Origin of the sequence: Vibrio variabilis (genome assembly GCF_003263785.1) — a bacterium.
In the GTDB taxonomy this organism is placed as follows: Bacteria; Pseudomonadota; Gammaproteobacteria; order Enterobacterales; family Vibrionaceae; genus Vibrio; species Vibrio variabilis.
In genome coordinates this window covers 1-91,100 of record NZ_JYJK01000105.1, presented here as the reverse complement: position 1 = coordinate 91,100, position 91,100 = coordinate 1, and the positions used below count along the sequence as shown (strand labels likewise).

Annotated in this window: 62 protein-coding genes, 3 tRNA genes and 18 pseudogenes; 60 read left to right on the top strand and 23 right to left on the bottom strand. The window is 46.5% G+C overall.

Annotated features, from left to right (window positions below; all coding sequences use genetic code 11):
* Positions 1–677: 677 nt before the first annotated feature.
* Positions 678–2,993 (top strand): annotated as a pseudogene (locus tag TZ48_RS19205) (chitinase C-terminal domain-containing protein); the annotation flags it as partial.
* A gap of 106 nt (positions 2,994–3,099) precedes the next feature.
* Here TZ48_RS19205 and glgC read toward each other — a convergent pair.
* From glgC to amrB, 4 genes and pseudogenes are all read right to left on the bottom strand, one after another.
* A pseudogene (glgC, locus tag TZ48_RS19200) lies at positions 3,100–4,316 on the bottom strand (glucose-1-phosphate adenylyltransferase).
* A gap of 572 nt (positions 4,317–4,888) precedes the next feature.
* Positions 4,889–5,230 (bottom strand): isopentenyl-diphosphate Delta-isomerase, encoded by a 342-nt coding sequence (locus TZ48_RS19195; protein ID WP_162674664.1) that lies wholly within the window; start codon positions 5,228–5,230, stop codon positions 4,889–4,891.
* Positions 5,231–5,382: 152 nt separating this feature from the next.
* Positions 5,383–5,918, bottom strand: a pseudogene (amrA, locus tag TZ48_RS19190) (AmmeMemoRadiSam system protein A).
* 37 nt (positions 5,919–5,955) lie between these two features.
* Entirely contained in the window at positions 5,956–6,750 is a 795-nt protein-coding gene (gene amrB, locus TZ48_RS19185) for an AmmeMemoRadiSam system protein B (protein ID WP_112480303.1), read from the bottom strand.
* Between the two features lie 122 nt (positions 6,751–6,872).
* Between amrB and TZ48_RS25490 the strand changes: the two genes are divergently transcribed.
* The 3 genes from TZ48_RS25490 to TZ48_RS25485 all read left to right on the top strand — a co-directional run bounded on the left by TZ48_RS25490 (position 6,873) and on the right by TZ48_RS25485 (position 8,222).
* Complete coding sequence (locus TZ48_RS25490; protein WP_239670985.1) at positions 6,873–7,181, top strand: hypothetical protein; 309 nt, start codon at positions 6,873–6,875, stop codon at positions 7,179–7,181.
* Positions 7,159–7,935: an AmmeMemoRadiSam system radical SAM enzyme gene (gene amrS / locus TZ48_RS19180; RefSeq protein WP_338062288.1), complete on the top strand. Its 777-nt coding sequence runs from the start codon at positions 7,159–7,161 to the stop codon at positions 7,933–7,935. Before TZ48_RS25490 ends, amrS begins: the two co-directional genes overlap by 23 nt.
* A 137-nt stretch (positions 7,936–8,072) precedes the next feature.
* Positions 8,073–8,222, top strand: coding sequence for a hypothetical protein (locus tag TZ48_RS25485; protein WP_239670984.1), 150 nt, complete (start codon positions 8,073–8,075; stop codon positions 8,220–8,222).
* A gap of 98 nt (positions 8,223–8,320) precedes the next feature.
* On the opposite strand, the gene TZ48_RS19175 is transcribed toward TZ48_RS25485, so the two are convergent.
* Together TZ48_RS19175 and TZ48_RS19170 are read right to left on the bottom strand one after the other, a co-directional pair.
* Positions 8,321–8,827 (bottom strand): hypothetical protein, encoded by a 507-nt coding sequence (locus TZ48_RS19175; RefSeq protein ID WP_112462838.1) that lies wholly within the window; start codon positions 8,825–8,827, stop codon positions 8,321–8,323.
* A gap of 509 nt (positions 8,828–9,336) precedes the next feature.
* Positions 9,337–9,954, bottom strand: a complete 618-nt coding sequence (locus TZ48_RS19170) for a TfoX/Sxy family DNA transformation protein (RefSeq protein WP_112480302.1) — start codon at positions 9,952–9,954, stop codon at positions 9,337–9,339.
* A 265-nt stretch (positions 9,955–10,219) separates the two neighbouring features.
* Here TZ48_RS19170 and TZ48_RS19165 point away from each other — a divergent pair, with 265 nt between their 5' ends.
* From TZ48_RS19165 to TZ48_RS19125, 13 genes and pseudogenes are all read left to right on the top strand, one after another.
* Complete coding sequence (locus tag TZ48_RS19165; protein ID WP_112480301.1) at positions 10,220–10,540, top strand: cupin domain-containing protein; 321 nt, start codon at positions 10,220–10,222, stop codon at positions 10,538–10,540.
* A 46-nt stretch (positions 10,541–10,586) separates the two neighbouring features.
* The gene (locus TZ48_RS19160) at positions 10,587–10,802 is read left to right on the top strand and encodes a DUF3820 family protein (protein ID WP_112462835.1); all 216 of its coding nucleotides are present in this window, start codon (positions 10,587–10,589) and stop codon (positions 10,800–10,802) included.
* Between the two features lie 42 nt (positions 10,803–10,844).
* Positions 10,845–11,087 carry a hypothetical protein gene (locus TZ48_RS19155; RefSeq protein ID WP_112480300.1) on the top strand — a complete coding sequence of 81 codons (243 nt, stop codon included), beginning with the start codon at positions 10,845–10,847 and terminating at the stop codon, positions 11,085–11,087.
* A 178-nt stretch (positions 11,088–11,265) separates the two neighbouring features.
* Positions 11,266–18,252 carry a T1SS-143 repeat domain-containing protein gene (locus tag TZ48_RS19150; RefSeq protein WP_239670983.1) on the top strand — a complete coding sequence of 2,329 codons (6,987 nt, stop codon included), beginning with the start codon at positions 11,266–11,268 and terminating at the stop codon, positions 18,250–18,252.
* 23 nt (positions 18,253–18,275) lie between these two features.
* The gene (locus TZ48_RS25480; RefSeq protein WP_239670982.1) at positions 18,276–20,627 is read left to right on the top strand and encodes a hypothetical protein; all 2,352 of its coding nucleotides are present in this window, start codon (positions 18,276–18,278) and stop codon (positions 20,625–20,627) included.
* Entirely contained in the window at positions 20,609–21,307 is a 699-nt protein-coding gene (locus TZ48_RS25475; RefSeq protein ID WP_239670981.1) for a hypothetical protein, read from the top strand. The genes TZ48_RS25480 and TZ48_RS25475 overlap by 19 nt, the downstream gene beginning before the upstream one ends.
* Before the next feature lie 38 nt (positions 21,308–21,345).
* A complete protein-coding gene (locus TZ48_RS25470) occupies positions 21,346–21,996 on the top strand; it encodes a type I secretion C-terminal target domain-containing protein (RefSeq protein ID WP_239670980.1) in 651 nt (216 codons plus the stop codon).
* Positions 21,997–22,015: 19 nt separating this feature from the next.
* Positions 22,016–23,242, top strand: a complete 1,227-nt coding sequence (locus tag TZ48_RS25465; RefSeq protein WP_239670979.1) for an ABC transporter transmembrane domain-containing protein — start codon at positions 22,016–22,018, stop codon at positions 23,240–23,242.
* Between the two features lie 11 nt (positions 23,243–23,253).
* Positions 23,254–24,159, top strand: coding sequence for an ATP-binding cassette domain-containing protein (locus TZ48_RS25460; RefSeq protein WP_239670987.1), 906 nt, complete (start codon positions 23,254–23,256; stop codon positions 24,157–24,159).
* Positions 24,149–25,476 (top strand): annotated as a pseudogene (locus tag TZ48_RS19140) (HlyD family type I secretion periplasmic adaptor subunit). The gene TZ48_RS25460 and the pseudogene TZ48_RS19140 overlap by 11 nt, the downstream one beginning before the upstream one ends.
* An 18-nt stretch (positions 25,477–25,494) precedes the next feature.
* Positions 25,495–26,826, top strand: a complete 1,332-nt coding sequence (locus tag TZ48_RS19135) for a TolC family outer membrane protein (protein WP_239670978.1) — start codon at positions 25,495–25,497, stop codon at positions 26,824–26,826.
* The gene (locus TZ48_RS19130; protein ID WP_112480299.1) at positions 26,826–27,464 is read left to right on the top strand and encodes an OmpA family protein; all 639 of its coding nucleotides are present in this window, start codon (positions 26,826–26,828) and stop codon (positions 27,462–27,464) included. The genes TZ48_RS19135 and TZ48_RS19130 overlap by 1 nt, the downstream gene beginning before the upstream one ends.
* Positions 27,457–28,386, top strand: coding sequence for a PstS family phosphate ABC transporter substrate-binding protein (locus TZ48_RS19125; RefSeq protein WP_239670977.1), 930 nt, complete (start codon positions 27,457–27,459; stop codon positions 28,384–28,386). Before TZ48_RS19130 ends, TZ48_RS19125 begins: the two co-directional genes overlap by 8 nt.
* Positions 28,387–28,440: 54 nt before the next feature.
* Here TZ48_RS19125 and TZ48_RS19120 read toward each other — a convergent pair whose 3' ends face one another.
* Positions 28,441–29,037, bottom strand: coding sequence for a TetR/AcrR family transcriptional regulator (locus tag TZ48_RS19120; RefSeq protein WP_112480298.1), 597 nt, complete (start codon positions 29,035–29,037; stop codon positions 28,441–28,443).
* Between the two features lie 207 nt (positions 29,038–29,244).
* On the opposite strand from TZ48_RS19120, the gene TZ48_RS19115 reads away from it, so the two are divergent.
* The 11 genes and pseudogenes from TZ48_RS19115 (at position 29,245) to TZ48_RS19070 (ending at position 39,744) form a co-directional block, all read left to right on the top strand.
* Positions 29,245–29,862: a glutathione binding-like protein gene (locus tag TZ48_RS19115; protein ID WP_112480297.1), complete on the top strand. Its 618-nt coding sequence runs from the start codon at positions 29,245–29,247 to the stop codon at positions 29,860–29,862.
* 125 nt (positions 29,863–29,987) lie between these two features.
* The gene (locus tag TZ48_RS26650) at positions 29,988–30,413 is read left to right on the top strand and encodes a type 1 glutamine amidotransferase domain-containing protein (protein ID WP_476723322.1); all 426 of its coding nucleotides are present in this window, start codon (positions 29,988–29,990) and stop codon (positions 30,411–30,413) included.
* A 29-nt stretch (positions 30,414–30,442) separates the two neighbouring features.
* The gene (locus TZ48_RS26645) at positions 30,443–30,679 is read left to right on the top strand and encodes a hypothetical protein (RefSeq protein ID WP_476723321.1); all 237 of its coding nucleotides are present in this window, start codon (positions 30,443–30,445) and stop codon (positions 30,677–30,679) included.
* Between the two features lie 170 nt (positions 30,680–30,849).
* Positions 30,850–31,392: pseudogene (locus TZ48_RS19105) on the top strand (sugar O-acetyltransferase).
* Positions 31,393–31,638: 246 nt separating this feature from the next.
* Positions 31,639–33,243 (top strand): EAL domain-containing protein, encoded by a 1,605-nt coding sequence (locus TZ48_RS19100; RefSeq protein ID WP_162674663.1) that lies wholly within the window; start codon positions 31,639–31,641, stop codon positions 33,241–33,243.
* 411 nt (positions 33,244–33,654) lie between these two features.
* Positions 33,655–34,074 (top strand): D-ribose pyranase, encoded by a 420-nt coding sequence (gene rbsD, locus TZ48_RS19095; RefSeq protein WP_112480295.1) that lies wholly within the window; start codon positions 33,655–33,657, stop codon positions 34,072–34,074.
* A gap of 49 nt (positions 34,075–34,123) precedes the next feature.
* Positions 34,124–35,629, top strand: coding sequence for a ribose ABC transporter ATP-binding protein RbsA (gene rbsA, locus TZ48_RS19090; protein WP_112480294.1), 1,506 nt, complete (start codon positions 34,124–34,126; stop codon positions 35,627–35,629).
* Entirely contained in the window at positions 35,626–36,618 is a 993-nt protein-coding gene (gene rbsC / locus TZ48_RS19085) for a ribose ABC transporter permease (RefSeq protein ID WP_112480293.1), read from the top strand. The genes rbsA and rbsC overlap by 4 nt, the downstream gene beginning before the upstream one ends.
* A gap of 78 nt (positions 36,619–36,696) precedes the next feature.
* Positions 36,697–37,574: pseudogene (gene rbsB, locus TZ48_RS19080) on the top strand (ribose ABC transporter substrate-binding protein RbsB).
* 190 nt (positions 37,575–37,764) lie between these two features.
* On the top strand, positions 37,765–38,685 hold the full coding sequence (rbsK, locus tag TZ48_RS19075) for a ribokinase (RefSeq protein WP_112480292.1): 921 nt from the start codon (positions 37,765–37,767) through the stop codon (positions 38,683–38,685).
* A 54-nt stretch (positions 38,686–38,739) separates the two neighbouring features.
* Positions 38,740–39,744 (top strand): substrate-binding domain-containing protein, encoded by a 1,005-nt coding sequence (locus tag TZ48_RS19070; RefSeq protein ID WP_112480291.1) that lies wholly within the window; start codon positions 38,740–38,742, stop codon positions 39,742–39,744.
* A 16-nt stretch (positions 39,745–39,760) separates the two neighbouring features.
* Here TZ48_RS19070 and TZ48_RS19065 read toward each other — a convergent pair whose 3' ends face one another.
* Positions 39,761–40,939: a multidrug effflux MFS transporter gene (locus TZ48_RS19065; RefSeq protein ID WP_112480290.1), complete on the bottom strand. Its 1,179-nt coding sequence runs from the start codon at positions 40,937–40,939 to the stop codon at positions 39,761–39,763.
* 213 nt (positions 40,940–41,152) lie between these two features.
* Here TZ48_RS19065 and TZ48_RS19060 point away from each other — a divergent pair, with 213 nt between their 5' ends.
* The 3 genes and pseudogenes from TZ48_RS19060 to TZ48_RS19050 all read left to right on the top strand — a co-directional run bounded on the left by TZ48_RS19060 (position 41,153) and on the right by TZ48_RS19050 (position 45,662).
* Positions 41,153–42,856 (top strand): protein adenylyltransferase SelO, encoded by a 1,704-nt coding sequence (locus TZ48_RS19060; RefSeq protein WP_112480289.1) that lies wholly within the window; start codon positions 41,153–41,155, stop codon positions 42,854–42,856.
* Between the two features lie 480 nt (positions 42,857–43,336).
* Positions 43,337–44,668 (top strand): cytochrome ubiquinol oxidase subunit I, encoded by a 1,332-nt coding sequence (locus tag TZ48_RS19055; RefSeq protein WP_112480288.1) that lies wholly within the window; start codon positions 43,337–43,339, stop codon positions 44,666–44,668.
* A 2-nt stretch (positions 44,669–44,670) separates the two neighbouring features.
* Positions 44,671–45,662: pseudogene (locus TZ48_RS19050) on the top strand (cytochrome d ubiquinol oxidase subunit II).
* Between the two features lie 109 nt (positions 45,663–45,771).
* Here the strand turns inward: TZ48_RS19050 and TZ48_RS19045 are convergent.
* Positions 45,772–47,115: a TldD/PmbA family protein gene (locus TZ48_RS19045; protein ID WP_112480287.1), complete on the bottom strand. Its 1,344-nt coding sequence runs from the start codon at positions 47,113–47,115 to the stop codon at positions 45,772–45,774.
* Positions 47,115–48,499: pseudogene (locus TZ48_RS19040) on the bottom strand (TldD/PmbA family protein). Before TZ48_RS19040 ends, TZ48_RS19045 begins: the two are co-directional and overlap by 1 nt.
* Before the next feature lie 323 nt (positions 48,500–48,822).
* Here TZ48_RS19040 and TZ48_RS19035 point away from each other — a divergent pair.
* Positions 48,823–48,999, top strand: coding sequence for a DUF6435 family protein (locus TZ48_RS19035; protein ID WP_112480286.1), 177 nt, complete (start codon positions 48,823–48,825; stop codon positions 48,997–48,999).
* Positions 49,000–49,024: 25 nt separating this feature from the next.
* On the opposite strand, the gene TZ48_RS19030 is transcribed toward TZ48_RS19035, so the two are convergent.
* Positions 49,025–51,004 (bottom strand): peptidase U32 family protein, encoded by a 1,980-nt coding sequence (locus TZ48_RS19030; protein ID WP_112480307.1) that lies wholly within the window; start codon positions 51,002–51,004, stop codon positions 49,025–49,027.
* A 192-nt stretch (positions 51,005–51,196) separates the two neighbouring features.
* Here TZ48_RS19030 and TZ48_RS19025 point away from each other — a divergent pair, with 192 nt between their 5' ends.
* Positions 51,197–51,766 (top strand): hypothetical protein, encoded by a 570-nt coding sequence (locus tag TZ48_RS19025; protein WP_112480285.1) that lies wholly within the window; start codon positions 51,197–51,199, stop codon positions 51,764–51,766.
* Positions 51,767–51,847: 81 nt separating this feature from the next.
* On the opposite strand, the gene TZ48_RS19020 is transcribed toward TZ48_RS19025, so the two are convergent.
* On the bottom strand, positions 51,848–52,222 hold the full coding sequence (locus tag TZ48_RS19020; RefSeq protein WP_112480284.1) for a hypothetical protein: 375 nt from the start codon (positions 52,220–52,222) through the stop codon (positions 51,848–51,850).
* A gap of 222 nt (positions 52,223–52,444) precedes the next feature.
* On the opposite strand from TZ48_RS19020, the gene TZ48_RS19015 reads away from it, so the two are divergent.
* Positions 52,445–53,017, top strand: coding sequence for a dioxygenase family protein (locus tag TZ48_RS19015; protein ID WP_112480283.1), 573 nt, complete (start codon positions 52,445–52,447; stop codon positions 53,015–53,017).
* Positions 53,018–53,122: 105 nt separating this feature from the next.
* Here the strand turns inward: TZ48_RS19015 and TZ48_RS19010 are convergent, their stop codons facing one another.
* The 3 genes from TZ48_RS19010 to TZ48_RS19000 form a co-directional block, all read right to left on the bottom strand.
* Positions 53,123–53,731: a DUF6198 family protein gene (locus TZ48_RS19010; RefSeq protein ID WP_112480282.1), complete on the bottom strand. Its 609-nt coding sequence runs from the start codon at positions 53,729–53,731 to the stop codon at positions 53,123–53,125.
* A gap of 184 nt (positions 53,732–53,915) precedes the next feature.
* Complete coding sequence (locus TZ48_RS19005) at positions 53,916–54,659, bottom strand: VP0952 family biofilm-associated protein (RefSeq protein WP_112480281.1); 744 nt, start codon at positions 54,657–54,659, stop codon at positions 53,916–53,918.
* A gap of 54 nt (positions 54,660–54,713) precedes the next feature.
* Positions 54,714–56,243: a hypothetical protein gene (locus tag TZ48_RS19000; RefSeq protein WP_112480280.1), complete on the bottom strand. Its 1,530-nt coding sequence runs from the start codon at positions 56,241–56,243 to the stop codon at positions 54,714–54,716.
* 359 nt (positions 56,244–56,602) lie between these two features.
* On the opposite strand from TZ48_RS19000, the gene TZ48_RS18995 reads away from it, so the two are divergent.
* The 12 genes and pseudogenes from TZ48_RS18995 (at position 56,603) to TZ48_RS25450 (ending at position 66,666) form a co-directional block, all read left to right on the top strand.
* A complete protein-coding gene (locus TZ48_RS18995; protein WP_112480279.1) occupies positions 56,603–57,184 on the top strand; it encodes an acyl carrier protein phosphodiesterase in 582 nt (193 codons plus the stop codon).
* Positions 57,185–57,265: 81 nt separating this feature from the next.
* Positions 57,266–58,556, top strand: a pseudogene (locus TZ48_RS18990) (DEAD/DEAH box helicase).
* 208 nt (positions 58,557–58,764) lie between these two features.
* Positions 58,765–59,701, top strand: a pseudogene (locus tag TZ48_RS18985) (universal stress protein).
* A gap of 142 nt (positions 59,702–59,843) precedes the next feature.
* A complete protein-coding gene (locus tag TZ48_RS24480) occupies positions 59,844–60,038 on the top strand; it encodes a bromodomain-containing protein (protein WP_162674662.1) in 195 nt (64 codons plus the stop codon).
* 209 nt (positions 60,039–60,247) lie between these two features.
* Positions 60,248–62,811: pseudogene (mbhE, locus tag TZ48_RS25455) on the top strand (hydrogen gas-evolving membrane-bound hydrogenase subunit E).
* Positions 62,811–63,166 (top strand): annotated as a pseudogene (locus TZ48_RS18965) (Na+/H+ antiporter subunit C). Before mbhE ends, TZ48_RS18965 begins: the two co-directional pseudogenes overlap by 1 nt.
* Entirely contained in the window at positions 63,163–64,653 is a 1,491-nt protein-coding gene (locus TZ48_RS18960; protein ID WP_112480276.1) for a proton-conducting transporter transmembrane domain-containing protein, read from the top strand. Before TZ48_RS18965 ends, TZ48_RS18960 begins: the two are co-directional and overlap by 4 nt.
* 2 nt (positions 64,654–64,655) lie before the next feature.
* Entirely contained in the window at positions 64,656–65,132 is a 477-nt protein-coding gene (locus TZ48_RS18955) for a Na+/H+ antiporter subunit E (protein ID WP_112480275.1), read from the top strand.
* A gap of 10 nt (positions 65,133–65,142) precedes the next feature.
* Positions 65,143–65,409, top strand: coding sequence for a monovalent cation/H+ antiporter complex subunit F (locus TZ48_RS18950; RefSeq protein WP_112480306.1), 267 nt, complete (start codon positions 65,143–65,145; stop codon positions 65,407–65,409).
* A complete protein-coding gene (mnhG, locus tag TZ48_RS18945; RefSeq protein WP_112480274.1) occupies positions 65,409–65,780 on the top strand; it encodes a monovalent cation/H(+) antiporter subunit G in 372 nt (123 codons plus the stop codon). The genes TZ48_RS18950 and mnhG overlap by 1 nt, the downstream gene beginning before the upstream one ends.
* 107 nt (positions 65,781–65,887) lie before the next feature.
* Positions 65,888–66,463, top strand: coding sequence for a nitroreductase family protein (locus TZ48_RS18940; protein WP_239670975.1), 576 nt, complete (start codon positions 65,888–65,890; stop codon positions 66,461–66,463).
* A 44-nt stretch (positions 66,464–66,507) separates the two neighbouring features.
* On the top strand, positions 66,508–66,666 hold the full coding sequence (locus tag TZ48_RS25450) for a hypothetical protein (RefSeq protein ID WP_239670974.1): 159 nt from the start codon (positions 66,508–66,510) through the stop codon (positions 66,664–66,666).
* Between the two features lie 102 nt (positions 66,667–66,768).
* Here TZ48_RS25450 and yjeH read toward each other — a convergent pair.
* From yjeH to TZ48_RS18920, 4 genes and pseudogenes are all read right to left on the bottom strand, one after another.
* Positions 66,769–68,006, bottom strand: a pseudogene (gene yjeH / locus TZ48_RS18935) (L-methionine/branched-chain amino acid transporter).
* A gap of 119 nt (positions 68,007–68,125) precedes the next feature.
* A complete protein-coding gene (locus TZ48_RS18930; protein WP_112480273.1) occupies positions 68,126–68,467 on the bottom strand; it encodes a c-type cytochrome in 342 nt (113 codons plus the stop codon).
* Positions 68,468–68,608: 141 nt separating this feature from the next.
* Positions 68,609–69,610: pseudogene (gene ltaE / locus TZ48_RS18925) on the bottom strand (low-specificity L-threonine aldolase).
* A 10-nt stretch (positions 69,611–69,620) separates the two neighbouring features.
* A complete protein-coding gene (locus TZ48_RS18920; protein ID WP_112480272.1) occupies positions 69,621–70,139 on the bottom strand; it encodes an NUDIX hydrolase in 519 nt (172 codons plus the stop codon).
* A 193-nt stretch (positions 70,140–70,332) separates the two neighbouring features.
* On the opposite strand from TZ48_RS18920, the gene TZ48_RS18915 reads away from it, so the two are divergent.
* The 5 genes and pseudogenes from TZ48_RS18915 (at position 70,333) to TZ48_RS18900 (ending at position 75,402) form a co-directional block, all read left to right on the top strand.
* A complete protein-coding gene (locus TZ48_RS18915; protein ID WP_239670972.1) occupies positions 70,333–71,520 on the top strand; it encodes a vWA domain-containing protein in 1,188 nt (395 codons plus the stop codon).
* 29 nt (positions 71,521–71,549) lie between these two features.
* Positions 71,550–71,825 carry a hypothetical protein gene (locus tag TZ48_RS25440; protein ID WP_239670971.1) on the top strand — a complete coding sequence of 92 codons (276 nt, stop codon included), beginning with the start codon at positions 71,550–71,552 and terminating at the stop codon, positions 71,823–71,825.
* 226 nt (positions 71,826–72,051) lie between these two features.
* Positions 72,052–73,658: pseudogene (locus tag TZ48_RS18910) on the top strand (ATPase RavA domain-containing protein).
* Between the two features lie 57 nt (positions 73,659–73,715).
* Positions 73,716–75,161, top strand: a complete 1,446-nt coding sequence (gene viaA / locus TZ48_RS18905; protein ID WP_112480271.1) for an ATPase RavA stimulator ViaA — start codon at positions 73,716–73,718, stop codon at positions 75,159–75,161.
* A 167-nt stretch (positions 75,162–75,328) separates the two neighbouring features.
* Positions 75,329–75,402: transfer RNA gene (locus tag TZ48_RS18900), tRNA-Cys, on the top strand.
* A 143-nt stretch (positions 75,403–75,545) separates the two neighbouring features.
* Here TZ48_RS18900 and TZ48_RS18895 read toward each other — a convergent pair.
* Positions 75,546–76,996 (bottom strand): annotated as a pseudogene (locus TZ48_RS18895) (cryptochrome/deoxyribodipyrimidine photo-lyase family protein).
* A 175-nt stretch (positions 76,997–77,171) separates the two neighbouring features.
* Between TZ48_RS18895 and TZ48_RS18890 the strand changes: the two are divergent.
* The 7 genes and pseudogenes from TZ48_RS18890 (at position 77,172) to pulA (ending at position 84,915) form a co-directional block, all read left to right on the top strand.
* The gene (locus tag TZ48_RS18890; RefSeq protein ID WP_112480270.1) at positions 77,172–77,417 is read left to right on the top strand and encodes a nitrite reductase; all 246 of its coding nucleotides are present in this window, start codon (positions 77,172–77,174) and stop codon (positions 77,415–77,417) included.
* A 204-nt stretch (positions 77,418–77,621) separates the two neighbouring features.
* Positions 77,622–77,707 (top strand) — tRNA-Leu (locus tag TZ48_RS18885).
* 115 nt (positions 77,708–77,822) lie between these two features.
* Positions 77,823–77,896: transfer RNA gene (locus TZ48_RS18880), tRNA-Cys, on the top strand.
* 286 nt (positions 77,897–78,182) lie between these two features.
* Positions 78,183–78,368: a hypothetical protein gene (locus TZ48_RS18875; RefSeq protein ID WP_112480269.1), complete on the top strand. Its 186-nt coding sequence runs from the start codon at positions 78,183–78,185 to the stop codon at positions 78,366–78,368.
* Between the two features lie 17 nt (positions 78,369–78,385).
* Positions 78,386–78,610, top strand: a complete 225-nt coding sequence (locus tag TZ48_RS18870; protein ID WP_112480268.1) for a hypothetical protein — start codon at positions 78,386–78,388, stop codon at positions 78,608–78,610.
* An 80-nt stretch (positions 78,611–78,690) separates the two neighbouring features.
* A complete protein-coding gene (locus tag TZ48_RS18865; protein ID WP_112480267.1) occupies positions 78,691–80,490 on the top strand; it encodes a DUF7507 domain-containing protein in 1,800 nt (599 codons plus the stop codon).
* A gap of 415 nt (positions 80,491–80,905) precedes the next feature.
* Positions 80,906–84,915, top strand: a pseudogene (pulA, locus tag TZ48_RS18860) (pullulanase-type alpha-1,6-glucosidase).
* 83 nt (positions 84,916–84,998) lie between these two features.
* Here pulA and TZ48_RS18855 read toward each other — a convergent pair.
* Complete coding sequence (locus TZ48_RS18855; protein ID WP_112462795.1) at positions 84,999–85,319, bottom strand: heavy metal-binding domain-containing protein; 321 nt, start codon at positions 85,317–85,319, stop codon at positions 84,999–85,001.
* 156 nt (positions 85,320–85,475) lie between these two features.
* Positions 85,476–86,288 carry a phosphate ABC transporter substrate-binding protein gene (locus TZ48_RS18850; RefSeq protein ID WP_112480266.1) on the bottom strand — a complete coding sequence of 271 codons (813 nt, stop codon included), beginning with the start codon at positions 86,286–86,288 and terminating at the stop codon, positions 85,476–85,478.
* Positions 86,289–86,466: 178 nt separating this feature from the next.
* Between TZ48_RS18850 and TZ48_RS18845 the strand changes: the two genes are divergently transcribed.
* Positions 86,467–86,814 carry a DUF3024 domain-containing protein gene (locus TZ48_RS18845; RefSeq protein WP_112480265.1) on the top strand — a complete coding sequence of 116 codons (348 nt, stop codon included), beginning with the start codon at positions 86,467–86,469 and terminating at the stop codon, positions 86,812–86,814.
* Between the two features lie 73 nt (positions 86,815–86,887).
* On the opposite strand, the pseudogene rnb reads toward TZ48_RS18845, so the two are convergent.
* Positions 86,888–88,896, bottom strand: a pseudogene (gene rnb, locus TZ48_RS18840) (exoribonuclease II).
* 433 nt (positions 88,897–89,329) lie between these two features.
* On the opposite strand from rnb, the gene TZ48_RS18835 reads away from it, so the two are divergent.
* On the top strand, positions 89,330–91,099 hold the full coding sequence (locus TZ48_RS18835) for a DEAD/DEAH box helicase (protein WP_239670970.1): 1,770 nt from the start codon (positions 89,330–89,332) through the stop codon (positions 91,097–91,099).
* The last annotated feature ends 1 nt before the right edge of the window (position 91,100 follow it).

The following is a 91,100-nucleotide window of genomic DNA, read 5'->3' as shown; positions in this document are numbered from 1 at the left end:
CACCATCGACAATAAGATCGGTTAGCGCCCCCAGCATACCTGCTGATACCGCGCCTACAGCCGCGCCCTCTGCGGCCCCTTGGGTTGTGTTGGCACCACACCCGACTAACAAACTAGCAGCGATAGCACTCGCCAAAAGCGATTTTAACTTCATGGTTTCCATCCTATGTAACCGACTGTAATAAAAGCATTATAGGACGATTTTGTTGAAAATAGATCGACAAAATCTGATTTGGTTTTTTGATTAGTCAAAAACAGTACTTCTGCCTAGAAAGAAACGCTGAAAATGAAATGTTTTGTAACATTCTGCACGGTCGGAAAATTGGGTTATTGCTGCAAATTAAGTTCTAGTCATTTACATCTAAGTGGCAAATTATTGCGAGACATTTCTAAATAAATCCTATTAAAAATCTCAATAAGCGCAATTTTTGCCCACTTTATTTTTTTGGTAACTAAAGTATTTGTGATTTATCAATCGGTCGCTAGTTATGCATTCTTTAGATGAATGGGTCTGTAGGGTGCGAGTATCAAGTGTTAAACACTGCTTAATGGAAAATAAACCAATGGAAAATTCTATTCAGAAGGAGCTGGTGAGTACTGGCAGTAAACTGAGTTTACTGGCTGCTATTTGCGCTGCGACGATCTACTCTCCAATGTCAGCTGCCACTACTACGCAGCCAGACTGTCGACCTGATGGTCTCTATCAAACCCCAGGAGTTCAAGTCCCCTACTGTACAATTTACGATGCAGAGGGGCGGGAGATCATGGGCGCCGATCACCCAAGACGAGTGATTGGTTATTTCACCAGTTGGCGTTCTGGTGATGATCCTCAGGCTGCCTATCTTGTGAATGACATACCTTGGGAGCAGCTCACTCATATTAACTATGCATTTGTCAGTATAGGCTCTGATGGCAAGGTGAATGTTGGTGATGTCAACGATCCGACCAACGTCGCCGTTAATAAAGAATGGCCAGGGGTGGAAATCGATCCCACTCTTGGCTTTAAAGGACACTTTGGCGCATTAGCAACGGCCAAAAAGAAACACGGTGTAAAAACGCTTATTTCCATTGGTGGCTGGGCTGAAACCGGCGGACACTTTGGTCCAGATGGCAAGCGAATCGCCGACGGCGGCTTCTATACGATGACGACCAACGCCGATGGATCTGTAAACACCCAAGGGATCGAGACGTTTGCCAACTCTGCCGTTGAAATGATGCGAAACTATCAATTTGATGGTTTAGACATTGATTACGAATACCCAACTTCGATGTCTGGAGCAGGTAACCCAGATGATAAGGCCTTTGCCGAATCCAGACGCCCCCATTTGTGGAAGTCTTACGAAGTCCTAATGAAGGTGCTGCGCGAGAAGCTAGATGCGGCCAGTGCGCAAGATGGTGTGCATTACATGCTGACAATCGCAGCGCCTTCATCGGGCTATTTGCTACGTGGTATGGAAACCATGTCCGTTAATCAGTATCTCGATTACGTGAATATCATGACCTATGACTTGCACGGTGCTTGGAACGATCACGTGGGTCACAACGCCGCGCTCTATGATACGGGTAAAGATTCCGAACTTGCGATGTGGAATGTTTATGGCACTGCCGCGTATGGTGGGATTGGTTATCTGAACACGGATTGGGCGTACCATTATTTCCGAGGCTCGATGCCAGCGGGTCGAATCAATATTGGTGTTCCTTACTATACGCGCGGTTGGAAGAATGTGACCGGTGGCACTAATGGTCTGTGGGGCAGAGCGCCGTTACCAAATCAATCAGAGTGTCCAGCAGGCACGGGTGAAGGTGAGAAGAACAATTGTGGTTATGGCGCACTGGGTATCGATAACATGTGGCATGACAAAGATGCCAATGGTAATGAGATGGGTGCAGGCTCAAACCCGATGTGGCATGCTAAAAACTTGGAAAAAGGCATTTGGGGTTCTTACGCTGCGGCTTATGGCTTAGACCCTGTCAATGACCCGACCGATAAGTTTGTTGGTACCTATACGCGTCACTACGACAGCGTTGCTGTGGCTCCTTGGTTATGGAATGCAGAAAAAAACGTTTTCCTCTCCACTGAAGATGTCGATTCCATTAATACCAAAGCGCAGTACGTCATCGACAAGGAAATTGGTGGCATCATGTTTTGGGAGCTAGCGGGGGACTATAACTGTTACGTTCTTGATGCCAATGGTAATCGTGGTGCGGTTGATTTAACGGAGAGTGCGTGTGCAACGGGAAATGGTGAGTACCACATGGGTAACAGCATGACCAAGGCCATGTACGACAAGTTCTTGAGTGCGACGCCCTATGGCAACAAAGTGGCAACAGGAGCGGTGCCTGAAAAAGCGGTGGACATTACGGTTTCAATCAGTGGCTTTAAAGTCGGTGATCAAAACTATCCAATTAACCCGAAAGTGACCTTTACCAACAACACAGGCAGCGATCTTCCTGGTGGTACAGAGTTCCAGTTTGATATCCCTGTTTCAGCGCCCGATAACGCGAAAGACCAATCGGGTGGTGGTTTGAAGGTGATCGCTTCGGGTCACACGAGAGCCAACAATATTGGTGGCCTTGATGGACCAATGCATCGAGTGGCGTTCAGTTTACCAAGCTGGAAGAATCTAGCGGCTGGTGCGACCTACGAGCTAGATATGGTGTACTACTTACCGATTTCTGGCCCTGCAAATTACACCGTAAACGTCAATGGCGTTGACTATGCCTTTGCCTTTGAGCAGCCGAATCTACCGCTTGCGGATTTGAATGCAGGTGGGGGTAACGGTGGCGGAACTGGCGGTGGTGGCAGTGATACTTGTAGCCTAACAGGTGTCAACGAATACCCGAATTTCCCTAATCTAGACTGGGAAGGCAAGCCAAGTCACGCCAATGGTGGCGACAAAATGAGTTACCAAGGCGTTGTTTATAAAGCCAAGTGGTGGACGAACTCGGTACCAGGCAGTGATGGTAGCTGGGAAAAAGTGTGTGTTATCTAGTGTGCTAGAGTAATGAACACGAATGAAAACAAATAGCCGCTCGGGGGAGAGCGGCTATTTTCGGTTTTGTCGTTGGTTTGCATTCAAGGAGAAACGTTTGGTTTAACTATTCGAAAATATAACCCTCAGGGATCACTACAATACCTTTCTCAGAGATATGAAAGCGCTTAGCATCCTCAGTTGGATTTACGCCTATCACGGTGCCATCAGGAATGTTGACGTGTTTATCGACGATACAGTTGACCAACTGACAGCCTTCTCCCACCGTGACATCGCCAAATAAGATGCTATCGGCAATGGTCGCACCATCATTGATACGAACATTGGACGACAAGATGGAATGGTGCACAGAGCCGCCAGAGTTCACCACGCCATTGGCGATGATAGAGTTAATAAAAATTCCTTCGTTACCCGTTGCCGAAGGAACCGTGCGTGCTGGTGGAAGCTGAGGCTCGTAGGTGCGAATTCCCCAGTTTTCTTGATACAAGTTCATTGGAGGAACAGGTTCTAGTAAATCCATGTTTGCTTCATAAAAGGAATCGATGGTGCCAACATCGCGCCAGTAGCAATCTCGTGCGACACGTCCTTTGTCATCTCCAAAGTTGTAGGCATAGACGCCTTGTGAGTCGATAAGCTTAGGGATGATGTCTTTACCAAAGTCGTGACTGGAAGTATCGAGCTCCGCATCTTGCTCTAATGCTTGTTGCAGCGCTTCCATTTCAAACACATAGATACCCATGGAAACCAAAGAGCGATTTGGATCGTCTGGCATGGAGGCAGGATCGCTCGGTTTTTCGTAAAAGTCGGTCACTTGCTTTTGCTCGTTGGTGGCCATTACACCAAAGGCCGTCGCCTCTTCTCGAGGCACGTCCATACACGCTACGGTGAGTTTTGCTCCGCTGTCTTTGTGCTCTTGAACCATGGCTTCGTAATCCATGCGATAGATATGATCGCCCGATAACACCACGACATGCTTAGCTTCACTTCGCGACAGTAGCCACATATTGTGATAAATCGCATCTGCAGTCCCTTCGTACCAAGCGCCACCTTTTCTCATCTGTGGGGGACCACAGTAATGTATTCTTTGAGTTCTGGGTTGAAGATGGACCAACCATCTCGGATATGTTTGTGTAAAGAGTGGGATTTGTACTGGGTCAGAACCAATATTTGACGCAGGCCTGAGTGCAAACAGTTGGTTAGCGTGAAGTCGATGATCCGATATTTTCCGCCAAAAGGTACTGCTGGCTTGGCTCTGTCATCGGTTAGGGGGCTTAACCGTGAGCCCATGCCGCCCGCTAGGACGATGGTAAGAACGTCTTGCATCTTATTTCTCCCTGAAATTGTGCAATTAGAGTAGGTCTAATCTTTTACCTTTCAAGAAACGCGCCAGAGGCTAAGGTACTGAATATCAATGAAGAGCATAGTTGATAATGGGGTAATTGCACCAAAAAAGGGATGGAGTTTGATCTGTTGCACGCTTGTTGTGCTCAGCCTCTGTTGATGTCTCAATTTGGTGCAAACAGGGCAAATACAAGGGTTATTGCGTTGCGAGCAGCTATTTGCCATTTTGCGAGGTTAAAGCTGCACGCGGCTTCTCTTGAAAGCCAATACTGTTCTTGTTTTACATTGTAAATTGAAGCAGCGAATCGACACTAAAGTTCGCGAGTTAGTGCCGATTCTCTAGATAACGGATGTGTAATGATCAGTTGTTGAGGTGAGCCGTGACTTTATTGAACACCAGTTTAAACCAAGCGGTATAGGCTTGCGGCTGAGCGATCATTGCTTGTTCAATCGCACTGAACGCTTGCCATTCACACGTCTCTGCCTCGCGGGGTTGATATCAAGTGTGACATCGTTGCTTTGTGCAATCACAATATGATCCAACTCGTTTTCTGTCAGCCATTGTCGAACTTGGCGAGATAACTAATGGTACCGATATCGGTAAATGTTAACGCGTCTTGGATACCGAGCTCTTCGTCTAGACGACGTTTTGAAGCATGAATGATGTCTTCGTCGGGTCTAGGATGAGAGCAGCAGGTGTTACTCCAAAGTCCACCGCTGTGATACTTGTTTGACGCACGTTTTTGCATTAGGAACTCAAGTTCACCATCACGATAGCGATACAACATGACCGAAAAGGCTAGGTGACGAAAGCCCATTCTGTGTGCATCTAATTTGTCTTCGGTTCCAATTGGGTTTCCAAATCTATCGACAACAACAACGAGATCTTCAAACATAAGTACTCTCATGGTGTGGCAACCGCGACATCCACTGTTCGCTGTACCAGTTTAAAAAGTTCACTCAACTCCTGTTGTGAGCGCGAATCATACCACCAAAGATTTAAATAGCACACAGATTGAAAGTGCGGCGAGAAAATCAGTAAGATCGTCTACATTCTCCGGTACTTACGGCTCAATTTTTGAACGTCGAATACTTTTACCGTCATATCTTCTGGCCAATAGGTAGGGTGCCAGCCTGCTTTTTGTTTGAGGTGCTGCAGAAAATGAATAGGACTTGGTAGTTGCTCCCAAACCTGAGGAAGAAAAAGCGCGGCTTTTTTGCCGTCAGACAACGTGAGCCCACATTTGTTATTGGTGAGATAAGTAATGAGCGCGGATTCAGACGCTACATCGAGGGGTTTAGGTTCCGTTAGAACTGAAACCTCAATCTCCAAACCCTCTACCTGCGATTTTTGAAGGGTAGAAACCGTTTGTCCTGGCAGCAGCTCGCCCAAGCTTTGCGCATCACCTCAAGAACTAATGGCACTTTCGGGACAGTCGTTCCAATGCAGCCTTGAAGTTGACCGTCGACATGGAGACTGACAAAGCACGCGCCTTTTTCTGCTATGGCTTTCGGATAATCGTCAAGTCTCACCTTAGGTAAAGGCTTTTCCGCTAAATAACAGGTCACGGTCACTTCAACCATATCGAGTAATTTGGACAGTTCCTGATTGGTTAGCGTTTTATCTTGATATTGCGTAGCTGACATAGCCTACCACCCTGTTTTTATCGCCATGGGGGCTGTCTCCTGAATTGGTGCGGGACAGTCGTTGCAATTGGTATCGTTGTTGTTTTATTAGCGTGTTTGCTGCATTGATTCCAAGGTAGCCACATGCTTCTTTACTTGTTAGCGGTGTACCAGCTTCGATTTTTTGGCAGCTTTTAGTATCAATGTCATTACACTCTTTGTAGGGATGGAAATGGCTGAGATCTGAGCTAATGACAAGGAGCGTCGTATCGTCCCAGTAAGGTTCGATAAGGTGCGCGATATCGATAGGATCGACTGTGCCTGTTAACAAGGGAATCAACTCGAAATCGGACAAGCAACGCTGCAAAAATGGCAGTTGCACCTCGAGACTGTGCTCTTCAGCGTGAGCATGATCGTTGTAGTGACAGTTAGGATCGTTAACAAGCTGCTCTATCGCCTGAGTGTCGAGAGGTATATTGCCGAGCGGAGTAGAAAAGCTGCAATGTTTCGGCAACGCACAACCACGGAAGGCAACACGATGATTCGGACCCACTAAGAGTACACGCTTAAATTGATCTTTCGAATCCTTTAGTAGGCTGTAAGCCGCAGCGGCAGTAGAGCCCGAGAAGACATACCCTGCATGAGGAACAATCAGCCCTGATAATGTTTGGTTGTCGTCGAGTATTGCACCTTCGTTATACGGGGATAGCAACTGCGTGACGTGCTGATGCAGCTGATTAGCATCCGCAAAGTAAAATCGACCCGCGACAGCGGTTGGTCGTACTTCCATGTCGCCTCCATATTCCCTGTAGGGCTCTTCTATACTGTAATGAGTATAGATTTTGTGAAGCCTAGGTGCAGGCTGAAATAGCGATGTAATGGTTAAGGTGTGAGATGGGAACCGTTGGGAGCATGTATCCGACAAAGTATTGGCAGACGTTACCCGATGGACGTGTCCGTTGTACTTTATGTCCGCGATACTGCACGTTAAGAGAAGGAAAGCGCGGTGCTTGCTTTGTACGTCAAGCACATCAAGGCGAAATTGTACTCACCACCTATGGCCGCTCCAGCGGATTTTGTATTGACCCGATTGAAAAAAAACCACTCAATCATTTTTATCCTGCAGTTCAGTACTCTCTTTTGGTACCGCTGGATGCAATTTGGGATGCAAATTCTGCCAAAATTGGAACATCAGTAAATCTCGCCAAATGGAGTCATTAGCCGACAAGCGACCCCTCAACAGATTGCCAACACCGCTAACGCTCATCATTGTGACAGTATTGCGTTTACCTACAACGACCCGGTGATTTTTTTGGAATACGCGGTAGAAACCGCGATGGCATGTCGTGAAGCGAATATCCACACCGTTGCCGTGTCTGCTGGGTATATCAATGAAAAACCGAGAGAGCAGTTTTTCTCAGTAATGGATGCGGCCAATATTGACCTAAAAGCGTTTTCAGAACGTTTCTACAAAAAGGTTTGTGGTGGAGCGCTCGCGCCTGTATTGGACACACTCAAATATTTGCATCAAGAGACATCCGTGTGGTTTGAACTGACGACGCTCTTGATCCCCGGTGAAAATGATAGTGAGCGCGAAATCGATCAAATGACTCAGTGGATTGTCGAGCACTTGGGGCGTGATGTTCCACTCCATTTCAGCGCTTTTCACCCTGATTTTAAAATGATGGAAACGCCTCGAACACCTTCAAACAGGCTTGTGATGGCGAGACATATTGCACGTCGAAATGGGTTAAATTATGTGTATGTCGGCAATGTCCATAATGAGCAGTGCAGCAGCACCTATTGCCCAAACTGCGGGCATAAAGTACTGAGCCGGAATTGGTATGAGTTAGGAACTTGGGCACTTACTGATACAGGTCGGTGTAGTCATTGCGACACTCAAATTGCCGGGCGTTTCGCCGCGAACTCTAAGCCCTTCGGAAGGCGGCGAATACCCGTTGATATTATTATGTAAGTCCCAGAATTATCAGCGAAAATTCAAAGCGTCTCAAAGTTGATAATGGTAATTATACTTTAGTCTTAAAGGGTTGATTGTGATCGATTGAGTAGCTAAGGTGGTATGTAAGCAGACCCAAAAATCAGGAGAAAGACATGGATGTAGTCGTAATGCTAACCAATGGGCGTTTTGGTGTTCTTGAGGACTGTGACAAGCTCGAATTAGAAGGTCAGATGGTCGAATGTTGGGTTGAGGAAGAAGAGGGCTTTGAGTTGGCCACGGGTGAAGTGGAGCGCGTTCTTTAGACTTTAATACCAACTAAATGAATATGAAAACCCCGCAATTGCGTTCGCTTTGCGGGGTTTTGTTATTTGTGCTTAGTCGCTGCTGCTTAATGGAGTCATTAAGCTTGCTGTGCCGTTAGGGCACGCTTTTCAAGAAATTTAGCGATAGCAGTCACGCCAGCGATGTACATAGCACCACCAAGAAGTGCAACTGCCATCCAAGAGAAACCGTGCTCAACAACGTGATCTTTGTGAAGAATACACATTACTACGTATGCGAATGTGATGTAGCTGAATGCAAAGTGAGCGATAGGGCCCATGCCGATCGTGACAAGTACTACGCCCGCAACGTAAATGTAAAATGCGTTCTCACCACCAACGACTGGAGCTAGCGCGCCGAGTGTGGCTGGGATCAACATACCCATCGCGATACCAACGATACCCGCAGCAAAGATGTTCTTAAGCTTAGATAGGTCGAATTTCGCTTCAAAGAAGAAAATAAGCGCTAGGAAAGCAGGCCACTTGTCGTGGATACCTAGTTTCTGAAGGATAACAGTGCCAGCTACGATCCAGATCGTTAGCATAAGCGTTTTAGTCATGTGCGCTGAGTTGAATACTTGATTCATGATTTGTTCTCATAGGGTGTATGTAAGAAGTTTGGGCGCGGAGTCTATAGTGTGTTGCGCGTTGGGTCACTAGGGAAAATAAGGCAACCATAGTGAATATTGGAAGTATGAAGGCCTTATTGATGGTTATATGAATTGGTGTCTAAAACTTGAGCGCTGGCTATTTTGTGGCTGAATAAGGAAAAGATTTGAATTAAGGTTGTCTATTAGAGCAAAAGAACTAGTCTTAGGCGCTAACGTAAAAATGATGCGATGGAATGTGGGGGTTTTGATTGAGAAATACTCACTTGGCTAAAGTTTGCCCTGTCAGCCACATTTGGAAACAATGCTTCACGGTTTTACATCAGCTCGAAACGGTTTGATAAACATCTTCGCTACTCACGCAGGTGTTTGGGTGGTTTAATGAATTCCGTGTTTAGTTGTTCTGTCCACTTCAATTAACCACACACATCCAACATTGTATTGATGTTTGCCCTGCTGTGAAAACAGCAGGGCGTTTTTTATATCGGTTAATGTGTTAGGTAGTCACAGCCCGCTTGGTGGGTCAATGTTTGACGCTGTGGTTCGGGAAGAATAGTCCAATGTATACCTTCCAATGCACCCGCTAGACAAAACAGAAGGTTAACGCCTGGGTGCTTCTCCTGGCTGACACACACCGCTTTGAAGGCATTGACGGGGCCATGTTCCCTTAGCTCGTCAATAGAATTTATCCCCGCCTTGCGAAGCATACGCTCGGTTTTGTACTGCATGTTTGGAAGATCCTTGATTCGCGTTGGGGTCTCTTTGCGTATTTTCTCTTTAAGTCCCGCGCTCCAGACCTCTTCGCACAGGGTCGCCACTTGCTTTTGACTATGCGCGACGGTTTCAGGCAGTGAGTAGTAGTTCGATAGGCTGGGATAATTACGAGAATGGGCGCGCCAGTTAAACTCATAGGGAATGCATCCTAGTGCCTTAAACTCTTCCTTCAAACTTGAACTGCTTGCCCTAAGGTAGATATCGTTGCCCTTTATTAGTGCAAACATGATCCCACCAGAAAGCACCCCTTTTCCTCCAAAAACAGAACGAATGGTAATGTCTTCCAGTGCGGTGTGAGCTTCGATAGACTCTACAAAGGTTTCCAACATCATATTTCTCTCCTTGAAATGTACTTAGCGTCTTCACATGACGGCTATCAAACTAAAACTGTGATATGTCTTGCATTAAGTGTTCCAACTTTTAGTTTATTTACAAAAATATGAGAGTTGTGCCGTTTAATCCGTCGGATAAAGGCGTGAACATGGCAGCGAGCCATCCTGTTTGGTTTATGAGAATTTGTTCTGCTTCAAGTATACTGTCCCAATTCCATCTCAGATTTTGACATCACAGAACTAAGTGATGCGCTAGGAGTAAGACATGCAGGCTGGAAACATGTTCAGGCAAATTCCATCTCAACTACCCGAAGAGATATTCGAGGATCTCCTCACCACTGAAAACCTGCGAATAGAGCGCATTCTTTCTGATGGGCATTTTACCCCAGACGGAGACTGGTACGATCAAGAGCAAAGCGAGTGGGTCATGGTGTTGCAAGGTCAGGGGATTATTGAGTATCAAGATGGTACTATGCTGACGCTTAATGTTGGTGACTATGTGAACATTCCTGCGCACATTAAACACCGTGTTAAATCCACCTCTCCTGATGCCGTCACGATTTGGCTGGCTATTTTTTACGGCTAGGCCTTTTTTATAGAGACGATTACGCCAAGAGAAAACGGAAACAGACATGCTTCAGAAAGAAAACTTAATAAAACTCGCCCGTATGCAAATGCCTTTTGGTAAGTACGCCGGGCGAGTGCTGATTGACCTACCGGAAGAGTATTTGCTTTGGTTCGATAAAAAAGGCTTCCCCAATGGCGAGTTGGGTGATTTATTGAAACTCTGCCTAGCGCTAAAGATTGAAGGGCTGGATAGTGTGGTTAAGCCTTTAAAGCGTATGTAACCTTATGAAAAAATGCTATTTATCTAAGTAGAAAGACGGTCTATGAATTTTGATATTAATACACTGAAACACCACCAACTTGTCGAAGACGGGCCACTAGAAGGCTGTTACATTCATCAGCCAGCCAAAGGCAGTCAGCAAGATGACAAAGCGGTTTTGGCCGAACGCCGAGCGTTGGAAGAACTGGGATATAAGGTAATGCAAGTTCAAGCTAAAGGTGGAACCACTACGTTTGCTGAGGCGATGCAAAAGTTTGCGAAGAAAACTGGGCATCAAACCAAGTAATCATTAAGGGCACTCGAATCGATTTTAATTGTTGCGGATTGAGTGCTTTTTGTCTCACGTTTTGTCTCACGTTGAAAACGGCGGGATTTTTCTGCTATTTAAATGGCATTTTTCACAACGCTCCGTTCTGTAAATACTATCTTTATATGAAACACTTAGTATCGAGCGGAGACCAAAGATGGTGCCAGTGCTTTATGTTCAGATGGGTGATGTGGTTTGGAAGGTGTTCCCCAATGGGACATGGGAGCGTGTTGCGCCCGATGAGCCATTGTTGGAAGGGATCCAAATCGTTAATCAACCCATTGTTGAGCTGGGTGATGAAGGCTCGCTATCCTCAGAGCAAATTAGCGCAATTGAAAAAGCACTGTCCGAAACGCTTAACGACCTTACAAGTAACATCACCAACCAGCAGGGTCAAGTTGACCTCAGCTCTGGGGAGAGTAGCGATAGTGCCGGGTTTGTCGTTTCAATTAAAGCCACGCTAGATGAGACAATAGCGCGCGCTGGGTTTGATACGCGGCCAAGCTCGGAGCAAGACGAAGAGCGAAACCCAGAGCAAGCCTCACTGGATATCCTATCGGATCAAGCTAAATTAACGGTCGACATCCTAGACGGCGGTGACGGCTATGAAAACCAGTTTGAAGTCCCTAGTGTCGTTATCCAAGGCACAGCAACGGATGTACGTGATGGGCGTGTTGTGTTTATCACGGTTACCGACCAGGATGGCAATACCATTCAGTTGCAATCCATCACAAGCAATCAAGCCTATTCGGTGTCTGATGTTGATCTTTCTTCTCTAGTTGAAGGCCCTTTGACAGTTGATGCCATTATTTCTGATGATTTTGGTAACAGCATTACCGCTCAAGATACGACGATTAAAGACACGCTAGCCACTATTAGCGTTGAGTTGGACGGGTTTGGAGATGATTTTGTTAATGCGGCTGAATCACCCAACGCAGCATTTACTGGCAGCACTGAGTTTGTAGAACCCGGGCAAACCATCAATTGGGTGGTGACGGATGAACTTGGTGGCACGGTAACAGGAACAGCGTCTGTGACCGAATCTGGCCTTTGGAGCATATCCAATCTTGATGTCATTAGACTTTCTGATGGCGTACTCAACGTCGAAGCAACAACCCTAGATATCGCGGGCAACCCTGCTTCGGCGGCAGATACCATTGTCAAAGACACGCAAGCTGAAATCACAGTGCAGTTTGAGGATGTTGATGGCGTATTTAATCAATTTGAGTCGCCTGCCATTTCGGTCTCTGGAACCGTTGCTAATGTCGAAGATGGTCAGATAATTAACGTCATGATCTCAGATAGTCTTGGTAACTCATCAAATCTATCTACAACAATTCAAGGGACTAACTGGTCAATATCGTCAATTGACTTGTCTGACTTTGCAGAGGGCGAACTATCGGTAGTTGCAAGCACGCAAGACATTGCGGGAAATAGGGCAACAGCATTCGATGATACGATTAAAGATACGCAAGCAAACATTAACGTAGATTGGAATGGCTTTGACGATGAATTTATAAATGCAGCCGAGTCTACCACGGCCGTTTTTACCGGTAGTACTGAATTTGTAGAACCGGGTCAAAGCATCAATTGGGTAGTTACTGACGAACTGGGTACCACTATAACTGGCGTTTCATCTGCGACAGAGTCGGGTCTATGGAGTATTTCCAACTTTGATGTCTCGGGGCTCGCTGACGGAGTGCTCAGAGTGGAGGTTTCAACTCAAGATAAAGCGGGAAACCCAGCCACTGCAACCGATACAATTACTAAAGATACGTTGGCGAATATCTCGGTTGATTGGAATGGCTTTGGTGATGATTACATTAATGCTGTGGAGTCTCCCATTACTGCATTTACTGGCAGCACTGAGTTTGTAGAGTCAGGACAAACCATCAGTTGGGTGGTCACCGATCAACTAGGTGACACAGTTACTGGAACCGCTTTGGTGACGGAAGCGGGTCTCTGGAGTATCTCTGACCTGGATGTAGCAGGGCTTGCTGATGGTGTCCTTACAGTCGACGCTTCCACTATTGATGTCGCAGGGAACCCAGCGGTCGCCACTGATACGATTGTCAAAGACACGCAAGCTTCGATAACAGTACAGTTTGATGATGTCGACGGAGTATTAAATCAGTTCGAAGCACCGATTACAGCTTTGTCTGGCACGGTAACAAATGTGGAAGACGGTCAGACCATCAGCGTTACTGTTTTCAATAGTAATGGTGACTCAATAGACCTATCTGTCATAGTGCAAGGTGAGAACTGGTCAATATCGCCAATTGATCTATCAGGCTTTGCGGAAGGAGAGTTGTCGGTCGTAGCAAGCACACAAGATCTTGCTGGAAATACTGCAACAGCGACCGATAACACGCTAAAAGACACGCAAGCGGACATTAACGTAGATTGGAATGGCTTTGGTGATTCGTTTATCAATGCCCTGGAATCTCCCAATACTGCATTCACGGGCACGACTGAATTTGTAGAAGCTGGGCAAACCATCAATTGGGTGGTGACGGATGAACTTGGTGGCACGGTTACAGGAACAGCGTCTGTGACCGAATCTGGCCTTTGGAGCATATCCAATCTTGATGTGTCTGGGCTGTCTGATGGCGTTCTCACGGTTGAAGCCTCTACTATAGACATCGCCGGAAATCCGACTGTCGCCACGGATACCATTGTCAAAGACACACAAGCTGAAATCACAGTGCAGTTTGAAGATGTCGACGGCATTGTGAATGAAGTTGAAATATCGGGCACCACATTGTCGGGAACAGTGACGAATGTTGAAGACGGTCAAAGTGTTACTATCACTATTTCAGGAAACCAAGGTGACCCGATAACTCTCGCCACAACAGTGGTCAATGGCGGCTGGGCAATACCAGACGTTGATTTATCAAGGTTTGAAGATGGTGAGCTATCTGTCACCGCGACGACAACAGATATTGCAGGAAATCCTGCAACGGCAACAGACACGTCTTTGATCAATACCGTCAAGCCGTTTATCGATATCGATACGTTGCAAGGGTTCAATATTCTCGCGTTTCGCGGCGGCATATTAACCAGCTTGCAAGGCACAACCAGTCTTGTTGAAGAAGGACTTCCTGTTACTGTCGTCGTCAGTGATGGTGTCTCTACACTTGAATTTCAAAGTGCCGTGGATGCCAACGGCGACTGGCTAGTCAGTGATATAGACGTTTCTAGCTTGGATCTATCCGCTGAGTGGACTCTGGACGCCAACGTTACCAATGCGATAGGTAACTCTGCCATAGATGATATGCCTACAATAGTATTACCTGAGTCGCTGGCGTTCAGTGACACAGTGATTGGTATTTTAGGCAATCAAGAGAAAGAGTCTGATGTCAGAATTCAAGATGCTGAATTTGTGTTCTTTGCTGATCAGTCGCTGGTTGATGAGCTGACATCTAACGGCCTTTCAATCACGGTTTCGGTATCTGATTATCGAGTTACTGGGACTCGGAGCGATGGTGAAGTGGTCTTTGAAGCAAGTTTGAGCGGCGATCAAGTTGATGTGGCGTTTAAGCAAGTTATCGACCAATCTCCAGAGCTAAACTCGATACAGACGGCACTTCTCATTCAGGGTACGCAAACCGATGCTGATGGCACCACAGAAGTTGTTATCGGGCACTTACCCATCAACATTGCTGATATTGAACCGCTTATTTTTGATGATTTTGCCTTCATGACCGAAGGCGAAGTAAAGTCTGGCAATGTGCTGAACAATGATATTGACCTTGATGGCCCATTGATTGTTTCTAGGGTGATTATCGATGGCACGGAATACTCAGTGTCAGGTAGCACGCCTACTTTGATTTCTCTACCCGAAGGCGAGCTGAGCCTATTTGCTAATGGTCACTACAACTTTTCGGCCAACCGAAATCTAGATAACTCTGCTGGAAGACAGACCGTTAGCTTTGACTATGTCGCAGGTGATCAAGAGAATGATTTTGGGCAAGGAACCGCGACCATATTTATCGATGATGGCGAGGCCGGGAGTATCGAATCAAGCAACTATCAATATACCGAGCCCGACAGCAGTCAAAGTCCACAAACGTTTGAAACCACCTTCTTAGTATCACCAGGGTCTGACAATCCCGATCCAGACAGTCTCTATTTCTCCACTTCTACACTTAACGAGCTCGATAGTTTAGGGCTAACCAGCGGTGCGAGTCTGGTTCCTCTCACATACCAGCTTAATGATGCTGGCAATACCGTGACGGCATCTGTTAATGGCACCACAGTGTTTACTCTGAGCTTGTCGGGGCAGGTGACACCGTCGGATGTGACCTCTGTGACAGGTAAGTTGACGATTGTACAAGAACGGCCGCTTAATCAGCCCAACAAGAACGATTTGTTAAAACTGCCTCTGCTTATTGGTGGTAAAGATACCGATGGCACAGAGCTCGAGCAAGGTGAGTTTACGTTAATCATCGCTGATGGCTCTGATCCTATTCTGACCAGTATATCTAACGCATCGGTATCAGAAGCCGAGCTCGCTTCTAATCCGGCTGTTGATATGGGGCGATTTAGCGTGGAGCTTGGCGCAGATGACCTGGATACCAATATCTCCCTCAATGCGTCACTATTTTTTGATATTGCGGATCAGCCTCAGGTTTGGAGCGATGGTCAACTTATCACCTATACCATTGATGCAACAGGGGCGATTCTTACCGGCAGCATCTTGGATGAAAGTAATAACAGAGTGCCTGTGTTTCAAATTGGTTTTTCACAACCCAGTGCTGCTGTAGGAGGAGAAGTACCTTATACCTTTGTTCTGCAAAAGAATCTTGATAATACCAGCGACCCACTGGAAATCCCTTTTGTTGTGACCGCGAGAGATTCAGACGGTGATGAAGCGAAATTGACGCTCGATGTAAGTGTGTCTGATTCTGGTAATGCAATACTGACAGCTTCAACGTTGACAGTGACAGAGCTTCCAGAAAAATCGACAACAACGGAAAGTAACTCAGATACTGCCAGTATTTTGATCACCGCAGCACAAGATGACTTAGTGGATATCGGTCTCGCCATCACAGGGTCTAGCCAGGTGCTTGATAGCTCTGGCAACGCCATTACGAGCAACGGGCTGGATGTTTTATGGCGTAATAATGGTGACAACAGCTATGACGGCGTCGATGAGAATGGCATGGTGGTATTTCGAATCGGTTTGCCTGCTCAAATCGATATTTCTGCTTCTACGAATCAGTCGATAGACATTGGCGTGCGACTTTTTAAAGAAATCGATCATGGCAGTGCGGGTGATGTCGATGAGCTCTCTATCACGCTGCCTATTGTGGTGACAGACTTTGATGGCACGCAAACTCAGCAAGACTCAACCTTGACCATATTAGACGGACTCGATCCATCAATTGACACTATTCCTCTTTCAGTGGTCGAAGCCGACCTTGAAACAACGGGTGAAGTGGAAGTGATTCAATCGAATACACTGAACTTTGTTCGTGGTTCGGATTCAATCGTCTCTTTTGACATCAATGTGAATGATTTTGGTAACTATCAAAGCGGTGGTGAAACGATTGTCTTGGCCGAGCGAAACATTGATGGCTGGTTTATTGGTACCACACAAAACACCAATCAAGAAGTCTTTCGGTTACGTTTGAATGTCGATGGCTCTGCGGAGTTTTTGCTGTTTAAGCCTTTAGACCACCCAGCAGGTGATAGCGCGAACCTACTCAATATACAGTTTCCTGTGGTTGCGACCGACAAAGACGGCGATACCTCAACGCCTACCATGTTAACGGTCGAAGTCACGGATGATATTCCAACGTCAGGTACCGAACAAACGCTAGAAATCACGGAAGGGGACAGCTTTAGCGGTAACCTTCTGAGTGCGACCCGAATTGGTGTTGATGGTGGTTCGATTACTGAGGTTCGTTACGAAGGCGTGGATTACGATTTTAGTACCAGTGACCCTATCATCATCAACTTGACTAACGAGAACGACAGCAACTCAATATACGGCACTTTGGAGTTAAAGTCGGACGGCAGTTACACCATCACCACAATAGCCAATGTCGATGCTGATCCCGCTCTTGACGATCGGATTCGTTTTACCGTCACGGACGGTGATGGCGATACGGTGTCTAACTTTGCCAACTTGATATTGGACGACATTGGCGGCTTTATCCGTGTCGAGAACACCGAAATTCGCGAAGATGAGCTGGCTAGCGTCGATATCAAAGTGTTTGTTGGTGACCTTGACCAAGGGGAAAACGTTACCGAAATCACCCTTTCCAATTTGCAAGGTGGAAGCTTGTATTATGGCGGTGTGGAACTCATTCCTGATGCTGGTGGAACCGTTACCTTGACGGATGCGCAAATCATTCAGCAGCCAGGACAAAATTATTTCGTGTCCGCTCTACCTATCACTTATTCACCAAAACTCAATGAGTCGAACACCACGCTTACCGCAAATGTGGTGGCGCTAAGTGTTGGGGCGACCATCGCCAGAAATGGCGTTGCGGATGAGATAGTTGATAATCAAACGTTACAAGTGTCGGTACTCCCGGTTGCCGACACACCAGAGTGGGGCAGCTCCCAGCTTGAATACGCTTTGACCGAAGATATAGGTCGTACTTTCCCATTAGATATTGATGCGTTGTTGACCGATACAGACAGCTCTGAATCACTGAGCTACCAAATCACCAATATACCGAGCGGCATTACCATTAAGCTCAATGGTAACCATATTGTCGAAGGCAAATCCTATACGCAAAACCAACTTGACCAAATGATGGTCACTGTGAAGAAAAACCTTGCAGGAGAGTTTCGTTTCGACCTTAAGGCCATCGCGACCGAAAAGGGCAGTGATTTTGCGCAAAGCTCTGATAAAACGGCCGATATTAGCACGCCTATCGTCATCAAAGTGTCGCCTGATGCCGATACGCCAGAACTGTCGGTTCGTGACATTCGTGGGCTTGAAGACGTCAACATCGATTTGAGTGACGCGATATTTGGCAGCTTAACGGATACCGATGGCTCGGAGTCGTTGTTTTATGACATTGAAGTGCAAGATGGTTGGTCATTTACAGGAACGGGTTTTGTGCAAACTGGAGTCAACACTTATCGGGTTGAATCCGACGCGATAGCTAATGGCACAGCCTCCTAACACCAAAAGCCGATATTAGCTCCGTGACTGAGAGCTTGTTTATTACAGTGTCTGCGGTTTCTGTTGAGTCGACGATAGATGGTTTAATGCCAGTGAACCAAGAAGCTAGCAGCGCAGAGAAAACCATCAACATTACTTTAAAAGGGGTGGTAGATGAACCCATCGCTCAGGATGGCGGCAATGGTCATTGGCAGTATGATGCAGCCAATAAAACCATAGAAACCGCGGCGTCGTTTTACGAAGATGGGTTGGTGCCACTCGACTTCTTGTTTGTCACCTCTGATGATGATGGTTCAGAGTCACTCAATATCCTTATTACCAATCTACCTGACGACATTTCGATTGTTGACAGTAGTGGTCAAATTGTAGCGTTGACGATAGCGGATTTAGATCCGACAACGGGTCCAGTTTATCAGGTCAGTAATGCTGACTTAGCCACGCTGTTTGTCAAACCAAAATCAGACTTCAGCGGTCGCATTACCTTTGATGCCAGTGTGGTCTCGACTGAGCCCGATGGTGATAGCGGTACATTCGACTACACGGTGCAAATTGACTTATTGCCAGAGGTTGACCAAAGCGATGGCGTCACTGTGGTGACAACAGGTCTTGAAGATAGGCAAATCGCGCTGGATTTAGAGCCTAGGATCAGTGGCGATAGTGATGGTAGTGAAACGCTGACAGGCTACTTTATTGACCCACTACCAAGTGATCTTACTTTACTTTTTGATGGCTTCCCGATTTCGGTACCGACAACGGGTCTGGATCTCGAAGGATTACTTGATAGCACCACGCCAAGTTTAGATTCACTCCTCAATAGTGGCCGTTTGAGCGTGCAGGCCACTGAGGACTTAAGTGGAACCTTCACCATTCCAGTACGTTATGAAGTGACCGATACTTCTGAACTTGGTGAAATTACGACTAAAATGATTTCCGGATCTCTCACTGTGGTAGTAGATGCGAAGGTGGAGGGGGACACTCGTCTCGAAACGTCATCTGAGGTCTTTATCAGTGAGGATGGTCGTCCGGTTGATGTGTCCGCTGCTGTTAGATTTATCGAAGAAGACATCGATGGCTCCGAATATCTTGATTACATCTTACTTCAGGTGCCTCAAGGCTACGATATTGTTGTTAAGAGTGGCACTAATGAGGCACAGCAAACGCCAGATGGGAATTGGATTATACCAGCAGCAGGCTTAACCAGTGACACCGTGCAAGATGTGGCGACGTTTATTCTCGACAATGTGACCATATCCAGCAATCAAGATACGCCGGTTCTCGATATCGTTGTACGAGCGAGGGTCATTGATGGAGAAGACTCTCGATATATTGATGGGGAGTTTCAAATTCAAATCACTGGACACGGTGGAGGCGGCACGCCTTGTGATCCGGTTGGTCCTCCTGGAGAGATTGAATCTGAAGAGGACATCACATTTGATGAAGGTAGCGAAGTCTTGGATTTAGGCCAATATCTTGACCCGGATATTGCGAGCGATCCGGATAACGAGATTTCGTTCTTTATTCCATCAAACTCACTGCCTGAAGACGTTGAACTTGAGGGTGATGGTGTGATTGCTGTGTTTGACAACGATGGCGATATCATCGGCTATTCCATTAGTCAATCAGGTTTGGCCAACCTTAAAGTCACGGGATTGGATGAAGATTTCGCTGGTTGTATTACTTTTGATATTGAAACGACGGAAACCTCGACTTGTAACGGCTCTAGCTTAACGACGACGCAGACAGTGAGCATTGCAATTCGTCCAATCGTCGATGACATTATTCTGTCAACGGCATTCAGCCGTATTGATGAGGATGTGGCGTCTGATCTTGATTTACAGTTGGTGCTTGGTGATTCGATTAAGCTTGATGGCAGTCAAACTGTCATTGGGGAAGGGGAATCGGCGACAGGTAAAGAGACGGTCAACGCCTTTACCATTCGAGTATCTGACGGAGCAACACTGTCTGGCGATCCAAGCTGGTTAACCGACAACGGCGATGGCTCTTGGACTGTGACGGATGTGACGCGTTTATCTGATGTAGTACTCACGCCTCCTACCCATTTTAGCGGCCAAATAACCCTAACCGCCGAAGTAAACATTACCGACAAAACAGATTGTTTAGCAGAAACGGACACCCAAACCAAAGTCGTGACCAAGGTCATCGAAATCAATCCGATTGTGGATCCCGCCAACCTTGTCTCTGCGGACTTTGCAGGTGACGAAGATACGTACATTTCACTCGCTAGCCTTGATGCAGAACTGATTGACCAAGATGGCTCGGAGAACATGTCACTCAGTCTATCCGGCGTTCCTGAAGGGGCAGTGGTTGTGGTTCAAGTGGGGCAAGCTTTGAGCTCGTGCCAAACAACGGCCTAGATGGCGGCAGTTTTAATGGCAAGCCAACGTACGAATGGCAGTTAGAGACAAGTCAACTCGACAATACGTTTATTTTACCGCCACTCGATTTTAGTGGCGATATTCCGCTAACACTTAAAGCCATCACTCAAGAGCTTGCAACCGGTGATACTCGGATTACAGAGTCAGTATTTACTTTGGGCGTGAATCCGATAGCCGATGAGATCGAGTTCTTTAACGTTCCAGATAAAGTAAACGGAGACGAAGATGCGGTTATCGATATCCCCATTGATATCGTTTCACAAGAGACAAATAGCGATGAGTCTATCGCGCTATTGATAACAGCAAAAGCGGTTAATGACGCCAGCTCAATCGATGATATCGCCAGTATTCGAATTGATGGTAAAACGGCTCGATTTGTTCAAGTTGGTGACAGTGCAACCGCCGCCATCATCGTAGCGGCAAGTTCAATCAATAGTATAGAGCTGTTTGCAGGCGATGCCTTTGGCGATATTGACCTCACTATTCGTGCTGATGCAAGAGATACTGCCACTGTACTCGGTTCTAACAAAGGCGATTTTGGCCCGGTTAAACAAGAGACTATCCGACTAAAAATCACCCCAGAGCCGGATGCCCCAATTTTAGATTTAACTCATGACAATATTCTGTCTGAAGCGAGCAGTGATGCACCTTTAGGCTGAGTCTTAGCCTAGTAAATCCAGCGGCCGATGAGCTTGGTATGCTAACCATAGAAGGGCTGCCAGATGAGGTTGAGCTTACTGCCGGGCAGCGAGTGGGCGATGATTGGCAAGTCTCTCAAGAGGATATTGCTGACTTGGCGATTAAAGCCAATAGCGACCTTCAAAATGATCATAATTTTACCTTAGTTCTAAAGCCGTCTGCAGAGCTCGACGGTAATACTGCTGATGGCGCGGTAGAGACAATAGATGTTGAGTGGTATGCCGAAGGAGACCAAACGCTAAACGGAAACTACCAGCGAGATTATATTTCCAGCGGCAGCGGTGATGACACCATGACTGGCGGTCTAGGTGCCGATACGTTTGCATTCACTAGTCAAGATATTGGCATTTTAGCGCACACGGACACTATTACGGATTTTGATGTTAGCGCCAACAGCGACAGTATCGATCTTAGCCGTATTTTGTCTGCCACTAATGCCGTTGATGCTGAGAAACAACTCGACTTAGTTGAGGACGGCACCGACCTACGTATCGATTTAAGGCCAAATGAAGGTCTGGTGAGACATAAAATCGTGCTCGAAAACACCACGTTGAACGACTTGTATGGCGGGGATGCAACGGGTGTTTCAGAGGCCGATATTATTCAAAAAATGCTGGATGACCAGAATCTTATTTTGTCGTCAAACTAGCAAGCAGTAAGGATATGCAGTGGAAGAGTCAAAAAGGGACAATTGGCTAGAAGCGATAAAATGGCTGTGCCAGTACCATGAGGTGCGTTGTCACCCAGTTAAAATAATAAGTGGATTACCGTTAGATGACGGAAAGCTATCAGAACCACTTTTTTTAAGAGCGCTGGAAAGCACGCCGCTCGTGGCGCTTGAGCTCAATGCGCGTGAAGTCGCGAAAGCAAGTACGCCATTTGTGATGATAGCCAGCAACAACCAGCCACTCATCATCACCAAAGTCACGGGGCAGCGCGTCACCCTCCTTGACGTTGCTGAGGAATTTAAACAGCGGGAGATAACTCTCGATGCACTTCGCCAAATGAGTAAAGCGACGCTGTGGCAAGTGAGTGGTGACTCGACCATCGACAGTCGAGTTGAGGAGCTTAAACCTTCAACGCCCACCAGTTGGTTATGGAAAACGATAAAAGAAGTTCGTCCTTGGTATCGGGATTTGCTGGTCGCATCGTTTGTCATTAACTTACTTGCGCTCATTGTCCCGCTATTTACGATGAATGTGTACGATCGCGTCGTCCCTAATCAGGCGATGAGTACCCTGTGGGTGCTCGCAGCAGGGGTCATGATCGTTGTCGTGTTTGATTGGATACTCAAAGAAGCCCGCAGCTCTGTGACTGATATGGCAGGGCGTTATATCGATAATAAACTCTCAGCGACGCTGTTCTCTAAAACCATCGGTATGAAATTAGAAAATCGCCCTCAATCAACGGGAGCGTTTGCACGGCAGTTACAAGACTTTGATGCAGTGAAAGAGTTTTTTACTTCCGTGACGCTGGTGACTTTGGTGGATTTGCCGTTTTACTTTTTTATTCCTGGCTTTAATTGGTTGGCTTGGCGGCGCATGATGTGGATTCCTTTGGTGGTCATGGGGATGCTCGTTGTTGTCAGTGTAATGATGAAGCGAAATGTTGAGAGTACGTTGGAAGAGACCTCGCGCTTATCGACTCAACGCCAAGCACAGCTGATTGAAACGCTTAATGCACTACCAGAAATTAAACAGAACAACGCTCAAAGCTTACTGCAAAAGCGCTGGGAAAACGTCATCGCCTCTTTATCGACATGGCAAACGCGCTCTCGTACTTACACCAATGTTGTCACTCACTGTATTCAATCTAGTCAGCAGGTGGTGACAGTGTCACTCATAGTGTTCGGCGTCTATCAGATAGCTGCCGGCGTACTCACCATGGGAGCTTGATTGCCATTGTGATGTTGAGTGGCCGAGCGGGGAATGCCATTAATCAGCTGTCCATGTTGATGCTGCGCTATCAGCAGTCCAAAACTGCACTGGTAGGTCTGAATCAAATTATGGATTTACCGCAAGAAGCCAGTGATCAGCAAGTGATCGATCGCGGGGAATTTCAAGGCAACGTCAAGCTTAGCAATGTAGGCTATTTATACCCGGAAACGACCTCTGCAGCAGTGAGTGACATCAGTATCAACATTCAAGCGGGAGAGCGTATCGGTGTCATTGGCGCGGCGGGAGCGGGTAAATCAACCTTGCTGTCACTGCTTCTCAAGCAGGTCGAGCCTAGTAGCGGCCAAATCTATTTCGAAGGGCTGGATGCCAAACTATGGCCGCATAGTGTGGTGCGCAAAGCATCCGGTTGGGTGGCGCAAAGCAGTGTGCTGATGTTTGGGTCGGTATTGGAGAATATTGTATTTGGTGAGTCGAGTATTGATGAGCAGCGTCTCGGCTACGCTATCCAATACTCAGGGTTAAATGACTATTTGTCTCGCCTTGAAAATGGTTTGGAAACTCAAGTCGGTGAGGGTGGCCGACACTTGTCGGGGGGACAACGGCAAGCGGTGGCGTTGGCAAGAGCACTCTACCGTCAACCTAGGTTTCTTGTTCTTGATGAGCCGACCAGCGCGCTAGATAACCAAGCGGAACGACGCTTCTACCAAGCATTAGCGCGTATGCCACGCAGTATGACGATAGTGATGAGTTCACATCGTCAGTCGCTCTTGTCCTTGTGCGACAGAGTCTTAGTGCTTGAAAAAGGCAAACTCGTTTTGGAAGGATCGCCAAAGTCTATTCTGGAAACACCAAGTAAGCAAAAACACAAAGTGAAGAACATCGCTATCGTGAAAGGAGGTAACGATGAGCACTAGTCATATCGAGTGGAGCAACACCCAGTTAGCGTACCGCTCACGCAAGCTTATTTGGATTATCGCGAGTTTATTTGTTTGCGCTTTGCTTTGGGCATCATGGGCGACGCTTGAAGAAGTCGTTGTGGGAGAGGGCACCGTGGTCCCAAGTCAGTCTGTACAATCGATACAGAGCTTAGAAGGTGGGATCGTAAAAAACATATTGGTGCGTCAAGGGGACAGTGTAAAGGCAGGGCAAACCTTGGCAGTATTGGATGACACCCGCTTTCGCGCTTCCTATCAAGAGACAGGCAAGCAGTTTGATAGTCTCACCGCTCAGCGTTTGAGATTAGAAGCGGAGCTAGCGAGTGTAAAAGTCACCAGCAACAAAAACTGGCAAGCACAGGTTCAAATTGAGCCTCGCTCAATCATTGGGTCAGATAACCCCAGCCCAGCATTGTTTAATGCTCAAGCTAACTACCTAGAGAGACTGAGCCAACTCTCCTCAGAGCTTGAAGAATCAAAACTACGAATCGAGCAACAAGCTCAAGCCGTCAGTGATACGCAAACCTCCATCCGCACTTTGCAAAGTAGTCTCGCAATCGTGAAAAAAGAGCGCGATTTGCTGCGTGCAGTGGTGGAAAGCGGTGCGGTAGCGGAAGTGGAATTACTGAAACTCAATCGAGATGTTATTCGTCTTGAGGGCGATTTATCCAGTGCTCGTGTCACCGAGCAAAAGCAGCGAGCCGCTTATTCTGAGGCAATTGCGGATCATCGTGGTATTGCTCTGGACTTTCGAACTAAAGCACAAGGCCAGTTGAATGAGATATCGGCCACTCTCGCTCAGCTAAACGAGAGCCGCCAAGCTATCGCGGATCAATTGAGGCGTACCGATGTCGTTGCTCCGGTGGATGGCACAGTGAAAGAGGTGTTTGTTCGCACCATCGGTGGTGTAGTTCGTCCAGGCGAACCCATTATGGAATTGGTACCTGAAAACTCGGCACTTATCATCGAAGCTAAGATCGCACCTAAAGATATTGCTTTTATTTCCGTAGGTTTAGAGGCAATGGTGAAGTTTTCGGCCTATGATTTTGTTATCTACGGCGGACAAAAAGGCAAAGTGACCTATGTGAGTGCGGATGCATTGCAAACTGAAGATGGGACGGCCTACTACCGAGCGCACATTGAATTGAATAATCAACAAGATCAAGAGGCGAAACATTTTTCTGTAATACCGGGTATGCAAGCCGCAGTGGACATCCTTACTGGCGAGAAAACGGTGTTGCAATATTGCTTAAGCCAATCTTAAGAGCAAAAGAGAATTCATTGAGAGAAAGATAATAACCATAAGGAAAGCGTATGCGTGTGACAAAACTCGCGTTATCGAGTTGCTTGGCTACCATCCCTTTAGCGTTTGCTCCGGCTGCGAGCGCTATTTCTCTGGAACAGTCGGTGGCATTTGCGATTGATTACAGTCCAGAAGTTCTAGCGCAATATTCTCGATATCAATCTGTTATTAGAGATGGTGATGCCGCTAGTGGTGACCGATTACCGCAAGTGAATTTGTATGCCGCAGCAGGTGTAGAGGAAACCCGATATAACAACGGTAACTACATCGACCCAGATGATAGAAGGCTCAATCGAACAGAGATGGGGGTACGTGTTTCTCAGCTCTTGTTTGATGGGTTTGGTACTAGTGCCAACGTCAAGCGCTTGGGCTATGAAGCTGAAGCAGAGCGCCTGACGCTGATTTCTCGTGCTGAAAACGTCTCCTTGGATGTCACTAGAACCTATCTTGAACTTTTAGAGGCCGAAACGTTACTGCAGTTGGCAAACCGTAACGTGCTTGAGCATCAAGAAATCTATAAAGATGTACTCGATAAAAAAGGCCAAGGACTTGCGAGTAATTCTGACTTAGCGCAGATCTCCGCTCGAGTAGCAACAGCACAATCGTCACAAATTGCGGCTCAAAATAACCTGTTTGATCTCAAAACCCAATTTTTGCGTCAAGTTGGGAAGCCTGGCAGTGACCTTGTCTTTCCTAAATTTGATAGTGCATTACTTCCTAGTACTTTAGATGTCGCCATCCAACAAGCGGTCGATAACCACCCAGAGATTAAAGCGGCCATGGTCGACATGGACGCAGCAAGGCAAGAAATACGCCGAGAAAAAGGGGACTATTTCCCAGAGGTTAAAATTGAACTGCATGCCAACAAGAATCGCAATGTGGGCAATGTCATTGGGCCGGATGAAGACATGCGAGCCATGCTGACGCTAGATTATGACTTGTTCAACGGCTTTTCGACCGATGCCAGAGTGGAGTCTTCCGCATGGCGATTGGAGGAGGCGAGAGCCATAAGAGTGAGAACGGAACGTGAGGTTCGCGAAGGCACCGAACTCGCTTGGAATGCTTATTCGATGTTAGAGCAGCAAATACGACTGCTAGAGCAAAACGTGGACGCGGCGAAAATTGCTGAGCTCGGTTATATACAGCAATTCAATGTCGGCCGTCGCAGCCTACTAGATGTGCTTGATGCCAAAGTGGAAGTGTTTCTTGCCAGACAAAACTATGTGAGAAGTAAATATGATCGTACTTTTGCAGCTTATCGATTACTTAACGCAATGGGCGTGCTGACCTATGCGTTGCGTGTTGAGCACCCTGAAGAGTGGCAGAAAGAGGGGGATTCATAATGACGCTAACAGTGAAGACTATACCTCTTATGCTAACGCTATGTTTGCCCTTGTCGCTGCTTAGCGGTTGTGCAGAAACGCCAAACACACAAACCACACGTCATCAGATCGATGATCTACGCGATCAGGACAGCGATGGCATCATCAATCAGCGTGATCGCTGTTTAGATACTCCAATCGGTGTGGTTGTCGATAATGAAGGCTGTGCAGAATGGCAGTTTTCAGAGAAGCCTGTTGTGGTTACGGTCAACTTTGATTACGACAAATCGCTGATACGTCCCGATCAAGAGCCGAAGGTAGCTGAACTCTCAAACATGCTAAAACAAACCCCGCAAGCAAGCGTGGTGTTAATTGGTGATACCAGTTCCGAAGGTACTAACGATTACAACCGCGCATTGGCTAAGCGCAGAACGGCAGCGATTAAAGAAGCGCTGGAGCAAAAAGGCATTGATAGCGCACGAGTCTCAGAGCAGGAGTTTACTGAGGTGACTTTTTACACCGAAAAGCTCAAGCAACGTAAACGCCGAACCATTGCGGTGTTCTATCATCCTGAAATGTCAGCCACTCAACAGTGGGATATTTTTACTTCAGAGAAAAGTTTGACCAGCTCAACTAGTGTGGAGGCGCCTCGTGACTAAGACTTTGAAAGCGTTTAGCACTGCAGCACTCTCTTGTGGAATGATAGTCTCACCATTGCTACAAGCAGAGACGCTGGGTGCGCTACATTCTAAAGTGGCCGTTGAACCCAATCTCGTGCCGCTTATGGAAGCATTGATACAAGCCAGGAAACTCGATATTGATGTCCAGGCTAGTGAAGATATCGCGACAAGTTTAACCAAAGACAACCTGCTACTCGGTATTAGTTCACGGAAATGGCAAGATGATGAAGTGGCAAAGTTTACTCATTTAAGAGGTTATAAGCCTACCGAGCTATTTTTTACCGCTGACGTTATCGCCATTATTGCTAATCAAGACAATCCAGCTCAAGCCATAACCCTTGCTGAGCTTAAGGACGTTTTTGGTTGTAACCAGCAGCTTAACGTCACTCGCTGGCGTGATAGTCAAGGCACAGAGCTTGGCGTTATGGTTCCATTTGCTATCGACAATCAACTAAAAGGACATGATACGTTTGCTCAGTGGGTCGCGTGCGACAATGCTGAGTTTGCGACGACGAATTTTGTTATCGACAAGCCCGCATTGCTAAGTGAAATCTCCTCGCAGTCAGACGCGATTGGCTATTCGGTTTACACCGATGATCTTAACGATCAAAACTTGCTAAACGTCATTGATAACTTTGGTGAGTCGTACGATGTGAATAAAGAAACCATATTGTCAGGACGTTATCCACTGGCGAGTGTTTACTACATGTACCTCGACTTACCCCCGAACCGAGAACATTTTAATCAGCAGGAAGAATACTTTATCAGTCTGACGCTGTCTGATGCATCGAAGCCAACATTAAACCAGTTTGGCTTTATCAGCTTGCCGCCAGAGGCAATACAGCGCAACAAAGTGCGTTTGCGATTAGCAGAGCCGATGATTGAAGGCGGGTATAAATAATCGAGCGATATGCGGCATCACAGCCCCACTAAAGCAGCCTCTTGGATTTTCTCATCAAGAGGTTGTTTTTACACTGAGCCCTTTCAAAAAGTCACAAAGGACTTTTGTGGCGACATCAATTTCTGTATAGCGTTTGGCCTTGCCAAGTACTCGCATTCCTTGCATTTGGCAGATAACAAACTGCCCTATTGCAGTGACATCTTGTTCGTTGCTGATTTCAAGGCGCTGTTTAGCGTGAGTTAGTGTTGCAACAATAGCCTGCTCTAGAGTATCGAACAGCATGTTGCTGCGTTTTAATACCTCGTCATTTTCACCCGCATGCTCAACGACGGCATTCTGAATAAAACAGCCACAGCTGTCTTGCTTTTGTTTGTCAGCAAATGCCTTGAGAAATTGACAGAGGGTGTCAACGCCAGATCCTGAGTCTCGAAGCGGCTCTAGCTTGGGAAATGAAACCGAGGTTAAGTAGTTATCAAGCGCTTGATAATAAAGCGCCTCTTTGTCACCAAAGCTGTTGTAAAGACTAAAGCGATTAATAGCAAGAGTGTCAGTCAGATCGCTAATAGACGTATTGGCATAGCCCTTACTCCAAAACAGCATCATCGCTTGCTCTAGCTTTTCTTGCTTACAAAAATTGGCTTTTCTTGCCATACGCCCCTCGGAGATAAAACCACGTCAAACTGTACTTGCTGGTCATTGTACAAGTACTTGCCGTCATTCACTAATTAATTCTTGACCGATCGTTTAGTTATTGCATAGAGTATATCTAAACGATCGGTTAGAAATCAAAGCGGGTCAAACAAAAAGTCCATAAAGATGGTAATTCTCTAAAAACTACGTGCCAAAAGGAATGAACACATGAAATTGTATGATCACTCGGTCACAGTCAGCTCGAAGCGCCTCAATCTATTTCTAAAAGAAATTGGTGTTACCGATATCGAAAGAGTGGAAGTGAATGTTAGGGAAGGGGGAAACCTAGACCAAAGTTATCAGGACAAAAGCGTAAACGGAAAAGTACCATTGCTTGAGTTGGATGATGGCACTTACCTCAGTGAAACGGTAGCAATCAGCCGCTATTTTGATGAAATTACGCCAAACGATCTCAACCTATTTGGCGCCAGCACACTAGAGCGAGCCAAGGTTGAAATGTGGAATCGCATCGTCGAGATTGACGGCATCCAAAATGCATTCCAGGCGTTTAGAAATCTATCAGGTATCTACAGCGACCGAGAAAATTGCGTTGAAGCATGGGGAGAAGAAGCGAAGCATCGAGTTGAGTTATTCTTGCCTAAACTCGACAAGCAGTTGGGTAAGTCTAAGTACGTGGCGACAGACAATTACACCATTGCAGACATCAGTGCCTATATTTTTGTTTTTGTCGCGGTCAATGCGCTCAAGGTTGATGTGTTCGAGACCAACCATAACATCAAGCGTTGGTTTGATGACGTCTCCTCTCGTCCGGCTATACAAAATTAAATTCTAGCCGCACTTTCGTTAAATGCCGAATGGAAGGAAAAAGGATGATGATTAATCATCCTTTGTATTTGAAAAATCTCAGCATTTCACTAGGTTTATAAAGAGCGCCTAATGGAGAGCAGAGAGTGAGCCAAAAAAAAATTCTGATGGTTCTAACATCACATAGTCGGATGGGAGAGACTGAACACAAAACTGGCTTTTGGCTTGAGGAGTTTGCTGCGCCTTACTATGTGTTCAAAGATGCCGGCTTGCATATCACATTATGTTCACCCGCTGGTGGCCACCCTCCAATTGACCCAAACAGCCAACTAGCCGAGCAGCAAACTCCGGCCACTCAACGTTTCGAAGCTGACGAAGTGGCGAAAACCCATCTAACTAACACTCTCCGCTTGGTAGAAGTAAGAGAAGCGGACTATGATGCGGTATTTTATCCAGGTGGTCACGGCCCGCTTTGGGATCTAACTTGTGACCCAGACTCTGTCACATTGATTGACGACTTCTATACTGCTCATAAACCGATAGGGCTGTCTGCCATGCCGCTGGAGTATTGATTAATGCCGCCAATGAAGACGAATCCCCAATGGTTGAAGGTAAACAGGTCACGGGCTTTAGTAACAGCGAGGAGCAGGCCGTTGGGTTAACAGATATTGTGCCTTTTTCGCTGCAAGATGAACTTGTAAAGCGTGGCGCGAGTTTTTCCAATGCACCCGACTGGCAAGAGTATGTTGTCGTTGACGGTCTACTCGTGACAGGCCAAAACCCAGCCAGCTCTGAGGCCGCTGCAAAAGCGCTGATAAAACTTCTCTCAGCCGACTAAATTTACTTCTCATTTTAATTCCACCAAGTGTGATGGCGGCAACGATTCGAAGAAAATATGGTGCTGCTATGACAGAATTCTGACATTGTCCTCAATATTACGTTTTTGAATACAAACAGTCCGTAACATTGTTGGAAGAAAAGATGTCGACAAGAACAGAACGAGAAAAAATGCTGGCAGGCGAGCCTTATTTAGCTTGGGATGAAGAGCTGCTATCCGCGCGAGTGAGGTGCCGCCATACACTAAAGAAACTCAACGATAGCATTCCGAACACACCCGAATGGAAGGAAGCGCAAGAAGCGTTGATCCCTAACCGTAAAGGTAACCTATATCTTGAGCCCCGTTTCGCTGCGACTATGGAGAAAACATTCACGTAGGTAAGAACTTCTACGCGAAACTTCAATTGCGTGATCCTGGATGTCAACGTGGTCGAAATTGGAGACAACGTACTATTCGCGCCAAATGTTCAAATCTACACGGCAGGTCATCCATTAGATGTCAAAGGCCGCGTTGAAGACGAAGTTGAATTTGGTTTACCCATTAAAATCGGCAATAACGTTTGGATCGGCGGAGGGGCGATCGTTTGTCCCGGCGTTACGATAGGTGATAATGCAGTGATTGGTGCGGGCAGTGTGGTCACTAAAGACATTCCGGCCAACACGCTTGCAGTAGGTAACCCATGTCGAGTTATCAAACAAATCAATAACGATTAGAACCCGCTCTCAATTGCGCTTTGTGGCGCTTGCCAACTTGTCTTTAGGTCACCTAATGTGGGCACATGTTAGGTGACTTTCTCTTTGGTTATCTAAATTAGTACCAATAGTTTATGGTGCGTCAAAAAACTGTTGCTAAATCATCGGCTTTTTGACGTTTTATTTGATGTTGGTTCCATTAAACCCTATCATGTTCGCTTTGTAATACTCGGTAAAACATTAGTTGTAAACATGGCGTTGCGTTATATGGATTTTGAATTGTCGTTAGGTTTGATGGAGTCGGCGCTAGAGAGCGCGTCTGTTGCTATCATTATTACTGACGAACAAGCTCAAATTTGTTTCGTCAACGATCAGTTCGTCAAGCTAACTGGTTATGCCCGCGAAGAAGTCTTGGGCAAAAACCCGAAACTGCTGAAGTCAGGAAAAACCACATTAGCAACCTATGAGGATATGTGGTCGAAGCTGCTTCAAGGTAAAGATTGGGTAGGCGAACTGGTTAACAAAACGAAAAACGGCTCGCTGTTTATCGAACATGCTCATATCAGTCCTTTCAACTATTTGGGCAAGTCCTATTACATTGCGGTCAAACGCGATGTGACGTCTGAAAAACACCTCAACGATAAACTGAGCGATCTCGCTTATTTTGATCCGCTGACTCGTCTTCCAAACCGCACCTCTTTCTTTGAGCATCTGCAACGTTTTCTTGTTGAAGAACAACAAACAGATCACCCGTATTCGTTGTTGTTAATCGATCTCAATGAGTTTAAGTCTATCAACGACAGTAAAGGGCATGATTTCGGCGATTTGTTCCTTCAAGATGTAGCGAAGCGCTTTAGAGCGGCAGTAGGGGACAACGGTGTTGTTGCTAGACTTGGTGGGGATGAGTTTGTCGCACTCCTGCCTAATTGCTCACAAACTCGGGCGGAGCATTACGCTCAACATTTGGTTGATGCCATCGCCTTCATCGAAGTCGGTAATAAATCTGAACGAGGTTCTGCGTCTGTAGGAGTGACCACAAACGTGAGTCGCAACGTGCCAACCAGTCTGCTACTAAAGCAAGCGGATCTCGCTATGTACCGTGCCAAGCAGTGTCAAACCACCTGGATGAGTTATGACGAAGCAATGGGTGAGCAGTGGGGGCGCAAAACAGCGATGGCTCAACGCCTCTCACAAGCTATCGAATCACACAAGCTAGAGGTCAGCTTCTTACCCGTTGTTGAGCTTGAAACGCATCGTATTGTTGCCTTTAAAAGTCGACTAGAGTGGAGCGACTCGATGTTCGGTGATGTGGATAGATTTGAGTTCATTCCTATCGCCGAAGAGTCTCAGCTGATCCGAAAACTGAATTTGTTCACTATCGAGCAAGCGTGTAAGTACGCCTCGGTTGGTGAACTAAAAACCGTGGCGGTAAAAGTCTCTTCTAAGAACTTTGGTCATGGATTGTTTATTAAAGAAGTAACAGAGATTCTCACCAAGTATCATCTTCCAGCGCATTGTTTGGTGCTTGAAGTGTTCGAGGACATGTTGTCTAAGAAACGTTGTGTGGATGAGCTGTACCAATTAGTTGAGCTTGGTTGTCAAATTACCGTGGCAGATTTTGGTATGGGTCACATATCTATATCCGAGCTTCGCGAACTGCCATTGCAAAAGCTTAAAGTTGGCGCGCAGTTGGTAGCAGAAATCGCACAAGATCGTTCAGTAGAGCAGGTGGCGAAAGCGATTGTCAGTCTCGCCAAAGTGCTAAACATTGAGACTATTGCCGAAGGTGTTGAAACACAAGGCCAACTAGAGTCCCTCAAAGCTATTGGCTGCCATTATGCCTCTGGTCCCTACATTTCTGCCAATATGTAATTCGCATAATTTTATCCAGGTCAATCTCTAGATATCTGAGTCTTGAGATTACTTGGGTGTAGCTATTCACTCTCTTTGATTTTTATCCTATTCAGTGCCCGACTAAGCCTTATTTGTGGGGCATGAAGCTACTTTCATACTCTCTTTGTCCAGTCAAAAATCTCTCTGAATGGGAATTTGAATCCATTCACGAAAAATGCATCGAAACGTTTCGATGAAGCGATCTAAATCACAGTTAAATGCTACCTCTCTCGATCTTTACACTCTCTACGCTAGGATTGTCATCGAAACGTTTCGATGATTGTTTTATCAACAGCGACCAGGTAGTGATGCCCTCTACTTTTGAAACCGTTGTTTGATGGTTATTCAAGCCCTACAGACTTAATAAAGCCGCATGAAGCAGGTATAAAAATGAAAAAAAGTTCCCTAATAAATTCAGAACTCTCTTATTTGGTGTCGACATTGGGTCATACCGATGAGGTAACGATTTGTGACGCTGGCCTTCCGATTGCTGATGAAGTTCAGCGTATTGATCTCGCTCTGACTCATGGCGTTCCAGCGTTTTTGGATACGGTAAAAGTGTACCTTTCTGAGGCTCAGATTGAAGGTGTTGTCTTGGCGGAAGAGTTTAAGCAAGTGAGCCCTGAGTTGCATGATGCTTTGTTATCCGTGATTGAGCAGGAGCGAGAAACAAGCGGTAAAGCAATTTCGATTTCTTATGTTTCTCACGAAGACTTTAAGACAAAAACTCTAGATTCAAGAGCTGTAGTGAGAACGGGCGAGTGTACACCGTACGCCAATGTGATTTTCCAAGCTGGCGTCGTCTTTTAAAGCGCCACCTATTACGAGTTCAGTTCAGCGAAATATACAGGACATCCTCATGCTGCAACCCATTTTACAACTCAGCGAGATTGAAAAAGCTTTCCCGGGAGTGAAAGCTTTGGATAAAGCCAGCTTAAATGTGTATCCCGGAAAAGTGATGGCATTGCTTGGTGAAAACGGCGCGGGTAAATCGACGCTTATGAAAGTGCTGACGGGTATCTATTCAAAAGATTCTGGCGAACTTCGCTATCAAGACCAAGACGTTTCCTTTAAAGGTCCGCGTGATTCTCAGCAAGCGGGAATCAGTATCATTCACCAAGAGCTCAATCTTATTCCTGAGCTCACTATTGCAGAAAATATCTTCCTAGGCCGTGAAAAAACCAATGCGTTTGGTCGCATTTTATGGTCGCAGATGTATGCCGAGGCAGATCGCCTATTGGCGAGACTAAACGTGAAACATAGCGCCAAGACACCGCTTGGCGAGCTTAGTCTTGGTGAGCAGCAAATGGTAGAAATTGCGAAAGCACTGTCATTTGAGTCAAAGGTCATCATTATGGATGAACCCACCGATGCACTTACCGATACTGAGACGGAATCGCTATTTAGCGTGATCAACGAACTGCGCGAACAAGGCTGCGGGATTGTTTACATCTCACACCGTCTCAAAGAAATCTTCGAGATTTGCGATGATATTACGGTGTTACGTGACGGTAAATTTATTGGTCAGCGCACTGTGGCTGAAACCGATGAAGATACGCTGATCGAAATGATGGTGGGTCGTAAGCTTGATGAGCAATATCCGCGAATCGATGCCGTTCACGGTAAAACCAGCCTCGAAGTAAAAAACCTTTCAGGTCCTGGCGTCAATGACGTGAGTTTCTCTCTGGATCAAGGTGAAATTCTTGGCATTTCCGGTTTGATGGGCGCAGGGCGCACAGAGCTGATGAAAATCATCTATGGCGCACTAAAACGTCAATCGGGTGAGGTAATTCTCAACGGCAAAACGATCAATCCAGATAGTCCTCAAGAAGGTCTTGCCAACGGTATCGCATACATTTCAGAGGATCGCAAAGGCGATGGTTTGGTTCTGGGCTTATCAGTAAAAGAAAACATGTCGATTTGCGCATTGGAGCAGCTGTCTAAAGGCATGCAAATTCAACACAGTGAAGAAGTGGTGGCTGTTGAAGACTTCATTAAGCTATTCAACATTAAAACGCCAACACGCGATCAGATTATTGGCAACTTATCAGGCGGTAACCAACAGAAAGTGGCGATTGCCAAAGGACTGATGACCAAACCTAAAGTTCTCATTTTGGATGAGCCAACACGCGGTGTCGATGTGGGCGCGAAGAAAGAAATCTACCAACTAATCAACAAATTTAAAGCAGATGGCATGAGCATCATTTTGGTGTCATCTGAAATGCCAGAAGTACTCGGCATGAGCGATCGAATTTTGGTGATGCATGAAGGGCACATAAGCGGTGAGTTTATGGCTCAGGATGCGGATCAAGAAAAACTACTCGCATGCGCTGTCGGTAAAAATGTCAATGAGGAAGCAGCATGAACAATAAAACCATCAACAAAGAGATGAGCGTTGAGATGGAAAACAAAAAACCTCTTTTCAATAAAGAATGGTTGATTGAGCAAAAATCACTGATTGCGCTTATCTTCCTAATAATCGTGGTTTCTTTTCTAAACCCGAACTTTTTCACCGTCGATAATATTATGAACATCCTGCGTCAAACCTCTGTGAACGCCATTATCGCAGTGGGTATGACATTGGTCATCTTAACTGCCGGCATCGACTTGAGTGTTGGTTCTGTACTCGCACTTTGCGGCGCGTTTGCGGCCAGTTTGATAGCGATGGAAGTTCCGGTATTGATCGCGGTTCCAACCGCGCTTCTAGCGGGTGCAGCTCTCGGTGCCATCAGCGGTATTATCATTGCAAAAGGTAAGGTTCAGGCGTTTATCGCTTCCTTAGTGACTATGACGCTTCTGCGTGGTGTGACCATGGTGTACACCGACGGACGTCCAATCTCGACAGGCTTTACGGATACGGCTGACGCATTTGCATGGTTTGGTACCGGTTACGCTTTGGGCATCCCAGTTCCAGTTTGGATTATGGTCGTCGTATTCGCTTCTGTTTGGTATCTACTTAACCACACTCGCTTTGGTCGTTACGTTTACGCGCTAGGTGGTAACGAATCCGCGACTCGTTTGTCTGGTATCAATGTCGACAAAGTGAAGATTGGTGTTTACGCCATCTGTGGTCTGCTTGCAGCACTGGCTGGCATTATCGTGACCTCTCGTCTGTCATCCGCTCAGCCTACCGCGGGTATGGGATATGAGCTTGATGCTATCGCGGCGGTTGTTCTCGGTGGTACCAGCTTAATGGGTGGTAAAGGTCGAATTATGGGTACGCTAATTGGTGCTCTGATCATCGGCTTCTTGAACAACGCACTCAACCTATTGGACGTTTCTTCTTACTACCAAATGATCGCAAAAGCCGTAGTTATCTTGCTTGCGGTACTGGTAGACAACAAAAACAAGTAACCTCGATTAACACTAGATTATTTACAATAACAGGCTCGACAATGAGTTGAGCCGCCCCCTACACAAAGGACTAAAACGATGAAAAAACTAGCCACTTTAATCTCTGCTGCCGTGCTATCTGCTTCTATGTCTACAGCTGCATCAGCACAAGACACGATGGCGATTGTTGTCTCTACGCTTAACAACCCGTTCTTCGTAACGATGAAAGAGGGCGCGGAAGCGAAAGCCAAGGATTTAGGTTACAACCTAATCGTTTTGGACTCGCAAAATGACCCAAGCAAAGAGCTATCAAACATCGAAGATTTAACGGTACGTGGCGTTAAGGCAATTCTAATCAACCCAACAGATTCAGATGCAGTATCCAATGCTATCCGCATGGCAAACCGCTCGAACATTCCTGTTCTAACGCTTGACCGTGGTGCTAGCGTGGTGATGTAGTGAGCCACATTGCATCAGACAACGTGGTGGGTGGTGAGATGGCTGGTCACTACATCATGGAGAAAGTAGGCGAGAAGGCGAAAGTTATCCAACTAGAAGGTATTGCGGGCACGTCAGCTGCACGTGAGCGTGGTGAAGGCTTCATGAACTCAGTAAAAGGTTCTCAAATGGAACTGCTTGCTAGCCAACCAGCGGATTTCGACCGTACTAAAGGTCTAAACGTCATGGAAAACCTTCTAGCCGCGAACCCAGATGTACAAGCGGTATTCGCACAGAACGACGAAATGGCACTCGGTGCACTTCGCGCAGTTCAAGCGGCAGGTAAAGACGTTATGATCGTTGGCTTCGATGGCACTGAAGACGGTATGGCAGCGGTGAAACGCGGCAAACTAGCAGCAACAATCGCACAGCAACCAGACATGATCGGTGTACTAGGTGTGGAAACCGCTGACAAAGTACTGAAAGGTGAAAAAGTAGAAGAGTACATCCCAGTACCTCTAAAAGTCGTCGCTGAGTAATAGGCGAAGCGACGAAAGGAGCCAGCCAGTAATTCCTCCCCTTATAAAGGGGAGGAACTCAAAGGCTCGCTGCGCATCGCTTCATAAAACCCAGATACCTTCGGCTTGCCACCCCAAGGCAACCCCAAGTTATCTATCAAACTGATACTCAAAAATCAGTAACCAACAAAAGAGTTAAAAGGAACAAAGTATGAATAAACTCATTGTGCTGGGTAGTGTGAATGCAGACCACGTTCTGCAAGTTCCTTCTTTCCCTCGTCCTGGAGAAACGCTACATGGTGCTAATTACCAAGTTATTCCTGGCGGTAAAGGGGCGAACCAAGCCGTTGCGGCTGCAAGACTAGGCGGCGACACTGGCTTTATCGCCTGTGTAGGTGATGATGCATTTGGTATTAATATTCGCGAAGCATTCAAAGCTGATGGTATCAACATCGCGGGTGTTCAATTAGAGCCAGGCACGCCGACCGGTATTGCCATGATTCAGGTAGCTGAAAGTGGAGAGAACAGCATCTGCATTTCAGCAGAAGCCAACGCAAAACTAACGACAGCACGTGTTGAGCCACATAAGGGTTTGATCGAAGGTGCGAATTACCTGTTAACTCAATTAGAAACACCAATTGAAGGCATCGAATACGCAGCAAAAATTGCAAAGGCTGCAAAGACTAACGTCGTCCTCAACCCTGCGCCAGCGAGAGAACTCCCAGACTCATTACTAAGCTGTGTAGATGTCATTACGCCAAATGAAACCGAAGCAGAAGTCCTGACCGGAATAACGGTCAACGATGATGAGTCGGCACAAAAAGCGGCAAATGCTCTGCATCGTAAGGGCATTGAAATTGTCATGATCACTTTAGGCTCGAAAGGTGTATGGCTGAGCCAAAATGGTCGTGGTGAACGAATCCCAGGCTTCAAAGTTGAAGCAACGGATACCACTGCCGCAGGCGATACCTTTAACGGTGCTTTGGTGACAGGACTAATCGAAGGTAAGTCCATCGAAGAGGCGATTGTATTTGCTCATGCAGCAGCGGCTATTTCAGTGACTCGATTTGGCGCGCAGACTTCCATTCCGACGCTAGATGAAGTACAACAGTTTTTAGAGCAGCAAGCCTAAGTTGAGAAACTAACTCGCTCAATTATAAGAAGAAGCAGTGGAGACCCTTGCCCGATGGCAACGATGAAGGACATAGCAAGACTCGCGGGAGTGTCTACCTCAACCGTAAGTCATGTCATCAATAAAACACGATTCGTTAGTGAAGAGATTTCTGAGCGCGTAAACAGTGCAGCGAAGGAGCTCAACTACGCGCCTTCTGCCTTGGCGCGCAGCTTAAAAATGAATCGTACACGAACAATTGGAATGTTAGTGACTACCTCAACCAACCCGTTTTTTGGTGAGGTAGTAAAAGGGGTCGAACGCAGCTGTTATCATCAAAACTACAATCTCATTCTTTGCAACACCGAAGGTGATACCGAGCGCATGAAGGCGTCCATCGATACGCTACTGCAAAAGCGTGTCGATGGTCTGATTCTAATGTGCTCAACCCTTGAAGGGGAGAAGCTGGATATTTTTGACCAGTACCCATCCATTCCCGTGGTTGTGATGGATTGGGGGCCAATGCATTTTGAAAGCGACAAGATCCAAGATAACTCGTTTCTTGGTGGTTATCTTGCCACTAAGCACCTAATTGAAAGTGGCCACAAAGAGATTGGTTGTATCACCGGGCCTTTGAATCGCCACCAAGCGCTTATGCGTTATGAGGGGTACAAAAAGGCATTGAAAGAACATCATATTGCTATTAATCCAGACTGGATTGTTGAGTCGGACTTTGAATGTGATGGCGGCGCGAAATCCCTAGAAAAGTTAATGAGCAGAGGTGCACTACCAACGTCGTTGTTTATTTGTAATGACATGATGGCCATGGGAGCTATCAATGTTGCCCATGAAAAAGGGATACATGTTCCCAACGAACTTTCGATCATTGGGTATGATGATATCCACATTGCCAAGTTCATGTCACCGTCACTCACTACGATTCATCAACCTAAGTATCGCTTGGGTAAGGCGGCTGTTGAAACTCTACTCGCGAAAATAGAGAAGACCAGTCTTACACCCGATGTGGTGCAACTAGAACCCTCACTAGTTATGCGAAATAGTGTCAAAAAACTCGGTTAACACTCCGATTCGGCCTCTATTGAGGCTGAGCAACACGAAACCCACGAACAATATTACTAAGCGTCACTATCGCAAATAGCGTTATAACAACAGATAAATGCCAAGGCTGACTTAGGCCGAGCTGAACCAAACTCATACTGACTAGTGATGAGACAATCATTTGTCCCCCACCGGATAGCGCTGCCGCAGCCCCCGCTTGTTTCTTGTACGGCAGCATCACCATCGCCTGTGCGCAAGGTAGAGCGATGCCATTTCCTAATATCATCAGCATTTGCCCGAGCATGATATACAAAGGTTCCATCGGGCAAACGAACAACCAAATCGCCGACGTAATGTGTAGAGCTGGAGTACACAACAGCATCTTTTTAGTACCAATGATTGGGCGAACGCGATTGCAAAGAGTGGTTCCACCAATCATACCAAGTGCTGGAATGAGCACCCACAATGCGTATTCATCCGAGTTCATTCCGATTTGGTTTTGCATGATAAAGGGCATGACCGATACAGCTGTGATCATCAGGCTAAAATTGAGCCAACTGATACTCGCGAAGCTGATGAAGTAGCTAGAGCGGAGCAACTCCTCATACTGGGTCACAACGCGTTTAAATGAAGGGAGCGGTGACTTTTCAGCAATGGTCTCTTTAAACAGCATGGTGATAACCACCCAAGCGAGCGCAACATAGCTAAATAGCGACACAAACACCATGTTCCAACCAAAGTGAAAGTTAATAAACCCACCTAAAACTGGTGCCACCACGGGCGTGATGGAAGCGGCCATCGCAATATAAGAAAGGGCTACGGGCAGTTCAGCCCCACTAAACTGATCCCGCGTTGAGGCTCGAGCGAGAACCGCGCAACAACCAGTGCCAATGCCTTGCAGAAAACGACCAAAAACCATACCTTCAAACGAATGGTTCATCGTAATAATTAACACAAGGCCAAGCAGTGCGATAACCAGCCCGGTGAGCAGAACCTTTTTTCTGCCGATCGCATCTGAAATTGGACCATAAATGAACTGAGACGGGCCAAAGCCGAGTAGATAAATACCGACGAGTAGCTGCGCCTGATCGAGGCTGATACCAAAATCTTTCGCTATCCAAGGTAGTGAAGGAAGTACCAGCCCCATACTGAGTTGACCGATACTGACAATGAGACACGCGAGAAGAATGACTTTGTAGCGAATTCCTTGAGCCATTAATAATCCATACTGAGAGAAAAGCGAATGCGAAGAACCCAAGATAGTACGTCATTGCAGAGTACTTTGGCTATCTTTTGCCAATATCCATAGGTTGTTTAGGGTAAATCTAAATGAATCAAACTATATCATAAGGTTATTGGGCTTTAGCTGGCTATCTTCGTATCATGACAACAAGAATATCACGCATCATTGCACGGAGTAGGATTGACGATGGGCGAACCAAAATCACCAGAGACACTAAACTCGATTGCCGATATGGATGAGTTTGCAAATACGGCAAGTTACTCGCTACTAGAGACGCTAAATGCGGATCCTGAAGCAACCGATTGTGGTGATGACTACTGGCCGCGACAAGTGTTCTCGGGTCACTATGTTCCGGTGAAGCCGACACCGATCGGAAATCCGGTCTACGTTAGCCACAGTACCAACCTATTTGCTGAACTAGGAATTGATCCGGCACTGACGCAAAACAAACAGTTCGAAGCTATGTTCTCTGGAGATTTGTCCGGCGTACCTGCTCCAATGAAGCCCTACGGCTGGGCAACAGGCTACGCACTTTCCATTTATGGCACCGAGTACAACCAGCAATGCCCATTTAACACAGGAAATGGATATGGCGACGGCCGCGCACTTTCCGTGTTTGAAGGTGTACTAAATGGCAAACGTTGGGAAATGCAACTCAAAGGCGGCGGTACGACCCCTTATTGCCGTGGAGCTGATGGCAGAGCAGTATTGCGCTCCAGCGTGCGTGAGTTTCTAGCTCAAGAGTTCATGCACGCACTTGGTATTCCGTCGACACGCTCGCTATGTTTATTTGCCTCACAATCAGAATCGGTTGATCGCCCTTGGTATCGAGAGGGCTCACACTCTGAGAATCCCGATATTATGGTATCGAACCCTGTTGCCATTACGACCCGAGTTGCCTCTTCCTTTTTGCGAGTTGGACAGATTGAGTTGTTTGCTCGCCGAGCGCGTAGCCAAGCTCACCCAACTGCGATGCAAGAGCTTGAAAAAATTGTTGAGTACGCGATAGAGCGAGAATATTCACAGCAGATAGACTCAAGTTTACCTCTTAGAGAGAAAGTACTCGCACTCGCCACGGAGTTTAGAGAGCGCTTGACCACATTAGTGACACACTGGATGCGCGTTGGTTTCTGCCAAGGCAATTTCAACAGTGACAACTGCGCTGTTGGTGGATTTACTCTCGACTATGGTCCATTCGGTTTTTGTGAGCGTTTCGAACCATACTTCCAGCCGTGGACTGGTGGCGGCCGCCATTTTGCGTTTTTTAATCAGCCTCTAGCAGCAGAGAAAAACTTCGAATCCTTTTGTTCAGCATTGATGCCCCTAATCGCCTCTGACGAAGTGGCGGTAGAAAAACTAGGCCTAATTCAGGATGAGTTTTCGACAGTGATGCAAACGAAACTCACTGATATGTGGTCGAGTAAGCTAGGTCTCGAAGAGTTTGATAGCGACTTACTGCAAAACCTTTTCAAACTCATGATGATGACGCACGTTGATTACACGATTTTCTTCCGGGAGCTGTCCAAATTACCTGAGAATGCTTCTGCCCTTACCCCAAGCTTTTACACCGACCCTGATGAAGAGGTCATGACCGATTGGCAGATTTGGTTTAATGAATGGCGTGAAAAGCTTCCATCCTCAAAAACCGGAGAAGAGATAACGGCTGGAATGAATCAAGTAAACCCTAAGTTCACTTGGCGTGAATGGTTGGTCGTACCCGCGTATAAGCAAGCAGAGAAGGGCGATTATTCGCTTATTCATGAGTTGCAGCAGGTCTTTGCTGACCCCTATGGAGAACAAGGGGTAAAGACAGAAGGAAAGTATGACCAACGTCGTCCTTTAGATCTTTTCGATATAGGAGGAGTAACACACTACAGCTGCTCTTCGTAAGCTCTATATCAATGACTTGTCGAAGCGGGCTTAAAGTTTAAGCTCGCTTTTTAATAACTTTTATTCCCTTGCTCCGGTGACCACGCAAACCCAATTTAGGTGCTCCCTAGCGTCCAGGGCCCACACACTTTAGAAAGCCTCCACAGACGACCGCAAGTCAAAGCAAGTATCCTTGTTAGAAATAATGATTCTGTAACTATATTTCATTTTTACCGAACGATTGTTATGGATTATCCGATGAAATTAGCATGTGAACTAGCTGTGTAATATTTTCTTGCATTTATCCATGCTTTGAGGCTCTTTCTGATGCTTTGATACAATTTGTCGGACTCATTTCGTTCCTTGGCTTGATATAAATCATGGTTGAAAGAAAACAGAATGACCTGTATTTCTCTATGCACGAATCCAAATGACGTTGTTTTTCGTAATTAAATTACAAACGGTTTAGTTTTGGCACGTGATTTTTTCTGAGGACCCAAGATGTTAGATACCCTCATTCTGTCGCGAATACAGTTCGCGGCCAACATTAGCTTCCACATTCTTTTTCCTACTATCACCATCGCGCTGGCTTGGATGCTGGTGTTCTTCAAGTGGAGGTACGTTCGAACGCAAGCACCGGTTTGGTTGGATGTGTATTACTTTTGGGTGAAGATTTTTGCGCTTACATTTGCCCTGGGAGTGGTGTCCGGGATTACTATGAGTTTTCAGTTCGGTACCAATTGGCCTGGATTTATGGAACGAGTCGGTAATGTAGCCGGGCCATTGCTCGGATACGAGGTGATGACTGCTTTCTTTATGGAAGCCACTTTCCTCGGCGTTATGCTATTCGGTCGGGGTAGGGTACCTGAATGGGCCCACACACTCGCCACTGTTCTAGTCGCTATTGGAACCAGTATGTCAGCATTCTGGATTTTGGTGCTCAATAGCTGGATGCATACGCCCGCTGGATACGAAGTCATTGATGGAATTGTCCATGTGACGAGTTGGAAGGAAGTGATTTTGAATCCTTCGCTGCCATACCGTTTTGCGCATACGTTGCTGGCCTCGGCGCTGACTGCGAGCTTTTTAATTGCAGGTATTTCTGCCTATCAAGTGATCCGCAAGTCAGATCATCGCTCGGCTAAACTGGGGTTAAAAGTAGCGCTGTTCTCAGCGGCTGGTTTCATTCCGGTGCAGATTTTCGTAGGCGACTTGCATGGTTTGAACACGCTTGAACATCAACCAGCCAAGATTGCTGCAATGGAAGGGGTCTGGGAAACTGAAAAAGGTGCTCCGCTGTTATTGTTCGCCTTGCCGAACGAGGAGACGCGCAGCAATGACTTTGAAATCGGTATACCCAATGTTGCTAGCTTAATCCTCACCCATGATTTAAACGGTGAAATCAAGGGGCTGAACGAGTTCGCGCCTGACCATCCACCAGTGACACCGTTATTCTTCGGTTTTAGAGTGATGGTAGGAGTGGGGATCTTGATGCTACTTGTCAGTTGGTATGGAGCAATAAGGCTGTTCCGTAAAAAGGAACTACCGAAGCCGTACTTATACGTCACTCTCACGATGACCTTCTCTGGCTGGGTGGCGACGTTAGCCGGTTGGTACGTGACAGAGATTGGACGACAGCCTTGGTTGGTTAGTGGCGTATTGCGGACTTCGGAAGCCGTCACGACCGTTCCGAGTGGAAGTGTTATGACGTCACTTATCATGTATTTAGCGATTTATGCTGTGTTACTGGTGGCGTATGTTCACACTTTGTTCTACCTGGCACGAAAAGACATCGTTGCTCATGAAGTCCCAATGAAACAACAAGAGGCTTAATAATGCTCGACTATTTACCGGAAATTTATCTGTTGCTGTTAGGCTTCTCAGTGTTCATGTACGCAGTATTAGATGGGTATGACTTAGGCGTCGGTATCCTATTGCCCAGTGATAATGAAGCTCAACGTGACAGAATGATCGCGTCAATTGGCCCTTCTGGGACGCCAACGAAACTTGGCTAGTGCTGGCGGTGGGTATTTTGCTTATCGCTTTTCCTACCGCTCATAGCTTAATTTTAACCGAGCTCTACATGCCGACCGCTATTATGCTTATTGCTTTGATCATGCGTGGTGTCGCCTTCGACTTTAGAGCGAAAGCTATCTCTGACCATAAAAACCGCTGGGATTGGTGCTTCAGAATCGGTTCATTGATCACGGCCTTAACCCAAGGCTACATGGTGGGGCGTTACATTATGGGCTTTGAACAAACAACGGAAGCCATCTGGTTTGCATGGTTAAGTGCAGTGTGTGTTGCTGCAGCTTATGTCTACATAGGAGGGGCGTGGCTGGTCTTGAAGACTGAAGGTGAATTACAAGTGCGCTCAGCGCGTTGGTCTCGTCGTGCGGGTTGGCTGGCAGCGTCAGGGATTCTAGCTGTGAGTGTAGTAAATCCAATCGTAAATGAAGAAGTGGCATCGCGTTGGTTTAGTTTCCCGGAGATCTTGCTGTTAGCACCAGTCCCGTTGGTTGTTCTAGCCACAATATTCTTGGTGGATAGGTACCTCCGACAAGTTCCAACTGTTGATGACATGGGGGTGCGTTGGCCATTTTTCGGTGTTACGCTCATTTTTGCCTTGAGTTTTATGGGGCTCGCTTACAGCTTTTTCCCGCAGGTTGTGCCGGGCTTAATGACTGCACAAGAGGCGGCTTCGTCACCAGCGACACTAATGATTGTTGGCTTTGGTGTAATGGTGGTCATGCCAATGATATTGCTTTACACCTTCATGGTGTATCGAATTTTCAAAGGCAAAGCGACCGAGTTGAGCTACAAGTAGTGCTTAGTTTTAAACGGGAATAAGAGTTGGGAAACCCCTACGCCACTCAACTCGAGTGAGAAAAGTCCCCAGCGATACGTCGCTGGGGAATATCTATCTACTGGTAAGTCTATTTACCCCCAATACTCAACCGTGCAAATCGTACATCCGGAGCGAAGAAAGTCCGACTATCGTTAACCAATTGACGGTCACCTACTGCGTCTACTTCTTGCAACATCTTGTAGAAGTTGCCAGCAACCGTAATACCACGTACCGGCTGAACTCGCACGCCGTCACGGCACAAGAAGCCGCTAGCACCAAATGAGAAATCACCGCTCACTGGATCCGCACCCGAATGAACACCTTGCAGTTCAACAAGCTCGAGATATTCACCCGCTTTAACCTCACTAGAACTGCTTTGACCGGTAGCAATCACTTTGTGATTTGCGGAAACATCTAGGCTCGATTTAGCACCACGCGCTGCGCTCGCGGTAGATACTGTACCAAGGTAGCTTGCAGTGTGGCTGTTGTGGAGTAGGGTATTTAGTTGTCCGTTAGCGATTAGGATGTTGTCTTGTGTTGCAAAACCTTCACTATCAAATGCCGCGATTGCCATGCCGTTTTGCATGTACGCTGCGTCGGTGAGGGTGATTAGCTCACTGGCAACAGACTGGCCAACTTTGTTCGCCAGTGGTGTAATGCCTTTCATAGCACTCACACCCGAGAACGCACTGCCAAATGCACCAAACAGGCTGCTCAATGCTCCGACATCGAAAATAGCCGAATATTCACCAGTTGCAACTGGTGCGCCATCGAGTAAATCTCTGGCTAGGTTGTAGCCTTGCTCGATACAGTAGTTCGGTTTCAGCTCATCAAAGCGGCGACCGACCGAGACTTTACCCGCCATGGATTGCTTGCCGTCTTTTTCAAATAGCGTGTATGCGTAGCAGCTAAATGAGCGCTCAAAATGCTGGCAAAGTGTCCCTTGCGTGTTGGCGAGAATAAGCTGGCTCTCTCCATCAGCATAACCGTTGTAGGGAGCACTCGAGGCGTGGGGTAGGGAAACAACCCCTTGCTCTAGTGCAAGTGATAGCTCAATCTTCTCATCGGCAGATGTGGTATCTTGCTGAGCAATTTCTGCAACATCCGTGGTAATTTTGCTATCGATACAGCGAATAGTCTGATGCTCGTCTTGCTTAGAAAAACGTGCGCTTTGAAGGGCGTTGGTCAGCATGAGATCGAGACTAGAGGTCTCTAATGATTCCGAGTAGCTGGTGGCAATTCGTGCATCTTTGACAACGCGAACTCCAAGCACTTGGCTTGAGCTCACTTTGTACTCATCCAGTTGGCCTTGGTTCGCTTTTAGGGAAAAGCTGTTGCTACGATTGACGATGACATCCGCTTCAGCACCTTGGCGCTTGGCTTCTGAAAGGACGTAATCGACGGCATCAAGAAGTTGTTTGTCTTGGCTCATTAGTTACCACCTCCCACAAGAATGTTATCAACTTTTAACGAAGGCTGACCTACCGTTGTCGGTACTGCACCACTTACTGAACCACACATACCAGGGGCCAGTGCCATATCTTTACCAACCATGCTGATTTCCTTAAGCACCTTTGGTCCGGTACTAATCAGTGTTGCGGTTTTGAGAGGTTTGGTGATTTTTCCGTTTTCAATCAGGTAAGCTTCACGAACGGCAAAGTTGAATTCACCTGTACCTGGCTGTACTGAGCCGCCGCCCATTTTTTTAGCATAAATACCACGTTCAACACCGGCTAACATATCATCTAGAGAATGTTCACCAGCCTCTATGAAGGTGTTACGCATGCGTGACGTGGGCGCAAATTTGTAGTTTTGGCGACGACCAGAGCCTGTTGGTTCAAAGCCTGTCTTCATGCCGCCCATTTTATCGACCATAAAGCTGGTTAGCTTGCCGTCTTTAATGAGTTGCGTTCGTTGAGTTGCCATACCTTCGTCGTCAACATGGATAGAGCCCCACTCATTAGTCATAGTGCCATCATCAACGGCACTCACTGCTGTATGAGCGATCATCTCGCCCATTTTGTCATGGAACACTGACGCTTTTTTAGCCACGGATGTGGTTTCAAGCAGGTGACCACACGCTTCGTGGAAGATGACGCCACCAAAGCCATTACCAATAACTACGGGCATTTCGCCGGAAGGGCACGCGTCCGCGCCTAGTTTTACCAATGCTTGCTGAGCAATGGTTTTGCCTAGCTCTTGAGCATCAAGCTGTTCGCTAAATTCCCAGCCAGACAGTGCACCAGGACCTTCTGAACCAGAAGATTGCTCGTTGCCTTTTTGAGCAACGGTGTTACCCGACACGCGAATGTAGTGGCGCGTATCATCAACATGCAGACCTTCAGAATTGAAGATGGAAACTTGCTGCTCGCGCTGTAAAACATTGCCAATAAACTGAGTAATGTATTCACTTTCGGCACGTGCAGCCGCGTCGGTTTGAAGTAAGAAGGCGATTTTTGAATCTAGATTGGCGTCCTTGTTAAGTGGCAAACGGCAACCATGCTGGATAGGGTAGCGATTAAGATTAAGCGCACCTGCCGTCGCGATTTGCTCACGCTTGTCTTTTGCAGCGAGCAATGATGTCACTCGCTTGAGTTCGTTTTCGTCGGTGTTATTGGTGTAGCCGTAGAGTACTTTGTGGCCGAAGAAAAGGCGGATCCCGATACCAAAATCGATACCTGAGTTTACTTTGTCCACTTCGCCAGACGCGATTTGGACCGAATTAGTCTGATGGTGCTCGACGAATAGCTCAGCAAAATCTGCCCCAAGAATAGGGCGTGATCAATCACCGCTTTCGCCGTTACAGAATTAAGCATGAAATCTCCTTGCTCATTGAACATCCGAGTAGTCCTCATTGAAAGTCGAGGAATATTGGGATTTTAACATTTATTAAACAAAATTATCTTCTATAAAATCGACATTTTCCTAGTGATGATTTAACACATTAATATCTGATTTATTGGGACTATTTATAGTGATAACTATCATTAATATTGAGTGCTTTTACGAGAGTCTTAAAGTGTGATGATGCCTACGTTTTAGTGCGGTTAGACTCTAATTTTGAGCGTTTATAGCGTGAAAGCAAATCTATTTAGAGGTGTCGTTCGTACAGAAATTCACATCATACAAGGAGAGAGTCATGTTCTCATTTTTAAAGCGCGATCCTGCTAGAAAACTCAAAAAACGCCATTCCATGTTGCTAGAGCAAGCGATGCATGCCCAGAGAAATGGTGACATCAAAATGTACTCAAAATTAACCGCTGAAGCCGAAGAACTCTTTGAACAAATCAAAAAGCTCGCGGCTTCAAGTGGATAGGTTTGAGGAAGGCGGGGGCTTTACCCTAAATGCCTTTTTGGTATTGTTGGTTGCTAGTGTTCTGGATTAGGTTGCCAACGATACTGCGTCCGTCCTCTAGAAGTAGCGCTTTGAAGGCGTCGATGACCTCAAGTTTGCTACCGGTCACTTTTGTTTCCGTCTGAATATCTCTCAGATCGATAAAAACATCGGTAATAAGGTCTTGATGGTCGGCCAGCACATCTAGGTTCAGAATATTGTGCTCGCTGTAGAGACTATTGTGAGAGCCTTTTTGCTTTTGAACCACATAAGGGTTGTCTTTAAGGTTGATAATAGACGTACGCTTACTACAGCGTCTCAGGCAGCCTTTGTTGACTTTGATTTTCTTACAACCGTCCGTTTGTTGGAACAAACACTGGCGGCTTGTCAGTAACGTATTCGGATGGTACACACTATAGAATGTGCGCATGCCACTTGGTCTTCGAATGTAGCGGAGCTGTTTGTTACTCAGTTCATTAGATAAAAACGCACCAGCGGCAAAGTACTCTTCTTGAAGACATTTCAATGTGTACGAGTTGGTGCTGTTCATTTGCGGACCAGCTACCCAATCTAACCCTAGCGTTTGAGCGTGGAAACCGACACCTGAGTTATTCGTAATAAGCAGTCTTGGTTTAATCGTTTCTAAAAAGACTTTAGCCGCTTCAAAATCATCGCCGATGAGAATGGCTGGGAACCAAGGTTTTAGATTCGGGTTAGATTCAAACAGCGAAATCATAGCGGGTAGCTCCGCGCTTAATCCCATAGGTAGCTGAAAATAGACCTCAACATCGGATTCCAAACTAAGAGTCGCATCTTCAGGGCTTGAAACTAACACCGATAGTGGTTTTTGGCCGCTTAGCTCTGGGTTTTGCGCCAATTTTTCTAACTCTGGCGCTTCAATCGCACCTTTCAAACTTGCTGATGGGCGGTCAGCGTTGATATCCATCGCTGCGATTTGTGCATCAACATGTTGGATAATATCGGTTTTTTTGTCGTAAAGACGCTGCTTAACCGCTTGAACTTGCTCGGTACTGGTACATTGATACACCTTAGAGAAATGCGTAACCGCGTTGTCTCTTGGGTTGTCGATATACATGCTTTTGCCGTATTCGCCTTGTAGGAAACCGTTAGAGAAATCACGGTTAAATACGGTGTAAAGCTCGCTGGTATCTTCTGAAAGCGTTTCACCTTCGCACAAGCGGTCTATTTGCTTGCGCCAGTTGTCGACAACGGTATAAACGTAATGCGGTTTTTTGATGCGCCCTTCGACTTTTAGTGAATAGACACCCGCGTCGGCAAGCGCTTGAAGATCGCCAAATGCTGAGTTGTCTTTTAGGTTTAGTGGGTAGTCATAACCTTGCTTGGTGGTTTGGTATTGTTCACGACACGGTTGACTGCAACGACCACGGTTGCCAGAGGCGCCATTGCGCGCCGAGCTGATATAGCAAAGCCCAGAGAATCCGATGCAATATGAACCATGAACAAATACTTCCATTAACACATCGTGTTGATGCCCAAAATGAGCGAGATGAGCAATCTCATCAATGTTAAGCTCACGAGATAGGTTAACGCGGCTGGCAGTCATCTGTTTGAGAAACTCGATTTGCCCAGTATTGTGAGTGTTGAGCTGCGTTGAAGCATGAACATCTAAACTTGGGAAGTGGCGTTTAATCAAATACGCTAAACCAAGATCTTGAACGATAACGCCATCAATGTCGGTATTGACCAACTGCGCCAATAAGCGCATCACAGCGGCAATTTCACTCTCTAGGATTAGTACATTAAGCGTCAGAAACACTTGGCACTGATTGGCGTGAGCAAGCTCAAGAACGCCCGCAAGGTTGTCTAGCGTTAAGTTCGCTGCACGGTTTCGAGCGTTAAAACGATCCAATCCACAGTACACCGCATCTGCTCCCGCTGCGATCGCTGCTTTGATTGACTCAACATCACCACCCGGTGCCAACAATTCAAACTGATCTCTTGTCACAACCATACCCTTAGAAAAAATGAGGCCGTAGTCTACAGCAATTTGCTACAGATTTCGTCCCAAATTCAGACCTATCGATATTTATGTAATTAGTAGACTATGTGATCAAGGTTTAAAGAAGGATGAGAATAGTGAGCTAGGTTTACTTCTATCGAATGAAATAAGACCAAAACAGCCAGCAGGGAAATAATGATGAGATGGAGTCTCGCAGTTTTAGCGATGGTAATGATTCAGGGCTGTGCCAGCCAAGTAGGTAATGTCATTAGTGGGGAGGCGCCAACGGCAAGAACTGAATGTGTAGGTTCAGTTGAACTACCAAATGAGTTTTCAGGAAAATTCAAACAGGTCGACAACCCTCAGATGCTAGCGAAAGCCATTGGTGAACCTCTGTCCGGTGGTTTGTGTCAAGGCGCCGTTTATCAAAGCACGGAAGAGGTGACAATCTATCGAGCTTGGAACAGTACCAACCCCGGTAGCCAATTTGGTAACTGGTGGGCGTTTAATCAACCAGCAGGTAAAACGGCGGATTATAGGAAAGACTATGAAATATGCTACCAGTGGTCACCACTCGACAAACTGGTGAAATGTACGTTGCAGATTGGTTCGACGGTGGTGGTGGGTAATGGGCAAAGTGCGAAATGCTCAGACTATCTAGAGTATCCGGTGTCAGAGGCGCAGCAGGTATTTATTGAATCGGCATCAGATGCCGTGTCCGATTGCAGTGTCTTTGACAGCATGATGAGTTGGCAACCAGAACAGTAAGGTTTAGCTAATCATTTAAACTACGATTGCTATAGAGATGCCGCCTCACGAAAGTATGGTTCCGTCAGGCGGTTTTTTTGATTAAGACGTCTCTTTCATCGCAGATACAACAGACGGATCGTTCAGCAGGTTAAACAGCAAGCTTTTCGCTGATGAGCGTTGAGAGTCAGACAGTTTCTTATTCGGATTCTCACGCGTTTGAGTCAGGATGTTTTTAACAAATCGGCTGTTGGTACCCGACAGCTCATATACAAAGCGCAAGGTATTCATTAGTTCATCTTGAGGCAGGCTGTACACGGCCATCTCACAGCTAAGACCATCCATAGCGAGTAGGTTATTCACGACCTCGCGTCGCTCAGCATTAAACTTTTCTTTGGCAATGTGGCCGTCGATCAACGCCTGTACTCGGTCTGCAATTGCGACTGGCACTTCCATGGTTTTTGTTTCGTAAGTCATCGCTGAATCTACTCCTTCGACTGGGATGTTTTACTCGGCTCCTACCTTCATTTTGAATTGTAGGGGCTGCCGTCAATTCTGTTCATAATGACAGAAAAACATTTTGATTAGTAGGGTAACTCTGGTCAGACGATTTACTTGGTAGTTTCTTGTTCGATTTTGTACTAGCGAGGGTGACCTTTGCGTACCACACTCTAAATATTCCCAAACGAGAGTGTAGTTATGCAGCGAAGACAATTTTTAGCTCTGTGCTCGGCATTTGTTGCCTGGCCGGTATTGGCAAACACTAAGCTGAAGAAAACACCAGGGCAGGCAGAAGGGCCTTTCTATCCGGTTACATCCATTCCACTACGAGCGAATTTAATCATCGATGAATCTAATCTCATTGGAGAACCTATGACTCTAGTGACTCGTGTTGTGGATAGTAACGCTAAGCCGCTTAATGGGGTGCGTGTGGAGATATGGCAATGTGATGGTCAAGGTGTGTATGAACATCCGAGGCAACCCAATGCGGAGCGTTTTGACTCGAGTTTTGCAGGCTTTGCTGCGCTTGAGTCAGATGCTCAGGGACAGTGCCGGTTTCAAACCCTTTATCCCGTTCCATACACAGGGAGACCACCTCACATTCATGTGAAGTTATGGCGGGGCCAGCGAGAAATTCTAACGACTCAGCTTTACTTGAAAGGTGAGACAGGCAATGAGTGGTGGGGAGGAAGTGAACGTGATTGGCTGCAAATGGATGTAGCGACAGACGGAGCAGGAAACCGAATGACGCAGTTTCAGTTTGTTGTTTAAGAGAGTGTTCACGGTATGTACTTGCTGCATTAACCAAAAAGGCAAGACATCATGTGTCTTGCCTTTGGAGTCATTGCACGAAGTTGTGTTTATCTGACGCACAGCTTAAGCGTTGTTTTGAATCGGCTGATAGCGTCCTGGTTTGTGGTTCATCGCCAAAATAAGGTTGGTGGCAATGGCGCCTAGTATGGAGAGTCCAATTAGGTAGATATCGACGACAAAGAGTGACAGAACGACGATTGAACAATCTAAGCCCATTTGCACCTTACCAGCACGGATCCCGAATCGCTCCTGCAGAAACAGCGCTAGAATATTGAATCCGCCTAAGCTCATCTTGTGTCTAAAAATTACCAACATGCCCATGCCAATCAGTCCACCACCCAGTAGCGCCGCGTAAATCGGTTCGATGTGAGAAATCTGAATAACGTGATGCAAATGATCCACTGCAAAAGAGACGATACTTACTGCAATGAACGTGTTTATCGTGAATTGCCAACCCATACGAGTGACCGACAAAATGTAAAATGGCAGGTTAAGTGCAAAGAAAACCTGACCAAAACTCAACGTCGTGATTTTGGTGATAAACAGGGCTAAACCAGCAGTGCCACCAGTCAGGAGGCCAACTTGGTTGAAGAAGATTACGCCAAGAGACACCAAAGCGCTACCAAGCGTGAGGGCGAGCAAATTCTCGCGCAGGCTATGATCTTTATCCATAAAGAAAATTCCAATTTCAAAAACGCCAAAAATAGCGTGTTACAACAAGTGATTTGCCGCGATGTTAGCTTTGTATGGATACTTATGTCGATAATGTAGTGAATTTTTCGATTTTTATTGAGTGTTTAGTCAGATTTACACATGGGTCGCAATGCGTGCGAATGGAGCGGAGTTGACGGAGCTTTTAGCTCCTTCTCGCTTCCAGTTCCATACTGCGAAGAATGTAATCTGTCATCCAAGCGGTGGCGAGTAGACACATCCATACGACAATAACTTGATGAGGGACTTCAACTCGTGACCATACGACTAGAGTCGCAAAACCTACCGCTGGCACTGTCCAATAGATGAGCTTGTTCCAACGAAACCCTTTAAGCTCAGACAAGCTTTCAAGTGAAGCAATAATGCCTGTAATAGAAAGCGCGACGACAATGGTATACGCCTGATCCGTAAACCACAGCGGTAAGATAAGCGCCAGTACCCACCAATTTTGTTTACGAGACGTGTTTTTGCGCCTTGCTGCCCACCAAATAACGCAAATTGAAATCATCTGAACTAGGGTAACGAGTGGCGAACCATCTATTGTACCAAGCATCTGACTCACCATGATGCCAGCTTGTAAAGCACTGACTATCGCAGCGGTAATGATTCTGACATTACGATTGCTACGCTTTGAGAATGCCACAAAAAGTAAAGGGAACAGAGTCCACTGAGTTACAGAAAGAGAGATGGATTGATGGGGCAGAGTGAGTCCGTAGCATAGCATACCCGCAAGCAATACCAGCCCGCTGGCTCCTTTGCGCGGTAGCACCCATAGAGCAGGAATGGCTAACGCCAAAACGGAGATATCACCGTCGCTCACGCCAATCGCCTTGGCACACGTGATAGCCAACAAAGTTGTAATGACAAAATGCAAACTAGAAATCATCATAACCCTCTCAACTTTAGAACCCAACCAAAGGAGTTGGGTTCTAAATATTAATTGTTAGATCGAGAGCGCTGAGTACAGCACTCCAAGCGTACCGAGAGTGAAGATAAGCAATACGATCTTGCTCGACATTTCACCGTTGTTCTCTGTCGCTTTACCAAATAGGCCGAACACTAACGGGTGCACCAAGAATGGTGTGGCGAAGATAAAGGTGATCATGCTTGCCGCACTATCGCCAAACATTCCACCTTGCGTTGCTGCGAATAAGCCGAAGTGAGACAGACCCGAAGCCGCTGCCATCGATGCGTGCTCAATAGGCATACCTGCGAAGTGGAGAATCGTGAAGCTGCCGAATACCGCCACAATTTGCCAGCCAAACGAGAACTGCATCAGTCCTTTCACTTCAACTGCGTGGTCGCCATTGGCTTTGCGGAGGTTCTGGGTCGCAAGGTAAACACAAGCCAAGCCAGCAATCACAAGAGGCATAGTCCAACCAACAAGCAACGCGCCACGCTCAGCACTCGCTGCAAGAATAGTAAATACAAAGATATGACCAAGGAATGGAATATTGATCATGATTGGCGCACGCGCTGCCGCCGTGTAGCCAAAGTCACCCGCTGTACATGCACCCGTTAAGCCTGAGTGTGACAAGCCGCCTGCCATCCCCGGAGCTAGGTTACGAACATGGTTCGCTTTAGCTAGGAAGATAAGAATAGTCAGACCACCGAACATCCAGAACATTTGTCCCGCAAAGCCATAAACGATCACGCTTTGTAGACCTGGAATACTGAACGCCTCTAGCATGTGTGAGCCACCAACCAAGAAGGTACCGGTTAGTAGCACTGGAATGCCTGCGAACAGTAGTGAGTTCAGTGTAGGACCTGCTTTCCACTTTGGTAACAGCATGCCTAGACCTGAAGAGATGATCATCGCAAAGAAGATCTGCGGAAGACCAATGATGCTAGCCACAAGGTGAGAAAGTCTTAGCGACAACATCATGATGATGACGATAGTTAGAATTTCAACCACACCTTTGAATAGGTAGGTGCGCATCTTTGCGACTTCTTTTTTGCTGTCGACAAAGATGATAGCAATGCCAATACAAAGGTAAGCCATCGCCAAATACGAGTCACCCATTGGGTTGATGCCACTTCGGCCTGTCAGTAGTGCTGAGATCATTTCGATACCCATGAGCAACACAAACGCTCGAATGATGTATACGAATTGTGTACTTGTCGTGCCAAAGAACACTTCATTCTTCGCAGGCACCGCCAGCACGTCTACATGACCTGTTTGTTTTGAGAGTAGGCGACGGATTTCTTGTCCACCAACAAAGAACGTCGCGATCAGCGCAATCACTGTCGTTTGACTCAAGAGAACGATAGCGGGGAACTCTTGAAGCCCCGGTTGAGCAAGCCCAGTTTTCACAAACAAGGTACCCATAAGTAGACCAAGTACAACAATGACGAGAACCGCCGAGTACTTAGTATTTGCGACAATGGTTCTTGACAGCAGAACCATGATGACCACAGCCACCATTGAAAACAATAAATGATTAAACGAAATCAGATACGAAAAGTGTTCCATTAATTACACCAGAGAAGTCAGTGAAAGCTGCAATATTAGTGAGCTTTAAATTTATGGCGGGGATCCTATAAGAATTTATTAGGACGATGTACTTCAAAAATGTAACGGCTGAAACATTTCATCATACAAATGATTTTTAGTTGATTGATGTATCTAACTAATGGTTTGCTGTATTCTATAAAAGTTCTTAAATAACAACTGGTTAATAAGTTTTGGTGTTTTTGTTCTTTCGGAAAACTTCAGTTTTTTCGAGGTTTTTGCTCGATATAAAGGTTGAATCTATAAGTTGGCAGTCTGCTGAGTTTGACGTCTCTGAATTAGCCACTCAAAATAAAGCAAAGCCAAAAAATTAGGGTGCTATGAACTTTCTCGCTCATTTACATATTGCCGAACATTGTGACAGTAGTTTACTGGGAAACTTGTTGGGGGATTTTGTCAAAGGTGATCCAACTAAGATCTATCAACAGGAAATTGCTGAAGGCATCATGCTACATCGATTCGTCGATTCCTATACCGACAAACACCCTATTATGAAGCAGTGCAAAACCTTATTTGATGCCGAGCTAAAGCGCTTTTCGCCTATCGCGATGGATATGTTTTGGGATCATTGTCTTGCGAAACATTGGACAAGTTTTCATTCGCACTCTCTTGCGCAGTTTGTCGATCATGCAGAGCTGACCATTAAGCAGACCTCAGCCCCATTACCAGAGCGATTTGTTCGTATGAGCACCCATATGTGGCAAGGGCGCTGGCTTGAGTCGTATCAAGATTTCGATAACATTAAGTTTGCCCTTGAGAGGATGTCTCTGCGAAGCATGCGCATGGCACCGCTGGCAGAGTGTGGCGAACAGTTGGAGGAAAACTATAAAGAGTTTTCGGCGTTTTTCAGTCAGTTGTATCCAGAGGTGTTAGAAAAAGCAAAACAGCAGGCTAATCAGTAGAGTCGATAAGAATAGCATTAACCTAACGCTCGGTTTCTGGTACACTCGCGACCCTTTTGAATACATCCTGTTGGCGACGTTATGACAGACAAGACTTTACTCGAACCTGCCAGTGAGCAGTCCACCTTTGATGCCTTTGCATTGAGCGACACGCTGAAGCAAAACCTTGCTGATCTTAATTACACCTCGCCGACACCGATTCAGGAAAAAGCCATTCCTTTTGTCTTGGATGGCAAAGATATTCTTGCCGGTGCGCAAACAGGCACAGGTAAAACCGCCGCATTTGGTTTGCCACTGATTCAGAAACTGCTCGATGATCCAAAGCCAAGAGAGGCGGACAGTAAAGTCATTCGCGCTCTTATTCTCACTCCAACGCGTGAGCTCGCGCAGCAAGTGTTTGATAGCTTAGTTCAATACACACAATCGACTGAGCTTAAAGTCGTTGTCGCGTATGGCGGAACCAGTATCGGCGTGCAAACGAAGAACTTGCGAGGCGGTGCGGATATCCTAGTGGCAACACCTGGTCGTCTCCTTGACCACCAACATACACGCAATCTAACACTTGCTGAGTGTGAGTACTTGGTGCTGGATGAAGCAGATCGTATGTTGGACATGGGCTTTATGCCGGATTTGAACCGCATCTTGAAGCGTCTGCCAAAAGAGCGTCAAAACATGATGTTCTCGGCAACGTTCGAGCAGCGTATTAAAACTCTCGCACATCGCATTATGGATCAACCCGTAGAAGTGCAGGTGACGCCAGCAAATTCGACGGCAGATACTGTTAAGCAAATGGTTTACCCAGTCGATAAAAAGCGTAAGCATGAACTACTTGCCTACTTAATTGGTTCACGCAATTGGCAGCAAGTTCTTGTCTTTACTAAAACTAAGCAGGGCAGCGATGCACTGGCGAAAGAGCTGAAGCTCGATGGTATTAAAGCGGTATCGATTAATGGTGATAAAAGCCAAGGCGCCCGCCAAAAAGCCTCGATGATTTTAAATCGGGCGCAGTTCGCGCATTGATTGCAACCGATGTTGCTGCCCGTGGCCTAGATATCCAACAGCTGGAACAAGTCGTGAACTATGACTTGCCGTACAAGGCAGAAGACTATATTCACCGCATTGGGCGTACTGGTCGAGCAGGTAAAGCGGGACTTGCGGTATCTCTAATGAGCCACGACGAGCAGTATCTCTTAGAAGCTATTGAACGTTTGCTGGACTCGCGTTTGCCCCAAGAGTGGCTTGCGGGATTCGAGCCAAGCCCAGAATCGGAAATTGAACCGATCGTGCGCCACGCAGACGCAGTCGAGGTGCCGACAAACGTAAGATGAAAGCTAAGCTGAAGATCCATGCGGGACGGGGTAAGAAACGCTAGGTTTTGTTAACATCTACCGAAAAGACAGGCTTTTGAGTCTGTCTTTTCTTTTATCTGGCGCGTGTTTTATAAATTATGCCGTTTGATTTTTCGCCAATAATCAGGTTGTTAATGATAATAGCTCTCATTTGTTAATTGTTGGTTACAATTGTTAACTAGCCATTGAGGGGTAGGGCTGATTACTATTTCTCCAACCAAGGAGGAATGTATGAGACGCTTTGAGAACATACTTTTTGCAACCCAAGGTTTACCCGGCCATAGTGACGCGTTGTCGCAAGCGTTATTGTTAGCGGCCAATAACAAGGTTCCAGTTAAGGGCTTAATCGCGAGTCCCACCTTTCCAGACGAGCTTGTAGAGTATCAACATGCCTACGAAAGCTCTCTTCAAGATTCGTTGCACCAGAGTGTGGTAAAAAACGCGTGCAGAGCAAAATATCGCTGACCATGAGGTGTCGTTTCCCATTGAGGTTCAAAGTAGCGAGCAACCAGCGGTGTGTATTATTCGTCACGTGCTCAATCACCACAACGATCTAGTTATCAAAGAAGCGGAACCTGTCTCAGAAGATGGTGATGGCTTTAAAGCGATCGATATGACGCTTCTTCGAAAGTGTCCTAGTCCGGTTTGGCTTCATAAACCCACCTCTAAACCTAAGAACAAGCGTCGCGTTGCAGTGGCGATTGATCCCGCAACCTCTACCAATGAGCAGCACGCGCTCGCTCTAAGGTTGCTTGAGCTATCTCGCTCCATTGCCGATAGCTGCGACAGTCGTCTACACGTCATTTCTTGTTGGCAACACTATATGGAGAATTATCTTGATAGAAATATCTGGATAAAGATCGAGCATGAAGATGTGGCGAAGGAGGTGGAAAGTGAGCGAGTGCGTCATCAAGAAGCCCTAAATGCCCTTATTGATGAGTCACAAATCCATGGTGATACCGTCATTCATCATTTACACGGCAAAGCAGACGATCTGCTTCCAAAATGCGTACAAGAACAAGATATTGACGTTCTTGTCATGGGAACCGTTGCTAGAACCGGTATATCGGGTTTCGTGATTGGCAACACGGCAGAGAACGTGTTGCAGTCTATCAACTGTTCACTGGTTGCACTAAAACCGGCAGGGTTCAAAACGCCGATTGAATGAACGATACCAACGACATCTGAAAACAGGAAAACAACCAAGTAAAGAACAGGCTCACTTAACAAAAATAATAGAGCCAATATGCGCAGTGGAAAGTGTTTAGTCACGTAAACAAACGAATTGTGAGCGATCACAGGAGGATGTTATGAAGCACCATTGTCCACTTTGCCAGACCGAGCTTGTAGAACGTCATCAAACCCATGTTTGTCCGCGCAACGACATTGGCGATTGTCGCTACGACGCCATTGAATTGCTGAATCAGCAATCTGAGTCCATCAACGCCATGGTCGCACATCATCCAGACTCCATTCCTTCACAGGCCTCTGAAAGGGTGCTTTAGCACCTCTATTCAATACGTCCAATTATACAGTTTGCACAGAGGTGAGTGTGCCAAGATAGGCTCGCTCACCTCATGCTTACTTGACTGGAAGAGGGGGTAACTCGCTAATGATGGTAAACGGATTAAACAGAGCACAGATTAAACAGTCGTCAAAGCAAAATCATATGCTGTGGTTGTTTGCTGCTTTGCCTGCTGCGCTGTTTGCCGTTATTACCCATTGGTATCACCCATCTGGTGTGACTTGGCATCTCGCTTGGGTGCCCAGCCTAGGTATCGATTTAAGTTTTCGATTGAGTGGTCTTTCTTATCTGTTTGCTGCCATGATCACCGGTGTTGGTGTGATGGTGCAGCTTTATGCCATCGCATACCTAAAGGGGTACCCGGATAGAGGCCTGTTTCACACTTACTTAACGCTTTTTATGTTGGCTATGCTGGGTGTTGTGGTGAGCGACAACATCTTGCTGCTGTTTGTTTTCTGGGAATTAACCACACTGACGTCTTATCTGTTGATTGGCTTTAATCACGACAAAAGCCAGTCTCGAACAAACGCTTTACAGTCACTCATGGTCACGGGGCGGGCGGATTAGCACTGTTGGCCGGTCTCATTCTGTTGGGAGAGGCCGCAGGCAGTTATCAACTGAGCGTCATTATCGATAATCAGCAGAGCATTGCACAAAATTCCTCTTTCATGGCCTCAATGATATTGGTGCTCATCGGTGCGTTTACTAAGTCTGCTCAGTTTCCGTTCCACTTTTGGCTACCCAATGCGATGGCTGCGCCAACACCAGTGAGCGCGTATTTGCACTCTTCAACCATGGTTAAAGCTGGTGTGTTTTTACTTGCGCTGCTTTCGCCCATCTACGCTCAATCCGATGTCTGGTTTTACACGCTCATCACAGTCGGCGGTTTTACGGCACTTTGGTGTGCATTACTAGCGATTAAGCAGACAGACCTAAAGTTGATGCTGGCCTACAGCACCAATGTGATACTCGGAATGTTGGTGCTGCTGATTGGTATTGGTAGTGAGTTAGCGTTGGTGTCAGCGCTGTTATTGATCATTGCCCACGCCTTTTACAAGGCGGCACTGTTTATGGTGGTGGGAAACATTGATAAAGCAACCGGTACACGGGATATTCGCGTGCTGCGTGGTTTGAGCGGTGTTCTAGTGCTCTCTTTGATCGTCGCTATCGTCGCAGCGCTTTCAAAATCTGGGGTTCCACCTTTATGGGGTTCCTCAGTAAAGAATACATGTATAAGGCGCTACTTGAAGCCAATACTTACGTGCTTGTCTTACTGTTGGTGGTCAATGCGCTCATGGTGTCACTGGCGCTGTCTCTAATATTAAAACCGTTTCTATCTAAGGCTGGTGCAAATCATAAACATGCAAAACCTATAGAACACAACGTCATGCTTTGGATACCACCAGCACTACTGGCGTTAGGTAGCCTTGTTGTTCCCGTACTCGCCCTAAGTTGGCTCAATGAGAATATTGTTACACCGGGAGTGAACACGGTCGCGCCTCAAGTCGTCGCGCAAGATGTCAAGCTGTGGCAGGGAGTGAATCTGCCACTTGTGCTCAGTGGTATTACTTTGGCGCTTGGCGTGCTGTTTTATAAGTTGTCGGCCACTTATCACGATTGGTGGGGGAAGACGTCATTCAAACTGCCTGTGGCTGACGATATGTTCTATAAGGTCATGGCTGGCTTGGTTTCTGTGGCGAAATGGCAAACGCAGCGATTACAACATACACGCCTGGGTGGCTATGCACTGACGTCATTTTTGGTTTTGGCGTTGCTACTGTTATCTCAACTCTCAATTGAAAACCTCCACTGGCCAACGGTAGCTGCACAGTTCACCTCGCTTGAAGCGGTGATTGCTCTTGTGATGATGGCTTCAGTTGGGCTTTGCATCGTGGCGACATCAAGCTACTCGCCGTCGCTGCATTAGGGGTGATAGGTTTTATGTCGACTCTAGTCTTTATGCTTTACAGCGCACCAGACGTAGCAAAAACCTTACTTTTGGTTGAAACCTTGCTGGTGGTGTTTGTCGCACTGCTTATAAGGCACATGCCTATGTTTTCGACCGTCCCAAAACACAGCAGTAAACGCAGAGCGGTTCATGCGATTGTCGCTATTGTTATTGGTGCTTCAGTCACAGCGCTTCTCATTACCATCACAGCACAACCCATTGATTTTACGTTATCCAACTTCTTCGCAGAGCAGAGTGTTCCGGGCGGTCATGGGCGCAATATTGTGAATGTGATTCTGGTGGACTTCCGAGCGTTCGATACCTTTGGCGAAGTTGTGGTGGTGGTGATTGCGGGCATCTCTGCAGTGAGTCTGCTTAATACTGGCGCTCATAAGCAAAATCGCATCCATTCACTGATCTTCGCGACAACGGCGCACATAGTTGCTGCCTTGATGTTGGTGTTCTCGCTCTACTTATTGCTAAGAGGTCATAACTCTCCGGGCGGTGGCTTTATCGGCGCACTGATCGCTGTTATTGGCCTATCACTTCTAATGTTTGCTGAGTCCCCACGCTACGTCCGCGAGCGGCTTTACTACTCACCCTTTGGCATTGCGATGTTTGGTATTGCCTGAGTGCGGTATCGGGTGTCGTTAGCTTGCTGCTAGGGCTGCCTTATCTCACTGGATTATGGTGGAAAGAGGTGCTGCCACTCGGAACGCCACTTGTGTTTGATGTAGGGATCTATTTGGCGATCATCGGTGGTGTGATGGGGATGTTACTTCATGTCAATGAGGAGCTCGACTAATGGAAATATTATGGAGTACGGTGATTGGCGTGTTTGTTGCGGCGGGCGTTTACTTGATGCTTGAGCGCCACTTTCTTCGGGTGATTTTTGGCCTGATACTGTTGAGCAACGCGGTCAATCTTGCCATCTTTACTAGCGGACGCCTTGGATCTGGCCCTGCTCCCTTGATTGCTGCTGATAAGGTGCTGCCTCCTGAGGGTTTCGTAAATCCGTTACCACAAGCTCTGGTACTCACGGCCATTGTGATCGGCTTTGGTCTGCTTGTCTTTGCACTACTCCTTTTTCTACCGCGCCTACCAAGAAACGGGGAAGTGCCGACATTGAGTCGCTCACGCGCTCAGAGGAGGAGTCATGACCGAGCTCGTATTGACCTTACCTGTGGTGGTGTCACTGCTCACTGCAGTATTCGTGTTTTTTGTTCGAAGCTGTTCATCGTGGGTCGATAGGATTAGTGGCATCAGTGCGGTAGCGACCGTATTGGTCAGCATTGGTCTGTTAGTCGTTATCGTGAATTATGGACCGCAAGCGGTGGCCTTTGGCCAATGGGCGGCGCCATTTGGGATCGTGTTTGTAGCGGATTACTTGAGCGCTGCCATGGTGCTTGTCACTGCTATTATCGGCGGCGTGTGCGTGTTTTACGCAATGGCAGACCTTGCTGATAAGCCATCATATGGCGTTTACCATGCTCTAATACATGTCCTGCTCGCTGGTGTTTATGGCGCGTTTTTAACAGGCGATATCTTCAACCTCTACGTTTGGTTCGAGGTGATGCTGATTGCGTCGTTTGGCTTGATGGTACTTGATGCAGGGCGCGTTCAAGTTGATGGTGCGGTCAAATATGTAGTATTAAACCTTATCTCAACGCTGGTGTTTTTGCTGGCAATCGGGCTTCTTTATGGCGCCACCGGTACCTTGAACTTGGCTGATCTTCATGCCAAGGCAGGTTTGATTCCAACAGACACTAAAGTACTGCTCGCGCTTCTTTTCTTATTCGCTTTTGCCATTAAATCGGCTTTGTTCCCGCTTTTCTCATGGCTTCCTGCGTCATACCACACCTTGCCGAGTGCGGTGGTGGCACTGTTTGCTGGCTTGCTCACCAAAGTGGGTGTCTACGCGTTAATTAGAATGTTTACTTTGGTCTTCCCGTTAACCGAGAGCGGTTGGCAGCCGGTTTTGCTCTGGGTTGCAGGTTTGACGATGCTAACGGGTGTATTGGGGGCAGCAGCTCAGTTTGATATCAAGCGAATACTCTCTTTTCACATCATTAGCCAGATTGGCTACATGATCATGGGGCTAGCGATTTACACACCTTTGGCCTTGGCAGGCGCGATTTTTTATATCGTCCATCACATAATCGTCAAAGCAAACCTGTTTCTCATTGGAGGGTTTGTTGAGCGCCGCTATGGCTCGAGTCATTTGTCCAGGCTTGGCGGGGTCTACAAATCTATGCCGTTTTTGGCCTTTCTGTTCATCATACCTGCGTTTTCGCTTGCCGGGTTTCCACCACTGTCTGGATTTTGGGGTAAGTTCTTGGTGATCAAAGACAGCTTGCAGACCGAGCACTATGTGCTGGCAGCAACGGCACTAGTGGTTGGGCTGCTGACGATTTTTTCGATGACCAAGATTTGGAGTGAGGCGTTTTGGAAGCCAGAGCCTTCAGACAGTGAGGTGACGGTGCTACCTAGCTTGGTTCAGCGACTTTACTACGTGCCAATAGTGATATTGACTTCGACAAGCTTGATCATTGGTTTTGCCGCAGAGCCTTTGTTTCAGTTTGCGATGGGGGCGGCGAATCAGCTTCTGGTACCTGAAGCGTATGTTCGCGCGGTGTTAGGAGGGTGATGATGCGTTATTTTCTACTTAATTTATTCCTAGCGCTGGCCTGGATGCTGATAAACGGCAGTTATACGGGCAGCAGTTTTGTGATCGGTTTTGTCGTTGGTTACTTTGCACTTCGCCTGAGCCAACCTTTTGGGTTGAAAGCCAGCTACTTTCGTCGTTTAGCTGCGTCGGTGGCGCTGCTTGCCTACTTCATCTACGAGATGATGATTTCGGTGGTTCGGGTAATGTGGGATGTCATTACACCGACGCATTTGAGTCAGCCCGACATCGTTTATGTCCCGCTCGATGCCAAGACAGACATAGAAATAACCCTTCTCGCTAATATGGTTTCGCTCACACCGGGTAGCCTGTGCCTAGATGTCACACCAGATAAGAAACACTTGGTGGTTCACGCCATGTTTGCACCAGATCACCAAGATGTCATTACAAGCATCAAGCAAGGGATGGAAAGACGTATATTGGAGGTGACACGTGGATAGTGGGGTTCAAATGAGTATTCAGTTTGCCTACGTAGGCTTGTTGGTAAGCTTGGTCTTGGCTTTTGTGAGATTGGCCAAAGGCCCAACGTTGGCTGATAGAGTTGTCGCACTGGACTTGATAGCGTTTATTACCATAGGTTTCATCGCCATTGTCACTTTGGATACGCAGCAAAAGTCCTTACTCGATATTGCTATAACGCTCGGCTTGGTGGCGTTTCTCGGCACCATTGCGTTTGCGAGACTGATAGTGAAGGACAAGAAAGCGGGAGGTGCGTAATGAGTGTTATGGTTGCCGTTTTACTTGTGTTCGGCACGCTGCTGATTTTAATCGCCAGTATCGGCGTGGTGCGAATGCCCGATCTGTATACGCGAATGCACGCTGCGACCAAGGCGGGCACGGTAGGGCTTGCTGCTCTGCTATTTGCGGTCGCACTGACGATTCATGACCTCACCGTGTTATCGCGAGTGGTGGGTACTTTGGTGTTTATCTTATTAACGGCTCCGGTTGCCGCGCATTTGCTGGGTAAGAGCATGCAGGCTAGAGGTTATCAGATCTGGCGTAACCCTAGAGCTGGTGAAGTCAAAGTAGAGGATAATGATAAAACGACGTTGGATAACGAAGCGGACGCAAAATCCTCAGTGCGTTAAATTGTGGATATTTGAACCCTACCACTGTTCGTGGTTTGAACTCTTATTGATAAATGATCTATGCTGCTGATTCCTAAAACAATGAAGATAAAACACGGAGCCAAAGCATGGATGTTTTTGACGTTCTTCACCAACACCGTTCTATTCGCCAATATCACGATGATCCTATCGCCCCAGAGCTGCTGGATGAAATTCTCCAAGCTGGCGTGCGCGCTTCATCCTCCGGCAATATGCAGTCTTACTCGATAATCGTGACCCAAGATAAAGCACGAAGAGAGGCTTTGTATGAGCCACACATGAACCAAAACATGGTGGTCGATGCACCTGTGCTTCTCACGTTCTGCGCTGATTTTCGCAGAATGCGCAAGTGGTTAGAGCAAAGTGATGCACCGTTGAACTTTGATAACTTTATGAGTTTCATGATTGCCGCCATCGATGCCACCTTGGTGTCACAAAATGTCGCTATCGCAGCAGAGGCAAAAGGCTTGGGGCTTTGCTACATGGGCTCAACGCTTGCCAACTGCGACAAGATTGGCGAAATTCTAAAACTTCCAGAGGGCGTGGTTCCCGTCGTTGGTTATTCATTAGGTTATCCTGCTGAAAACCCAGAAATTCGCGATCGTTTACCGATGGATGGTCTAGTACATCATGAGGTGTACCAAGATCAGGACGATGCACGATAGAAGCTATATACAAACAGCGGGAAACGGACGGTTGGGCGCGTTATATGTCTTACCCAGACCTGAAGCAGATGATCGAAGAGTCCGACGTTGAGAACCTTGCGCAGGTGTACACAAAACTCAAGTACACCCGACAGTCACATGTGGACTTTTCAAAAAGCGTCTTGAGTTACCTTGAGAAGCAAGGATTTATGAATCATGACTAACAACAGTAACCAGTTAATCTAAATCTTTTACTGCAATTATGCGGCTTTTCGTTAAGCCGCATATTTCCCTTCCTCATTCAGCATTCAGCATTCAGCACTCAGCTAAGTTTTTAATTTTCCTACCAAGACCCACAGCAGTGCCAGCATCGCAATGGCGTACAACATGGCTAAACCAATTGAAAATAGCACGACGACGCATAAAGCCAGTGAAAGCACGGCGAGCTTTTGACGCCCCCTGTCAGCAGTCGAACAGCACTCCACATCGCGAATAGATAAATAACAACAAAGATACCATTCGCTAGGGTTAGGAAGACATCAATATCAATCCCAGACCAATAACCAAAGACACATGACACGGTGAGCGTTGCACCAACGATCAGCGTTGCGGCTGTTGGTACACCTTTGATGGAGACACGCGCTGCAGCGCTGTTAGGACGATACTCACGGGCGAGTGACCAAATCATTCGAGACAAGCTTTGTGTGTAGAGGTTGATGGTCGCAAAACAGGCTAAAAAGCCAACAATACTGATTATCCATTTCGCTTGAGTGCCAAAAAGCTGCTCAGCAATAAATGGCACAGAAGCAGTATTCAGCGCTTGTGTACCAAAAGCATGATGCTCAAGAACCACTACAGAGAATGCATAGTAAACCGCTCCCGCTAACAGGCAGCCAACCAATATGGCAATAGGGTAGTCACGCTCTGGGCGTTTAAACTCTTCCCCCATATGAGCAAAGGCTTCGATACCGACAAAACACCAGAACATGACAGCGATAGCTTGAGTGATAGGCGCTATTTCGATGGAAGATGCGGTTGAGGGTAGAAAGTCGGCGCTATTGATGTCGCTACTGGCTACGAAGCTAACCACCAAAAGAATAATACCGATGGCAATAAAGGTCTGAAGACGGCTAGACGACTTGCTGCCAGAAAAGTTGACTACCATAAGCAGCGCAACCACAAAAAGCTGTGAAGCGATAGGGTGAGAGAAGAAGCTGGGTAAAAACTGCTGAGCAAAACCGCCAGCAATGGCAATAGCTGCAGGCACACCGACAGGAATCACGCTGATAAACAGCAGCGCTATCGCTTTTTCCAGCCTAGAGCCAAAAGCTTGTCGAACGAAAAACGATGCGCCGCCAGCGTTCGGATAACGCTTGCCCAAAGAGGCAAATGTAATGGCTATCGGACAGATAGCAATAAGCAGTGCGCACCACGCCCAAAGAATTTGTTCACCCGCTATGCTTGCAGCAATGGCGGGTACCATAAACAGACCGGTGCCCAGTAAGGTAGTGGACATCTGTCCTATGCCGCCTAGCAGCGTAATTTCTTGTTTTAATTGCGACATATCTGAGATTTTATGGTTGAGTATGGATGACTGAATGACGCTCTAGCTTATTACTCACTAACAAAGTTAACAACTTATTCGTTGTTCATGTCGAGCACACATCGCTCTGTCCAGCGTTACTATTTTGATGAATAGAACGCAGCCACGTCACGTAAGTCCTGCTCTGTTAAGTTTTGCAATTGCGCTTTCATTAACGCGGCCATCGCGCCAGAGCGCTCATCATTTAAGTAGGCATTCATCGCATTAAACAAATACAAAGGATCTTGGCCGTTTAGATTAGGGTAGCTAGCTTGGCTAGGCGCTCCGTTTGGGTTATGGCAAAACACACAGCTAGGCGCTTTCATCTCGCCAAGTTTGGCATCACCAAAGGGTGTTGTGCTCTCTTGAGAAGCGAGTGCTGGAGCACTACCTAGCGCCAGAGAGAATGTGAGGCCAGTAATAACTTTGGAAAAAATGTTCATAACGACTCATAAAAGACTTAACTTAGGCAACAAGATAAACCTTGCCCCTAGGTCAAGATCAAGCATCTCAGGCATAAATGCGAGGTAGATCAGTATATTGGGCTAGCCTTAATTTGCGGTATAAAACTAGCCGAAATTAAGTTAGACCAACGTTGAAAGCTTCTCTAGCAATACATCAATATCTTGGCTAGAAATGTCTTTATGCGTTACAAATCGAACCGGGTTGCTTGGTGAAATCGTAATGTCTTGCTGCGCTAGTTCTTTAGCGATCGCATCAATGTCCACGGATTCGGCTAGCTTAGCAAATACGATGTTGGTCTGAACAAACTCAGTGTTCACACTGAATCCCGGGATGGCATTTAAGCCTCAGCAAGCTTTTTGGCATTGCTATGGTCTGTGGCGAGCTGAGACACTTGTTCGGTCAATGCTAGCTTACCTGCTGCCGCCAAAATACCCGCTTGACGCATGCCGCCACCAACCATTTTACGTAGACGTCTTGCACGTTCGATAAAGCTTTGGAGCCAAGAAGCAAAGAGCCAATAGGGGCGCTAAGCCTTTGGACAGGCAGATGGTCATCGAGTCAAAATGCTTGGCGATTTCAATCACATCCACGTCCAATGCAACCGCTGCGTTGTAGACACGAGCGCCGTCAAGGTGCAGGTTCAGACCGTGCTCATCAACGAACTCTCTCGCCTCAGCAAGATAGGAGAGGGGCAGCACTTTGCCATTGATGGTGTTTTCAAGGCTGAGCAGCTTAGTGCGCGCAAAATGACTGTCGTCAGGCTTAATCGCAGCCTTAAGCTTACCAAAATCCAATGTGCCATCTGGGTTGTTTTCAATTGGTTGAGGTTGAATTGAGCCAAGCACTGCGGCGCCACCGGCTTCGTACTTATAGTTGTGTGCTTGCTGGCCACAAAGATATTCGTCACCGCGTTGACAGTGCGCCATCAACCCAAGAAGGTTTGCTTGCGTGCCTGAGGTTGTAAACATCGCAGCTTCAAACCCGTGACGTTCTGCAGCCCAGGCTTCGAGTTCATTTACCGTTGGGTCATCGCCGTACACATCATCGCCGACGGGCGCATTAGCCATCGCGTCGCGCATTGCTTGGGTAGGTTTGGTGACCGTGTCTGAGCGAAAGTCCATTGAATATCTCCTAAATGTAACCACATAGCGAGGCTTTGCTTAAGCACGCTATGGTTTTGGCGTCGGTAATCGTACCGTCGATGATGTGTTGTTGTAGTTGTTTTAGTGACATTGTCACAAGTTCAATGACTTCATCGTCATCACACTGATACTTATCGCTGGGAGCAAGCTCCTTGGCGATAAACAGATGCTGAATCTCGTCACAAAAGCCGGCTAATGGCGTCACTTGCCCAAGAGAAATCATCGTCTTGGCAGCATAGCTTGTTTCTTCAATCAATTCTCTGTGAGCGCATTGTGTAGGATCTTCACCTAGCTCCATCGTGCCCGCGGGCAGTTCCAGTAGCCATTTTTTCAACGATGGACGGTATTGATTGAGCAATAACAGCTCTCCACTCTCAGTTACAGGGAGTATTACCGCAGCGCCCGGATGTTTAATCGTGGTGTGAGTAATGGTTTGCTGGTTGGGTAGGGTGACTTGCTCCTCAATGAGTGAAATCGACTTCCATTGGTGAAGGGTTTTGTGAGTCATAAAGCTTCCGTGACTTCGATGTTGAACGCTTAATATGAGCATACAAACTATCAAATGTCGATGGGCAAACTGACAGGAGTATTGGGTTTTGGAAGCGTATCGAAAATGAAATCTCTGATTGCTCCACTATTTTGATTCAGTAAGTTTCTGTATATCAGAGTGTTCGAGCGGTTTTAGTCGAGGTAAGACAGGCGTGTTAGGGGCAGACGGGTTGAATTTGGCATTGATGGTGGCAGAGTCGGGCATGATCGATTCCGCTGTCCGTGAAATCATGCAGCACACAGAACTCATGGGACTTGGAAACGAAGACAGCGTCAAACAAAGCCTGACTGCGTCTGTGGCGAAGTGGACGCACAGTGTCAAACGCAAGCTCATTAAAACCCAGCAAACTGACTCCATCCAAGCTGAGCTGAACCTTTATCAACATGCTGTGTACCTTACTGAATCTGAGTTTGAGCAAAGCGTTGAAGACATAATTGAAAAGCTTCCACAGGATTCACAATTCCGCGATAAAGCCTATCAGCTTGTAGCCTCTAAACATACTTACCCAAGCTCTCTATTCGCCCGTCAGTTCTGCATGCAATGGTATGAGAGTATAAAAAGCGCGGTGGAAGACAAGCAGCAAGTGACGCTGGATCAGCAGAAATCTCGCTTCTTAAAGCAGCTTTACCAACGTATCGATACCCTCAAAGATATGGAAAACCTGACCCAGTCTGGCGAAAATGCGCAGCTCGGCCGATTGTGGGATTTGGCAGGCGCAGAGCTAACCAAACAAGACTGGAAGTCAATTGAACAGACGGCAGACTACCTTGCGAAACACAGTGAACTCAGTGCGATTGCGGATAAATTGGGGCGAATGGCGGAAGAAGTGGATGCGCCTGAACTCAACCGAGTTGAAAGCCATGATGATGTTGTCGTTGAGGAAAAATCAGACTTTGCCACGGACGACATAGTAGGCATTCATGCTAGCAACGACATCAATAAACTGCTGCCGAATGAAACCATGTATCTTGCCTATCCTGAGCTTGAAACGGTGTTCTATCAGCACTTGGTGGAAAAGCGCCTATTGACTTATAAGGCGGAAGGGAAGCAGAGGACTATCCGACAATTACACGCGCCCACACAGTCTGATGGAGAAGCGACCAAAGAGAAAGGGCCGATGCTTATCGCGGTTGATGTGTCTGGCTCAATGCAAGGGGCACCAGAGAAATCTGCGAAGGCAATGGCCTACGCATTGATGAAAATGGCAGCAGAGCAGCAGCGTGATTGCCATGTCATTTTGTTCTCATCCACCTTCATTACTTATGATTTGTCTGGCGCTAAGGGGCTTAAGGAAGCGTGCGATTTTCTATCCTATACCTTTAAGGGGGGACTGATTTAAGCAAGGTACTCAATTATGCTGTCGACATCATGCAGGGTGAGCAATATAAAAATGCAGATCTGCTTGTGATCTCCGATTTCATTGCGCCTAAACAAGAGCAAGAGACGATGGAGAGCATGCTATCTCTGAAAGGACGCTACAACCGTTTCCACTCTTTGTGCCTGTCTAAGTATGGCAATCCAGAGGTACTATCACTGTTTGATAGCCAATGGCGTTACCACCCGAGTCTTATGGGTAAAATTGTCAAAAAGCCAACCATGGGTTTTCATCGCGCTAAACAAGCTTTCTCTCATACTTTTGGCTAATATCGACGGCCTGGATTGCCGTTGAATTTGCCATAATCTAAATAAAATCAACATGATAAAAGTGAGTTATGAGATCAGGATTAAAAACCCACCCTTCGAAAGATCTTGTAACAAAATGATAACAATTGTATAAATTTACTATGCATTCTAATTTTGTGCTCTGAGGTATTGGCATGATTAAGCCACTGTAGTTTCACACGCTGACAAAGCGTTACTTTCAGAACGAATCAATAAACTCGCCTCAGCACTCTCTGATGGTGTATATGAGCGTGAAGAGACCATCAAACTCTGCCTATTAGCTGCCTTGGCTGGAGAGAGTGTTTTCCTGTTGGGACCTCCGGGAATCGCAAAGAGTTTGATCGCCAAACGCCTTATCCAAGCCTTTGATAATAGCAGCTACTTTGAGTACTTAATGACACGCTTCTCGACACCAGAAGAAGTGTTCGGTCCACTGAGTATTCAAGAGCTAAAAGACAACGGTCGCTATTTACGACTCACTGAGGGTTACCTACCAACCGCGCAGGTGGTGTTTTTAGATGAGATTTGGAAAGCAGGTCCTGCAATTTTGAATACGCTACTCACTGTCGTGAATGAAAAGACGTTTAAAAACGGTAGCGATATTGAAAAAGTGCCGATGCGTCTATTGGTGTCTGCTTCCAACGAATTGCCAGATGAAGACAGCGGACTAGAGGCTCTTTACGACCGTATGTTGGTGCGCATTTTCGTTAACCGAATCCAAAACAAACAAAACTTCAAATCCATGCTGACGGTTGGCACATCGGAAGAAGCCAAAATTCCGGAAGGCCTCGCCATTACAGATGATGAATACCATCAATGGCAGCGAGAGCTCAACGACGTCAAGCTTAGTGATGATGTTTTTGAAAAGCTCTACCAACTCAAAACCATGCTCGAAGCCGCAGCGGAAGAGCATCGCTCAACCTTGTCGGAGGCCGATCTCTATGTATCCGACCGACGCTGGAAAAAATCCGTTAAATTGCTCAAGGCGAGCGCGTTCTTTAATGGCCGCGACAGTGTTAACCCACTAGATTTACTCTTGCTCCAAGATTGCCTATGGAATAGCCCTGAGTCACTGGAGATAGTGCGCACCGTTATCAAAGAATTCGCTCTGAACCATGCCTTTGACCAACAAGAAGTCTTCCAACAAATTGAAGAAGGCAAAGAACAACTGGCCGACATTCAAGATGAAATTGAAGCCGAGTTTGCCATGCCGCTGTCAATGGAAGCAGGTTCTGGACTGCTTCGTAAAGATGTCTACCAATACGACATCAGTAATGCGAAATCATACAAAGTCGGTGCCGCCACTGACTTGGTGAAGTTGGTGTTGCTTCAAAGCAATATGTCGGTGTCGGAGAGTGAAAAAGGCGACAGCCGCTGGGTCTATATTGCCAAAGATGAGCTCAGCCGAGCGATCAAAGAAGGGGGAGTGAAGTCTATGGCTATGTTAACCAAAACACCCACCTTTGCCGCTTAAGACTCGACATCAATGCGTCCAGTCATTTGGTGATTAAAGACATCGCCAACCGCTCTGTTTTGGCTACCTTGGTCACAACAAATGGTCTTGATGAAGCCATGCTTCAAGAGTGGGTAACGAAGTCTGAGCAGGTACTGGTTCAAATTAAACACGCTGAGCATCACCTTCGCTCGGTGCGGTCTAAGTTTCATGGTGCGCTGCCTCATGGCTTTATTCAGCCCGACATTCCAACGGAAATGGAAGTCAGTATTCAAAATGTGACACAAACACTCGAGTCAACCAGCGCGGAAGCTGAAAAAGCAGTTGCTCGAATTAAGGGACTAGAAACCTTTTTTGCTTAAAAAGGCGTGACAACGCCATGGAAGTTTTAAGGGTGAATATATCGAACGGAGGCAGTGATGCTGGGAGCAGATGGATTAAACCTTGCGTTGATGGTCGCCGAATCAGGGCTGATTGATTCGGCGGTGAATGACTTAATGGCGCGTTCGCAAGTACTGGCGATAAGTGAAAATCGCGGTATGCGCAGTTCAGTCAAAAATCATCTGCTCAAATGGCGTGGTTCGGTGAAAAAACGCATGACACGTGTTTGTGAAACCGAACGCTTTCAACAAGAGCTTGCCTTGTATCAAGAAGTGATTCATTGGGATGAGGCGACATTCTTCGAGCGCATTCCTAGCGTTGTCAAAAAATTAGAGTGGCACTCTGCATTTTATCTTCAAGCCAGAAGACTTCTGGAGAAAAATAAGTCCGTTAATAACCCCATGTTCCCACGTTACTTTTGTGATCTCTGGTACAAGAGCCTTGCCGATGCCATCAAACAGGCCGAAGTTTCAGAACTTGAGGCCAGTAAAGAGAAGTTCTTGGCCGATTTATACCAACGGATGGAAACAATCAAGGATATGGATACAGTCACCCAGCAGGGCGATGAAGCGACCATGGGACGGCTGTGGGACATGGCTGCCGCTAAGCTGACTAAAACCGACTTAAAAACCATGCATAGCCATGCGGAGTTTCTTAAAAAGAATGGCGCATTGAAGCAAATCGCAGAACAACTTGGTCGCATGGCGAGCGAGCAAGATGATCCTGAGCTCAACAAAGCACAGGCAGACAATGTGGAAATGATCGAAGAGCAAAGTGATGAAGCAACCGATGATATTGTTGGTATTCACGAATCAGACGATCTCAATAAACTACTTCCTAATGAAACCATGTTCCTTGCTTATCCAGAGCTAGAAGTTGTGTTCTACAAACACTTGGCCGACAAGCGTTTGATGAACTACAAAACACAAGGCAAATCGAGAACACTGAAGAAAGTTCGTACTACTGCCCCCGACAACAGTAAAGTCGAGCTTGAGAAAGGCCCATTCATTGTTTGTATTGACGCATCGGGTTCGATGAGCGGTTTTCCAGAGCAGTGCGCAAAGGCCATGGCTTATGCACTAATGCAAATTGCCTTGGCAGAAGAGAGGGAGTGCTACGTTATCTTGTTCTCAACCACCCATATCACCTATGAACTTACTAAACAGGATGGTCTTCGTGAGGCGGCAGACTTTCTTAGCTATTCCTTTCATGGTGGCACCGATCTCGAACCTGTTTTAGAAAAATCAATCGATTTGATGCAGGGTGATACCTATAAAAACGCCGACATGGTGGTGATTTCGGATTTCATTGCACCAGAACAGTCGCAAGAGCTTATAGAAAAAGTTGATGAGCTTAAATCACGCAAGAACCGATTTCACGCAATCAACCTGTCAAAATATGGTAATCCGTCACTGATGAGCATGTTTGACCACTGTTGGTCGTATCATCCAACTTTGGTAGGGCGCTTGATGAAGAAGTGGTAGGAGTTTAATTGGCGGATATTTGATGTTTTCGCTGAATTGTCCATCACATTGATGCTAAAGTCAGCGAACAAACATTTTTTTTGATTTATTGTTTGACTAATTTTCTCATATCCGTAAAGTATGCCTCGAACACGGCGAGATAGCTTCTCTAACGTGTTGAAAAGAAAGGCGCCTTGGCAGAGTGGCTATGCAGCGGATTGCAAATCCGTGGACCTCGGTTCGACTCCGGGAGGCGCCTCCATCATTTAGAAACCTCGACTTGTGTCGGGGTTTCGTCGTTTATGGGGGTTCGAATTTCCATTGACCTCATACCCTTACTTTTATTGCCACAGAAGTTTTGGTTGGCAATACGGCAGCGCTAACCTCAAATGCTTGTTTTGAAAGCTACTCGGGTCGAACATGCCGAGCAAGAATTCGCTGTGCCTCTAACTTGACGTCTGCCCGCCGTTTAAAGCTCCATAACCTGTCTCGCGCAGCCTTCCCCGATTCTTCGATATTGATGATGGGTGATAAGTAGGGGCTGGTTTCGTTAAGTTGATACATTTTTGCCTCAAGTAGCGTGAGTTTCCAAGGTTCAAACAGTAATGGCGTAGGTACAGCTGAAAGTTCAGGTATCCATTGATGAATAAAGTGTCCGTTTGGATCGTGTTCGATGGCTTGCTTGGTTGGATTATAGATACGAATGGTATTGGTACCAGTAACACCAGCCTGCATTTGAAATTGGGGATAGTGTATGCCGGGTTCAAAATCAAGAAACAAGCGCGCAAGATGCTTGACGCCATACTGCCAATCGATGTCAAGGTGGTGGGTTAAAAAGCTCACCAACATTGCTCTCATGCGAAAGTTGATGTAGCCGGTGGCCTGCAAACAACGCATACAGGCATCAATGAGCGGATACCCGGTGTAGCCCGTTTTCCATGCCTTCAACTTATTTGCGTCATTCGCATAAGGCAGGTTCAGATATGCTCTATTTACCGGTCGAAACTCCATGTCAGCTTCGGATTCAAACTTTTGGATGAAGTGACAGTGCCAATGAAGACGAGATGAGAGTGCTGCTAGGCTGCGCCTAAAGCCTTTCACGTTCCAGTGTGCCAATAGCGCTTGATAGACCTCGCGCAGAGAGATATTGCCCCAAGCAAGGTAGGGTGATAAACGCGTGCATGCACTGCGGCTTTCAAGTGGTTTTGATATTTGAAAATAGTACTGCCGACCACGGTCTTGAAAGAAGCTCTCTAAGGTTTGCCAAGCAAGCGTTGAACCGCCGGTTTGAATGCCTTTCATCTTTGTTCGCCACGAAGCAGGTATTTCATCGTAGTTTTGGAACACGTCTTTTGTCTCAACAAAACAGCCCATGCTGAGATCGGTATCAACGATGGGGCACGCATTATCTTGCTCCAGTGTTTATCCCAGTCGTATCGATCACTTGCGCCACGTATGACTGCGCCAATAGGGCTTTCATGCCAAGTGACATTTTGTCGGAGAAACCATTGCTTGAGTTGTCGATCCCGCTGGAAGGTGATGTTCAAACCGATCTCTTGATGGGAATAGACGCTATGTATTCCAAAAGCCTGATGAATTTGGTGAAAAGCATCCTGTGCAGACATCGACAGAATCACTAGTCGAGTGTCGAATGCAGTTAGTGTTTGATTTATATCCGTGAGCGACTGCCATACAAAGCGCCAGTGTCGCTCATCATAGTGCTCATCAGCCAGTAGTTGTGGTTCAAAGAGGTAGAGCAAGAGAGTCGGTCGTCCGCTGGTGAGCGCAGCATGCAGCGGTGAATGATCGGTCAGTCTCAGATCACGCTTAAACCAAACTACATTTATGTTTCCCATAACCTCTCCTTCTGTACTTTCAGTGGTACGCAGGTGTCAGGATTTAGTTCAATGGCATGCAAAGAGTGGGAGTTGAGACTCGGCACACGTTAGTGGCCCTTAAAAGTGTGCATTTATTGCAATTCATAGAGTGGCTACTTAGTCTTGGTTGGATAAGTTATGCATGGAGATGATTATGACGGACGTTCTGGTGGTACTGATTATTTTTGGCGCTATTTTTGGGCGGGGCATGATCCGGGCTTTTGCTGCGCATAGGGAAAAGATGCGAGTCATCGAGTTAGACAATGCAAATTCGCAAGCAGAGCGAGCGAATAGTGAGCTATTGGAGAAAGTAGAGCGGCTATCAGAGCGAGTTGAGGTACTAGAAAAGATCGTCACAGATGAAAAGTATCAACTTGATCGCAAGATTGCTAACTTGTAGTTTGCTGTATTTATCGGCGAATTGTTCGTGCTTCATACCGCAAAGTTCGCTATTTAATCACTTGATTCATAAAGTGAAAAATACCTATTGACGGAAAATCTCAATCCGTTAAAGTACACCTCGTTCTCACGGGGAAGCCCCTGAGAAACAAAATTAAAAGATGGTGTTTACTTAGACTAAACGGCATCACAAAGAAATTTGTGTGCCTGGTGGTGGAATTGGTAGACACAAGGGATTTAAAATCCCTCGACGTTCGCGTTGTGCCGGTTCAAGTCCGGCCCGGGGCACCATCATTTATGAGATTTAGCATCCAGCTCGGAGTGCCGGCCGATATGTCGGACCATCAATTCCGGCCCGGGGCACCATCTCTACAAAGCTGAGTACCTACTTAGCACACAAAATAAAGGCGCCTTGGCAGAGTGGCTATGCAGCGGATTGCAAATCCGTGGACCTCGGTTCGACTCCGGGAGGCGCCTCCATTCTATTTTGAACTCTACTTCAATATTTTCCTTTCAGAGCGCTACACTGTTTTGGTTTAACAAGCACGTTTACACTTTGTAAGGGCAAAAGACTTCAACAATTTCCTGTAGTTAACCTAGCTAACGACACCAGTGCTTTACACTCTGTATCAAGTTCAACCTCTCCCCAATAATAATTCCTTTTAAATTAGCAAGTTAACCGTTGGCATAAACTATGCTCACTGGCTTCTGACTCTCAAAGCGCACTTAGCAGTATGCGTATTCTTTTGCTCAGAAGGACAGAACGATGAACAACAGTCTATTGCAGCACCTGCCTCGGCAAGGGGTAGTTATCGCACTTGGTATGTTTTTATATGCCAGTCCATCTCACACTCAAGCCGCAGGTTGGGACTTTGGCGATGATTATGAGCGCCGATGTATGGCGGATGCTATCTTCTCAAGCCTGGAAACTCCTTACCGCAAAACCAACTGAACTGTACCGCCAACGACGTGGAAATCACCAATGTTGTGCCTGTTGGGATCAGTGAATGTACACCTGGGCAAGTCGTCAGCTTTGATGCCGATGTGGCCATCCGAACCAATGCTAAAGAGCGTTACGACACCACCTTTTATCTTCCACTAACGCCGGAATCGCCACAGGTTGTTCAGGGGGAGCAGAGAACTGTAGTCTTATATTACCCAAACCAGGAGACAGCGGAGCTGACCAAGATGTAAATATTGATGGCGACCAATGTGGGGATATCATCAAAACGAATACTGGAGACCAGTATGTATTAGTCAATGAGCGTATCAACATGCTCTGTGTTGATAATGATGAAGACGGCCGCGCCGACTTCTCCTACTGTGCCGCATGGGACAATATTGAAAGGAACAACTGTACAGTAGAAGATGCTAATTTCTCCTCTGGTCAGATCCCAAACACTAAGTCGAAATGTAATTGTGACACCTTTAACATTGATTTATTTATAAGACCGAACCCGCCAGCTATTAACAAACAACTGGTATCAGCAAGCAGTGTTTCGGAGCCTGGTGGTAAATTCGACTATACGGTGAGTTTCACTAACCCAAGTACCGCTTCTTCCTTGTTTGTTACTTCCCTAATTGACGAAGTCTCTGTCGTTCCAGTGAGTAGTGCACCAGCAGATTACTCGGTTAATCTACTCTTGCCGCCAGTCTCAACACCAACGCAATCTGATTCAGATGGCGTTTACCTTGTAGCGAATACATGTCATACACAACCCACGGAAGTTGTCCCTTCAGCAACGTTTAGCTGTGCGTTCTCTGTATACATCAAAGACATTGACCTTGATAACACCACTAAAACAGAGGTCTATCGGGATGTGGTTAATGTTGGTTTAGCGGATAAGAACAATGAACCCGTAGGAGATGGTTCGACATGTCCGACATGGCTAAGTTCAGGCAACGGCAGTAACTGCAGTGCTCCTATTGATGTGACCATTACTAACGTCATGCCTAGTGTTAGCATCCTTAAAGAGGGTAATGTAGCGGCGGTAACAGAGCCGGGTGGCCAAGTGACTTATACCGTGACTGTGACGAATACGTCGGCGTATTTTGACTCTCCAGTTTCTATTGATGTCCTTAGTGATAATTTGTTTGATGTTACGAGTGGAAAGGGCACCTGTACCACCGGAGGGACACTCAATGTGGGTGAGCAAGCAGTGTGTACCTATACAAAAAACATCACGGGCAACTTTGGCGATGAAGCCATTATAAACACCGCTAGCGTCACGATTTCCGACAATGAGGGTGATACAGCAAGTGGCAGTAACTCACATGCCGTTGCGATACTCGATGTTCCTTCCAGTATCTCGCTCACTAAACAGGCGACACCAAATTCAGTACCGGAAACTGGAGACGATCCATCCGTTGTTCGAGCCGTTGATTATACCTTTACCATTAGTGTAAACAGCTCTGGGGTCGACACAGTGACATTTAGTTCACTCTTGGATGATAAGTTTGGTGAACTGGCTGATGAATGTTTGGTTGGCGGAGTTACCAAGTTGAGCGAGTATGTCGCTAATCCGGGTGATGTATTCTCTTGTGTTATCTCTCGTAACTTACAAGGTAACGCTGGAGACAGCCACATTAATAAAGCGGATGTGAAAGGGGTCGATGCCGATGGTCAAAATGTGATGGCCGTTGCCACAGAAACCGTTAACTTCACCGACCTTCCACCAACGATTGATCTAGCCTTTGCACCTCGTATAGTTGTGGTATTGCAGATTAAAAATACTAGTATTGAGGATGTTCAATTAGCGGGGCTAACCTTGTTTGATCAAAATGTACTTGAAGCCGATTTGGTCGATGATGGCTTTACGTTCCGAAATGTAGGTGGTGTTTACAACGAAGTTGCTTACCCGGCATGTCAGTTGAATCAAACCATCCAATATGCTGGCTCGGGAAGTGATACTTATCTATGTGCCTTTGTCATTGACTTTGTAGCCGGTCTAGATGATGTGTCAGCAGTAAACTTTGATGCAAACGCTGGTAATGCTGTGGTTGCAACCGTTAAAGATGAGCAGGGTAACATGGTGAGTGGTAATGTGACTGTTCAGCTCGTTACTCAGGAATAGTGAGTATCGGAATAGCGACAATAGAAACCTTCCAATAGTCAGTAGTAGCTGCTGTTGGAAGGTTTATTTTAGTCAAACGCCAATTAGTGATTGTTATTTTTTATAGTGAATTAAGTATGGGTCAAACATTGATCCACCTATCTCATTGCAGCTGATTTCTACGCCTTTTGTTCTCCACCCCCTTAACTACGCCTGAGACTGGTCGGGCGGAATGTTGTGCGCTTGGTTGCGTTTTGTTGGTTTTTTTTTGCACTATGTGTGAAATGACTCCAACGAGATGGTTATTTTATCCATTTCAATAACTTTAATTACACTTTTCACAGTTTGTGCATGGCCGCTTTTCTTACGATAGAGGCAGGTGAAGTCTTTGATGTGTAAGACGACTCTTTTCCCTCTATAACAAAAGGTTTAGAAAGTGGACAATAAAAAACTAAACATGACAGTGGTTGCAAAAACCCTAATACCGTTGCTCTCCGCAGCGGTTCTAGCGGGCTGTAACTCTAGTAGCAGCGATTCAGGCACGGATGCAGGCGGTAATACGGGTAATATCGAAGGCCTTTATAGCGCGGCTGAAAACGAAGTTGTTATTTATTACAAGCGTGATGTAGCAGCGCAGTCTGGTGGCTCTTACGATGGCTGGGGCTTGCACCTTTGGAATGGTGAAGGTTGTACGAGTACCGACCTTGAAGCGATGGGAATTGGCGATACAGGTACAGGATGGGATGCTCCGTTTCCTCACACTGGTATTAGCGACACTTATGGCGCGTACTACGTTCTAAAAGTAAACCCTGATGCCTCTGACCCGCATGAATGTATGAACTTCATTCTACACAAAGGCGATGAGAAAGCATTCGGTGGTAACAACCAAAAAGTAGAGCTTCGTAACCTTCAAAACAGCAAAAGCAAAGGTATTTTTGGTTTCCACGGTAGCAGCAAACTTTACTATGCTCCAATTGAAGAGCGCCCAGTGGTCATTGATGGACGCTCTGCACACTGGATTGATGCAGACACGATCGCTTGGGAAGCAGCGGGAAGTGCGAGCAAAGTTGCTTTGTACTACAGCAATACAGGCGGTATCGAACTTGATGAAGATAAAAATATCTCCGGTGGCGAAAAGCTAGAACTCTCCATTGGCGGTGATCTGAGTGACGATCAGAAGAAACGCTTCAAACATCTTGAAAGCTTAAAAACGGCTACCAATAACTTCACAGCTGAAGAGATCCACAACTTACTTAAAGGCCAAGTGGTAATCGTTGCCTACAACAGCAACGATGAAATCATGGCAGCGACTGAGATTCAGTCCGCGGGTGCACTGGATGCTATCTACGCTTCGGAAGAAGCGGGTAATGCAATGTCAGAGACACTCGGTGCGATTGTAGAGGGTAGCTCAGCAACATTTAAACTTTGGGCTCCAACGGCACAAAAAGTTGCACTTGAAATCTATAACGAAGAAAAAGTACTCGAGCAAACCATTGATATGGACGAGAACACTGACAATGGTGTTTGGTCTAGTGACCCGGTTTCTGGCGCTGTAGGCAAATTCTATCGTTACCACGTAACGGTTTACCACCCAACAACGGGTAAAGTTGAAGAGCGACTAGTTACAGACCCTTACTCACTGAGTGTTTCAGCTAACTCTCGCTACTCACATGTTGTAGACCTAAGTGATCCAGCCCTAGCACCAGCGAACTGGGGTGATGAGTTTGAAAGTCCAACGAACAACGATATCGACCACGTACTATATGAATCTCACATCCGTGACTTCAGCTTTAGTGATGTAAGTGGCACGGCGGCCAATAATGGTAAGTACCTAGCGTTCACAGAAGCAGAGCGTGAGTCTGTGAAACACCTTCAGGCACTTAAAGATGCCGGTATGACAACGCTACACGTACTTCCTGCATTTGATATTGCAACGGTAGACGAAGTCAATCGTGTCGACATTACTGATACCGTTGGTGACCTTTGTGATGCGAAATCTGACGCGGCAATTTGCGCGACTGGTAACATGGGTGACACCATTGAGTCGGTACTAGAAGGGTATGATAGTTCAACAGGTGATGCTCAAGCTCTGATGAATGACCTTCGCATGCTCGATAGCTTCAACTGGGGTTACGATCCGTTCCACTACACAGTACCAGAAGGCAGCTACGCGAGTGATGCTGACGGTTCGGCTCGTATTAAAGAGTTCCGTGAAATGGTTCAGGCTACTCACGACATGGGTCTTAAGTTCGTAATGGACGTTGTATACAACCATACCAATGCGTCTGGTGTGAATGATAAGTCAGTGCTTGATAAGATCGTCCCAGGATACTACCACCGCCTAAACATCAACACGGGTGATGTTGAAATGTCGACGTGCTGTGACAACACAGCAACAGAAAACCTTATGATGGGTAAACTGATGATCGACTCGCTAAAAGTCTGGGCTCAAGACTACAAAGTCGACGGCTTCCGCTTTGACCTAATGGGTCACCAACCAAAAGCGTTGATGGAAGAGGCTTTATACGTAATAAGAAATGAGGTCGATAAAGACACTATCTTCTACGGAGAAGGTTGGGACTTTGGTGAAGTAGCAAACCACGCTCGTTTTGAACAAGCGACACAGCTGGCGATGGCAGGCACAGGCATCGGTACCTTCTCAGATCGTCTACGTGACGCTGTTCGTGGTGGCAGCCCGTTCGATGGTGGCGTAGATAAAGATGGTCGTCGTTCCCTTAAGTACAACCAAGCTTTGGTAATGCCGCTTATGTGAACGAAGAGGTTATCGAAGGCGATGAAACCACTAAAGCCATGCTCCATAACCAAGATTTGGTTCGCTTGGGCATGGCCGGTAACTTGGCTTCATACGTGCTACTTGATTCAGATGGCAATACTAAGCTAGGGAAAAACGTTGACTATAACGGTGCACCTGCAGGTTACACTGAGTATCCTTCAGAAAATATCTCGTATGTATCTAAGCATGACAACCAAACGTTATGGGACAACAACGCTTATAAGATTGCAGAAGGCACGAGTTCTGCAGATCGCGCACGTATGCAAACGGTCTCACTTTCTACAGTGATGATGGGTCAAGGTATTCCTTTCATACACATGGGGTCAGAACTGTTGCGCTCGAAATCGATGCAACGTGATTCTTATGACTCAGGCGACTGGTTCAACCGTGTTCGTTTTGATGGCTCAAACAATAACTGGAATGTTGGTCTGCCACGCGAGGACAAGGACGGTGCTAACTGGACGCTGATCAAGGAGATCATCGCAGACACTTCAGCAATGCCTGATAAAACTGATATCGAATTAACTAAGCAGCAGTTCCTAGAGCTTCTTACAATTCGTAGCAGCAGCGATCTGTTCCGCTTAACAACTGCTGCGGAGGTTAAAAACCGTGTCGACTTCCGCAATGTTGGCCAAGATCAGATCCAGGGTTTGATCGTGATGTCGATTGACGATGGTAAGAAGGCTGGCTCAGATCTTGATAAAGACATTGATGCGATTGTTGTAGTCGTGAACTCGACGGCAGATCAACAAGACTTCGTCATTGAAGGGACTGAAGGTTTTGTTCTACATGAGGTTCAACAGAACTCAGCTGACATCACTGTGCAAGGTGCCGCGTTTGCAAACAGCACATTCTCTGTGCCTGCTCTAACGACAGCTGTTTTCGTACTTCCACAAGACGGTGCTCAGGGTGAAGGTCTTCCTGTCGATCTTTCAAATAAGGATGTGTCTTCTATTCCACCTTATGGTGAAACAGAGGTGTTTGTTAAAGGCTCAATGAATAGTTGGTCTGATAACGATGATTGGAAAATGACATTCATTGGCAATGGTGTGTACCAGGTATCTTCTTTGCTAGATGCTGGATCTTACCAGTTCAAGTTCGCTGACACATCATGGTCTGCTCCAGACATTGGTTGTGGAAAAGCTGATGTTGCATCGAGTTCAATGACACTTGGAGAGGAAGGTGGTAACTGTACTATTGAAATTGAAGAACAAGGTAAGTACAGCTTTACTCTGGATGCAAGTCATGAACAGAGCAGCGATGTAGAGAAGGCGGTTGTGTCAGTCACTAAGGTCGCAGACCAAGCTCCATTTGGTGATACCTCGTTGTATCTTCGAGGAACTATCACGACTTGGGACAATCCTTCTGAAAACTCCAATGCGAAGTTCACTTATTCTGGTAACAACATCTATACCCTGAATATTGACCTAGCAGCGGGAGATTTCAAAATGAAGATTGCCGACGCAACATGGTCTGAACCAAAAGCTAACCTTGGCGGTACAGGGGCTGTAGTAGTTGGTACGCCATTCACAATGGTAGCCGATCAAAATAGTGGCGATGTAGCAATTACATTACCTACGGCGGGTGAATATCGCTTTGAACTGGATGCGTCTAGCAAAGGTTCTCCGGTACTGACGGTTACAGCTCTTTAACTCTGTGACTTAACCAAAAACAAAGGCAGCGGGTAATTCTCGCTGCCTTTTTAGTGTTTTTTGATAAGAAATTATGGCGAGCGTTAGTCAACTACCACCGCAGTTCCACTAGCCGATACCATCAACATACCATTCCCTGTTCCCAACACTTCGTAATCCAAATCTACGCCAACAACCGCATTCGCCCCAATATCACTGGCTTTCTGCTCGAGTTCTTTCAATGCAATCTCACGAGCGCGTTGCAGTTCACGCTCATAAGTACCAGAGCGGCCACCGACGATGTCTCGCAGCCCCGCAAACATGTCTTTGAACACGTTCGCACCAAGTATGGCTTCACCAGCGATGACGCCTTTGTAGCTGACAATTCTTTTGCCTTCAACCGTTTGAGTCGTTGTTACTATCATTGAATGCTCCTGTGTGAGGACGTCTAAACAAGTGATTACACCTTAGCAGTAGTTCTAACATATCGAAAAGTGCTATCAATGAAATCAAAGGTTTTGTCACAATCTGATAAATAAAAAAGGAGAGCAATGCTCCCCTTAAATAGACAATGAAATCAATTATTTCACTGGCGTATAACCATACTCTTCGATCAATAGCTGACCTTCTTTTGAAAGGACGTAGTCAATGAATTTGTCCGCATCGTCTTCGATGTCGTCTTTCTTATGAAGCAGTAGGAATGGGCGAGCCAGTTTGTATTTACCCTCAGAGATGTTCTTGGTGTTAGCTTCCACACCCTCGAAGGCAATCGCTTTTACCGAGCGATCGACGGAACCTTCTGAGATAAAACCAATTGCGTGTGGGTTGTGGTTGACGATGGTTTTTACCATGCTATTGCTGTTAACAACTAAGTTGGTTGGGTTGATGTCTGACACAGTTCTGTCGTTAATGACGCGTGTTAGGCCAAGTAGGCTTTCAAAACTAGCGCGTGTGCCCGAAGAGGCTTCTCGAGTGACGACGGCAATTTTTTGATCAGGACCACCAATCTGTTTCCAGTTGGTGATGTTGCCTTTGTAGATATCAAACAGTTGCTCACGGCTGACGTTTTGCACAGGGTTAGCCAAGTTAACCACTACCGCTAAGCCGTCATAAGCAATTGGGAACACCTCAAGTGACTCGCTGTTTTCTTGAACCGTTAGATAGCGACTGCTCATGCCTATATCCGTGGCGCCTTTTTCTAACAAAGTGATGCCCGCGGTAGAGCCAATCCCTTGCACTGCCACGAATGTATCTGAGTTTTGGTTGTTGTATTGTTCTGCTAATACGTCCATCACACGAGCGACAGAGGTCGAACCGGATACGTTGACTTCTTCTGCTTGAGCATGAGCAATGCTGGTAATAGAGAGTAGGGTGGCTAGCGCGATGCGAAGCATAGATAACTCCAAATAAAGTAAGAATTTGCCACATCATATTTCGTTAGTGTGACACTTTTGTGAATTGGCTTTGTCGGCTTTGGTGTCAGCTCTCAAATGCATCTTTTTGACGTATGCAACGCTAACAAACTCCTCTAAAAGCAGTTATATTAAAAGTATCTAGTGAGAGGAAGGGTGTATGACGTTAATTCAAATGTCGCAGTGTCGCCTAGAGCGGTGCGCAGAAATTGTTTGTAGTAACCGAAATCGCAGTATGCCCGTGGAACTTGGCAAGTCTTTGTTCGAAATGCAGGAACACGGTGTGGTGTTCTCTAAAGCTCACTACCTACTCGATTCAAAATCTTCCAGTTACACCAGTGCGGTGGCCAAAGTTGAGCTCGATACGAAAGACAACCTGTGGTTGGTTTACGTGCCGGATGAGCAAGATGGTGATGCGTGGATCCCTTATCCGTTTCTGGGAAAGAGTTCTGATCTCACGGCTGTTATGCGTGAGATAGAGAAAGATCCGAAAGCGTATTTTTGGTGATCAATCGTGTTTGGCTATTCACGCAAACATAAAAAATGGGAGCCACTGGCTCCCATTTTTTATGTTTTAGCGATTACTTTGCTTCTTCAACGTTAGCTTCAGCTTCGGTTGGCGCTTCAGCAAACACTTCTACAGGCTTAGCAACAAGGCTACGCGTTTCTTGGTTAACGTCAGCTAATACAACCTTCAGCGTGTCACCTAGCGGTAAACCACCTCTTTGTCGATAGCGACTGTGCCGGTTTCGTTATTACTTTCGATGCGTTCTTTGTTTGCAACGATGAGCGGGTTTGGAATAAACACGCCAGCACCGTTTTCAAGAAGGCGAGCACGCATACCTGCACGGTTAATATCGAAGATTTCTGCAGTAAACTCAGTACCTGCTTTTGGTTCATTCTCTAGCGTACGAGCATACAACCAATCGCCAACGGTACGCTCAGCAATCTTATGATGCTTGCGGTGGATAGCGAGTTCTTCGCCCAGTTCGTCATCTGGCTTTTGTACTGGCTCATTGCCAAGAATAAGCGCCTTAAGGAGACGGTGGTTAACCATGTCGCCGTATTTACGAATAGGCGATGTCCATGTTGCGTAAACGTCTAGACCCATTGCGAAGTGAGCATCAGGCTGATTGCTGATTTCACTGTATGCTTGGTATTTGCGAATGCGGTTATCTAGGTAGCTAGATTCAAGCGAGCCTAGGTCACGGCGCAGTGCTGCAAAACCTTCCAGTGTTGACAGAGATTCTGCAGTGTATACAGCTTCTTCTTTGTCTTGGTTTACGAGCTCAACTACGTCTTTTAGCTTCTCAGCTTTAAAGCCAAGGTGGGTATTAAAGACACCGTAACCAAACGCTTTGCTTAACGCGCGGCCGGCACAGATGTTCGCAGTGATCATTGACTCTTCAACCAAGCGGTTCGCTGTACGACGCATGTCAGCATGGATTGCCACTACATCGTTATCTTCGCTAAGCTCAAAGCGATAATCTGGACGGTCTGGGAATACAACCGCGTGGGTTTCGCGCCAAGTTGCACGCGCTTGTGCAAATTCGCTTAGCTCACGTACTACGGTGGCAATCTCTTCAGAAGGCTGCCATTTGTCACTGCTGCCGTTTTCTAGCCAGTCAGACACATGATCATACGCCAGGCGAGCGTGTGATTTCATGTTGGCGGCGAAGAAGCGAATGTCATCACCAATCACGCCATCAGCATCAACGGTAACTTGGCAGCAAATTGCTGGACGTACTTCGTTTTCAATCAATGAACACAGATCGTCAGCTAAATCACGTGGCAACATTGGGATGTTGCGGCCTGGAAGATAGATAGTAAAGCCACGCTCGCGCGCTACTTTATCCATATTATCTTCTGGAGTGATGTAAGCGGTTGGGTCTGCGATAGCGATGGTCAGTTCAAACTGGCCGTTATCGTTTTTCTTAACATAGAGTGCATCGTCCATGTCTTTGGTTGATTCACCATCGATAGTGACAAACGGCATCTCAGTAAGATCAACGCGCTCAAGCGCTGCGTCATCTTTAATGTCCCACTGTTCAAGACCTTCTGGCTCGGTATTCGGCAAATCATTTTGAGCTAACGTTACCCACCATGGCGCGATCTTGTCGTCAGCGTCAGTAATTTTTTCTGTGATTTCTGCGAAGAAGCCGTTGTCGCCTTTAAGAGGGTGGCGGATTAACTGAGCAACAACCCAGTCACCTTCTTTTAAATCATCAGACTTAAGACCTTTGGTCGTTTTCGCCTTTAGCGTTAGCTTTTTAAGCTGTGGATGATCTGGCGTAACGTTCAGCTTGCCTTTAAATAGCTTAACGCGGCCAATAAAGCGCGTAACGGCTTGTTCAACTAGCTCTTGAGGCTCTGCTACTTCACGCTCTTTTTCCGTACGAATAATCGCAACGACTTTATCACCGTGCATACATTTCTTCATGTATGGAGGTGGGATAAAGAAGCTGTTCTTTGCGTCGACTTCGAGGAAACCAAAGCCTTTCTCAGTCGCTTTGATAGTGCCTTCCTTTTTAGGAAGGTTTTCTTGAATTTGCTGCTTAAGTTGAGCGAGTAACGGATTGTCTTGGAACATGTAGTGTCTGTAAACCTTTGCTTAAGAGAAGCGAATATTGCGCTGGATTCTATCATTGGAAAGGAATCGCGTCACATACAAGTTGCGGCAATTCGGCGATTCAATGGTGTAGAGGGTAGGTGAGATTGTATTGACGCAAACCCTAACGAGCCAAGTTTGTAGACTACAAATGTGTCAATTTGACTATGCTTTATACAGATTTTTGCTAGAGAGGAGAAAATTGTGATGTATTTCAATTTTTTCTGGCTTTTTTTGTGCTTTTAGGGAATAATCCGCCTCCTTGTTTACGTCCCTAGCGGCTTGATGCGATTTGTTACTTATCCGCATCTGAATGGAATCAGCTCTTAATCGATTGTTTTTAGAGACAATCTGGATCAGTTTGGAATTGGTAGAGCTCGTGGGACCTAGTTATTAATCTAAGAATGGGATCCCAATGACAGATTCTACTATCCAGTTTAGCGATTTAGCGCTGAACGACGCAATCCTTTCTGCTCTTGACGGAATGGGTTTTGTTTCTCCTACTCCTATCCAGGCTGCAGCTATTCCTCACCTTCTAGAAGGTAAAGACGCGCTAGGTAAAGCTCAAACCGGTACTGGTAAAACAGCGGCTTTCTCTCTTCCTCTACTTAACAAGCTAGACCTTGGTCAACGTAAGCCACAGGCTATCGTTCTTGCACCAACTCGCGAACTTGCGATTCAGGTTGCTGCTGAAGTTAAGAACCTTGGTAAAAACGTTGCTGGTCTTAAAGTTCTAGAGATCTACGGTGGTGCATCTATTGTTGACCAAATGCGCGCACTTAAATCTGGTGCTCACATCGTTGTTGGTACTCCAGGCCGTGTTCAAGACCTTATTAACCGTGACCGTCTACACCTAGACGAAGTACACACGTTTGTTCTTGATGAAGCAGATGAAATGCTAAACATGGGCTTTGTTGACGACGTAACAGAGATCATGGAGCACGCTCCAGAAACTGCACAGCGCGTACTATTCTCTGCAACGATGCCTCCTATGCTTAAGAAGATCGTTGATCGTTTCTTGCGTGAACCAGAGTACATCGACGTTGCTGGCAAAAACCACACTGTTGATAAAGTAGAGCAGCAATTCTGGGTTGTTAAAGGCGTAGAAAAAGACGAAGCAATGTCTCGTCTTCTAGAAACAGAAGAAACTGACGCGTCAATCGTATTCGTACGTACTCGTCAAGACACTGAGCGTCTTGCAGACTGGCTATCAGCGCGCGGCTTCAAAGCAGCAGCACTTCACGGTGACATTCCTCAGTCTCTACGTGAGCGCACTGTTGATCACATCAAACAAGGTGTTATCGACATCCTAGTTGCGACTGATGTTGTTGCACGTGGTCTAGACGTTCCACGTATTACACACGTATTTAACTACGACATCCCATTCGATGTTGAGTCTTACATCCACCGTATCGGCCGTACTGGTCGTGCTGGACGTAAAGGTAAAGCGATCCTTCTTGTTCGCACAAACCAAATCCGTATGCTTCGCACTATCGAGCGCGTAACTAAGTCTTCAATGGAAGAAATCCAACTTCCGCTACGTGACAAGGTTGCAGAAGCTCGTCTTGTTAAACTTGGTGAAGAACTTGCTCAAGAAACTGAGCACAAGTCACTAGACAAGTTCGCTGAGCTTGTTGAGAAGCTACAAGAAACTCTAGAGATTGACGCAGCAACGCTAGCGGCAATTCTTCTTAAGCGTCAACAGGGCAAACGTCCACTGTTCTACATTGGTGAAGACCCAATGATCGCTGCTATCGAGCGTGACAAGCAGCGTCGCAAAGAGCGCCGTGAAAACCGCGATCGCGACGGTGCTCGTGATGGTGGCCGTAACTTCAACACTCAAGACTGGGATACGTACCAACTACAAGTTGGTCGCGAGCAAGGCGTTCAAGTTAAAGACATCGTTGGCGCACTAGCAAACGAACTAGGCCTAACTAAAGGTTCTATCGGTGCTATCAAGCTAGACCGTGAATCCACTTACGTTCAGCTTCCAAAAGCAATGACTTCAGACGTTGCTGGTAAGCTACAGAAACTACGTATCCGCCAAAAAGAAGCGGGTGCGGTAGTGGTTGATTTCAACGACTTCCGTGAGCCTCGTGGTCGTCGTGACGGCGGTCGTCGCGATGGTGGCGGCTACCGTGGTAACCGCGATGGTGGTGGCTACCGTGGCAACCGTGACGGTTAAC

Excerpts from the sequence above, each read along its gene's own strand:
- TZ48_RS18835 (WP_239670970.1), top strand. The coding sequence starts at position 89,330 with ATGACAGATTCTACTATCCAGTTTAGCGATTTAGCGCTGAACGACGCA.
- TZ48_RS19070 (WP_112480291.1), top strand. The coding sequence starts at position 38,740 with ATGGCAACGATGAAGGACATAGCAAGACTCGCGGGAGTGTCTACCTCA.
- TZ48_RS19150 (WP_239670983.1), top strand. The coding sequence starts at position 11,266 with ATGGTGCCAGTGCTTTATGTTCAGATGGGTGATGTGGTTTGGAAGGTG.
- TZ48_RS18845 (WP_112480265.1), top strand. The coding sequence starts at position 86,467 with ATGACGTTAATTCAAATGTCGCAGTGTCGCCTAGAGCGGTGCGCAGAA.
- TZ48_RS18950 (WP_112480306.1), top strand. The coding sequence starts at position 65,143 with ATGAGTATTCAGTTTGCCTACGTAGGCTTGTTGGTAAGCTTGGTCTTG.
- TZ48_RS25440 (WP_239670971.1), top strand. The coding sequence starts at position 71,550 with ATGCAGGGTGAGCAATATAAAAATGCAGATCTGCTTGTGATCTCCGAT.
- TZ48_RS19045 (WP_112480287.1), bottom strand. The coding sequence starts at position 47,115 with ATGAGCCAAGACAAACAACTTCTTGATGCCGTCGATTACGTCCTTTCA.
- rbsD (WP_112480295.1), top strand. The coding sequence starts at position 33,655 with ATGAAAAAAAGTTCCCTAATAAATTCAGAACTCTCTTATTTGGTGTCG.
- TZ48_RS24480 (WP_162674662.1), top strand. The coding sequence starts at position 59,844 with ATGAAGCACCATTGTCCACTTTGCCAGACCGAGCTTGTAGAACGTCAT.
- TZ48_RS18865 (WP_112480267.1), top strand. The coding sequence starts at position 78,691 with ATGCTCTGTGTTGATAATGATGAAGACGGCCGCGCCGACTTCTCCTAC.
- TZ48_RS25460 (WP_239670987.1), top strand. The coding sequence starts at position 23,254 with ATGTTGAGTGGCCGAGCGGGGAATGCCATTAATCAGCTGTCCATGTTG.
- TZ48_RS18955 (WP_112480275.1), top strand. The coding sequence starts at position 64,656 with ATGCGTTATTTTCTACTTAATTTATTCCTAGCGCTGGCCTGGATGCTG.
- TZ48_RS19195 (WP_162674664.1), bottom strand. The coding sequence starts at position 5,230 with ATGTTTGAAGATCTCGTTGTTGTTGTCGATAGATTTGGAAACCCAATT.
- TZ48_RS19175 (WP_112462838.1), bottom strand. The coding sequence starts at position 8,827 with ATGAATCAAGTATTCAACTCAGCGCACATGACTAAAACGCTTATGCTA.
- TZ48_RS19015 (WP_112480283.1), top strand. The coding sequence starts at position 52,445 with ATGCAGCGAAGACAATTTTTAGCTCTGTGCTCGGCATTTGTTGCCTGG.
- rbsK (WP_112480292.1), top strand. The coding sequence starts at position 37,765 with ATGAATAAACTCATTGTGCTGGGTAGTGTGAATGCAGACCACGTTCTG.
- TZ48_RS18960 (WP_112480276.1), top strand. The coding sequence starts at position 63,163 with ATGACCGAGCTCGTATTGACCTTACCTGTGGTGGTGTCACTGCTCACT.
- TZ48_RS25490 (WP_239670985.1), top strand. The coding sequence starts at position 6,873 with ATGTATCCGACAAAGTATTGGCAGACGTTACCCGATGGACGTGTCCGT.
- TZ48_RS26645 (WP_476723321.1), top strand. The coding sequence starts at position 30,443 with ATGGTTGAAGGTAAACAGGTCACGGGCTTTAGTAACAGCGAGGAGCAG.
- TZ48_RS18850 (WP_112480266.1), bottom strand. The coding sequence starts at position 86,288 with ATGCTTCGCATCGCGCTAGCCACCCTACTCTCTATTACCAGCATTGCT.
- TZ48_RS19035 (WP_112480286.1), top strand. The coding sequence starts at position 48,823 with ATGTTCTCATTTTTAAAGCGCGATCCTGCTAGAAAACTCAAAAAACGC.
- TZ48_RS19120 (WP_112480298.1), bottom strand. The coding sequence starts at position 29,037 with ATGGCAAGAAAAGCCAATTTTTGTAAGCAAGAAAAGCTAGAGCAAGCG.
- TZ48_RS25470 (WP_239670980.1), top strand. The coding sequence starts at position 21,346 with ATGCTAACCATAGAAGGGCTGCCAGATGAGGTTGAGCTTACTGCCGGG.
- TZ48_RS19130 (WP_112480299.1), top strand. The coding sequence starts at position 26,826 with ATGACGCTAACAGTGAAGACTATACCTCTTATGCTAACGCTATGTTTG.
- TZ48_RS19155 (WP_112480300.1), top strand. The coding sequence starts at position 10,845 with ATGAATTTTGATATTAATACACTGAAACACCACCAACTTGTCGAAGAC.
- TZ48_RS19170 (WP_112480302.1), bottom strand. The coding sequence starts at position 9,954 with ATGATGTTGGAAACCTTTGTAGAGTCTATCGAAGCTCACACCGCACTG.
- viaA (WP_112480271.1), top strand. The coding sequence starts at position 73,716 with ATGCTGGGAGCAGATGGATTAAACCTTGCGTTGATGGTCGCCGAATCA.
- TZ48_RS25450 (WP_239670974.1), top strand. The coding sequence starts at position 66,508 with ATGTCTTACCCAGACCTGAAGCAGATGATCGAAGAGTCCGACGTTGAG.
- TZ48_RS19165 (WP_112480301.1), top strand. The coding sequence starts at position 10,220 with ATGCAGGCTGGAAACATGTTCAGGCAAATTCCATCTCAACTACCCGAA.
- TZ48_RS19065 (WP_112480290.1), bottom strand. The coding sequence starts at position 40,939 with ATGGCTCAAGGAATTCGCTACAAAGTCATTCTTCTCGCGTGTCTCATT.
- TZ48_RS18930 (WP_112480273.1), bottom strand. The coding sequence starts at position 68,467 with ATGAACATTTTTTCCAAAGTTATTACTGGCCTCACATTCTCTCTGGCG.
- TZ48_RS18995 (WP_112480279.1), top strand. The coding sequence starts at position 56,603 with ATGAACTTTCTCGCTCATTTACATATTGCCGAACATTGTGACAGTAGT.
- TZ48_RS19000 (WP_112480280.1), bottom strand. The coding sequence starts at position 56,243 with ATGGAACACTTTTCGTATCTGATTTCGTTTAATCATTTATTGTTTTCA.
- TZ48_RS19160 (WP_112462835.1), top strand. The coding sequence starts at position 10,587 with ATGCTTCAGAAAGAAAACTTAATAAAACTCGCCCGTATGCAAATGCCT.
- TZ48_RS18875 (WP_112480269.1), top strand. The coding sequence starts at position 78,183 with ATGAACAACAGTCTATTGCAGCACCTGCCTCGGCAAGGGGTAGTTATC.
- mnhG (WP_112480274.1), top strand. The coding sequence starts at position 65,409 with ATGAGTGTTATGGTTGCCGTTTTACTTGTGTTCGGCACGCTGCTGATT.
- rbsC (WP_112480293.1), top strand. The coding sequence starts at position 35,626 with ATGAACAATAAAACCATCAACAAAGAGATGAGCGTTGAGATGGAAAAC.
- amrB (WP_112480303.1), bottom strand. The coding sequence starts at position 6,750 with ATGGAAGTACGACCAACCGCTGTCGCGGGTCGATTTTACTTTGCGGAT.
- TZ48_RS19055 (WP_112480288.1), top strand. The coding sequence starts at position 43,337 with ATGTTAGATACCCTCATTCTGTCGCGAATACAGTTCGCGGCCAACATT.
- TZ48_RS18855 (WP_112462795.1), bottom strand. The coding sequence starts at position 85,319 with ATGATAGTAACAACGACTCAAACGGTTGAAGGCAAAAGAATTGTCAGC.
- TZ48_RS18920 (WP_112480272.1), bottom strand. The coding sequence starts at position 70,139 with ATGACTCACAAAACCCTTCACCAATGGAAGTCGATTTCACTCATTGAG.
- TZ48_RS19010 (WP_112480282.1), bottom strand. The coding sequence starts at position 53,731 with ATGGATAAAGATCATAGCCTGCGCGAGAATTTGCTCGCCCTCACGCTT.
- TZ48_RS18890 (WP_112480270.1), top strand. The coding sequence starts at position 77,172 with ATGACGGACGTTCTGGTGGTACTGATTATTTTTGGCGCTATTTTTGGG.
- TZ48_RS18940 (WP_239670975.1), top strand. The coding sequence starts at position 65,888 with ATGGATGTTTTTGACGTTCTTCACCAACACCGTTCTATTCGCCAATAT.
- TZ48_RS19115 (WP_112480297.1), top strand. The coding sequence starts at position 29,245 with ATGAAATTGTATGATCACTCGGTCACAGTCAGCTCGAAGCGCCTCAAT.
- TZ48_RS19100 (WP_162674663.1), top strand. The coding sequence starts at position 31,639 with ATGGATTTTGAATTGTCGTTAGGTTTGATGGAGTCGGCGCTAGAGAGC.
- TZ48_RS19020 (WP_112480284.1), bottom strand. The coding sequence starts at position 52,222 with ATGACTTACGAAACAAAAACCATGGAAGTGCCAGTCGCAATTGCAGAC.
- TZ48_RS19025 (WP_112480285.1), top strand. The coding sequence starts at position 51,197 with ATGAGATGGAGTCTCGCAGTTTTAGCGATGGTAATGATTCAGGGCTGT.
- TZ48_RS25485 (WP_239670984.1), top strand. The coding sequence starts at position 8,073 with ATGGATGTAGTCGTAATGCTAACCAATGGGCGTTTTGGTGTTCTTGAG.
- TZ48_RS19135 (WP_239670978.1), top strand. The coding sequence starts at position 25,495 with ATGCGTGTGACAAAACTCGCGTTATCGAGTTGCTTGGCTACCATCCCT.
- rbsA (WP_112480294.1), top strand. The coding sequence starts at position 34,124 with ATGCTGCAACCCATTTTACAACTCAGCGAGATTGAAAAAGCTTTCCCG.
- TZ48_RS19060 (WP_112480289.1), top strand. The coding sequence starts at position 41,153 with ATGGGCGAACCAAAATCACCAGAGACACTAAACTCGATTGCCGATATG.
- TZ48_RS19005 (WP_112480281.1), bottom strand. The coding sequence starts at position 54,659 with ATGATGATTTCTAGTTTGCATTTTGTCATTACAACTTTGTTGGCTATC.